This window comes from Cupriavidus respiraculi (genome assembly GCF_914271545.1).
GTDB classification, from domain to species: domain Bacteria; phylum Pseudomonadota; class Gammaproteobacteria; order Burkholderiales; family Burkholderiaceae; genus Cupriavidus; species Cupriavidus respiraculi.
Window position 1 is genome coordinate 114,037 of record NZ_CAJZAH010000005.1, and the last position, 114,971, is coordinate 229,007.

The following is a 114,971-nucleotide window of genomic DNA, read 5'->3' on the forward strand; positions in this document are numbered from 1 at the left end:
CATTGGCCGCGAGCGAGCCGTTGTTGACGTACAGTGTGCGCACTTCGCGCACGGCCTGCGCGAGCTGCGCCTCGGCCTGCTCGAGGGCGACCTCGGAGTCGGCGCGGTCCAGCTGGATCAGCGGCTGCCCCGCGGTCACGAGCTGCGTGTCGTCGGCGCCGATGGAGATCACGGTGCCGCCGACCAGCGGCGTCACCTGGACCACGTTGCCGGCGACATAGGCGTCGTCCGTGCTTTCGAAATGGCGGGCGTAGGCGGCCCAGTACGCGCCGTAGGCGAGGCCCGCGACCACCACCGCGGCGGTCAGCGAGAGCAGCAGGCGCTTGCGCTTGCCGTTGTTGTCGGGTGCGGATGCGGCCGTGGCCGGAGTCTGGTTGGTGCTCATGGTGTCGTTGTCAGTGTTCTGGATGTTCTGGATGTTCTGGATGTTCTGGACGCTTCAAGCCGGATTCGTCGTGGATGGCGTCAGCCCTGCGCGCCCGCGACTGCGCGAGCGCCGTGCGCTGGCGCGGTCGCGGCATGCGCGTGGTCTTCGGCCGGTTCGCGATAGCCGCCGCCCAGCGCCTTCATCAGGCCCATCTGCAGGTCCAGGCGGCGCGCCTGCAGGTCGGTGGCGAGGCGCCGCTGCTGCAGCACGTTGCTCTCGGCGTTGAGCACGGTGAGCTGGGTGCCCAGCCCCGCCTTGTAGCGCATCGTGGCGAGCGAGTAGGCGCGCTCGGCCAGGGAGAGCGCCTCGCGCTGGGTCTGGATCTGCGCGTCAACGCTGCGCAGGCTGGCGACGTTGTCGGCGGTTTCGCGCAGCGCATCGACCAGCGTCTGGTTGTAGTTCGCCACGGCCAGGTCGTACTGCGCGTACTTGCCCTTCAGGTTGGCGCGCAGGCGCCCGCCCTCGAAGATCGGCAGGTGGATGGCGGGGCCGATGCCGAACGTCCGGCTGATGCCCATCAGCAGGTTCGAGGGTTCCAGCGACGCGAGCCCGGCGAAGGCGGTCAGGCTGACGGCGGGCAGGAACTCGGCCTTCGCGACATCGATGTCCCGGGACATCGCTTCCACGCGCCAGCGCGCGGCCACGAGGTCGGGGCGCCGGCCGAGCAGGTCGATCGTCAGGTTGTCCGGCAGCCGCGGCGTGTCGTGCGCGAGCAGGGTGGGGCGCGCGATGGCCAGGCCGCGGTCGGGGCCCTTGCCCAGCAGCGCCGCGATCTGGTTGCGCGCCAGCGCGATGTCCTCGTCCACGCGTTGCAGCTCGGTCTGCGCCGCGGCCACGGTGCCGCGCGCCTGCGTGGTCTCGACCTGCGTATCCAGGCCCGCGGTCAGCCGCTGGTGCGACAGCTCGGTGAGGTCGCGGCGCTGCGCGATCGCGCGCTCGGCCACATCGCGCTGCGCATACAGCGCCGCCAGCCGCGCATAGTTCCGCGCCACGGCGGTGGTCAGGATCAGGCGCGACGCCTGGCTCTCGGCCTCGGCGGCGCGGTCGTCCGACAGTGCGGCCTCGAGCGCGGCGCGGTTCTTGCCCCAGAAGTCGAAATCGTAGGACAGGCCGGCCTGCAGGCGCGACTGGTTCTGCCACGAGCCCGCGAGCGGCGTGCCCTCGAACAGATCGGTTTCGGAAAAGCGCTGGCGGGTCAGGCTGGCTTCGAAATCGGCGTGCGGATAGAGCGCGCTGCGGGTGGCGTCGGCCATGGCGCGCGAGGCCTCGACGCGGGCCAGCGCGGCCTGCAGGTTGGGGCTGTCCTTGACCGCTTCGTCGACGAGGGCGCGCAGCTGCGCGTCGCCGAACTGGTCCACCCAGTCCTGCGTCGGCCATTGGCCGTGCTCGGAGGGCAGGGTCTGCGCGCTGGCGAGCGCGGCAGGCTTGGTCATGACCTGGGTGCTGTGGGAATTGCCGAAGGCGGCGCAGCCGGCCAGCGCGGCGGCGGCCAGCGCGGTCAGCGCGAAGGCGCCGGCGCGGCGCAACGGCGCGTATGCGGGCGTGGCCGGACGGTGGAAGAACGATGGGTTCATGGTGATGCTCGACTGCGGTAAGTAGGGTTCAGGCAAACGGCGTTGGCGAAAGTGAGACGACGGCGTCGTGGCCCTATCCGCTGTTGTTGCCGATGATCCGCAGCAGCATGCCGCGAAAGGTCTCGATCTCGTCCCGGGTGAAGTCGCGGAAACGCCGGTTGAGCACGCGGCAGAAGATCGGCGGCAGGGCGTCGGCCACCGCGTGGCCGGCCGGCGTGATGGACAGGTCGACGATGCGGCGGTCCGCGTCGCTGCGATGGCGCTCGATGAGCCCGCGCTTTTCCATGCGGCTCAGCAGCCGGGTGATCGATCCCATGTCGCTGTTGAGCAGACGGCCGAGGTCGGTCACGGTGCGCGCGCGCCCGGTGGCCAGCATCATCAGGCAGGTGCCCTGCGCGTGCGTGATGTCCAGCGCCGCGACTTCCTGCTCCACCTCGTAAGAGAGGGCGTTCTTGGCCTGAGCCATCAGGTAGCCGACGCTTTCGCCCATGCAGTAGGCGAGAGGGTCGAAGAGCCCGGCATCGGCTTCCTGTTGCCCTTGTGCAGGCTGCGGCACGGCGGGTTGGTCTGTCATTCTCTTGTCCCTGCAATCATTGTCGTGGCAAATATATGCCGCACTCGAATGAACGGCAAGAAGCGCAACTGGTTATTTCGGAATGAGAAACAGTGGAGGCGACAGCTTTCGTCAACCGGAAGAAGGGGTTTTGCGCCGCAGCATGCTAGAATGTCGGGTTACTTTTGATGCTTTGCACTAAGCGAGACGCCGCAATGACCCGCGCAATCCGCAATATCGCCATCATCGCCCACGTCGATCATGGCAAGACCACCCTCGTTGACCAGCTCCTGCGCCAGGCAGGCACCTTCCGCGACAACCAGCAAGTCGTGGAACGCGTGATGGACTCCAACGACCTGGAAAAGGAACGCGGGATCACCATCCTCGCGAAGAACTGTGCCGTCGAATACAACGGCACCCATATCAATATCGTCGACACCCCGGGCCACGCCGACTTCGGCGGCGAGGTCGAGCGCGTGCTGTCGATGGTCGACGGCGTGCTGCTGCTGGTCGATGCCGTCGAGGGCCCGATGCCGCAGACGCGCTTCGTGACCCGCAAGGCGCTGGCGCTGGGCCTGAAGCCGATCGTCGTGATCAATAAGATCGACCGCCCGGGCGCGCGTCCGGACTGGGTCATCAACCAGACCTTCGACCTGTTCGACAAGCTGGGCGCGACCGACGAGCAGCTGGACTTCCCGGTGATCTATGCCTCGGGCCTGAACGGCTACGCCGGCCTGACGGAAGAGGTGCGCGACGGCGACATGAAGCCGCTGTTCGAGACCGTGCTGGACAAGGTGCCGGTCCGTAACGACGACCCGAACGGTCCGCTGCAGCTGCAGATCATCTCGCTGGACTACTCGAGCTACGTCGGCAAGATCGGCGTGGGCCGCATCTCGCGTGGCCGCGCCCGTCCGCTGCAGGACGTGGTGGTCAAGTTCGGTCCCGAGGGGAACCCCATCAAGGGCCGTATCAACCAGGTGCTGAAGTTCCGTGGCCTCGAGCGCGAGATCGTGCCCGAAGCCGAGGCCGGCGACATCGTGCTGATCAACGGCATCGACGAACTGGGCATCGGCTGCACGGTGTGCGCGCCGGAAGCGCAGGATGCGCTGCCGATGCTGAAGGTCGACGAGCCCACGCTGACCATGAACTTCCTGGTCAACAGCTCGCCGCTGGCCGGCCGCGAGGGCAAGTTCGTCACCAGTCGCCAGATCCGCGAGCGCCTGGACCGCGAGCTGAAGTCGAACGTGGCGCTGCGCGTGGCCGACACCGGCGACGACACCGTGTTCGAAGTGTCGGGCCGCGGCGAACTGCACCTGACCATCCTGCTGGAAAACATGCGCCGCGAAGGCTACGAGCTGGCCGTGTCGCGTCCGCGCGTGGTGTTCAAGGAAATCGACGGCGTCAAGCACGAGCCGTACGAGCTGCTGACCGTGGACGTGGAAGACGGCCACCAGGGCAGCGTGATGGAAGAGCTGGGCCGCCGCAAGGGCGAACTGCTCGACATGGCGTCGGACGGCAAGGGCCGCACGCGCCTGGAATACCGCATTCCCGCCCGTGGCCTGATCGGCTTCCAGGGCGAGTTCCTGACGCTCACGCGCGGCACCGGCCTGATCAGCCATATCTTCGACGACTACGCGCCGGTGCGCGAAGGCGGCCTGGGCGAGCGCCACAACGGCGTGCTGATCTCGCAGGACGACGGCGAGGCCGTGGCCTACGCGCTGTGGAAGCTGCAGGATCGCGGCCGCATGTTCGTCAAGCCCGGCGACCCGCTGTACGAAGGCATGATCATCGGCATCCACAGCCGCGACAACGATCTAGTGGTCAACCCGATCAAGGGCAAGCAGCTGACCAACGTGCGCGCCTCGGGCACCGACGAAGCTGTGCGCCTCGTGCCGCCGATCCAGATGACGCTCGAGTACGCAGTGGAATTCATCGCCGACGACGAGCTGGTCGAGATCACGCCGAAGAGCATCCGTCTGCGCAAGCGCCACCTGAAGGAGCACGAGCGCAAGCGCGCCTCGCGCGAAGGCGCGTGATCGCGTGATCGCGTAAGTCGCCGCGCGGCGCGCTTCGGCGCTTGGCACGCAGCGATCCGCCACGGCAAAAAGCCGCGCCATTCGTGCGCGGCTTTTTGCTTTTCCGGCATCGTCGAATGCGGAACGAGGACGCGAATGTGCGCGGTGCAACGCCCCGCATCTCCTTACTTCGATGCACGACAGAGAAACATACCGATCACCGTTAAGGAAGGGCCGGCCCCGCCGTTGATAGCGGGGCGGCGGGAAAAGCCGCCGTCATCAACGGGGAGCCAGTATGTTTCGCAACACCACCATCGGCACCAGGCTGTGGGTCCTGATTGTCGTCACCAATATTCTTCTGCTGATTGTCGGTGCCTTCGGCTGGCTTGGCATGTCGCGCAGCAACGACGCCACACGGCAGATCTATCAGCAGCAACTGGCGGCCGCGGTGCATCTGTCCGAAGCGCGCGCCAACCAGCTGCTGGTGCGCGTGCTGCTGGATCAGGCCACCTTCAGCACCGATCCCGCGGAAGCGCAGAAACGCGCGGCCACCGCGGACGGCTTTGCCAAGCAGTCGAACGCGGCCTGGAACGCCTATCTCGCCTTGCCCCGCTCCGCCGAGGAAAACAAGGTCGCGCAGGAAGTCTCCGCGCGGCGCGAGGCCATGTACACGCAGGGGGTGGCGCCGATGATCGCCGCGCTGCATGCCGGCGACCGCGAACGGGTGATGGGCCTCGTGCTCGACACCATCCCGAAGCTGGATATCGCCTTCACCACCGTCAACAGCGAGCTGGGCAAGCTGCAACTCGCTGGCGCGCAGGCCGTCTACGCCGATTCGCAGCAGCGCTATGCGCGGCTGCGCGCGTGGTCGCTGGCGGTGCTGGTGCTGGGCGTCGTGTTCAGCACGGTGGTGGCCTGGCGCCTGCGCCGCTCGATCGTCGCGCCGCTCGATGCGGCCATCGTCCGCTTCGAGCGCATCGCCGCGGGTGACCTGAGCGCGGCGGCAAGCGGTCGAGACGCGTCTGCCCGGCACGGCGCCGAGGATGAACTGAACGCGGACCGCAGCGAAACCGGCCGCATGCTGCAGATGCTCACGCGCATGGAGGTTTCGCTGGCCGCAATGGTGGGCGAGGTGCGCACCGGCGCCGACGCGATCGCGGCGGCAAGCCGGCAGATCGCGATGGGCAACACCGACCTGTCGCAGCGCACCGAGGAACAGGCGGCGTCGCTGGAAGAGACGGCATCGAGCATGGAGCAGCTGACCGGCACGGTCCGGCAGAACGCCGACAACGCGCGGCAGGCCAGTACGCTGGCCGTGGACGCGAGCGGGCTGGCCGAGCGCGGCGGCGATGCGGTGGGCCGCGTCGTCGACACCATGCAGGCCATCGACGCCAGCGCCAACAAGATCGTGGACATCATCGACGTGATCGAGAAGATCGCGTTCCAGACCAATATCCTCGCGCTCAACGCCGCGGTGGAAGCGGCGCGCGCCGGCGAGCATGGCCGCGGTTTTGCCGTGGTGGCGGGCGATGTCCGCGATCTCGCCCAGCGCTGCGCGTCGGCGTCCAAGGAAATCCGCGGCCTGATCGACACCTCGGTGTCGAACGTGCGTACCGGCAGCGGCATGGTGGACGAGGCTGGCCGCACGATGGAGGACATCGTGGCGGCCGTGCGCAAGGTCACCTCGATCGTGGGCGGCATCAGCGCGGCCTCGCACGAACAGTCGCAAGGCATCGAGCAGGTGAATCAGGCGGTGACGCAGATGGACAGCATGACGCAGCAGAACGCCGCGCTGGTGGAGCAGGCCGCGGCCGCCGCCACGTCGCTGGAAGACCAGGCGCAGCGCCTGAACGCGCTGATGTCGCGCTTCCGGCTCGCGTGAGCGCGGCGGCGCACTGCGCGCGCCGGCCAGGGAATCGGCGCGCGCAAGGCCCGGTGTAAAGTAGCGGATTGATCTTCGCACACGCAGGAATCCGCTGACATGACCGATTTTGTCCAGGCCGAGGTCCACGGTGGCATCGGCTATCTGACCCTGAACCGCCCGCAGGCGCTCAATGCGCTGTCGCTCGACATGATCCGCGCGCTCACGCGCACGCTCGATGCCTGGGAAGGCGCCACCGACGTGGTCGCGGTGGTCATCGCCGGTGCCGGCGGGAAGGCGTTCTGCGCGGGCGGCGATATCCGCTTCTTCCATCGGGCCGCGCTCGCCGGCGATCCGCTGCTCGACCAGTTCTTCGTCGAGGAATACGCGCTCAACTACCGTATCCATCGCTATGCCAAGCCCTATATCGCGCTGATGGACGGCGTCGTGATGGGCGGCGGCATGGGCATCTCGCAGGGCGCGCGGCTGCGCCTGGTGACGGACCGCACCAAGATGGCCATGCCCGAGACCAATATCGGCCTGTTCCCCGACGTGGGCGGCGGCTGGTTCCTGTCGCGCACACCCGGTCGTGTCGGCGAATATCTCGGCCTGACCGGCGCCGTGATTCACGCGGCGGATGCGCTCCATGCCGGCCTGGCGGACGCCTATCTTCCCGCCAACGCGCTGGCCGAACTGCAGGCCGCGATGCGCGCCGCCACGTTCGCCACCGGGGACGCCGTACTGGATTTCATCGCCGCGCGCACCGCCCCCCATCGGGCGGCGTGCAATCCGGGCGAGAGCCAGCTCGCGGCTCAGCGCGACGCGATCGACGCCGATTTCGCCCATGCCACCGTCCCGGCAATCCTGGCCGCGGTCAGCGACCGCGAGGGCGACTGGGCGGCACAGACCGCCGCGATGCTGCGCACCCGTTCTCCCTCGATGCTGTGCGTCACGCTGGAGCAGATCCGTCGCGCCCGCTCCATGGAACTGGCCGACGAACTGCGGATGGAGCTCGACATGATGCACGGCGTGTTCCGCCACGGCGACGGCGTGGAAGGCATCCGCGCGCTGGCGGTCGACAAGGACCACAGCCCGAAGTGGCAGCCCGCCCGGCTCGACGAGGTGAGCCGCGAGCGTGTCCAGGCGTTCTTCGAAAGTCCTTGGTCGCGCGCGGCACATCCATTGGCTTCGCTGTGACAGCCACGTGACGTCGAAGCCATACGGAGGGAGGATGGGAAGCAGGGCCCGGAGTGGGGTAGAGTGACGGTTTGGCCGGGGGCTCATGCCCCGGCGGCGCGACAATCGGCCATGGTGGCGGGTTTGCAGCCCGCGCCGACCGATCTCTTTCTCAACGAAGCCAAGGAGCCGTGATGAGTACTCCCCGTGATGTGGCCGTGCTGGTGGGCAGCCTTCGCAAGGAATCTTTCAACCGCAAGATGGCCCTCGCCATGGCCGCTCTGGCCCCGGCAGGCATCAAGCTGGAAATCGTTGAAATCGGTCAGTTGTCGCTCTACAACCAAGACAACGACGACAACCCGCCCGCCGAGTGGACCGCCTTCCGCGATCGCATCCGTCGTGCCGACGCCGTGATGTTCGTCACGCCGGAATACAACCGCTCCGTGCCCGCCGCGCTGAAGAACGCCATCGACATCGGCTCGCGGCCCTACGGATCGAGCGCCTGGGATGGCAAGCCTGGCGCCGTCATCAGCGTGTCGCCCAGCGCGATCGGCGGTTTCGGCGCCAATCACCATCTGCGCCAGTCCCTGGTGTTTCTGAACGTGCCAGTGATGCAGCAGCCGGAGGCCTATATCGGCGGCGCCGACAAATTGTTCGATGAGCAGGGCGGTATCGCCAACGAATCGACGCGCGCCTTCGTGCAGAAGATTCTGACCACCTTCGCCGCGTGGATCGAGCGCAACGCGCCGGCCTGAGCCGGCACTTCAGGCAGGAGCGTCCGACGCGGGGGCCGGCATGCCGGCCCTCAAGCATTGTCCGCCGTTGCCGTTAGGGGATGGATATGGACTCAAGCGATCTTTTCGGCGAAGGCGCCGCCAATGCCGAACGCGTCGGCTGGGCCGCGGCCTCTCCGCAGGTCATCGCCACGGTGCTCAACAGCGCCATCGATGCCGAGGATCTGTCCGGGTTCGCCGCGCTGCTTTCCGACATCGCGCGCGACCGCGGGCTCAAGGGCGCGCGCGACGCGCACCAGTCGATCTACGACATGCCGTATGCCAGCCTGCTGCCGCGCCAGCAGCACCTGCTGGCCGACGCCTTCGATCTGCTGATCCGCCTCGGGCTGGAATTGAAGCCGCGCGGGCCGAGGGCCGTGGACTGACCGTCGGGACGGCTGGTGCCCGTGGCATCCCGGCCCCGTTCTCCCGTCCGGTGGTAAACTCGCGGCCATCCTGAGTTTCCGATCGCCACCCGGCCCTGCCGGCGTGCGCCGATCCAACCCGCTCGGCATACCGCCGCGACCACGGTCGCGACCAAGGCCCTTCGGCCACTGCGGCAAGCCGACCTCCACGCCCGAAATGCCCGATCACCCCGCCGAAGCGGCCGCTATCAATCCCCGCCGGATCTCGGTTGCTCCCATGATGGACTGGACCGACCGGCACTGCCGCATGTTCCATCGCCAACTCAGCCGCCATACCTGGCTCTACACCGAGATGGTGACCACCGGCGCGCTGCTGCATGGCGACGTCGCGCGGCATCTCGATTTCGATGCGGCCGAGCAGCCCGTGGCCCTGCAGCTCGGCGGCAGCGAGCCCGCCGATCTGGCGCAGGCCGCGCGGCTGGGAGAGAAGTGGGGCTATGCCGAGATCAACCTGAACTGCGGATGCCCGTCCGAGCGCGTCCAGCGCGGCGCCTTTGGCGCCTGCCTGATGGCCGAGCCCGAACTGGTGGCCGATTGCGTGAAGGCGATGCGCGATGTGGTAGCGGTGCCCGTGACGGTGAAGCACCGCATCGGCATCGACACCATTGAGCACTACGATTTCGTGCGGGATTTCGTCGGCACGGTGGCGGCCGCGGGCTGCGGCACGTTTATCGTCCACGCGCGCAACGCCATCCTCAAGGGCCTGAGCCCCAAGGAAAACCGCGAGATTCCGCCGCTGCGCTACGAAGTGGCCTACCGCCTGAAGCAGGAATTCCCCGGTCTGGAGATTCTGATCAATGGCGGTATCACGACGCACGACGAGATCGCCGCCCATCTGAAACATGTCGACGGCGTGATGATCGGCCGCGAGGCCTATCACCAGCCCTATGTGCTGGCCGGCGTGGATCCGCGCTTCTATGGTGCCGACATCTGCGCGCCGTCGCGGCTCGAAGTCGAGCTGGCGATGCAGCGCTATATCGGGGATCTGGTGGAGCGGGGCGGCTACATGGGCGCGGCCACGCGGCATATGCTGGGATTGCACCGCGGCATCCATGGCGGACGCGGCTGGCGCCGCGTGCTGTCGGACGCGCGACGGATGCAGGCGATCCGTACCCGTTCCGGCGTCGACGCGCTGTTCGAGGAAGCGCGCGCGCATCTGCGTCACGAGGCGCCCGAAGCAATGGAGGCGGTGGAGGCGGGCTAGGCCGGTCGCGACGGTTGGAGGTATTCCTCTAGAACCGAACCGGCGAATCGTGCCGTGGACATCTTTCGTTGTGGTCGCGTCACTTTGCGCACGTTTGTGGCGCGTATTGGCCGCGAACCCGCATGTCCAAAGGGAATCCCCTAGATAGCCAAGCGCGGCTTACCTTTCTTAAACTATGTCGGCCCTCCAATACAGGGCTTTCTTCAACTGATTTTTGAGCCCGCTTCATGCGGGCTTTTTTTGTGCGCGGCGCAAGGCAGCGGCGGGTGCGAACTGCGCCTGTTCGGACACCCGGGGACTCATGCGGGTTCCCTCCGTTTACCCGAATGGTGCGGGTCGACAATGACGGCTACATTGCAAGGGCCTTCAGGGCATTGAGATCGCAAGAGTTGAGAGTCCGCGTCGCGGGCTCTCTTTTTTTGTGCCTGCGATTTGCAAGCCATGAACGAGCGCCATGGAAAACGCGCGACGCCACTCGACTGCCGGGCGCTACGAAACGGTACTGCTGCGGGAGGTTGCACTGGAGCGCCGGGGAGCCTCGTCGAAACAAGGGGCGTCAATGCGAGGGGAAACTGGGGTGGCTGATGGGACTCGAACCCACGACGACAGGAATCACAATCCTGGACTCTACCAACTGAGCTACAGCCACCGTAGAGACTGACCAGCGAGTGCTGAGCAGCGAAGAACGAAATTATACAAACATCGTCTCGCCGTGGCTAGTACTCTGCACAAAAAAATTCAAAGACGTCGGGGCCACCCTTTGTCTTCCGCTCAGGCGTGCAGCTTCGCCGGCGGATCGAGCTCCAGCATCCGGCAGATGGCCGCCATGCTGCCCACCATGGTGCGGCGCTGCGCGCCTTGGTAGATGCGTACGCCCTTGGACTGGCGGAACGGCACGGGCTTGACGGGAAGGCGGGCGGGGGAGCGATCGGCTTGCAGCATGGTTAACCTCATAAATTGCGGCAACAACGGGCCCTGGCGCCCGGCGGGCAGCCATGGATGAACCGGCGAAAGGCGGCGGCGCCGCCCTCGCGCCTTCAGAAACCGGAGGAGCGGATCAGCCCGACGGCGATACCTTCCAGGGAGAACTCTTCGCGCCCGGGTTCGACGATGATGCTGGCAAAGTCCGGGTTCTCGGCGATCAGCTCGATGCTCTGGCCGCGGCGCTTGAAGCGCTTGACCGTGACGTCATCGCCGAGACGGGCCACCACGATCTTGCCGTTGGTGGCCTCGGAGGCGCGCTTGACGGCGAGCAGGTCGCCATCGAGGATGCCCGCGTCGCGCATGCTCAGGCCGCGCACGCGCAGCAGATAGTCGGGGCGCTCGTCGAAGACCGAGGCATCGACCTGGTACTGGCGGTCGATGTGTTCGGCGGCGAGGATGGGGCTGCCGGCCGCGACGCGGCCGACCAGGGGCAGCGTCAGTTGCAGCACGCCGGCCAGCGGCAGCGAGAACTGGTCCGGCAATTCCGATTCGCTGCGCGATACCTTGAGCCGGATGCCGCGCGACGCGCCCGGCGTCAGTTCGATGACGCCCTTGCGGGCCAGCGCCCGCAGATGTTCCTCGGCCGCATTGGGCGACGAGAATCCGAACTCGGACGCGATCTCGGCCCGCGTGGGCGGAATGCCGGTCTGCCGGATGGTGTTGCGGATCAGGTCGAAGATCTGTTGCTGCCGCGGTGTCAGGGTCGCCATGGAGTTGCTGGTTCCTTCGCTGTCGGAGGCTTGGCCGGATTGCCGGGCCGTGCCGTGAGGCACTGTATGCATGAACAGTGTGCTGTGATTTTATACAGTATCGTGTGAAGTGCAAGTGGAATTTGCGATGATGCTCATGGACGACGGTCCATCGTGCGGAGACGCGTCAAGGCCGCAGCGGGGCAAGCGCCGGTACAATCTGGCGCTTCGTCATCCCCTGTTTACCTGCGCAGCATTCATGTCCCTCTTGCCTCGCGTCATCGTCCTTGCCACCGGCGGCACCATTGCCGGCACCTCTTCCAGCGCTGCCAGCAGCACGCGCTACCAGGCCGGCACGGTGCCGATCGACGCGCTGCTCGATGCGGTGCCGGTATTGAAGCAAGTCGCGCGCATCGAAGCCGAACAGGTGGCCCAGGTGGACAGCAAGGACATGTCCTTCGCGCTGTGGGCCACGCTGGCGGCGCGTGTTTTGTATTGGTCGGCGCAGCCGGATGTGGCGGGCATCGTGGTGACGCACGGCACCGATACCCTGGAAGAGACGGCGATGCTGCTGCATCTGGCGTGCGATACCGCGCGCGTGCCGGTGGTGCTGACCGCAGCGATGCGCCCGGCGACGTCGCTGTCCGCCGACGGCGCGCTGAACCTGCTCGACGCCGTCCGTGTCGCGCGGCATCCCGAGTCGATGGGCAAGGGCGTGCTGGTGGTGCTGAACCAGGTGATCCATGCCGGCCGCGATGCCGTGAAGGCGCATACCTCCGCCGTCAACGCCTTCGTCTCGCCGCTGGCCGGGCCGCTCGGGATCGTCCAGGACGAACTGGTGCGCTACCTGCGCGCGCCGGTGGCATTGCCTGGCGCGCCCTGGGCGGTGCCGGCAGCCTGGCCCGCGGTCGAGATCGTGGCGAGCTATGCCGGGCCGGGACGCGTGATGGTCGATGCGCTGGTGGCGGCCGGGGTGCGCGGGCTGGTGGTGGCCGCGGCCGGCAACGGCTCGATCCACGAGACGCTGGTCGCGGCGCTGGCCGACGCCGCCCGTGCGGGCGTGGCAGTGCTGCGCAGTTCCCGCACGGGGCAGGGCCATGTCACGCTGTGCAGGCATCCGGACCCCCAGGCCGGGCTGTTCGCGTCCGCCGGCGATCTCAATCCCTACAAGGCGCGGGTGGTGCTGGCGATGGCGCTGGCGCGTGATCCCGCCTTGGCTTCGGACCCCAGCGGGTTGCAGCGCCTGTTCGCCGAGATCTGATCGGGCTTGTCTGGTCAGCCGTTGCCGCGCTATAATCGCCGGCTATTTAAACCTTGCCACACCGGACAGACGCCCGGGTGGCTTATCCCAAAAGGACCATCAATGCGTCATTACGAAATCGTTTTTATCGTCCACCCGGACCAGAGCGAGCAAGTCGGTGCCATGATCGAGCGTTACAAGACGCTGGTCACCTCGCAGCACGGTCAGGTCCATCGCGTGGAAGACTGGGGCCGCCGTCAGATGGCCTACATGATCCAGAAGCTGGCCAAGGCTCACTACGTCTGCATGAACATCGAGTGCGGCAAGGAAACGCTGGCTGAACTGGAACATGCGTTCAAGTTCAACGACGCCGTGCTGCGCCACCTCATCGTCCAGACCAAGAAGGCCGAAACCGCGCCGTCGCCGATGATGAAGGAAGTCCAGCGCGAAGAAGCCCGCAAGGCCTCGCAACAGACCAGCGAGACCCCGGCTGCTTGAGTGCGATTGCGGCAGCGCCCGCCCGTTGAACGGGTCCGCGCCGCCGGCTGCCAGCAAGCGAGTGTGATTTGAATCAGGTTCGGCTCCACGCCACGCTCGCCGAGCGTGACGCCCTGCGATATACGCCCGCCGGCATTCCCGTCGTCAACTGCATCCTGCAGTACTCCGGGGAAACGGTGGAGGCGCAGACGCCAAGGCAAGTGGAGTTTGCCATCGCGGCAATGGGCGTCGGGCCGATCGGCCAGCGCCTGGAGCGGCTACCCCTCGGTACGCTGCTGGACTGCGAAGGATTCCTCGCCCGCAAGCATCGCAACAGCAAAGGTCTCGTCTTTCACATCACTGGATGTAAAGCATTCGTAAAGGATTGAATCATGGCATTCGTCAAACGTGACAACAAGAACAAGAAGCGCTTCCAACAGCAGAACCCGCTGTTCAAGCGCAAGCGCTTCTGCCGCTTCACCGTGGCTGGCGTGGAACAGATCGACTACAAGGATCTGGACACCCTGAAGGACTTCATCGGCGACAACGGCAAGATCACGCCGGCTCGCCTGACCGGCACCAAGGCGCACTATCAGCGTCAGCTCGACACGGCCATCAAGCGCGCGCGTTTCCTCGCGCTGATGCCGTACACCGACCTGCACAAGAACTGATAGCCCGGTCGACAAGGAGAAAATACGATGCAAGTCATTCTGCTGGAAAAAGTCATCAACCTGGGCAACCTGGGTGACATCGTGCGCGTGAAGGACGGTTACGCCCGTAACTTCCTGATCCCGTCGAAGAAGGCCCGCCGCGCCACGCAAACCGCCATCGACGAGTTCGAGGTCAAGCGCGCCGATCTGGAAAAGGCAGCCGCCGAGAAGCTGGCCGCCGCGCAAGCCGAAGGCGAGAAGCTGAACGGTCTGACGCTGCAGATCACCCAGAAGTCGGGCGTGGACGGCCGTCTGTTCGGCTCGGTCACCAACGCCGACATCGCCGAAGCCCTGGGCACCCAAGGCTTCAAGGTGGAGAAGGCGCAAGTGCGCCTGCCCAACGGCCCGCTGAAGATGGTGGGCGACCACCCCGTCAGCGTGTCGCTGCACACCGACGTGCTGGTCGACGTGACCGTCTCGGTGCTGGGCGAGCACGCCTGAGTCGTGGCATCTTCCCGGACGAGGCTGGTCCTCGCCCGGTGCAGGAAGTCCCCAAAGGCAGAAGCGAAGGCTTCTGCCTTTTTGTTTGCCTGTTCGTTGCCGATCGATTGTCCGATCGACCGGCGCCGACCGCTGTAGCGCGGATCAGGCCGCTATAATCCCCACCCATGAACGCGCCCGTCGCCGACCCCCAACTCGACAATCTCAAGGTACCCCCGCACTCCATCGAGGCCGAACAGTCGGTGCTTGGCGGGCTGCTGCTGGACAATGCCGCCTGGGACCGCATCGCGGACTTCCTCTCCGACGCGGACTTCTACCGCTTCGATCATCGGGTGATTTTCCAGAGCATCGCCCGGCTGATCTCCGATACCAAGCCTGCCGACGTCGTCACCGTCTACGAAATGCTGCAGGTGGCCGGCAAGGCCGAGGAGGTGGGCGGCCTGGCGTACCTGAACTCGCTGGCGCAGAACACGCCGAGCGCGGCCAATATCCGCCGCTACGCGGAAATCGTCCGCGAGCGTTCGGTGCTGCGCAAGCTCGTGACGGTGGCCGACGATATCGCGACCGCCGCCTTCGCCCCCAAGGGCCGCGCCGTGCGCGAACTGCTCGACGAGGCCGAATCCAAGGTGTTCGCCATCGCCGAGGAAGGCTCGCGCGGACAGAAGGGCTTCCAGGAAATCCAGCCGCTGCTCACGCAGGTGGTGGAACGGATCGACGAGCTGTACCACCGCGATTCGAATACCGACGTGACCGGCGTGCCCACCGGCTTCATCGACCTGGACCGCATGACCAGCGGCATGCAGCCCGGCGACCTGGTGATCGTCGCGGGCCGCCCCTCGATGGGCAAGACCGCGTTCTCGCTCAATATCGGCGAGCACGTGGCGGTGGAGCAGGGCCTGCCGGTGGCGGTGTTCTCGATGGAAATGGCCGGCACGCAGTTGGCCATGCGTATGCTCGGTTCGGTCGGCCGGCTGGATCAGCACCGCCTGCGCACGGGCCGCTTGCTGGACGAGGACTGGCCGCGCCTGACCCATGCGATCCAGCGCATGAACGACGCGCAGCTGTTCATCGACGAGACGCCCGCGCTGAATCCGATGGAGCTGCGCGCGCGCTCGCGGCGGCTGGCGCGCCAGTGCGGGCAGCTTGGCCTGATCATCATCGATTACCTGCAGCTGATGTCCGGCTCGGGCGGCGGCGAGAACCGCGCCACCGAGATCTCGGAAATCTCCCGTTCGCTCAAGGGGCTGGCCAAGGAACTCAACTGCCCGGTGATCGCGCTGTCGCAGCTGAACCGAAGCCTGGAGCAGCGGCCGAACAAGCGGCCCGTGATGTCCGACCTGCGGGAATCCGGCGCCATCGAACAGGATGCCGACGTGATCCTGTTCATCTATCGCGACGAGGTCTACAACCCCGATTCGCAGGACAAGGGCAGCGCGGAAATCATCATCGGCAAGCAGCGTAACGGTCCGATCGGCACGGTCCGCCTGACGTTCCTGGGCCAGTTCACCAAGTTCGACAACTACAGCGGCGGTCCGGCGTTCTTCGACAACGACACCTGACCGCAACCGCGTCCCGGGCGCGCCGCCGCGAAAGCGCCGGCGCGTTGTTTATCGGCAAACGCCCGGCGCGCGCCGGCAAGCCTGTAGAATATTGCCTTTTTGTGACAGCCGGTTTTCGCCGCCGGCCGTCGGCATCTTGCCCGCCAAGATCCAGCAACAAGAGAGAGCCTTCGCTCATCCACAAGGAACCTCCATGTTCGGCCGTTTCATGCCCACCGAGGGCAAGTTCTTCGAATATTTCAATCAACACGCCGAGTGCGCGGTGACGGCTGCCCGCGAACTGGTCGACCTGATCAACGATCTGTCGAACGCGGAAATCCATGCCCGCCGCGTGCAGGCCACCGAGAAGAAAGCGGACCGGATCACGCACGACACGATCGATCTGCTGCACAAGACTTTCATCACGCCGCTCGATCGCGACGAGATCCACAAGCTCATCACGACCATGGACGACATCCTGGACCTGATGGAGGACGTGGCCGAAACCATCCTGCTGTACGACGTCACCAGCCTGACCGACGACGCGCGCAAGCTCGCCATCATCTGCCTGCAGACCTGCGAGCTGGTCAAGATCGCGGTGGGACTGCTGGAGGACATGGGCAATGCCAGCACGATCCTGAAGACGGCGCAGCAGATCGACCAGCTCGAGTCCGAGGCCGATACCGTGATGCGCTCGGCGATCTCGAAGCTGTTCCGCGAGGAAACCGACGTCAAGCGGCTGATCAAGCTGAAGGCGATCTTCGAGCAGCTCGAAACCATCACCGACAAGTGCGAGGATGTTGCCAACATCATCGAAGGCATCGTGCTGGAAAACGCCTGACCCGGAACCCGCATGCAGACCGTACAAATGAGCTTGTGGGTGATCGTCCTGCTGGTGACGCTCGCCCTGCTGTTCGACTTCATGAACGGCTTCCACGATGCCGCCAATTCGATTGCCACGGTGGTGTCGACGGGCGTGCTCAAGCCTCACCATGCCGTCGCCATGGCGGCAATTTGCAATGTCGTCGCCATCTTCGTGTTCCACCTGAAGGTGGCGGCCACCGTGGGCACCGGGACGATCGATGTGCAGATCGTCGATCACTACGTGATATTCGGGGCGCTGGTGGGCGCCATCGTATGGAATCTGATCACGTGGTACTACGGCATTCCGTCCTCCTCCTCGCACGCGCTGATCGGCGGTCTGGTCGGTGCCGCGGTGGCCAAGGCGGGCACCGGCGCCCTGGTGACCAGCGGGTTGCTCAAGACCGTGGCCTTCATCCTGATCTCGCCGTTCCTGGGCATGCTGCTCGGTTCGGTGCTGATGGTGGTGGTGGGCTGGACCTTCTTCCGCACGCCGCCCTCGCGCGTGGACCGCTGGTTCCGCCGGCTGCAACTGGTCTCGGCCTCGCTGTATAGCCTCGGCCACGGCGGCAACGACGCGCAGAAGACCATCGGCATCATCTGGATGCTGCTGATCGCCAGCGGCCACGTGATGCAGGGCGCGGCCGAGCCGCCGCTGTGGGTCATCATCAGCTGCTATGTGGCCATCGGCATGGGCACGCTGTTCGGCGGCTGGCGCATCGTGCGGACCATGGGCCAGAAGATCACCAAGCTCAAGCCGGTCGGCGGCTTCTGCGCGGAGACGGGCGGGGCGATCTCGCTGTTCCTGGCCTCGGCGCTGGGCGTGCCGGTCTCGACGACGCATACCATCACCGGCGCCATCGTCGGCGTGGGCTCGGTGCAGAAGATGTCGGCGGTGCGCTGGGGCGTGGCCGGCAATATCGTCTGGGCCTGGGTGCTGACCATTCCGGCCTCGGCCTTCATGGCCGCGGTGGCGTGGTGGATCGGCCGCCAGATACTCTGAGCCGGTTCCCGGACGCGAAAAAGCCAGGCAATTGCCTGGCTTTTTTCATGACTTGTTGGCGAAGGCGGCGATCGGATCGTCGTCGGGGGCCGGTGCGGGTTCCGGCGGCGCCGGCTGCGGCCGATACTGCGGCGCGGGCGCCGGCACCGGATCGATGGCCGCGGCGACGCGGCGCGCGCCGTTGTAGCGCGATGCCCAGTAGGGCTTTGTCATGTCCTCCAGGCGCACCGTGCCGCCGGTGGCCGGCGCATGCACGAAGCGGTTCTGGCCGACGTAGATGCCGACGTGGGAATTGCCGCGGCCCGTCGTATTGAAGAACACCAGATCGCCGGAGGCGACCTCGCTGCGCTGCAGCGGCGTGCCGCGCGTGCCCATGGCCTCGGTGGTCCGGGGCAGGTTCACATTGGCCGCGCGCGCGACGACGTAGCGCACCAGCCCGCTGCAATCGAAGCCCGAGTCCGGCGTATTGCCGCCGTAGCGATAGGGGGTGCCGACCAGCGACATGGCCTGGATCGAGATTTCCTCGAGGCCCGCGCTGGGATCGACGATGGGCTTGCCGGAAGGCCGGGAGGACTGGCCGTGGCGCACCGGCGGGGAGCCGGCGCAGGCGGCGAGCAGCAGGGCGAGCCCAAGCGTCAGCGGCAGGGTCAGGCGCGCGCGGCGCGCTTGCGATGTCGTACTCGAAGGCATGGTGGTCGTCGGAACTCCTGGCCAGTCGCCTGCCGGGGAACGAACCGGCGCCGCCTCCGAGACCCGCATGCCCGCGCGCGATTGCAGCGGTGCGGCTACCAGCGGATCTGCGCGTTGCGCGTACCGGTCTTGACCACGACGGTCTTGGGCTGGCCGTTGTAAACGGCGTGCACATTGTAGCTGCCTTCGGGTGCCTTGATCAGGCAACGCGGGCCCGAGGCGCGAAACTTCGCGGCCTCGTGGCCGTCGCGCACCAGCCGCACCTCGACGTCGGACAGATATTCGCCGCGCGCGCCTTCGGTAAACAGCAGCCCCATATTGAAGTTCTTCTCGCGCGAGGCGAGCTGGCGCTGTTCGTCGTCGGCAACGCCGCCGCATACGTAGCTGACGGCGCCGATGGTGCGGATCACCAGTTCGGCGGGCGTGCCGGCGGGCGCCGATGCCGCGGCGGCGGGCGTTGCGGGGGAGTGCGGGATCGCGCCGGGCGAGGACGCTTCCTGCGCCTGCGTGGCGGTCGGCGCCAGGGCCATCGCGGCCACGGCAGCCACGGCGGCGACGGCACCGAACGCCATCGCGCAGGCGCTGACGGAGCGTCGGGCCGTGGTCACGGAAAACCGGCCGCGAGACCGGCAAAACGAAATGAAATCCATCGAAGCCTCCGTAGGGTTGCCGGCGGGCCGCGCGGCACAACGGCCGCGCCGCGTCCGGCCGCTGCGGCCGTTCCGGCAACTGGCACAAGGGAATCGGAAAAAGGGCGCGCCAAAGAAAAAGCGCCCGCCAGGCGGACGCTCGGCGCGGTTGTATCGTAGGACAGCCCGGCCGCCAAAGCTGCCGGGCGCGGTCCTACACACACACCGCCAGGGTGGCAGGGTCAGAGCACGTCGGCCGCGTGGTCGGCCAGGCGCGAGCGTTCGCCGCGCGCCAGCGTGATATGGCCGCTGTGGCTCCAGCCCTTGAAACGATCCACCACGAAGGTCAGGCCCGAGGAGCCCTCGGTCAGGTAGGGCGTGTCGATCTGCGCGATATTGCCCAGGCACACGATCTTCGTACCCGGGCCGGCTCGGGTCACCAGCGTCTTCATCTGCTTGGGCGTGAGGTTCTGGCCCTCGTCGATGATCACGAACTTGTTGACGAAGGTGCGGCCGCGCATGAAGTTCATGCTCTTGACCTTGATGCGCGAGCGGATCAGTTCCTGCGTCGCCGCCCGGCCCCATTCGCCCGCGCTGTCGTCGCTCTTCTGCAGCACCTCGAGGTTGTCGTCGAAGGCGCCCATCCACGGCTGCATCTTCTCTTCCTCGGTGCCCGGCAGGAAGCCGATGTCCTCGCCCACCGGCACGGTGGCGCGGGTGACGATGATCTCGTTGTACAGCTTCTGGTCCAGCACCTGCTCGAGTCCGGCGGCCAGCGCCAGCAGCGTCTTGCCGGTGCCGGCCTGCCCCAGCAGCGTCACGAAGTCGATCTCCGGATTCATCAGCAGGTTCAGCGCGAAGTTCTGCTCGCGGTTGCGGGCCGTCACGCTCCACACATTGTTCTTGTGGTGGGTGAAGTCCTTCAGCGTCTGCAGCAGCGCCGTCTTGCCGTTGATTTCCTTGACCTGCGCGTAGAGCGGCAGGCTGCCGTCCATCGGTTCGAGGTAGACGAACTGGTTGACCAGGAACGACGGTACGAGCGGGCCGGTCAGCCGGTAGAACATCGCGCCGGACTTGGGGTCCTGCCAGCTTTCGACGCCCTTGCCGTGCTTGGTCCAGAAGTCGTTGGGCAGCACCATCACGCCCGAGTACAGCAGGTCCTTGTCCTCGAGGACCTGGTCGTTGAAGTAGTCCTCGGCGGGCAGGCCCAGCGCGCGGGCCTTGATCCGCATGTTGATGTCTTTCGACACCAGCACCACCTGGCGCTCCGGATACTGCTGCTGCAGCGTGCTGACCACGGCGAGGATCTGGTTGTCGGCCTTGCCCTGCGGCAGCCCTTCCGGCAGCTTGGTGTCGTTCAGGCGCGTCTGGAAGAACAGCTTGCCGGCGGCATCGCGGTTGCCCAGCTTGGCCAGCGGCAGGCCCTCGTCCAGCACGCCGTCCGTGCCGCCCACCAGCGCATCGAGCGTGCGGCTGACGGTGCGCGCATTGCGCGCGACCTCGCTCATGCCCTTCTTGTGATTGTCCAGTTCCTCGAGCGTCATCATCGGCAGATAGATGTCGTGCTCTTCGAAGCGGAACAGCGAGGTGGGATCGTGCATCAACACATTGGTATCGAGCACGAACAGCTTGCTCGGACCCGTGTCCTTGCGCTGGCGCCGGCCGGCCGTGCCGGCGGTGGGTTTGACCAGGCTGACCGGGGACGCCGGCCTGGCGGGCGCGGCCGGCGCCTCCTTGCCGCGCGCGCGGGCGCCGCCGGCGCGGGCCTCGGCCAGCGGAATCTGCGGTGCGCTTTCGCCGGTTTCCATCAGGGCCACCCGCTCCAGATCCGGCACGGGTTTCTTGCCCTGCGCCGCGGAGGTCGGGCGCGGCAACTTCACCGGCGCGAATTCACTCGGATCCAGCAGTTGAGCAGGCTTGGCGGGCATGGTGGGCAGCGGCATGCTTGGCTTTCCTTTCAGGCGAACGGGGTGGTAAGGCGAAGAGAGGGCGAAGCGGATGAAGCTGGTACAGCGAAAACAGCGGAGACAGCGGATGCGGCCGGGAAAGGAGTGGGGCGGGCCACGGGGCGCGGCGCCGCGTGGAGACAAAAAAGCCGCCAGACCTGACTGACAGGCATGGCGGCTTTGGGGCGGACGCGCGACACGGCAGGTCCGCTACCGGCCTCCAGCGGTGACCGCCTGGGCCGGGATGGCGAAACAACGTGGCATCCGGAATCTGAACTCATTACGGGCCAATGTATCCGAAGCCTTTTGGTTTGGCAATGCAGTTTGCAGATCTGGTTTAAGTGTTGGATATTCGCCGCCCGGGGCACTTGCGGGCCCCGTGTTTCCTTACATCGCACGCACCAGTTCGAGCACTTCGTCCACGTGGCTGGGCACCTTGATGCCGCGCATCATGTGGCGCAGCTTGCCGTCGCCGTCGATCACGAAGGTGCTGCGCTCGATGCCGCGCACCTCCTTGCCATACATCTTTTTCATCTTGATGACATCGAACATCGCGCACAGCGTTTCGTCGGCGTCCGAGATCAGTTCGAAGGGCAGCTCCAGCTTGGTCTTGAAGTTCTCGTGCGACTTGAGGCTGTCGCGCGAGATGCCCACGATGGTGGCGCCGGCCGCGACGAAGGCATCGTGCTGGTCGCGGAAATTCATGGCTTCGGTGGTGCAGCCGGGGGTGTTGTCCTTGGGGTAGAAGTACAGCACCAGGGTCTTGCCGCGCTGGTCCCGCAGGCGGAACTCGCCGCCGGTGGCGGGAGCGGTGAAGTCGGGTACGGCCTGGTTGAGACTGACGGTCATGCTGAGGGCTCCTCGGGAGGGCGGCGTGGAAGACGGGATGCGGGGCCCGCCGCCTTATCGGCGCTAAATGGGGGCGGGCGGCGGCACTTCAAGTGTGGCGTTCGATAGACCTCGCGGCGGCCGTCCCGGGCCGGCCGGCGAGCCGCACTCAGCCGGCGGGCGCCTCTTCGACGAGCAGCACCGCGGCCACCTTGCGGCCCTCGGCCATCAGGATGTTGTAGGTGCGGCAGGCGGCCTGCAGGTCCATGGCATCGACGCCGATATGCTTGCGCGACAGCGCCGCGGTCAGCCGGGGATGGGGAAAGCGCAGGCGGTCGCCGGTGCCCAGCAGCACCACCTCGGGCGCCTGGGCCAGCAGCGCCTCGAAGTGCTCGGCTGCCAGGTCCTCGAAGCGGCGCACCGGCCAGGGCTGGACCTCGCCCTCGGGCATCACGAGCACGGAGTCGGTATAGCGGACCATGTTGATCTCGATATAGCCGGGTCCGTAGGCGGTCACGGTATTGAGGGCATTGGGCTGGTCGGCGTGCAGTTTCACGGTGAGCCTTGTCGGTACGGTCGCGCGGCGTGCCGCCTGGGGCGCGGTCCGGGCCGCGGCGGCGGGGACAGCGCGGGCCGCCGCTGGGCGGCGACGGAAAAGGGCGGGGCGCGGGGCCTGTTGTATGGGGTGAAAGCTCGGCGTCGCGGCTACGCTGCAATGCAAGAATTGCCGCCGAACTCTGTCATAATCGCAAAATTATAACTTTGGCCTCCCTGCTGCCGTTATTTACCCACGCAGCAGCCTTGCAATCCGCCCCGCCATACCCGTGCGAGGCGATGGGGCGCACCGCATGGCGGCGCGGCGGAACGTGCCCGAGCCGGCTCCGCCGATTCCAGTTTCGACCCAGATCCCGCGTCATATCCAGTTCGCCGCCGGACGAGCCCGGTGGCCCTTGCCTCCAGCCGACAACGCCGTGAAACCGATCCAGAAATCCCAGAAGCTGAACAACGTTTGCTACGACATCCGTGGGCCCGTGCTGGAGAAGGCCAAGCAGATGGAGGAGGAAGGCCACAAGATCATCAAGCTCAATATCGGCAACCTCGCGGTATTCGGCTTCGATGCGCCGGAAGAGATCCAGCAGGACATGATGCGCAACCTGCCGAACTCGGCCGGTTACTCCGATTCCAAGGGCATCTTCGCCGCGCGCAAGGCGATCATGCACTACACCCAGCAAAAACAGATCCAGGGCGTGGGCCTGGACGACATCTACGTGGGCAATGGCGCGTCCGAGCTGATCGTGATGTCGGTCAACGCGCTGCTCAACAGCGGCGACGAGGTGCTGGTGCCGGCCCCCGACTACCCGCTGTGGACCGCAGCGGTAAGCCTGTCCGGCGGCACGCCGGTGCACTATGTGTGCGACGAGGCCAACGACTGGATGCCGGACATCGACGATATCCGGGCCAAGATCACGCCCCATACCAAGGGCATCGTCGTCATCAACCCGAACAACCCGACCGGCGCGCTCTACTCGGACGAACTGCTGCTGCAGATCGTGGCCGTCGCGCGCGAGCACGGGCTGATCATCTTCGCCGACGAAATCTACGACAAGGTGCTGTACGACGGCGCCACCCACACCTCGATCGCCTCGCTGTCCACCGACGTGCTGACGGTGACCTTCAACGGCCTGTCGAAGAACTACCGCTCGTGCGGCTATCGCGCCGGCTGGATGGTCGTGTCGGGCGACAAGCGCCCCGCGCACGACTATATCGAGGGGCTCAACATGCTGTCCTCGATGCGGCTGTGCGCGAACGTGCCGGGCCAGTGGGCCATCCAGACCGCGCTGGGCGGCTACCAGAGCATCAATGACCTGGTCGCCGAGGGCGGCCGGCTGCGCCGCCAGCGCGACCTGGCCTACGAGCTGATCACCCGGATTCCCGGCGTGACCTGCGTCAAGCCGAAGGCCGCGCTGTACCTGTTCCCCAAGCTGGACCTGTCGATGTATCCGATCCAGGACGACCAGGAATTCATCTACGAGCTGCTGCAGGAGTCCAAGGTGCTGCTGGTGCAGGGCACCGGCTTCAACTGGGGCAAGCCCGACCATTTCCGCATCGTCTTCCTGCCGCACGAGGAAGACCTGCGCGAGGCGATCGGCCGCGTCGGCCGTTTCCTCGAAGCCTATCGAAAGCGCCACGGCGCCGCGGCATGACGTCCGGGCCCGCCGCGCGGGCCATGACTTGCCACCGCCCATCCAATATTTCAGTCAGTCACAAAGAGTCAGTTCCATGCAACCCATCAAAGTAGGCCTGCTCGGCATCGGTACCGTCGGTAGCGGCACGTTCGACGTGCTCAAGCGCAACAAGGAAGAGATTCGCCGCCGCGCCGGGCGCGGCATCGAGATCGCCATGGTCGCGGACCTGAACACCGAGCGCGCCCGCGAGCTGACCGGCGGCGAGGTGGAGGTGGTGAACGATGCGAACCTGGTGGTGGCGCGGCCCGACATCGACATCGTGGTCGAGCTGATCGGGGGCTACGGCATCGCGCGTGAGCTGGTGCTCAAGGCCATCGAGAACGGCAAGCATGTGGTGACCGCCAACAAGGCGCTGCTGGCCGTGCACGGCAACGAGATCTTCGAGGCCGCGCGGCGCAAGGGCGTGATGGTGGCCTTCGAGGCGGCCGTCGCCGGCGGCATTCCCATCATCAAGGCGCTGCGCGAAGGACTGACCGCGAACCGCATCCAGTGGATCGCCGGCATCATCAACGGCACCACCAACTTCATCCTGTCCGAGATGCGCGACAAGGGGCTGGACTTCGACGTCGTGCTCAAGGAAGCGCAGCGCCTGGGCTATGCGGAAGCCGATCCCACCTTCGATATCGAGGGTATCGACGCCGCGCACAAGGTCACGCTGATGAGCTCGATCGCCTTCGGCATGCCGGTGCAGTTCGACAAGGCCCATGTGGAAGGCATCACGCGCCTGTCGGCCATCGACATCAAGTACGCCGAGGAACTGGGCTACCGCATCAAGTTGCTGGGCCTGACGCGCCGCCGCGAGAACGGCATCGAGCTGCGCGTGCATCCGACGCTGGTGCCGGCCAAGCGCCTGATCGCCAACGTCGAAGGCGCGATGAACGCCGTGCTGGTGCAGGGCGACGCCGTCGGCGCGACGCTGTACTACGGCAAGGGCGCGGGCGCCGAGCCGACGGCCTCGGCCGTGATCGCCGACCTGGTCGACGTGACCCGCCTGCACACCGCCGACCCCGGCCACCGCGTGCCGCACCTGGCCTTCCAGCCCGACGAGCTGTCCAGCGTGCCGGTGCTGCCCATCGACGAGGTCACCAGCTCGTACTACCTGCGCATGCGGGTGTCGGACGAGAAGGGCGTGCTGGCCGATATCACCCGCATCCTGGCCGACGCCGGCATCTCGATCGACGCCATGCTGCAGAAGGAATCGCGCGAAGGCGAGCCGCAGACCGACATCATCATGCTGTCGCACCTGACGCTCGAGAAGCATGTCAACGCGGCCATCGCCAAGATCGAGGCGCTGCCGACCGTGCTGTCGGGCGTGACGCGCCTGCGCATGGAAGAGCTGAACTGAAGCGCTGAACCGAGGCTCCGCACACCCATGAAATACCAGTCGACCCGCGGCCACCGGATGCCGCAAACCTTCTCCGAGATCCTGCTGGGCGGCCTCGCGCCGGACGGCGGGCTGTATCTGCCCGAGGTCTACCCCCAGGTCAGCGCCGACGAGCTGGAAGCCTGGCGCGAGCTGTCCTATGCGGATCTCGCTTTCGAGATCCTCTCCAGGTTCTGCGACGATATTCCGGCGGCCGACCTGCGCGCGCTGACGGGCAAGACCTATACCCCCGAGGTCTACTGCAATGCGCGGCCCGGCGACAATATCGCCGACATCACGCCGCTGCGCCTGCTGGGCGAGGAGGGCGCGGACGGCGCGGACGGCAAGACCCCGCTGCATCTGCTGGGCCTGTCCAATGGGCCGACGCTGGCCTTCAAGGACATGGCGATGCAGCTGCTGGGCAACCTGTTCGAGTACGCGCTGACGCGCGCCGGGCAGGAACTGAACATCCTGGGCGCCACTTCGGGCGACACCGGCAGCGCCGCGGAATACGCGATGCGCGGCAAGCGCGGCATCCGCGTGTTCATGCTCAGCCCGCACAACAAGATGAGCGCGTTCCAGACCGCGCAGATGTTCAGCCTGCAGGACGAGAATATCTTCAACCTGGCCATCGAGGGCGTGTTCGACGACTGCCAGGACATCGTCAAGGCGGTGTCCAACGACCTCGACTACAAGGCGCGCCAGAAGATCGGCACCGTCAATTCGATCAACTGGGCCCGCGTCGTGGCCCAGGTGGTCTACTACTTCAAGGGCTGGCTGCTGGCGACCAGCGGCCCGGGCCAGAAGGTGTCGTTCTGCGTGCCGTCGGGCAACTTCGGCAATGTCTGCGCCGGCCATATCGCGCGCATGATGGGTTTGCCCATCGACAAGCTGGTGGTGGCCACCAACGAGAACGACGTGCTCGACGAGTTCTTCCGCACCGGCGTGTACCGGGTGCGCAAGTCCGCCGAGACCTATCACACGTCCAGCCCGAGCATGGACATCTCGAAGGCCTCGAACTTCGAGCGCTTCGTGTTCGACCTGCTGGGCCAGGACGCCGGCAAGCTGGCGGCGCTGTTCCGCGACCTCGACACCAACGGCGGCTTCGACCTGCGCGGCACGCCCGAATTCGAGCGCATCCGCGAGTTCGGCTTCGTCTCGGGTCGCAGCACGCACGCGGACCGCGTGGCCACGATCCGCGACCTGTCCTCGCGCTATGGCATCACCATCGACACCCACACCGCCGATGGCGTCAAGGTGGCGCGCGAGCATCTGACGCCGGGCGTGCCGATGCTGGTGCTGGAAACCGCGCTGCCCGCCAAGTTCGCCGACACCATCCGCGAAGCGCTGGGCCGCGAGCCGGAACGGCCGGCGAGCTTCGAGGGCATCGAGGCGCTGCCCCAGCGCTTCCAGGTGATGGCGGCGGACGCCAGCCTGGTCAAGGCCTATATCGCCGAGCATACCGGCCTGTAAGGCGCCCCCGGCGCTCCGGCCGACCCGGCGGGGCGCCAAGCCATTACAATCGGACCGGGCGGCGTGCCTTGCGCCGCCGGTGCTTTCCATCACGGCCGCCATCGCCGCCGCGGTCCCGCGCCGCGCGGTGCGCCGCCGCGGCCCTGCCAAGACGAGTCCAGCCACCATGCAAAACCGCCCCCCCATGCTGACCATGGCCCAGGCCCTCGACGCGCTGCTGGCCGGCGCGCGCCCCCTGGCCGATACCGAGACCATCGATACGCTGCAGGCCAACGGCCGGGTACTCGCCGCGGACGTGCGCAGCGGGCTCGACGTGCCGCCGGCGGACAACACCTCGATGGACGGCTATGCGGTGCGCACCGCCGATATTCCGATGCCCGGCGCGCGGCTGCGCGTGGCGCAGCGGATCCCGGCCGGGCATGTCGGCGTGGCGTTGGAGCCCGGCACCGCCGCGCGCATCTTCACCGGCGGCCTGATTCCGCCGGGGGCGGACGCGGTGGTGATGCAGGAACAGTGCGTGGTGGAGGACGACCATGTCGTCGTCAATCACGCGCCAGGTCCCGGCGAATGGATCCGGCGCGCGGGCGAGGACATCATGGCCGGCAACGTCATCCTGCCGGCCGGCACGCGGCTCACGCCGCAGGCGCTGGGGCTGGCGGCCTCGGTGGGGCAGGCCAGCGTCGAGGTGGTCCGCCGGGTCAGGGTGGCCGTGTTCTTCACCGGCGACGAACTGGCGATGCCGGGCGAGCCGCTCAAGCCCGGCGCCATCTACAACTCCAACCGCTTCACGCTGCGCGGCCTGCTGGAGAACCTGGGCTGCGAGATCGACGACCTCGGCATCGTGCCCGACACGCTGGACGCCACGCGCGACGCGCTGCGCCGCGCCGCGCGCGGCCACGACCTGATCATCACGTCGGGCGGCGTCTCGGTGGGCGAGGAAGACCATATCAAGCCGGCCGTCGAAGCCGAAGGCCGCCTGGACCTGTGGCAGATCGCCATCAAGCCGGGCAAGCCGCTCGCCTTCGGCCAGGTCCGGCGCGAGGACGGCGGGTTTGCCGCCTTCCTCGGGCTGCCGGGCAATCCGGTGTCCAGCTTCGTGACCTTCCTGCTGTTCGTGCGGCCCTTCATCCTGCGGCTGCAGGGCGTGGAGCACGTCGCCCCGATGCGCATTCCGCTGCGGGCGGATTTCGACCAGAAGAAGCCGGACCGCCGCAACGAATTTCTGCGCGCGCGCATCAACCACAAGGGTGGGCTGGACCTGTTCCCCAACCAGAGCTCGGGGGTGCTGACGTCCACCATCTGGGGCGACGGCCTGATCGACAACCCGCCGGACGTGCAGATCCGGCAGGGCGACACGGTGCAGTTCATCCCGTTCGCCGCGCTGCTGGGCTAGGAGCGACGATGAAGATCGAATTGCGGTTCTTCGCCAGCGTGCGCGAGCAGCTCGGCGTGGGCCAGGAAAGCGCCGACGTGCCGGCCACGGTGACCACCGTGGGCGAGCTGCGGCAATGGCTGCGCCAGCGCGGCGGCGCCTGGGAGCAGGCGCTGGCCGAGGGGCGGGCGCTGCGCATGGCGGTGGACCACGCGGTGGCGCGGGCCGATACCGCGGTGGCCGAGGGCTGCGAGGTGGCCTTCTTCCCGCCGGTGACCGGAGGCTGACATGAGCGTGCGCGTGCAGCAGGAGGACTTCGACCTCGGCGCCGAGGTCGCGGCCCTGCGGGCCGGCCGTCCCGGCATCGGCGCGGTGGCCAGCTTTATCGGCACGGTGCGCGATGTCAGCGATGGCAGCGAAGTCCGGGCGATGGAACTGGAGCACTATCCCGGCATGACCGAGAAGGCGCTCGAGCAGATCGAACACGCGGCCCGCGCGCGTTGGGCGCTGGAGGGCGTGACCATCGTCCACCGCGTCGGCGCCTTGCTGCCGCAGGACCAGATCGTGCTGGTGGCGGTGGCATCGGCCCATCGCGGCAACGCCTTCGCGGCGTGCGAATTCATCATGGACTACCTGAAGTCCGAAGCCCCGTTCTGGAAGAAGGAAGAGACGCCGCACGGCGCGCGCTGGGTCGATGCCCGCGTCACCGACGAATCGGCGCTGGCGCGCTGGGGCGTGCGCTCGCTGAACGCCAGCGGCGAGGACGGCGCGTCCCCCGCGGCGGCCACGGCGGAGCCGCGCGGCTGATGGGCCCCCTGGGCTTTGTCGCGGTTGGCGTCGGCGCGGCCGTCGGTGCCTGGCTGCGCTGGGGCTTCTCCGTGCTGTGGAATGCGCTGAACCCGGCCCTGCCTTACGGCACGCTGGCCGCCAACCTCGTGGGCGGCTATCTGGTCGGCGTGGCCGTGGGGTTCTTCGGCAGCCATCCCCAGTTGTCGCCCGAATGGCGCTTGCTCGTCGTCACCGGCTTTCTCGGCGGGCTGACGACATTTTCCACGTTCTCGAGCGAGGTCGTCGCCAACCTGATGGCGGCCGACTATGGCTGGGCCGCGGCCCACCTGCTGCTGCATCTCGGCGGCTCGCTGGCGCTGACCGCGCTGGGTCTGTGGTCGTGGCGCCTGCTGTCCTGACGCCCCGGCCCAAAGCGATGCCGGCGCCCTGATCGCCGCGTCTCGGCTACCCCCGTATTTCACGCTCTCAAAACCCGCTTCGCTGACTCGGCACGCCTCGCGATGGCGTCCGCCGCCGTGTCCCTCGTTTTCGGCCTGCAGGTCACGTAATCGTCGCCTATTGTTCTTCGTGAGCGCGGCACGCCACCCGGCGGCGCGGCGACGGACACATAAGCCAGGGCTTGCCGGCCGATGCGGCCGCCCGCCCGCAAAGGAGACAGACGGATGCGGCGCAATCAGGCAGAGAAGGCGACAGGGGCATGGGCGCGCAGGGCGGCCCGCGGCGGCGCGGCGGCGGCGGTGTTGCTGCTGGCCGCCTGCGGCTCGGGAAATGACGATGGGGACCATGGGAGTGGCGGCGGGGGCGGCGGAGGCGGGGGCACCGGCGGCGGCCAGGCCAACGCCAAGCCGGCCTATATCGGCGAGGTCCGGGTCCAGACCTACGACGGGGTCGCCGACGACCTGCTGACCGCCGGCCTGGGCAAGGACGGTCTCGCGTCGGCCACGCCGCCGCTACCGGCCGATCCGGCCGCACCGACCGCGGCGGAGCTGCGCCGCTATGCGATCCATTCGAACTATCGCGCCCTGGTCGACACCTCGGCCAACGGCGGCTACGGCTCGCTCTACGGGCCCAATGTGGACGCCCGGGGCAATATCACCGGCGGGCAGGGCAAGGTCGCCGGGGTCGAGTACCTGGCTTACTCGGACGATGGCACCGGCCGGCAGAACGTGACCATGATGGTCCAGATCCCGTCCACCTTCGATCCGGCCCGTGCCTGCCTGATCACCGCGACGTCGTCGGGCTCGCGCGGCGTGTACGGCGGCATCTCGACCGGCGAATGGGGCCTGAAGCGGGGCTGCGCCGTGGCCTATACCGACAAGGGCACGGGCGGCGCGCCGCATGACCTGGAAACCGACACCGTGCCCCTGATCGACGGCACGCGCGCCAACCGGCAGGCCGCCGGCGCGGCCGCCCAGTTCGTGGCGCCGCCGGGCGACACCACGCTCGCGGACTTCAACGCCGCGGCCCCGCACCGCCTGGCCTTCAAGCATGCCCACTCGCAGCGCAATCCCGAGAAGGACTGGGGTCTGTTCACGCTGCAATCCGTGGAGTTCGCCATCTGGGCCATCAACGACCGCTACGGCGCGCAGGCCGCGGACGGCACGCGGCAGCGCACGTTGGACAAGGACCGGATCATGGTCATTGCCTCGAGCATCTCCAACGGCGGAGGGGCCGCGGTGGCCGCGGCCGAGCAGGACGGCGACGGGCTGATCGACGGGGTGGCGGTCACCGAGCCCAACCTGAACCTGCCGTCCAACACCGGCGTCACGGTGCAGCGCGGCGGCGCCGCGGTCAGCCGCTCCGGCCGCACGCTGTTCGACTACACCTCGCTCGCCAACATGCTTCAGTTGTGCGCTTCGCGCGATCCGGCCCATGCCGACGCGGCCGGGCTGGGCTTCTATACGCTGCTGGGGCTCGATGCGGCCGCCGAAGGGCGCTGCCGCGCGCTGGCCGAGGCGGGCATCGTGACCGGCGGCAATCTCGGCCAATGGGCCGCCAGCGCGCTGCAGCAGCTGCGCGCCTACGGCTGGGAGGCGGAGTCCGATGCGCTGCACGCGTCGATGGCGGTGTTCGAGGTGTCCAATGCCATCGCCGTGACCTATGCCAACGCGCTGTCGCGCGCCAGCGTGACGGAGCGGCTGTGCGGCTTCAGTTTCGCGGCGACCGGCACGGCCCTGGGCCCCGTGACCATGCCGGCGGCGCCGCTGGCGACGATGTTCTCGACGGGCAACGGCATTCCGCCCAACTCCGGCGTGCAGCTGGTCAACGACCTGGACCCGCGCGGCCCGCGCCGCGACGTGCTGTCGCGCTCGCCGCAACTGGCCTATGACGACGCCAACCTGGCCGGCGCGCGGTGCCTGCGCGAGCTGCTGACCGGGGGCACGCCGGCGGGTGTGCGGCTGCGGACGGGCGAGGCCGAGACGCTGCGCTCGGGCAACCTGCGCGGCAAGCCGGCCCTGATCGTGCATGGGCGCAGCGATGCGCTGCTGCCGGTCAACCATACCTCGCGGCCCTATCTCGGCTACAACCGCCTGAAGGAGGGCGCCGCCAGCCGCCTGTCGTACGTCGAAGTCACCAATGCCCAGCATTTCGACGGCTTCATCGGCGTGGTGCCCGGCTATGACAACCGGTACATTCCGCTGCACCTGTACCTGAACCGGGCACTCGACGCCATGTTCGACCACCTGGGCGGGGGGGCGCCGCTGCCGCCCTCGCAGGTGGTGCGCACGGTCCCGCGCGGCGGCACGTTGAACGCGCCCGCGCCGGCGATCCTGCCCGCCAACGTGCCGCCCATCGCCGCCAGCCCGGCCGCGGGCGACCGCATCGTGGTGGAAGCGGACGGTATCGTGCGGGTTCCCGACTGAGGCGCGCTGGCAGGCGCGCGGCCCGGCGCGGCGCACCGGGCCGCGCCGGGCCCCGATCCCCGGCCCTGCCGCCTTGAAATGTCAGCCCGAAGCCTTATCTTTCGGGAAGACATCCAGTGCCCTGGTCGAGAGAGCGCCCCCGCGGCCGCTCCCGCATCGGGACACGCATTCGAGAGAGAGAGAATCCCATGCGTCTAGACAAACTGACGACCCGTTTCCAGGAAGCGCTGGCCGATGCCCAGACCCTGGCGATCGGTCACGACAACCAGTACATCGAACCCCAACACGTCGTGCGCGCGCTGCTGGCGCAGAACGACGGCTCCGCGCGCGCGCTGCTGTCCCGCGCCGGCGTCAACATCAACGGGCTCACGGCCGCGCTCGATGCGGCGATCGACCGCCTGCCGCAGGTGCAGGGCAACAGCGAGGTGCAGGTGGGCCGCGATCTCGCCGCCCTGTTCAATGCCACCGAGAAGGAAGCGATCAAGCGCGGCGACCAGTTCATCGCCAGCGAGCTGTTCCTGCTGGCCGTGTCCGACGACAAGAACGAGACCGGCCGCATCGCCCGCGAGAACGGCATGTCGCGCAAGTCGCTGGAGGCCGCCATCGAGGCGGTGCGCGGCGGCGATGCCGTCAACAGCGCGGACGCCGAATCGCAGCGCGAGGCCCTGAAGAAGTACACCATCGACCTGACCGAGCGCGCCCGCATCGGCAAGCTCGATCCGGTGATCGGCCGCGACGACGAGATCCGCCGCGCGATCCAGATCCTGCAGCGCCGCACCAAGAACAACCCCGTGCTGATCGGCGAGCCCGGCGTGGGCAAGACCGCCATCGTCGAAGGGCTGGCCCAGCGCATCGTCAACGGCGAGGTGCCGGAGAGCCTGAAGAACAAGCGCGTGCTGGTGCTCGACATGGCGGGCCTGCTGGCCGGCGCCAAGTACCGCGGCGAGTTCGAGGAGCGGCTCAAGGCCGTGCTGTCGGATGTCGCCAAGGACGAGGGCCAGACCATCGTCTTCATCGACGAGATCCACACCATGGTCGGCGCCGGCAAGGCCGAGGGCGCCATCGACGCGGGCAACATGCTCAAGCCCGCGCTGGCACGCGGCGAGCTGCACTGCATCGGCGCGACCACCCTGGACGAGTACCGCAAGTACATCGAGAAGGACGCCGCGCTGGAGCGCCGCTTCCAGAAGGTGCTGGTGGACGAGCCCTCGGTGGAGGCGACCATCGCCATCCTGCGCGGCTTGCAGGAGAAGTACGAACTGCACCACGGCGTGGAGATCACCGACCCGGCCATCGTCGCCGCGGCGGAGCTGTCGCACCGCTATATCACCGACCGCTTCCTGCCGGACAAGGCCATCGACCTGATCGACGAGGCCGCCGCGCGCATCAAGATGGAAATCGACTCCAAGCCGGAGTCGATGGACAAGCTCGAGCGCCGCACCATCCAGCTCAAGATCGAACGCGAGGCGGTCAAGAAGGAAACCGACGAGGCGTCGCGCAAGCGGCTGGAGCTGATCGAGCAGGAAATCACCCGGCTCGAGAAGGAATACGCCGACCTGGACGAGATCTGGAAGGCCGAGAAGGGCGCGGCCCAGGGCGCCGCCACGCTGAAGGAAGAGATCGACAAGATCAAGCTGGAGATCGCGCGCCTGCAACGCGAGGGCAAGCTCGACAAGGTGGCGGAGCTGCAGTACGGCAAGCTGCCGAACCTGGAGGGCAAGCTCAAGGCCGCGACGGATGCGGAGACCGCCGAGCAGAAGCAGCCCAACAAGCTGCTGCGCACGCAGGTGGGCGCCGAGGAAATCGCCGAGGTGGTCAGCCGCGCGACCGGCATCCCGGTCTCGAAGATGATGCAGGGCGAGCGCGAGAAGCTGATCCAGATGGAGGACTATCTGCATCGCCGCGTGGTGGGCCAGGACGAGGCCGTGCGGCTGGTGTCCGACGCCATCCGCCGCTCCCGCGCGGGTCTCGCGGACGAGAACCGGCCCTATGGCTCGTTCCTGTTCCTCGGGCCGACCGGCGTGGGCAAGACCGAGCTGTGCAAGGCGCTGGCCGAGTTCCTGTTCGACTCGCAGGACCACCTGATCCGCATCGACATGAGCGAATTCATGGAGAAGCACAGCGTGTCGCGCCTGATCGGCGCGCCGCCGGGATACGTGGGCTACGAGGAGGGCGGCTACCTGACCGAGGCGGTGCGGCGCAAGCCGTATAGCGTGGTGCTGCTCGACGAGGTCGAGAAGGCCCACCCCGATGTGTTCAACGTGCTGCTGCAGGTGCTGGACGACGGCCGCCTGACCGATGGCCAGGGCCGTACCGTGGACTTCAAGAACACGGTGATCGTAATGACGTCGAACCTCGGTTCGCACATCATCCAGTCCATGTCCGGCGAGCCGCACGAGGCCGTGAAGGGTGCCGTGTGGCAGGAGGTGAAGACGCATTTCCGGCCCGAGTTCCTGAACCGGATCGACGAGGTGGTGGTGTTCCACGCGCTCGACCAGAAGCATATCGAGTCGATCGCCCGCATCCAGCTGCAGCGGCTGCAGGCACGGCTGGCGCGCATGGACATGACGCTGGAGGTCAGCGAAGCGGCGCTCGAGCGCATCGCCAGCGCGGGCTACGACCCGGTGTTCGGCGCGCGGCCGCTCAAGCGCGCCATCCAGCAGAACATCGAGAATCCGGTGGCGCGCGCCATCCTCGAAGGCCGCTTCGCCGCGAAGGACGTGGTGCCGGTGGATTACCGGAACGGGGAGTTCGCGTTCGGGGAGGCCGCGCAGTAAGGCCGGGGGGACGGTGACGGCCGGGCCGCCGCGATGGGGTCCAAGCGCCGGGCCGCCGGCTCGGTCGTCGCGACGCAGGCAACGGCACCAATACGCCCCGCCTTGACGCAAGTCAAAACGAACCGGCGCCCCACGCCCTAACATGACCCTGTCATGGAGATGCGGGGGCGCTCTCCATGGCGTCTACCCGTTTCCAGCCAGGAAACTTGGCCCGCGGCATTTCTGATGCCGCGGGCTTTTTCTTTTGTGGGTGCCCATCCGAGGGGCCCACCGCGACTGCCGTCCCCGGATATGCCGATATTTCCGCAAGTTCTTATGCGGAAAACGGGCATGGATGGGCAAAACCATTCGTTCCGTTTGGATACGCGCATCGATAGCCTTCGATGACGGCGCAATTCACAAGCGCCATTTCGACGATATTCCGACGGGAGCAATGACGATGATGCGCAAGCTGGCGATTGGCCTGGCCGTTCTGGCCGCAACGGGAGCGAGCCCGGCCGTATGGGCGGACACCACGCTGCTGAACGTGTCCTACGACCCCACGCGCGAGTTGTATGTCGACGTGAACGCCGCCTTCGCCAAGGCATGGAAGGCGGCTGGCGGCGACAACGTGACGATCCGGCAGTCGCATGGCGGCTCGGGCAAGCAGGCGCGCTCGGTCATCGACGGGCTGCAGGCCGATGTGGTCACCCTGGCCCTGGGCTACGACATCGACGCGATCGCGCAGAAGGGGCTGCTCAACGCCGACTGGCAGAAGCGCCTGCCGCACAACGCGTCGCCCTATACCTCGACCATCGTGTTCCTGGTGCGCAAGGGCAATCCCAAGGGCATCAAGGACTGGAACGACCTCGCGCGCCAGGGCGTGCAGGTCATCACGCCGAACCCGAAGACCTCCGGCGGTGCGCGTTGGAACTACCTGGCGGCATGGGGCTATGCGCTGCGCCAGCCGGGCGGCAGCGAGGCCAAGGCGAAGGACTTCGTCGGCCAGGTGCTGAAGAACGTGCCGGTGCTCGATTCCGGCGCGCGCGGCGCGACCACGACCTTTGTCGAGCGGGGCATCGGGGACGTGCTGGTGGCCTGGGAGAACGAGGCCATCCTGGCCGTCAAGGAACTGGGCCCGGACAAGTTCGACATCGTGGTGCCCTCGATCTCCATCCTGGCCGAGCCGCCGGTCGCCGTGGTCGACAAGGTGGTGGACAAGAAAGGCACGCGCAAGGCCGCGGAGGCCTATCTCAAATTCCTGTACTCGGACGAAGGCCAGGAAATCGCCGCGAAGAACTACTACCGCCCGATCTCGGAAAAGATCGCGGCCAAGTACGCCTCGGCCTTCCCCAAGGTGCGGCTGTTCACCATCGACGAAGCGTTCGGCGGCTGGCAGAAGGCGCAGGTCGCGCATTTCGCCGATGGCGGCACCTTCGACCAGATCTACCAGCCCGGCCGCAGCAAGTGAGGCCGCACGGCCGGCGCCCGCGCCGGCCGCTTCTACAGGGGAATACCGCAATGCCGATCCTGGCCGCCCATACCGTGGGCACGTCCGGCCTGCCGGCGCCGCTGGCCCGCTATCTCGACACGCTACCCACGCGGCCGCGGCCCGATCGCCCGATGTGGCGCGACGCCGGTGGGCAGGTCCAGGCGCAGTATTTCCGCTGCGCGCTGACCAGCGCCTTCGAGCCGCTGATCCGGCTGGCCGACCATGCGCCGGTGGCCCACGAAGGCGTGCTGCGCACCTATGCGGACGATGGCGTGGGACTGGCCGCGTGGAAGTTGTTCGCGATGGCGGCCGACGACGAGGCGCTGGTTGCGCTGGACCGCCTCGCGCGCCTGGTCCACGCCATCAACTATTTCGCCGCCTCCGGCGAAGGCAAGCTGGTGCTGAACGTGCACAACCGCCTGCTGGCCGCGGTGGCGGCCGACCACGGCGCCGCCTTCCGCCATGCGCTGCAGGCGCTGGGCCTGCCGCAGGAGCGCTTCGTGATCCAGGTGCCGGCCAGCGCGAACGACGATCTGTCGCTGCTGCTACAGGTCGTTGGCAACTACCGGCGCAACGGCTTCGCCGTCAGCCTGCAGGCGTCCGATCCGGCCGAGGCCGGCGCGCTGATGGCCCATGCGCGGCCGGACTGGCTCAAGCTCGATATGCGGCGCACCTGGACGGACCGGCAACTGGCCGGCCTGCATGCCAGCGCCGGCAATGCCGGTGTCACGCTGATAGGCCGGCGCCTGGACGACCCTGTGAGTGTGGAACGCCTGCAGGCCGCCGGCATCGCGTTGGGGCAGGGCGTCTACGCGGGCGGGCCGGTCCGTCCCCGCGATGTGGCGACCGCACCGGCCGGCCGCGTATTCACGCAGGAGGCACCATGCCCCGGTTCCACGCCACGATAAGGCCCGACGAAGGCACGGCCGTGAATGCGCCTTTGCGGCTGGACGTACCCAAGGGCCTGGCGGTGCTGACCGTCCCGGGCCTGCATGGCAGCGGACCAGCGCATTGGCAAAGTCGCTGGGAGGCGCGTTTCCCGGGCTGGCACCGCGTGGAACAGCACGACTGGTCGCGCCCCAGCCTGCATCTGTGGGCCGATCGCGTGCATGAGCGCGTGGCACAGGGCCGCCAGAGCGCGCCGCGCGGGGCGGTGCTCGTGGCGCACAGCTTCGGGTGCCTCGCCACCGTGCGACAGGCTGCGCTCGATCCCGAGGGAATCGCCGCCGCCCTGCTGGTGGCGCCCGCCGATCCCGACCGGTTCGGCGTGGGACCGCTGCTGCCGACATGGCGCCTGCCGTTTCCGACCGTGCTGGTGGCCAGCCGCAACGACCCCTGGATGGCGCAGCGCACGGCGTTCAGCTGGGGCGCGCTGTGGGGCAGCGAACTGGTGGACGTCGGAATGCTGGGCCACGTCAATGCCGATTCCGGACTGGGAGACTGGCCCGCCGGCGTAGGGCTGCTAGGTGGCTTGCTGCAGCGCCTGGAGGCCGCTGACAGCGGCCGCTCCCGGTCCCCAGGCGATAAACGGGACTGGGATAGCGAACTCGAAGTCTCTTTGACACCCCCTTATATCTAATCCGATTAAAGACATTCGGAAATATTCGTTCTCGGCATAAGGCGACGTCAGCAGAATCGTTCCGTTGTCCTGCCCCGCGTGCGGGACGTTATCCACGCGCCCCGGCCCTTACTTTCCATGCCACCTTCGATCTCTCTGACGGAAAACGGCGCGCCGCTGCCCGCGGCGCTGCCAGCCACGGCCGTGCCCCGCCGCCCGAGCGGCCGCTTTTCGGTATTGCCCGGCTTCGGGCTGTCGCTGGGCGTCACCGTGTTCTATCTGGCGCTGATCGTGCTGGTGCCGCTGTCCGCCACCTTCCTGAAGACCTTCACCATGAGCTGGGAGGCATTCTGGGCGGTGGTATCGGCGCCGCGGGTGGTGGCGTCGATCCGGCTGACCTTCGGCGCCTCGCTGATCGCCGCGCTGATCGACCTGGTGTTCGGGCTGCTGGTCGCCTGGGTGCTGGTGCGCTATCGCTTTCCTGGCCGACGCCTGGTCGATGCGCTGGTGGACCTGCCGTTCGCGCTGCCCACGGCGGTGGCCGGCATCGCGCTGACCGCGCTGTTCGCCGGCAATGGCTGGGTGGGCCGCTATCTGGAGCCGCTGGGCATCAAGGTGGCCTTTACTCCGCTGGGCATCGTGGTGGCGCTGACCTTCATCGGCCTGCCGTTCGTGGTGCGCACGGTGCAGCCGGTGCTGGAGGACCTGGAGCGCGAGCTGGAGGAGGCCGCCGCCAGCTTGGGCGCGAACCGCCGGCAGACCTTCGCGCGGGTGATCCTGCCCGCGATCCTGCCGGCGCTGCTGACCGGCTTTGCGCTGTCGTTCGCACGCGCGACCGGCGAGTACGGCTCGGTGGTGTTCATCAGCGGCAATATGCCGATGGTCTCCGAGATCGCCCCGCTGATGATCTATTCCAAGCTGGAGCAGTACGACTATGCCGGCGCCACCGCGGTGGCCGTGGTGATGCTGGTGCTGTCGTTCGCGATGCTGCTGTTCATCAATCTGCTGCAGGCGTGGACCCGGCGGCAGCATCGCGGCCCCAGCCACACAGGCCAACATAAGGGAGACCAATAAGATGGCCGGCGCCACTGCAAGCCGCCTGGGCACCGCCGCCCATGCGCCCGCGTTCCGCCACGGCATCGACGAGGCGCCCTGGGTGCGCCATGCGCTGATCGCCGTCGCGGTGCTGTTCCTGTCGCTGTTCCTGTTCCTGCCACTGGCCGCGGTCTTCTACGAGGCGTTGCGCAAAGGGCTGGACACGTACTGGGCGGCGCTCAGCGAGCCCGATGCGCTCGCTGCCATCCGGCTGACGCTGACGGTGGCGGCCATCGCCGTGCCACTGAACCTGGTGTTCGGCGTGGTGGCGGCCTGGTGCATCGCGAAGTTCGAGTTTCCCGGCAAGAGCCTGCTCACCACGCTGATCGACCTGCCGTTCTCGGTGTCGCCGGTGATTTCGGGCCTGATCTATGTGCTGCTGTTCGGCGCGCAGGGCTGGTTCGGCCCATGGCTCGAGGCGCACGACATCAAGATCATGTTCGCGGTGCCGGGCATCGTGCTGGCGACCATCTTCGTGACGTTTCCCTTCGTCGCCCGCGAGCTGATCCCGCTGATGCAGTCGCAGGGCAGCGAGGAGGAAGAGGCCGCCATCGTGCTTGGCGCCTCGGGCTGGCAGACCTTCTTCCGCGTCACGCTGCCCAATATCCGCTGGGGTTTGCTGTACGGCGTGATCCTGTGCAACGCGCGGGCCATGGGCGAGTTCGGCGCCGTGTCGGTGGTGTCGGGCCATATCCGCGGGCTGACCAACACCATGCCGCTGCACGTGGAGATTCTCTACAACGAATACAACTTCGCGGCCGCGTTCGCGGTGGCGTCGCTGCTGGCGCTGCTGGCACTGGTGACGCTGGCGATCAAGACGCTGGTGGAGCACCGTGCGCAGGCGGCGCAGGCGGGTGAGCGCGGCGACGGCGGCGCGGCGCATTGAACGGCATCGCGGGACAGAACGGCATCACGACGAGACGGCAATCATGAGCATTCAGGTCAAACACATCGACAAGCGCTTCGGCAATTTCGTCGCGCTGGACAACGTATCCCTGGACTTCGGCGAAGGCCAGCTGACGGCATTGCTGGGTCCGTCGGGCTGCGGCAAGACCACGCTGCTGCGCATCATTGCCGGGCTGGAGCGGGCCGACGCGGGACAGATCCTGCTGGAGGGGCGCGACGCCTCGCACCAGCACGTGCGCCAGCGCCAGGTGGGCTTCGTGTTCCAGCACTACGCGCTGTTCCGGCATATGAGCGTGTTCGAGAACGTGGCGTTCGGCCTGCGCGTGAAGCCGCGCGGCGAGCGGCCGTCGGAGCAGCAGATCCGCGACAAGGTGCGCTCGCTGCTGGAGCTGGTCCAGCTGGACTGGCTGGCGGACCGCTATCCCGCGCAGCTCTCGGGCGGCCAGCGCCAGCGCATCGCGCTGGCCCGCGCGCTCGCGGTGGAGCCGCGCGTGCTGCTGCTGGACGAGCCGTTCGGCGCGCTCGATGCCAAGGTGCGCAAGGAACTGCGGCGCTGGCTGCGGCGCCTGCACGACGAACTGCACGTGACGAGCATCTTCGTCACGCACGACCAGGAGGAAGCGCTCGAAGTGGCCGACCAGGTGGTGCTGATGCATCGCGGCCGGGTGGAGCAGGTGGGCAGCCCCGAGGCCGTGTACGAGCATCCGGCCACGCCGTTCGTGTTTGGCTTCCTGGGCAACGTGAATCGCTTCCATGGCCGGCTCGAGCCGGGGCAGGGCGGCGGGGTGCTCCACATGGCCGACGGCGCGCTGCCGGTCACGCACGGGCACGACGCGGTCGCGGGCGATGCGGTGGCCTATGTCCGGCCGCACGACCTGGACATCGAGCGCTACGCGCCCGGCGCCGAGGGCATCGTGGTGACGCTGCGGCGCGCGCTGACGCTCGGGCCGGTGGCACAGCTCGAACTGGAGCGCGAGGACTCCCATCAACTGATCGAGGTCGCGCTGCCGCTGGAGCGGTTCCGCCATGCGGCCTTCCGCGAGGGCGAACTGCTCGCCGTGCGCCCGCGCCGGCTGCGCGTGTTCCCGCAGGCCCCGGCCGGCGAGCCGGCGCCCCGGGCGGCTGCGACCGTGGAGGCGGCACCATGAACTTCCAGCAACTACGTTCGATCCGCGAGGCGGTGCGGCGCAATTTCAATCTGACCGAGGTCGCCAATGCGCTCTACACGTCGCAGCCCGGCGTCTCGCGCCAGATCCGCGAACTCGAGGAAGAGCTCGGCGTGGAAATCTTCGAGCGCTACGGCAAGCGCTTGACCGGTCTGACCGAGCCGGGCCGCGAGATCGTGCGCATCGTCGAGCGGCTGCTGCTGGAGGCGGAGAACCTGCGCCAGGCCGGCGACGAGTTCGCCGGCCGCCATACCGGACGGCTGACGGTGGCCACCACGCACACGCAGGCGCGCTACGCGCTGCCCAAGGTCGTGCAGGCGTTCCGCCATGCGTATCCGCACGTCACGCTGGCGCTCCAGGAAGCCTCTCCCACCCATATCGTCGAACTGCTGCTGACCGGGCAGGCCGATATCGGCATCGCCACCGAAGCGGTCGCGAACGAGCCGGGGCTGACTTCGTTCGAGGCGTACACCTGGCAGCACGTGCTGGTGGTCTCGCCCGGCCATCCGCTCACGCTCCTGCCGGAGCCCACGCTGGAGGATCTGGCGGGCTTTCCGCTGATCACCTACGACGCCGGCTTTACCGGTCGGCGCAAGATCGACGGCGCGTTCGCCGCCGCGGGGCTGCATCCGGAGATCGTGCTGACCGCGCTGGATGCCGACGTGATCAAGACCTATGCGGAACTGGACCTGGGCGTGGGCATCATCGCGTCGATGGCCTATGACCCGCGCAAGGACGCGGCGCTGACCTGCATCGCCGCGCGCCATCTGTTCGAGGCCAACACCACCAGCGTGGCCGTGCGCCGGGGCGCCTACCTGCGCGGCTACGCGCATGCGTTCATCAACATGTTCGCGCCGCAGCTGTCCCGCGATGCCGTGGACAGCGCGCTGTCCGAGGCGGCAGCCGACAAGACGCAGGCCCTCGCGGCCTGAGGGCCACATGCCGGCGCGCGCGGCGCCGGGCACGCCATCCCGCCGGCGGCGGCGCGAATCTGCCGTTCGCCCGCCCGAACCGCCATTCATCGCATGCGGCTTCACATAGCGTGCACTCGGCGTTAGAGTCGCGGAAAGCGCCGGGCTGTGCCCGCCGCGGTCCCCAACGTCCGTCTGCGTTGCCCGCCTGCGTCCGCGCCCCGGCTCCATGCCCGGGTTCCGCCGGAGAGGCACGGCAGGGCAGGCTGGCTAGAATGGGACCGGCGCCGTGCCCGGCCCGGGCGCTGGCCTTCGATGCCGTTTCTTGTGGTCCCTGCGATGCTCCATATCAGGCCTTCTGCCGACTGCAGATTCATGAAAGCCACCGAGCGTTGCCTCGTCACCGCCGTGCCGTCGCGCCTGACGATGCTCACGCGCGACCTGGTGTTCGTGCTGGCGATGAATACGGTCATCGCCGTCAGCCTGAACTACGGCTTCCAGACCGGCGGCTCGCTGTGGCACAACTTCGTGTACAGCCAGCTGATCGGCCTGTCCATCTGGACGCTGATCGATATTCCCCGTGTGCTGATCTGGTGGAGCGAGCCGCCGCGCCGCGTGCCGTTCATGCTGCTCGCCGCCGCCGCCGTGCCGCTGGGCGTGCTGGCCGGCACCTGGGCCACGCGCGCGGTGCTGGACCTGCCGCCGAAGTCGGACACCGAGATCGGCGGCATGCTGCGCATGTGCCTGGTGGTGGGCATGCTGGGCGCCGCGAGCATGATCTATTTCTACTGGTCGCGCGAGAAGCTGGCGTATCTCCAGCGGCAGGCCGCCCTTGATGCGCTGCAGCGCGAGGAAGCCGAGAAGCAGTTGGTGCGGGCGCAACTGATGGCGTTGCAGGCCCAGATCGAGCCGCATTTCCTGTTCAATTCGCTGGCGAACCTGGACGGGCTGATCGCCACCGACCCGCAGGCCGCACGTCGCCTGCTGCAGCGCCTGATCGGCTTCCTGCGCATGTCGCTCGCGCATACGCGGGCGGAGCAATGCACGCTGCGGCAGGAATTCGAACTGTTGCGCAGCTACCTGGATATCCAGGCGCTGCGCTTCGGCTCGCGGCTGTCCTACCGCATCGACCTGCCGCCGGAGCTGGCCGAGGTCGAGATTCCGCCGATGCTGATTCAGCCGCTGGTGGAGAACGCCGTGAGCCACGGCATCGAGCCGTCGATGGAAGGCGGCACCATCTCGCTGTCGGCGCGCGCGCTGCGTCCCGACGCGGTCGAGGTGGTGATCGCCGATACCGGCGTCGGGCTCGGCCACGGCCATGGCAACGGCAACGGCAAGGGATCCGGCCTTGGCCTGACCCATGTGCGCGAGCGCCTGGCCCGGATCTTCGGCGCGCTGGCCGCGATGCAGATGGAAGAGAACACGCCCCACGGGTTGATCATCCGGCTGACGCTGCCCATCGCGCAGAAGCCCGCCGCGCCGGCGCCGGCCCCAGCGGGTTGCGCGGCGGCACCGGCGCCGCACGGCGCACCCGACAGCGCCATCGCGGTGCCGGCGGTGTCCCGTTCGTAAGGCCGCCGCCGATTTCGCCAGCGGCTCCGCTCATGGCTACCCGCTTGCCGCCCGATCCCGCTTTCTACTTGCCCGCCTGCGCATGACCGCTCCCACGCTGCTGATTGCCGACGATGAGCCCCTGCTGGCACGCGTGCTGCACGCCGAACTCTCCAGCCTGTGGCCCGAGGCGCAGATCGTGGCCATGGTCCACGACGGCGTGTCGGCGCTGAACGCGGCGCGCCAGCACAATCCTTCGGTCGCCTTTCTCGATATCCGCATGCCCGGCATGAGCGGCATGGAGGTGGCCCGCGAACTGCTGGAGCACGACCACCCGCCGCTGGTGGTGTTCGTCACCGCCTACGACCAGTTCGCGGTGGAGGCCTTCCAGCACGCGGCGGTGGACTACGTGCTCAAGCCCATCCAGCGCGAACGGCTGGAGGACACGGTAGGCCGGCTGCGTTCGCGGCTGTCGCCGGCGGCTTCGGGTGACGCCGGCGGGAGCCCCCGCCCCGGCGCGGCGGACGTCGACCGCCTGGCCGAACTGCTGGCGCGGCTCGAGGCGCTGGACCTCGACCGGGTGGGCGCCGGGAACGGCGCGGGCGGGCAGCGCCCCGGCGCGCAGGCCGGGCCTTACCTGCGCTTCATCAAGGCGCTGGTGGGGCAGGAGATCCGCATCATTCCGGTGGACGAAGTCATCTACCTGGAGGCCACCGACAAGTACGTCAACGTGGTGGCCGCCAGTGGCGAGGCGCTGATCCGCACCAGCCTGCGCGAACTGGCGCAGCACCTCGATCCCAACCGCTTTTGGCAGATCCACCGCGGCACCGTGGTCAATATCGATTGCGTGGCCAGCGCGGTGAACCAGTCGCTGGGCCGGCTCGCGCTGCGGCTGCGCGACCGGCCTGAAACGCTGCCGGTGGCGCGCCAGTACGCGCATCTGTTCAAGCAGATGTAGGGCAGGGCGCGCCGCGCCGCGATCGCCTTTCCACTATGATGCGAATTTGCGCCGCACGCGGCGCGGCGTGCCCGTGCTCCGGACCGGCGTCCGGTCCTTCCCCTCCCTGATCGCCCGATGACTACCGCCACCCTGCAACCCGGACAGAATCCGCTGCGCCATGACGCCCAGGTCATCGGCCTGGTGGGCCTGGCACACAGCGTCTCGCATTTCTTCCATCTGATCCTGGCGCCGCTGTTTCCGTGGATCAAGGTGGAGTTCGGCCTGAGCTACGCGCAGCTGGGGCTGCTGATGACGGTATTCTTCGCGGTCTCGGCGGTGGTGCAGACCGCCAGCGGCTTCATCGTCGACCGCGTCGGACCCCGGCCGGTGCTGTTCGGCGGCATCGCCTTTCTCGGCCTGTCCGCCTTGCTGCTGTCGACCAGCCCCAGCTACGCCATGCTGCTGCTGGGCGCCGGCGTGGCGGGCCTGGGCAACGGCGTGTTCCACCCGGCCGACTTCACGCTGCTCAACAAGCATGTCTCGCAGCCGCGGCTGGGCCACGCGTTTTCCGTGCACGGCATCTCGGGCAACCTGGGCTGGGCCGCGGCGCCGGTCTTCCTGGTCACCATCGCGAACCTGAGCACCTGGCGCACGGCGCTGGCCTGCGCGGCGCTGGTGGCGTTCGCGGTGCTGGCGGTGCTCTTCTTCTACCGGCATGTGCTGGACCCGCGCGAGTTGAAGGGCGCCGTGGCGCGGCCGGCCGCGAAACCGGCCGCGGGCGGCATGCTTTCGTTTTTGAAGCTGCCGCAGGTGTGGGTGTGCTGGGCGTTCTTCCTGATCACCACCTTTTCGCTGTCGGGCATCCAGAGCTTCGCGCCCACGGCGCTCACGCAGCTGTACGGGATGCCGCTGGCGCTGGCCACCGCCTGCTACACCATCTACATGCTCAGCAGCGCGGGCGGCATGGTGGCCGGCGGCTTCGCCGCCGGACGCACCGCCAACCACGACCGGCTGATCGCGATGAGCTTCGGCGTCTCGGGCCTGGTTGCCATCCTCGTGGGCATGGCGCTGGTGCCGGCGCTGGCCGTGCCGGTGCTGCTCGGGGTGATCGGGTTCGGCGCCGGGATCGCCGGTCCGTCGCGCGATCTGCTGGTGCGGGCGGCCGCGCCCGCGGGCGCCACCGGGCGCGTCTACGGCGTGGTCTATTCGGGCCTGGATATCGGGCTGGCCACCGGTCCGCTGTTCTTCGGCGCGCTGATGGACGCGCGCTGGCCCAACTGGGTGTTCTTCATGATCGGCGGTCTGCAGCTGCTGGCCATCTTCACCGCCATCACCGTGGGCAACGGCAACCGCAGCCGCGCCGGCCACGATACCGGGCGCGCCTCGCCGGCCTGACCCGCAACGGCGCCGCGGCGCCGGGATACCGCGATACCGACACACTGACCAGCCGACACAGGAGGATGTTGATGGAGTTCGCCACCACCGATCTTTGCGACGACCACGAGGACCGCCTGGCCGACGGCACGCTGCGCGTGCTGTCGCCCGGATTCCGCCATTTCGGGCAGCGGCAGCGCTTTGCCGGCCCGGCGGCCACGCTGAAGGTGTTCGAGGACAACTCGCTGGTGCGCGAGGCGGTGGAGTCGGCCGGCCACGGCCGCGTGCTGGTGGTCGACGGTGGCGGTTCGCTGCGCTGCGCGCTGGTCGGCGGCAAGCTGGGCGAGCTGGCGCAGAACAATGGCTGGGCCGGCATCGTCGTCAATGGCTGCGTGCGCGATACCGCCGAGCTGGACGCCTGCGCGATCGGCATCCGCGCATTGGACACCCATCCGCGCAAGAGCCAGAAGCGCAATGCCGGCGAACGCGAGGTTGCGCTGCAGATGCCGGGCGCCGTGGTGCGCCCCGGCAACTGGATCTACGCCGACGCCGACGGCGTGCTGGTGTCGGACGTCGCTCTGCTCGAGGACTGAGCCATGCCGCTGGTATTCGTGTACGGCACGCTGCGCGCGGGCGAAGCGAACGACCTGAACGAGGCGGCCCGCCGCCATGGCATTGCCGCGCCCCGTCTGGTAGGCACCGGCTACGTCAGCGGCCGCCTGTACGACTTCGGCAGTTACCCCGGCTATGTGCCCGCGGCGGACGGCGCCCGGGTGGTGGGCGATATCTACGAGATCGACGAGGCGCTGATCCCGGTGCTGGACGAGATCGAGGAAGTCTATCCAGGGCAGGCGAGCCTGTTCGTACGGGTGGAGCATCCGGTCGAATGTCCCGACGGCGCCGTGTCCTGCCTGCTGTATCCGGTCGGGGAACACGCCGTGGCCGGCCTGCCGCCGATTCCGCAAGGTGACTGGGTCAGCTACCGCCGGGCGCGCGACGCCGGGTAGCCGGCAGCGCGCCGGCGCATCACCGCAGCGGCGGCCGCCTTCGGGCGGCCGCTCTGCGTTTACGCGCTCGCCGCATTGATTTCACGATGCGGAAAGTTGTTTTGGTGCGCAAAAATACATGCGTGCAAGGCACAAGGGCACGCTCTCATGATGGGGGATTGCTTGCCGTATCGTGAAATACGTTCGGCAAGCCCATGAAAACAAAGAGAAATATTTATCGGCGGCGGAGCGGATCGAGGCTGTTGCAACGCGGAAGCGTTCTCTACACTCTTATATAAGACATATGACTTACGGCGCTTTCCGGGCTTGGCCCCGGCCAGGACCCGCGGAATCAGCGCCCCGTCCGTCGCCAGTTTTGTCTTTGCCCGATCCAACTCAACACCAGGAGAGTGACATGTCCCGCCAACAGGAAGCCCAGAAGCTCAATCAAGATTGGGAAACCAACCCGCGCTGGAAAGGCATCAAGCGCAACTTCACCGCCGACGACGTCGTGCGCCTGCGCGGCTCCGTCCAGATCGAACACACGCTGGCACGCCGCGGCGCGGAAAAGCTGTGGAACCTGCTGACCACCGAGCCCTTCGTCAACACGCTCGGCGCGCTCACGGGCAACCAGGCCATGCAGCAGGTCAAGGCGGGCCTGAAGGCCATCTATCTGTCGGGCTGGCAGGTTGCCGGCGATGCCAACCTGGCCGGCGAGATGTATCCCGACCAGTCGCTGTATCCGGCCAACTCGGTGCCGCAGGTGGTCAAGCGCATCAACAACACCTTCCAGCGCGCCGACCAGATCCAGTGGAGCGAAGGCAAGGGCGACATCGATTTCTTCGCCCCGATCGTGGCCGATGCCGAGGCCGGCTTCGGTGGCGTGCTGAACGCCTTTGAGCTGATGAAGGCGATGATCGAAGCGGGCGCCGCCGGCGTGCACTTCGAAGATCAGCTCGCCTCGGTCAAGAAGTGCGGCCACATGGGCGGCAAGGTGCTGGTGCCGACCCGCGAAGCCGTCGCCAAGCTGACCGCCGCGCGCCTGGCCGCCGACGTGATGGGCACCCCGACGCTGGTGATCGCCCGTACCGATGCGGAGGCCGCCGACCTGGTGACCTCGGACATCGACGAGCGCGACCATCCGTTCCTGACCGGCGAGCGCACGGTGGAAGGCTTCTTCCGCACCAAGCCCGGCATCGAGCAGGCGATCTCCCGCGCCATCGCCTACGCCGAGGTCGCCGACCTGGTGTGGTGCGAAACCGGCAAGCCGGATCTGGAATTCGCCCGCAAGTTCGCCGAGGCCGTGCACGCGAAGTACCCGGGCAAGATGCTGGCGTACAACTGCTCGCCGTCGTTCAACTGGAAGAAGAACCTGGACGACGCCACCATCGCCAAGTTCCAGAAGGAACTGGGCGCGATGGGCTACAAGTTCCAGTTCATCACGCTGGCCGGCTTCCACTCGCTGAACTACTCGATGTTCAACCTGGCCCACGGCTATGCCCGCAACCAGATGAGCGCCTTCGTCGAACTGCAGGAGGCCGAATTCCAGGCTGCCGAGAAGGGCTTCACCGCGGTCAAGCATCAGCGCGAGGTGGGCACCGGCTACTTCGACGCCGTGACGCAGACCATCGAGGGCGGCCAGTCGTCGACGACCGCGCTGAAGGGTTCGACCGAGGACGAGCAGTTCTTCGACAAGAAGGTCGCCTGAGCGGCACGCGCCTGACCCGCCAATGACAACCGCGCCGTGCCCTTGCGGGACACGGCGCGGTTGTCTCTCGGTGGGCGGCGTTGCTAACAGGGTCAGCGGTAGACGATGACCGGGATGTCGGTGTGCGTGAGGACCTTCTGCGTCTCGCTGCCGAGCAGCAGGCCGGAGAGCCCGCGGCGGCCGTGCGACGACATGAAGATCACGTCGCAGCCATGGCGCTCGGCGGCGTCGATGATGCCCAGATAGGGCACGGCGAAGGTGGTCATTTCCGCATCGCACGGCACGTCGAGCGCGGCGGCCGCGGTCTGGATCTCCTTCAGGTACAGCTTCGCCTGGCTTTCGATGCGGTCGCGGAATGCCTGCGGCGCTTCGACCACGATTTCGCTGAAGGGCGTGTACGGATATTCCTCGAGGCAGACATAGGCGGTCACGCGCGCGCCGATCGCCTTGGCCAGTTCGAGGCCGCCGTCGATGGCCTTCTTGGACAGCTCGGATCCGTCGGTAGGGAGCAGGATGTGCTTGAACATGGTGATCTCCTCGTGGCTGATTGACGGGCAGGCCGTGCGGCGCCTGTGACGTATCCATTGTAGTCAGTGTGGCGCGTAATCCATTGCGCTATATCAAACCGAGGGCTTGGGGTTGTCCCGGAGCCTCGTGCCGGGGCGTCCGCTGCTCGGCGCGGCGCCAGTACGCGGGGTTGCCATAGGTGTTCTTTAGATGATCGATAAAGAGCCGCACGCGCAGCGGCAGGTGCTTGCGCTGCGGAAAGACCGCATGGATGCCGATCGGCGGGGCCTGGAATTCGTCCAGCACCGTGACCAGGCGCCCGGTCGCGATCTCGTGGCCAACCTCCCACCACGAACGCCACGCCAGCCCGTGCCCCTGCAGGCACCACGCGTGCAGCACCGCGCCGTCGGTGCACTCCATCGTGCCCCCGACCTTGACCGATACCGCCTGGCCGTCGATCTGGAACACCCAGCCGCGCTGCACGTTGGCGCTGGCGCCGAAGGCCAGGCAGTTGTGCTGCGCGAGGTCTTCGGGGGTCGCCGGGGTGCCACGGCGGGCGAGATAGTCCGGCGCGGCCACGACCACGCGGCGGTTCTCCGCGAGCCGGATCGACACGAGGCTGGAGTCCGGCAGGTCACCGAGGCGGACGGCGCAGTCGAAGCCTTCGTTGACGAGGTCGACGACGCGGTCGGACAAGTCCAGCGTCAGCGTCACGTCGGGATGCGATTCGATGAACAGCGGCACCAGCGGCGCTACATGCTTGCGGCCGAAGCCGGCCGGCGCGGTGATGCGCAGATGGCCGCTGGCCTTGACGCCGCCGGCCGACACGCTGGCCTCGGCGTTCTGCAGGTCGTTGAGGATGCGCTGGCAGTCTTCCAGGAACGCCGAGCCTTCGAACGTCAGCGTGATCTTGCGGGTGGTACGCACCAGCAGCTTCACGCCCAGCCGTTCCTCCAGCGCGTCGATGCGCCGGCCGATGATGGCGGGCGCCACGCCCTCGGCGGCCGCGGCGGCCGACAGGCTGCCGCGCGATGCGACCGAGACGAATGTCGTCAGTTGTTTGAAGTGATCCACGGGCTTTGCGGGTTTGCGCCGCAGCCGCCGCAGGAAGCAGCGGCCGAGCGGGCGAAGAAGGAAATTCGGGTGCGGATGCGCCTATCGCCCGCCAAGATTAGTGGTGCAAAAGTAAAAGATCAAGTGACCGGGGCCGGCTATGCCGCGCTGCAGCGGCTGCCTACAATGCCTCCATTCCGGTCAATACTGAGTCCATCCGCTCATGCCTCCCATCCGTGCCGTCGTGTTCGATGCCTATGGCACGCTGTTCGATGTGTATTCGGTCACGGCGCGCGCGGAGCAGCTGTTTCCGGGCAAGGGCGAGGCGCTCGCGGTGCTGTGGCGCGACCGCCAGATCGACTACACCCGGCTGCGCACGATGGCCGGCGGGGACGGTGCCTACTACAAGCCGTTCTGGGCCATTACGGTGGACGCGCTGCGCTACGCCGCGCAGCGGCTGGGCCTGGACCTGGGCGAGACGGCCGAGACGCAGCTGCTCAAGGAGTACGCCTGCCTTTCCGCCTTCCCGGAAAACCTCGGGGCGCTCAAGCGGCTGCGCGGCGCGGGGCTGCCGCTCGGCATCCTGTCCAACGGCAATCCCGAGATGCTCGATATCTCGGTCAAGAGCGCCGGCATGCAAGGCCTGTTCGACCATGTGCTGTCGGTCGACGCGGTGCGGCGCTTCAAGACGGCGCCGGAGGCCTATGCGCTGGGCCCCGCGGCCTTCGGCGTGCCGGCCGCCGAGATGCTGTTCGTGTCGTCGAACTGCTGGGACGCCTGCGGCGCCACGTGGTTCGGCTACACCACGTTCTGGATCAACCGTGCCGGCCATCCGGCGGAGCGGCTCGACGTGTCGCCCGCCGGCACCGGGCACGACATGAATGACCTGCTCGCATTCGCCCGCTCGCGCGGCGTGGCGGTATGACAAGAGCGGGCGCGACATCCCAACCATCGAACACAGGAGAACACTGATGGCCATCACGCTGCCTGCGGGCATGAAGATTACCGGCGATATCCTGCCGGCCTACGAAGACATCCTCACGCCGGAAGCGCTGGCCCTGGTGGACAAGCTGCATCGCGCGTTCGAACCGCGCCGCCAGCAATTGCTGGCCGCCCGCGTGGAGCGCGCGCGCCGCCTGGACGCCGGCGAGCGTCCCGATTTCCTGGCCGAGACCAAGAGCATCCGCGAAGGCGACTGGAAGGTCGCGCCGATTCCGCCGGCGCTGCATTGCCGCCGCGTGGAAATCACCGGCCCGGTCGAGGCCAAGATGGTGATCAACGCCTTCAATTCGGGCGCCGACAGCTACATGACCGACTTCGAGGACTCGAACTCCCCGAACTGGCACAACCAGGTCCAGGGCCAGGTCAACCTGAAGGCCGCCATCCGCCGCACCCTGACGCACGAGGCCAACGGCAAGCAGTACAAGCTCAACGACAAGATCGCCACGCTGCAGGTGCGCCCGCGCGGCTGGCACCTGGACGAGAAGCACGTCACCATCGACGGCCAGCGCGTCTCGGGCGGCATCTTCGACTTCGCGCTGTTCCTGTTCCACAACGCCAAGGAGCAGCTGGCGCGCGGCGCCGGCCCGTACTTCTACCTGCCGAAGATGGAGAGCCATCTGGAAGCGCGCCTGTGGAACGACGTGTTCGTGATGGCGCAGAACGAGATCGGCCTGCCGCAGGGCACCATCAAGGCCACCGTGCTGATCGAGACCATCCTCGCCGCCTTCGAGATGGAAGAGATCCTGTACGAGCTGCGCGAGCACAGCGCGGGCCTGAACGCCGGCCGCTGGGACTACATCTTCTCGTGCATCAAGAAGTTCAAGACCGACAAGGACTTCTGCCTGGCCGACCGCGCCAAGGTCACGATGACGGCGCCGTTCATGCGCGCCTATGCGCTGCTGCTGCTCAAGACCTGCCACAAGCGCGGCGCGCCCGCCATCGGCGGCATGAGCGCGCTGATCCCGATCAAGAACGATCCGGAGAAGAACGCGGTGGCCATGCAGGGCATCATCAGCGACAAGCGCCGCGATGCCGAGGACGGCTACGACGGCGGCTGGGTCGCGCACCCGGGCCTGGTCGAGCCGGCGATGAAGGAATTCGTCACCGTGCTGGGCGACAAGCCCAACCAGTTCGAGAAGCAGCGTCCGGATGTCAACGTAACGGCCGCCGACCTGCTGAACTTCCAGCCGGAGACGCCGATCACCGAGGCCGGCCTGCGCATGAACATCAATGTCGGCATCCACTACCTGGGCGCGTGGCTCGACGGCAACGGCTGCGTGCCGATCCACAACCTGATGGAAGACGCCGCCACCGCGGAGATCTCCCGCTCGCAGGTGTGGCAGTGGATCCGCTCGCCCAAGGGCGTGCTCGACGACGGCCGCAAGGTCACCGCCGAGCTGGTGCGCGCGCTGATTCCCGAGGAACTGGCCAAGGTCAAGGCTTCGGTCGGCGGCAGCCAGGCCTACGACCGCGCCGCGGTGATCTTCGAGCAGATGTCCACCTCGGAGCAATTCGCCGAGTTCCTGACGCTGCCGCTGTACGAGGAAATCTGAACGGGGGCCCTTGCCGGCTTTCCGCCATGCAGCACGAAAAACCCGCCGCCTCGCGCGCGCGGGTTTTTTTGTTTTGGGTGGCGCCCGAAGCGATTCATAATGGCGGCTAGCAGATTCGGATGGAGAGAACGTTGTATTTCGAACACCTGGTTGAGATAAACGACCCCGGCAATGCCGGCCTGGAGCCGCTGACCGCCGAACAGCTCTGGCAGGGCCTGGTGCTGCGGACCCAGTCGCCGGAGCTGTTCGTGCTCGGGCTGGACCGCGCCGAGATCGTGGGTCAGGGCGAGGACTGGGTCGAACGGGTGCTGCATTTCGGCGCCGCCTCGGTGTGCGACCGCGTGGTCCTGGAGCCCCGCCGTCAGGTGCGCTACGAGACCGCCGCCACCGACCAGCACGCCGGCGGTACGCTGACCATGAGCATCGAGACGCCGGGGCCCGGCGCGTTGCTGCTGCGCTTCACCTACCAGACCACGCTGCCATCCACCGACGAAACCGGGGACGACCGCTATTCCGAAATCGTCAAGTCGGCCTATCACGAGGCCGATATCGATACGGTCCGCAAGATCCGCGAACTCGCCAGCAGCGGAAGGCTCGGGTGAGCGCGGGGGCGATGCCGCCAGACGGGGAGGGCGGCCGGGGGCAGCCCACCCGCGCCTCGCTGCGCGCGCGCTATGGCGACAAGGCGCGCTGGCTGGTTCTGCTCACCCTGATGCTCGGGACGATGTCGTCGATCGTCTCGTCCACCATCGTCAACGTCGCCATCCCCGACCTGAGCCGGCATTTCGCGCTGGGGCAGGAGCGCGCGCAGTGGGTCGCCGCCAGCTTCATGATCGCGATGACGCTGGCGATGCTGCTCACGCCGTGGCTGCTCAACCGCTACGGCCTGCGGCGCACCTTCCTCGGCGCCTCGTTGCTGCTCGGCACGGGCGGTCTGATCGGCGGGCTCGCGCCGAACTACGGCATCATGATCGCCATGCGCGTGGCCGAGGGCATCGCCGCGGGCATCATGCAGCCGCTGCCCAATATCCTGATCCTGCGCGTGTTCGAGCAGCGCGAGCAGGGCAAGGCCATCAGCCTGTTCGGCTTCGGCGTGGTGCTCGCGCCCGCGCTGGGGCCGAGCCTGGGCGGCTTTCTGGTCGAGGCCTTCGGCTGGCGCTCGATCTTCTTCGTGGTGATTCCGCTCACCGCCATCAGCATCTGGATGGCGCGCCGCTTCATGGCCATCGATTCGTCGATGATGGGCGAGCGCAAGCCGCTGGACTGGCAGGGCCTGATGCTCGCCGGCGTGGCCACCGTGGTGCTGCTCAACGGCGTGGTGGAGCTGCGCAACGACATCGGCATCGGCCTGCTGCTGATCGCGCTGGGCGTGGCGCTGCTGCTGTGCTTCGTGCTGTGGCAGCTGCGCGCGTCCGACCCGCTGATGAACATGCGGCTGTACAGCTATCGCCAGTTCGCCGCGGGCGCGGTGGTGGCGTTCATCTATGGCGCCGGGCTGTTCGGCTCGACCTATCTGCTGCCGGTCTACATGCAGATGGCGCTGGCCTACACGCCCTCGCGGGCGGGGCTGGTGCTGCTGCCGGCCGGCATCGTGCTGGGCCTGACCATCGCGGTGGCGGGGCGCATGACCGACCGCGTGCCGCCGCACTACCAGGTCTCGTTCGGGCTGGCGCTGCTGGCGCTGTCGTTCCTGCTGATGGCCACGGGCTCGCAGGCCACGCCTTACCTGCTGCTGTTGCTGTGGGCGGTGATCGGCCGTATCGGCCTGGGTTGCATCCTGCCGTCGCTCTCGCTCGGCGCGATGCGCGGCGTGGACTACTCGCTGATCGCGCAGGGCTCCAGCGTGATCAACTTCCTGCGCCAGCTTGGCGGCGCCATCGGCGTGGGGCTCGCCGGCGTGGGCCTGCAGTGGCGGCTGGAGTCGCACGGAGCGGTGCTGGGGGACGTGGGCGGCGCTGTCGGCGGGGCGGTGGATGCCGCGGCGTCCGCGGCCCGCATCCGCGCCTTCGACGAAACCTTCCTGGCGGTGGGCGTGGTCATCGCCACCGCCATCCTGGCCGCCTGGCGCATACGGCCGAAGCCGGCGGCGCCGGCGGCCTGAGCGGCGCGGCGCTCAGCTCGCCGCGCCGCTTTGCAGTTCCTGCACCAGCTCGATGTACTTCTGCATCGCTTCGTCCTTGCTCGTGCCCTTGAGCGATTCCCAGGCTTCGAACTTGTAGCGGCCGACGAAGTCCGTCATGCCGGGCTTGTCGCCGTGGGCGTCGCCCTCGCTGCCTTGCTTGTACAGCGCGTACAGGCGCAACAGGGTCATGTTGCTGGGCCGCTCGGCCAACTGCTTGACGTCGGACTGGGCCTGCTCGAAGCGGGTGGCGAGATCGCTCATGGTGGTGCTCCTCGGTACGTGGATGGACCGGCCGATGATAGCCGCGCCCGGGGTCCGCGGGCGCCGTAAAAAATGGAGGGCGGCCTCGGTCGCTCCGCGCCGGGCGCTCGGCGCGGCGCCAGGCTGCGGCTACAATCGCGGCATGTCCTGGATTCTCGCAGTTGAAACCTCCACCGAGTGGTGTTCCGTCGCGCTCGGGCGCCGTCGCCCCGATGCCGGCGAAGGCGGCCCCGCGTGCCTCGTGCGCCATGAACACACCGGTCCCCGCTCGTCCAGCCGCATCCTGCCCGCCGTGGGCGAGGTGCTTGCCGAGGCCGGCATCGCTCTGGCGGATTGCGCGGCCATTGCTTTCGGCGCCGGTCCCGGCTCCTTCACCGGCCTGCGTACCGCCTGCGGCGTGGCGCAGGGCCTGGCCTTCGGCGCCGATCTTCCCGTGGTTCCTGTCAATTCGCTGATGGCCTGCGCCGAGCGCGTGCGCCTGGGCGAGCCCCGCCATCCCGCGCTGCCCGCGGGCATGCCGGTACTGGTCGCGCTCGATGCGCGCATGGACGAGGCCTATGCCGGCGCCTTCCGCTACGACGCCGCGGCGCGCGCGTGGCAGGCGTTGACGCCGATGCAGGTCTGCGGCCCGGACCGGGTCGTGCTGCCGGACTCGCCGTTCTGGCTGGCCGGCAATGCCGCCACCGTGTTCGGCGAGCGCCTGGCCGCCGCGGGCGCGGCCGCGCATGCCGTGCCCGAAGCGATGCCGCACGCCGCCGCCGTGGTCTCGCTGGCGCTCGATGCGCTGGCGCGCGGCGACACGGTCGACGCGGCGGACGCCATGCCGCTGTACCTGCGCGACAAGGTCGCGCAGACCATCGCGGAGCGCCAGGCCGCGGCCGAGAGCCGCGCGACGCTGGCCAGCGCCGGAGAGCGGCCGTGACCGCGGCGGCCGGGGACAGCGGCATGCGCGCGGGCGCCGGTGCGATGCCGGGCGCGGCATGGCCCGCCGTGCCGCGCATGCCCGAATTGCCAGCGGGCTGGCGGCTGGGCCGGATGAGCGCGCTCGATGTCGAGGCGGTCAGCGAGATCGAGGCGCGGGCCTATCCCTTCCCGTGGACGCGCGCCAATTTCGAGAACTCGGTCAAGGCCGGCCACCTCGGCCTGACGCTGCGCGATCCGGCCGGCGCGCTGGTCGGCTACGCGGTGCTGATGCCCGTGGTCGACGAAATGCATCTGCTCAATATCACCATCGACCCGCGGCGGCAGCGCCAGGGCCATGGGCGCCTGCTGCTGTCCCTGGCGCTGGCCACGTCGGAGGATCATCGCTTGCCCACCATGCTGCTCGAAGTGCGGCCGTCCAACACCGCCGCGCTGGCCTTGTACCGAGAGGCCGGGTTTGCCGAGATCGGCCGCCGCAAGGGCTACTACCCGGCGGGCGCGCAGCAGCGCGAGGACGCGCTGGTGCTGCGCCGCAGCTGGGCCGGCGGGGAGGGCGCGCCATGAGCCGCCGCGCCCGTTTCCTGGAGGCGCTGGGCATCGGCGTCGAATGGGTGCCGCGCGGCGGCGCGCCCGACGCGCCGGACGCGCACGCGGAGCCGTCCGCCGTCGCGCTGGCCGCCGATGCCGCCGTGGCGGCCGAGGCGATCCCGGCCGCCGAAGCGGCCACCCACGACATGGCGGCCGCGGTGTCCATGCCCACGCCGCTGTCGCGCACCGCGCGCGAAGACGAGATCGCCGCGCTGGAATGGGCGCCGCTGCAGACGGCGGTGTCGGGCTGCATGGCCTGCCAGCTGTGCGAGACTCGCACGCAGACGGTGTTCGGCGTCGGCGACCCGCAGGCGGAGTGGATGCTGATCGGCGAGGCGCCCGGCGAGAACGAGGACCTGCGCGGCGAACCCTTCGTGGGGCAGGCCGGCAAGCTGCTCGACAACATGCTGGCGTCGCTGTCGCTCGCGCGCGGGCGCAATGTCTTCATTGCCAACGTGCTCAAGTGCCGGCCGCCCGGCAACCGCAATCCGGAGCCCGCCGAGGTCGAGCAGTGCGAGCCTTACCTGCGCCGGCAGATCGCGCTGATCCGGCCGAAGGTGATCGTGGTGCTCGGGCGCTTCGCCGCCCAGTCGTTGCTGCGCACGACCACGCCGATCGGCAAGCTGCGCGGCACCGTCCACCGCTACGAGGGCATTCCGGTGGTGGTGACGTATCACCCGGCCTACCTGCTGCGCACCCTGTCCGACAAGGCGCGCGCGTGGGAGGACCTGTGCCTGGCCCGGGAGGTCTACGACCGTGCGGGAGCCCAGGCCTGAGTTCGCGGCGCTGACCGGCGGCCCGGTGTCCGGGGCGCCGCTGTGGCGCGTCGCGCCGTCGCAGCGCGTGCGCGACCTGGCGTGGTGCACGCTGTCGCCCGGCCTGCTGAGCAGCCTGAGCCTGGCCGTCGGCGCGGCCGGCGACAGCCACGGCGCGGCGCTCGCGCGCTGGCCCGTGGCGGCCGCTGCGGCATGGGAGCGGTGGCTGCGCGCCGCCGACCCGCGCGATCTTCCCCCCACCATCGAGGAACTGGCCGCGGCCTACGCCGGCGGCGAACCGTCGAACGGCCGCAGCCTCCGGCTCGGCCGGCATGCGGAATCGCTGCTGCATTTCGCGCTGGAGCGCGTCAGCGGGCTGCGCCTGGTGGCGTTCAACCTGCCGGTGCGGCGCGCGGGCGCGCGCGGGGTGCAGACGCTGGGCGAGCTCGATTTCGTCTGGCGCGATCTGGCCAGCGGGCAGACCGTGCACTGGGAGATGGCGGCCAAGTTCTACCTGCTGGTGCCGCCCGAAGGCCCCGGGCCGGACGGCGCCACCGGGGCGCCCTGGCTGCGCAATTTCGTCGGGCCCAACCTGGTGGACCGGCTGGCGGACAAGCTGGAGCACATCGTGCGGCGGCAGCTGCCGCTGTCGCACACGCCGGAAGCGCAGGCGGTGCTGGGCGCGCCGGTCGATCGCAGCGAGGTCTATCTGCTGGGCTGGCTGTTCTATCCGGACGGCGTCGAGCCGCCCGAGGCCGCGGCGCACGGGCTGGCGCCCGATCATCTGCGGGGCTGGTGGTCGACGCTGGAGGGGTGGGCCGAGCGCGTGGCGCGCCGGTCCGGCGGCTCGCCCGGCACGCGCTGGCACCGGCTGCCGCGCTCGCGCTGGATGTCGCCCGCCGTGGTGGCAGGAGCGGATACCGAAAGTTTCGAGGACGTGCGCGCCGCGCTGGCCGAGCGCTTCGCCGACTCGCACGAGGAGCGCGGCTGGCGCCGGGAGACGCCGGTGATGCTGTGCGAACTGGAGCCGGCGGCGGACGGCCCGGGGCTGTGGCGCGAACGTTCGCGCGGCTTCGTGGTGCCGCCGGGCTGGCGGGAGCGGGCCCGCCAGCGGGTCGCCCAGGAGGCGCCGCGCTAGCGCCGGCGCGCGCCCGCAAACGGGGGCATCAGTGGTGCTTGTCCTCGCCGATCATGGCCAGCGAGTTGAAGGTGCGCACGTTGTAGCGGTGCTGGCGCATCACCAGCAGCATGGTGCCGCAGACGAACAGCCCGAAGGCGACGATGACGATGCCGATCGGCACGTTCAGCTTGATCAGCAGCGCGTACAGGCACAGCATCAGCAGCACCGAGACGTTCTCGTTGAAGTTCTGCACGGCGATCGAGTGGCCGGCCGACAGCAGCACATGGCCGCGGTGCTGCAGCAGCGCGTTCATCGGCACCACGAAGTAGCCCGACATCGCGCCCACGATCATCAGGAACACATAGGCGATCGCCATATACAGCTGCATCGTGATGCCGGCGAACTGCAGCGTCACGTGGGGCAGGGTGTCCTTGGTATAGAAGGCCATCAGCATCACCACGGCGCCCATGGCCACGCCGAACGGCAGCACCGACAGCGACTTGCGCAGCGGAATGCGCATGGCCGCCATGATGGCCCCGGCCGCCACGCCCACCGCCACCACGGCCTGCAGCAGCGCGCCCTGCGACAGGTTCAGGCCCAGCGACTTCTCCGCCCACTTCAGGACGATGAACTGCAGCGTGGCGCCCGCGCCCCAGAACAGCGTGGTCACGGCCAGCGAGATCTGGCCCAGCTTGTCGCGCCACAGCGCGGTAAAGCAGTCGGCGAACTCGGCGATCAGCTTGATCGGGTTCTTTTCCTGCTGCGGATAGCGCGCGCCGGTATCGGGAATGAACAGGTTGAAGATGGCGGCGATCACGTAGAACAGCATGATCACGACCATGGCGGCCTCGGCCGGCGTCGTGATGCCGGTATCGATGAAGGGCAGGTCCAGCGCCAGCATCATCGAGGACAGGTGCACCGAGATCAGCGCGCCGCCCACGACCGTGCCCAGGATGATGGAGCCCACCGTGAGCCCCTCGATCCAGCCATTGGCGGCGACCAGCTTCTCGGCGGGCAGCAGTTCGGTCAGGATCCCGTACTTGGCCGGCGAATACGCCGCCGCGCCGAAGCCGACGATGCCGTAGGCCAGCAGCGGATGCAGGCCGAACATCATGATGGAACAGCCGACGATCTTGATCGTATTGGTGATGAACATCACCTTGCCCTTGGGCATGGAGTCGGCGAAGGCGCCGACGAAAGCGGCGAGCACGACATAGGACAAGACGAAGAACAGCTTGAGCAGCGGGGTCATCCACTGCGGGGAATGCAATTCGGCAAGAAGGGCGATGGCGGCGATGAGCAGAGCGTTGTCGGCCAGCGAGGAGAAAAACTGCGCGGCCATGATGGTGTAAAAACCCTTCTTCATACCTTCGACTCTGTCTCCATCATTACCGTGCGAAACGGGCGCGCCGAGGCCGTCGAGTGCGGCTGGCATCGCCCGGAAGGAAGCTGGTGCGGCCGTCGCAAGGTGATTGGCCCTTCGCGCGCGCGGCTGTCTCTGGTTGTACCGGACCGGAGCTGTCATATTGCATCACTTTTAGAACATGGCCGGAACGTCCGGCTTTATATCACGAAAGTCAGGCATTTCCGAACATGGGCAGACCGCGTTTTTGACAAGCGGACCCCCTTTCGATTCCCGGCCCGGGCGAATGAATGTGTTCAAATAGCGGATGCCGGGCTGTCGTCGCTGCCCGGCGCGGCGCCCGGCGCCGTCCCGGTGCGCCGCCGATGCCGGCCCGCCGCGTTCCTTCCCTTCTCGATGCCATGCCAAGACCGATTCACGCCGTCATCCATCAGCCCGCCCTGGCCAACAATCTCGACGTGGTGCGCCGTTGCGCACCCGACGCGCGCGTATGGGCGGTGGTCAAGGCCAATGCCTACGGCCACGGCATCCGGCGCGCCTTCGCCGGGCTGCGGGGGGCCGACGGCTTCGGGCTGCTGGACCTGAACGAGGCGATCCTGCTGCGCGAGCTGGGATGGCAGGGTCCGATCCTGCTGCTGGAGGGCTTCTTCCAGCCGCAGGACGTGCCGCTGCTGGAGCAATACCGGCTGACGACCGCGGTGCACTGCGACGAACAGCTGCGGATGATCGAGACGGCGCGCCCCAAGGGGCCGCTCGCCATCCAGCTCAAGCTCAATACCGGCATGAACCGGCTCGGCTTCCCCGCCGGCCAGTACCGCGCCGCGTGGGAGCGGGCCCGGACGCTGCCGGGCGTCGGCAGCATCGTCCACATGACCCACTTCTCGGATGCCGACGGCGCGCGCGGCATTGCTCACCAGCTGGAAGTGTTCGAGGCCGCCACGGCCAACCTGCCGGGGGAGGCGACCCTGTCCAACTCCGCGGCCACGCTCTGGCATCCGCAGGCGCACCGCGCCTGGGTGCGGCCCGGCATCGTGCTGTATGGCGGCTCGCCGACCGGCGTCGAGGCGGATGTCGCGCAGTTCGGCCTGCAGCCGGCGATGTCGCTGCACAGCGAACTGATTGCCGTGCAGGAACTGGCGGTGGGCGACACAGTGGGCTACGGCTCGCTGTTCCGGGCGGAGCGCCCGATGCGCATCGGTGTGGTCGCGTGCGGCTATGCCGACGGCTACCCCCGCCACGCGCCGGGCTGGGGCGACCAGCCGGCGCCGGTGCTGGTCGACGGCGTGCGCACCCACCTGGTGGGACGCGTGTCGATGGACATGCTGTGCGTGGATCTCACGCCATGCCCCAAGGCCCGCGTGGGCAGCCCCGTCACGCTGTGGGGCCAGGGCCTGCCGATCGACGACGTGGCGCTGGCCAGCGGCACCGTGGGCTACGAGCTGATGTGCGCGCTGGCGCCGCGCGTGCCGGTCAGTGTCGCGACCATGTCGGCACCCGAGACCCGGGCCGAAGCACTCTGACGCCGCCCGCCCCGCGCGGGCGGTTCCCTTTTTCAAGCAAGGATTCCAGTTGGCGAAGTCCAAGACCGTCTATACCTGCACCGAATGCGGCGGCACCTCGCCGCGCTGGCAGGGCCAGTGCCCGCATTGCCAGCAATGGAACACCCTGGTGGAAACCGTGGCGGAAGCGCCGTCGGCCAAGCGCTTCCAGCCGCTGGCCAGCTCGGCCACCGTGCGCAAGCTGTCCGAGATCGACGCGGCCGACGTGCCGCGCTTTTCCAGCGGCATCGACGAATTCGACCGCGTGCTGGGCGGCGGCCTGGTCGCCGGCGGCGTGGTGCTGATCGGCGGCGACCCCGGCATCGGCAAGTCGACCCTGCTGCTGCAGGCGCTGGCCAATCTGGCGGCGTCGCGCCCCGTGCTCTATGTCAGCGGCGAGGAATCGGGCGCGCAGATCGCGCTGCGGGCGCAGCGGCTGGGCATCGAAAGCCCCAGCCTGGGACTGCTGGCCGAGATCCAGCTGGAGAAGATCCAGGCCACGCTGGAGGCCGAGAAGCCCGAGGTGGCGGTGATCGACTCGATCCAGACCCTGTATTCGGAGGCGCTGACCTCCGCGCCCGGCTCGGTCGCGCAGGTGCGCGAGTGCGCGGCGCAACTGACGCGCATCGCCAAGAGCAGCGGCACCACCATCATCCTGGTCGGCCACGTGACCAAGGAGGGCAGCCTGGCCGGTCCGCGCGTGCTCGAGCATATCGTCGATACCGTGCTGTACTTCGAGGGCGACACGCACTCCTCGCACCGGCTGATCCGCGCGTTCAAGAACCGCTTCGGCGCGGTCAACGAACTGGGCGTGTTCGCGATGACCGAGCGCGGCCTGCGCGGCATCAGCAATCCGTCGGCGCTGTTCCTGTCGCAGCACGAGCAGACCGTGGCGGGCTCCTGCGTGCTGGTGACGCAGGAGGGCTCGCGTCCGCTGCTGGTGGAGGTGCAGGCGCTGGTCGACACGGCCCACGTGCCCAATCCACGCCGGCTGGCGGTGGGCCTGGAGCAGAACCGGCTGGCGCTGCTGCTGGCGGTGCTGCACCGCCACGCGGGCATCGCCTGCTTCGACCAGGACGTGTTCCTGAACGCGGTGGGCGGAGTCAAGATCACCGAACCGGCGGCGGACCTGGCGGTGCTGCTGTCCATCCATTCCTCGATGCGCAACAAGCCGCTGCCGCGCGGCCTGGTGGTGTTCGGGGAGGTGGGGCTCGCCGGCGAAATCCGACCCAGCCCGCGCGGGCAGGACCGGCTCAAGGAGGCGGCCAAGCTGGGCTTCACGCAGGCGCTGATTCCCAAGGCCAACGCGCCCAAGCAGAAGATCGACGGGCTCGAGGTGATCGCGGTGGAGCGGATCGAGCAGGCCATCGACCGCGTGCGGCACCTGGAGTAGTCCGCCGGGGGCTTCAGCCGGTGCCCGAGCCGTTGATGAAATCCTCGGCAATGGCCCCGCACAGGCACGCCAGCATCGCTACCGTCGAGGCGACCAGCCAGCGCACCGTCGTGCGGTACTCGTGCACGTCGTCGTCCTCGACCCGCAGCGAGCGGAACAGCGCGACGATCTGCAGCACGACTGCGGCCACCAGCGAGACCGCCACCAGCAGCGAGCCCAGGTTCCATTCGCCGGGGCTCTCGAAGCCCCAGAAGCGCCAGAACGCCAGCGAGAAGCCGAGCAGCACCGAGATGGCGGTGATGATGCCCTGGCGGTAGCCGACCGGCAGCGGCCGGGGTTCCGGCGCCGCAGGCGGCAACGGCGACGAGCGGGGCGGGGCGGCGGGAGCGGCGGGCTTGGCGGTTCGGGTCGATGGCAGCGGTCGCATTGGCGTTTCCCAGGGCTGGGTGGCACATATGGCGGGCCATTGTTCTCGTCCGGCTCGTCGAGGGCAACCTCCCACGCGGCGCTTGCGGCAATCGGCCGCAAGCCCGTGCGTGCCGTGCAATGCCCCCGTGGCCTGCCGGGTCGCCAAAATCGGTAATAATGCGCGTCTGCGTCGGACCGCCTTCCCGGCGTGTCCGGCCACGAACCGGATCCCATCTCGCCAGCCATGCAAGCCAATTCCCGTGCCTTTTTCCTGTTGATCGCCCTGGTGTCGTTCGGGCTCGTGGGCTATGCCCTGTACCTGCAGCATGCCAAGGGCTACGAGCCGTGCCCGCTTTGCGTGATGCAACGCTTCGCCTTCGTGGCGATCGGGTTCTTCTGCCTGCTGGCGGCGGCCGCGCAGAACACGCGCAGCCTGTGGCAAGGGCTGGGCATGCTCAGCGGCGTGGCGGGCATCGCGGTGGCGGGCTATCACGTGTCCCTGCTGCTGAACCCGAAGGCAAGCTGCGGCATCGACCCGCTGGAGAACTGGGTCAATGCGCTGCCCACCGCCCGCGTGCTGCCGCAACTGTTTCGCTCGGACGGCCTGTGCACGGCGCCGCTGCCGCCGGTGCTGGGCCTGTCCATTCCCGCGTGGTCGCTGATCTGGCTGGTGCTGCTGACCGGCACGCTGGTCGTCGGCCTGATCCGCCGCGAGAAGAATTACCGCTGACGGGAATCCCGCATGCGGGCATGACGCGGCCTGGCGCCGCCATGCCGCGGCCGGCAAGCGCCGGCTCCCGTCCCGCTCACCACCCATGCAGCATGCCGCCCGCCGGCAGCAGCCGGCGCCGCGCGCGCATGCGTGCCGGAGACCGATGTGTTCGCATGGTTCGAACGACTGATCGACAGCTATCCCGAGGCTGTCCCCCCGCCGCCGCCAAGGAACTGGCTGCGCTTCCTGATCGCGTGTACCAAGGGCGTGCGCGGCTATATCGCCGCCATGACGCTGTGCGCGGCCGGCATCGCCGCGTTCGAGGCGTTGCTGTTCAGCCTGCTCGGGCAGCTCGTGGACTGGCTCGGCGCCACGCGCCCCGACCAGGTCTGGGAAACGATGGGTCACAAGATGCTGCTGCTTGGCGGCATCGTCGCGCTCAGCATCGTTGTTGTCGTGCTGTGGACCATGCTGAAATTCCAGACGCTGCAGGGGAATTTCCCGATGCGGTTGCGCTGGAACTTCCACCGCATGATGCTCGGCCAGAGCATGGGCTTCTTCCAGGACGAGTTCGCCGGCCGCGTGACCACCAAGGTCACGCAGACCGCGCTGGCCGTGCGCGAAGCCGTCATGATCGTCACCGACGTGCTGGTCTATATCGCGGTGTATTTCGTCTCCGCCGCGGTGGTGCTGAGCACCTTCGATAGCTGGCTGCTCATCCCCTTCGGCCTGTGGCTCGTCTGCTATCTGACCGCGGCGTTCTACTTCGTGCCGCGGCTGGGGCAGGTGGGCGCGCAGCAGGCGGATGCCCGCTCGGTGATGACGGGCCGCATCACCGACGCCTATACCAATATCGCCACGGTCAAGCTGTTCTCGCACTCGCGGCGCGAGGCGACCTATGCGCGCAGCGCGATGCAGGAGTTCATGCGGCCGGTGTACGCCCAGCAGCGGCTGGTCAGCGGCTTCGAGATCGTCAACCACACGCTGAACATGCTGCTGATCGTCGGCACGGCCGGCATGTCGGTGTGGTTCTGGTCCGAGGGCATGATCGGCATCGGCGCCGTGGCGGCCGCGACCGCCATGACCATGCGCTTCAACGGCATCTCGCAGTGGGCCATGTGGGAACTGGCGGACCTGTTCGAGCATATCGGCACGGTGCAGGACGGCATCACCACGCTGACGCGCCCGCGGCTGGTCGTGGACAGCGCCGACGCGCGCACGCTCGACGTTCCGCGCGGCGAGATCCGCTTCGACGATGTCAGCTTCAGCTATGGCGGCGACAGGCGCGTGCTGGATCGCTTCTCGCTGACCATCCGCCCCGGCGAGAAGATCGGGCTGGTGGGGCGCTCGGGGGCCGGCAAGTCCACCATCGTCAATCTGCTGCTGCGCTTCTACGACGTGGAAAGCGGGCGCATCCTGATCGATGGCCAGGACATCGCCCATGTCACCCAGGACAGCCTGCGGCGCCAGATCGGCATGGTGACCCAGGACACCTCGCTGCTGCACCGCTCGGTGCGCGACAACATCGTCTACGGCCGGCCCGACGCGAGCGACGCCGAGATGATCGCCGCCGCGCGGCGCGCCGAGGCGCACGAGTTCGTGCAGGATCTGTCCGATCCGGCGGGGCGGCGGGGCTATGACGCCCACGTCGGCGAGCGTGGCGTCAAGCTCTCCGGCGGCCAGCGCCAGCGCATCGCCATCGCGCGCGTGATGCTCAAGGACGCGCCGATCCTGCTGCTGGACGAGGCCACCAGCGCGCTGGACAGCGAGGTGGAATCGGCCATCCAGCGCAGCCTGTACCGGCTGATGGAGGGCAAGACCGTGGTGGCCATCGCGCACCGGCTGTCGACCATCGCCGCGATGGACCGGCTCATCGTGCTGGACCAGGGGCGCATCGTCGAGGAAGGCTCCCACCAGGAACTGCTGGCCCGGAGCGGGCTGTACAGCCGGCTGTGGGCGCACCAGAGCGGCGGCTTCCTCGGCGAGGAAGAGGAAGCGGCCGTCTCCGACTGAGGCGGCTGCGCACGGCGCAAGGTCCGGCCGGCGGCGGGGCGGGGCCGGCACGCTCCATCACGCCGTGATACATTGGCGCCTTCCTTTTTTCGCTCGCCCCAGATGTGGTCTTCCCTTATCGCCGCCACCGGCGGCCGGTTGTCGGGAGTCGTGTCGGCCTTGCTGCCCGGCTTCCTGCCGGCGGCCGTGGCCCCGGCCCGGCACGAACGTATCAAGAGCTGCGTCGGCGCGCTGCTCGGCCTGTTTCTCACCGAATGGCTGTGCCGGCAGGCCCTGGGTGCCTTCAACCCGTGGTTCATCGCCCCGATGGGCGCCTCCGCGGTGCTGCTGTTCGCCGTGCCGTCCAGCCCGCTCGCGCAGCCGTGGTCCATCATCGGCGGCAACCTGGTATCGGCGGTGGTGGGCGTGGCCTGCGCGCGCTGGATTCCCGATCCCGGGCTGGCGGCCGCCTGCGCCGTGTCTCTGGCCATCGCGGCGATGTTCGCGCTGCGCTGCGTCCACCCGCCGGGCGGCGCGGTGGCGGTGACCGCGGTGTTCGGCGGGGCCGCCGTCACCAAGCTGGGCTTCGCCTTCGCGGTGTTCCCGGTGGCCGTCAACTCCATGCTGATGCTGGTGGTCGCGCTGATCTTCAATAACGCGATGCGCCGGCGCTACCCGCACCGGCCGCACGAGCAGGGCAATATCCACCGCACCGCCGATCCGATGCCGGCCGACCGCATCGGCTTCAACCGCGCCGACCTCGACGCCGTGCTGGAGGCGCGCGGCGAATTTCTCGACATCGACCCGGAAGACCTCGAGGACATTCTCGTGGCCGCCGAACTGCGCGCCTATCGCCGGCGTTTCGGCGAGGTGCGCGTGGCCGACATCATGTCGCGCGACGTGGTGGCGATCGACGCGGACCGGCGTATCGGCGAGGCGTGGAAGCTGCTCAGTACGCACCGGCTGCAATCGCTGCCCGTGATATCGCGGGCGCATGGACGCCTGGTGGGCATCGTGACGCTGGCCGATCTGGTGACCACGCAGCGCGGCGGCACCGGCCTGCTGCGCGACGGCATCGTGCGCGACGTGATGATGACCCGCGTGCCGGTGGCGCTGCCGGACCAGCCGATGGTGGAACTGGCGCGCAGCCTGCTGGAACAGGGGCTGCACCATATGCCCGTGGTGGACGAGCGGCACAGCCTGATCGGGATGGTGACGCAGTCGGACCTGATCGGGGCGTTGATCAGGGCGCGGGTGGAGGGATAGGTTTTTCTTGGTTTGCCGAAGCCACCACCGCCGAAATCACCTCAAGCAATCTGCTCGATCTGCTCCTGCAATTCGAGCCAGCGTTCCTCCAGCGTCTCCAGCTCCCCGCCCACTTCCCCCTGGCGCTTGAGCATCTCCATCAGCTTCGCCTTGTTGGCTTCCGCATAGCTCGTCTCGTCGGCCATGAACGCGTCGATCTCCGCCTTGGCCTGTTGCAGCACCGCCATGCGCTTTTCCACCTTTTCCAGCTCCTTGGCCAGCGGCTTGCGCAACTGGTTTAGCCGCTGGCGCTCGTCGGCTTCGGCGCGGCGCTGGTCGCGGCGGTTGGTGGCCGGCTGCGCGCCGCTGCCGTCGCCGTCCTGCTGGTGCGCCGTCGCCGCGGCGTTGCGCTTGGCCGCGGCCTGCTGCAGCAGCCAGTCGCGGTAGTCGTCCAGGTCGCCGTCGAAGGGCTTGAGCGTGCCGTCCGCCACCAGCAGGAACTGGTCGGTGGTGGCGCGCAGCAGGTGGCGGTCGTGCGAGACCACGATCAGCGTGCCGTCGAACTGCGCCAGCGCCATGGTCAGCGCCTCGCGCGTGTCCAGGTCCAGGTGATTGGTCGGTTCGTCGAGCAGCAGCAGGTTGGGCTTCTGCCAGACGATCAGCGACAGCGCCAGGCGCGCCTTCTCGCCGCCCGAAAAGGGCTCGATGGGCGCGGTCGCCATATCGCCGCGGAAATTGAAGCTGCCCAGGAAGTCGCGCAGCTCCTGTTCGCGCGTGTCGGGCGCGAGCCGCGCCAGGTGCTGCAGCGGCGAGTCGTGGTCGCGCAGCGTCTCCAGCTGGTGCTGGGCGAAATAGCCGATCTGCAGGCCCTTGCCCTGGCGCAGCGTACCGGCCAGCGGCGGCTGCGTACCGGCCAGGGTCTTGACCAGGGTGGATTTGCCCTGTCCGTTGGCGCCGAGCAGGCCGATGCGCTGACCGTTCTGGATCGACAGCGTCAGGTTGCGCAGGATGGTGATGGGCGGCTCTGCTTCGTAACCGCAGTCCAGCGCCTCCAGCACCATCATCGGATTGGGCGCGGAGTCCGGCTCGCGGAACTCGAACGAGAAGCCCGCGGCGGCATGCACCGGCGCGAGCCGCTCCATCTTTTCCAGCGCCTTGACGCGGCTCTGTGCCTGCCGGGCCTTCGAGGCCTTGGCCTTGAAGCGCGTGATGAACGATTCGAGATGCGCGATTTCCTTTTGCTGCCGCGCATAGGCCGACTGCTGCAGCGCCATCTGCTGCAGGCGCAGCGTCTCGAACTGCGTGTAGTTGCCGCCGTAGCGCTTGAGCTGCTGGTTCTCGATATGCACCGTGACGTTGCAGATGGCGTCGAGGAATTCGCGGTCGTGCGAAATCATCACCAGCGTGCCGGCGTAGCGCGCCAGCCAGTCCTCCAGCCAGACGATGGCGTCCAGGTCCAGGTGGTTGGTCGGTTCGTCGAGCAGCAGCAGGTCGGAGGGGCACATCAGCGCCTGCGCGAGATTCAGCCGCATGCGCCAGCCGCCGGAGAACGAGGCGACCGGCTGCGATACCTGCGCCAGCGTGAAGCCCAGTCCCAGCAGCAGCGCCTCGGCGCGGGCCGGGGCGGTATAGCCGTCGGCATCCGCGAAGGCGGCATGCGCGTTGCCCTCGGCGGTGCCGTCGCCGCTCGCCTGCGCCGCGGCGATGCGCGCCTCGATCTCGCGCAGCAGCACGTCGCCGTCGATCACGTAGTCCAGCGCGCTGCGCTGCACGGCCGGCGTTTCCTGGGCGACATGGGCGACGCGCCACTGCGGCGGGATCGCGACATCGCCGCCGTCCGGATGCAGCTCGCCGCGCAGGATGGCGAACAGCGTCGATTTGCCGCTGCCATTGGCGCCGACGAGACCGGCGCGTTCGCCCGGGTTCAGCGTGACGCTGGTGTGGTCGAACAGCACCTTGGTGCCGCGCTGGAGGACTAGCTGGTCGATTCGGATCACAGAAGGGGAGGCGAGAAAGAAGGAGGGACGATCGGGCAGGCGGCATTGTAGCGCCTGACGCCGGGCGGGCCCCGCCGAAGCACCCGCGCGCGACGCCCTGCCGCCCCCCGCGGCAACCCACGCCGAACCTAGGGATTACCCTGAACTCGTAAAACTCTATTTTCGTGGCACAGCATTTGCGTGTAAATTCATTTACATAGGCCGGCGCCCCGAAGCGGGGCAGCCGCTCTTCACTCGCAAGCGCAACCGCCACCGACCTTCATGACTTCGCAGCAGGGCCAGTCCATCACCGAACGCATCGCCCGCGTCTATCCGGCGCTGACGCCCGCGCACCAACGGATGGCGGACTACGTGCTGGCCAACCCGTTCCGCGCCGCGACCATGCGCATCGACGAGTTCGCTTCGGCAGTGGAGGTATCGGTGGCGACTGCAAACCGGTTCTCGCACGCGCTCGGCTTCGACGGCTATCCGGCTTTTCGCGCCGAACTGGTGCGCGGATTCGAGGCGACCCTTGCACCAGTCGAGAAACTGCGCACCGGTTTGGAGCGTCCGGCCACGGTCGCCGAGATCTTCGCGGCCTCGCTGGACGAGGACATCCGCAATCTCGAGGCGACGCGCCGCGCGCTGGTGCCGGACGTGTGCGAGCGGGCCGTCACCGCGATCATCGAGGCCGAACGCATCTTCGTGATGGGCTTCGGCGCGAGCGGCTATCTGGCGGGGCTGTTGCAGCACGGCCTGGACATGTACTGCCGCACCGTGATGTCGGTGTCCGCCGCCGGCGGCGCCTCGCATGCGGCGCGGCAACTGTTCAAGCTGCAACCGACCGACCTGATCATCTCGATCGGCTTTCCGCGCTACGTGTTCGACACCGTCACGCTGACGCGGCGGGCCCGCGACCACGGCGCGCGCATCCTCGCGCTGACCGACGGACCCACCTCGCCGCTGGCCCCGCTGGCCGATATCGCGCTGTACGCGCAGACCGGCCGCCAGCTCTCGGCCAATTCGGACGCGGCGGTGCTGGCGATCATCGAGGCGCTGTGCGGCGCGGTCGCGCACCGCTCCAGCCATTCGCTGAAGAACGCCGCCGAGATGACCGAGTTCGTGCTGCCGTGGCTGCACGGCGCGCCGGCGAACCAGGCGCGCGAGGCCCGGCCCGGCGGCCCCGTGGGCGACGACAGGCGGACCCCGGTGGCGCCGCGCAAGCGCACGCCGAAGTCGCCGAAGTAGGGGCGCGGCTCCCGCATCGGCTCACCATTCCATACGCATTACCGACAGCATCGTGAATTCTCTGAACACCCCAGTCATTGCCATCCACGGCGGCGCCGGCACCATCACCCGCGCCGCCATGGACCCCGCCAAGGAAGGCGAATACACCGCCGCGCTGCAGGCCGTGCTGCAGGCCGGCCAACGCGTGCTCGCCGACGGCGGCAGCGCGCTGGACGCCGTGACCGAGGCCGTGCGGCTGCTCGAGGAATGCCCGCTGTTCAACGCCGGCAAGGGCGCCGTGCTGACCCATGCCGGCACGTACGAACTCGATGCGGCCATCATGGACGGCGCCACGCTCGCGGCCGGCGCGGTGGCCTGCGTCAAGCGCGTGCGCAATCCGGTGCTGGCAGCGCGCGCGGTGATGGAGAAGAGCGAGCACGTGCTGTTCGCCGCCGAGGGCGCGGAAGCGTTCGCCGCGGCGCAGGGGCTCGAACTGGTCGAGCCCGGCTACTACTTCACGCAGGCGCGCCACGAACAATGGCAGCGCGCGCGGGCCACCGCCGGCATGGCGCTGCTGGACCACGATGCGGCGGCGCTGGCCGCGCGCGCGGGCAATGCCGCCCCCGGCGCGCTGGCCGAGCCCATCGACCCCGATACCAAGTTCGGCACCGTCGGCGCCGTGGCGCTCGACGCGCAGGGCCGCCTGGCCGCGGCCACCTCCACCGGCGGCGTCACCAACAAGCAGGTCGGCCGGGTGGGCGATACGCCCATCGTCGGTGCGGGCTGCTATGCCGACGATGTGGCGGCGGTATCCACCACCGGCACCGGCGAGATGTTCATCCGCACCGTGGCGGCATACGACGTGGCCGCGCAGATGCGCTACGCGGGCGTGGCGCTGGACGAGGCCGCGCGCCGCGTGGTGATGGAGAAGCTGCCCGCCATCGGTGGCCGCGGCGGGCTGATCGCGGTGGACCGGCAGGGCAACGTCACGCTGCCGTTCAACACCGAAGGCATGTATCGGGGCTTCGCCCGCGTGGGCGGGCCGGTCAGCGTTTCGATCTACGGCTGACGCCGGCCCATGCGGCCGTCCCGCCCAACGCAACGTCATTCAGGTATTCCAGGAGCATCCGTGGTTGCAACCGCTGCAAATCCGACCCCATCGCCATCGATCCTCGCGCTGCCCGAGCAGCGCGTGGTGGCGGTCAATGACCTGACCGTGCGCTTCTCCACCTCGGAGCGCACCGTCGAGGCCGTGCGCAATCTGTCCTTCCACGTCGACCGCGGCGAAACGCTGGCGGTGGTGGGCGAGTCGGGCTCGGGCAAATCGGTGACCTCGCTGGCGCTGATGCGCCTGGTCGAGCATGGGGGCGGGCGCATCGCCAGCGGCACCATGGCGCTGCGCCGGCGCGGCGGGCAGGTGCTGGACCTGGCGCGCGCAGACGCGGCCACCATGCGCCATGTGCGCGGCGCCGACGTGGCGATGATCTTCCAGGAGCCGATGACCTCGCTGAACCCGGTGTTTCCGGTCGGCGAGCAGATCGCCGAATCCATCCGCCTGCACCAGAACAAGAGCCACGCCGCCGCGCGCGCCGAGGCGCTGCGCATGCTGGAGCTGGTGCGCATTCCCGAGGCGCGCCGCGTGCTGGACCGCTATCCGCACCAGTTGTCCGGCGGCATGCGCCAGCGCGTGATGATCGCGATGGCGCTGTCGTGCAAGCCCGCGCTGCTGGTGGCGGACGAACCCACCACTGCGCTGGACGTGACCATCCAGGCCGAGATCCTGCAGCTGATCCGCAATCTGCAGGCCGAGATGAACATGGGGGTGATCTTCATCACCCACGACATGGGCGTGGTGGCCGAGGTGGCCGATCGCGTGCTGGTGATGTACCGCGGCGAGAAGGTCGAGGAGGGCGACTCCGAGACCGTGTTCGCCCGCCCGGCGCACCCGTACACGCGCGCGCTGCTGTCCGCGGTGCCCAAGCTGGGCGCGATGACCGGCACCGACTGGCCCGCCAAGTTTCCGCTGGTGCAGACCGACGGCGCGGCGCCGGTGGATGCCGCGCCGCAGGACACCATTCCCGCGGGCGCGGCACCGATCCTGCGCGTGCGCGACCTGGTGACGCGCTTCGACGTGCCCGGCGGCATGTTCGGGCGCATCACCCGCCGCGTGCATGCGGTGGAGAAGGTCAGCTTCGATCTCTATCCCGGCGAGACGCTTGCGCTGGTGGGCGAATCCGGCTGCGGCAAGTCCACCACGGGGCGCTCGCTGCTGCGGCTGGTGGAAAGCCAGAGCGGCACCATCGAGTTCGCGGGCCAGAACATCAGCCAGCTGGCCGGTGGCGCGCTGCAGAGCCTGCGCCGCAATATCCAGTTCATCTTCCAGGACCCGTTCGCCTCGCTCGATCCGCGCGTGCCGGTCGGCTACTCGATCATGGAGCCGCTGCTGGTGCACAAGGTGGCCAGCGGCAAGGAAGCCGAGCAGCGCGTGGCATGGCTGCTGGAAAAGGTGGGGCTGACCGCCGCGCACGCGGCGCGCTACCCGCATGAGTTCTCGGGCGGGCAGCGCCAGCGCATCTGCATTGCGCGGGCGCTCGCGCTCAATCCCAAGGTGGTGGTGGCCGACGAATCGGTGTCGGCGCTGGACGTGTCCATCCAGGCGCAGATCGTCAACCTGATGCTGGACCTGCAGCGCGAGATGGGCATCGCCTTCCTCTTCATCTCGCACGACATGGCGGTGGTCGAGCGCGTGAGCCACCGCGTGGCCGTGATGTACCTGGGCCAGATCGTCGAGATCGGCCCGCGCCGCGCCATCTTCGAGAACCCGCAGCACCCGTACACGAAGAAGCTGATGTCGGCGGTGCCGATCGCCGATCCGGCGCGCCGCCACCTGAAGCGCGAACCGCTGTCGGACGAGATTCCCAGCCCGATCCGCGCGGTCGGCGACGAACCGCTGGTGCAGCCGCTGGTGGCCGTGGCGCCGGACCATTTCGTCGCGCGGCACGCCGTGGGCGGCGCGTATTGATGTCGCCCGTGTGGATTGCAGTTTGTTGATGTTGGCGGACCGCGCGTGGCGCGTACCGTCAGAGCCTTGATGTATCGACCCGTCGTAAGGAGAAATCAATGATGTTCCCCCGTTTGGCCCCGTCCACGCTGCTCGCCGGCGGCCTGGCCCTGGCGGCACTGACCGCAGGTCCCGCCTTCGCCGCCAAGGATGCCGTGATGGCGGTGGCGTCCACCTTCACCACGCTGGACCCGTACGACTCCAACGACACGCTGTCGCAGGCGGTGTCGAAGACCTTCTACCAGGGGCTGTTCGGCCTGGACAAGGACATGAAGCTGGTCAACGTGCTGGCCGAGAGCTATGACGTCAGCAAGGACGGCCTGTCCTACACCATCAAGCTGAAGAAGGGCGTCAAGTTCCACGACGGCACCACGTTCGACGCCACGGCCGTCAAGGTCAACCTCGACCGCGTCACCGATCCGGCCAACAAGCTCAAGCGCTACACGCTGTTCAACCGCGTGGCCAAGACCGAGGTGGTCGACGCCGGCACGGTGCGCATCACGCTGAAGGAGCCGTTCTCGCCGTTCATCAACGTGCTGTCGCATCCGTCGGCCGTGATGATCTCGCCCACCGCGCTGAAGAAGTACGGCAAGGACATCGCCTTCAACCCGGTCGGCACCGGACCGTTCGAGTTCGTCGAGTGGAAGCAGCCCGATCACCTGAAGGGCAAGAAGTTCGCCGGCTACTGGCGCACGGGCCTGCCCAAGATCGACACCATCACCTGGAAGCCGGTGGTTGACAACAATACGCGCGCCGCCGTGATGCAAACCGGCGAGGCCGACTTCGCCTTCAGCATTCCGTTCGAGCAGGCCGCGGTGCTCAAGGGCAGCGCCAAGGTGGACCTGATCGCCGCGCCGTCGATCATCCAGCGCTACCTGTCGCTGAACACGCAGGTCAAGCCGTTCAACGACCCCAAGGTGCGCCAGGCGATCAACTACGCGATCAACAAGGAAGCGCTGGCCAAGGTGGCGTTCGCCGGCTATGCGGTGCCCGCCGAAGGCGTGGTGCCCCCGGGCGTGGACTTCGCCGAGAAGCTGGGCCCGTGGCCGTACGATCCGGCCAAGGCGCGCGCGCTGCTGAAGGAAGCCGGCTACCCGAACGGCTTCGAGACCACGCTGTGGTCCGCGTACAACCACACCACCGCGCAGAAAGTGATCCAGTTCGTGCAGCAGCAGCTGCAGCAGGTCGGCATCAAGGCATCGGTGCAGGCCCTGGAAGCGGGCCAGCGCGTGGAGAAGGTCGAGAGCGTGCAGAAGCCCGAGGACGCCGGCGTGCGCATGTACTACGTGGGCTGGTCGTCCTCGACTGGCGAGTCGGACTGGGCGCTGCGTCCGCTGCTGGCCTCGGAGTCGATGCCGCCGAAGCTGCTGAACACCGCCTACTACAAGAACGACCAGGTGGACGCCGACATCGCCGGCGCGCTGCGCACCACGGACCGCGCCGAGAAGGCGAAGCTGTACAAGGACGCGCAGCAGCGCATCTGGGCCGATGCGCCGTGGGCCTTCCTGGTGACCGAAAAGGTGCTGTTCGCGCGCAGCAAGCGCATGAGCGGCGCCTACGTGATGCCTGACGGGTCGTTCAACTTCGACGACATCGACGTCAAGCAATAAGTTGCAGTAGCCGCAGCAAGCCGTGGGGCCGCCTGCCCTGAAGTCGCGGGGGCAGGGGGCGGGCGGCCAACGGTCTTTCCTCACCTGGTACGTCATGCTGAATTACTTTGTCAAACGATGCCTCGGCGTCATTCCCACACTGCTGATCGTGGCGGTGCTGGTCTTCCTGTTCGTCCACATGCTGCCGGGCGATCCGGCCCGTCTCGCCGCCGGCCCCGAGGCCGACCAGGCCACGGTGGAACTGGTGCGCAAGGACCTCGGACTGGACAAGCCGCTGCCGGAGCAGTTCGTGACCTTCTTCACCAACGCGCTGCAAGGCGAGTTCGGCAATTCGCTGCGTACCAAGCGGCCCGTCAGCGAGGAGATCGGCGACCGCTTCATGCCGACGCTGTACCTGACGCTCGCCTCGATGGTGTGGGCGGTGATCTTCGGCATGCTGATCGGCATCTGCTCGGCGGTGTGGCGCAATCGCTGGCCCGACCGCTTCGGCATGACGCTGGCGGTCTCCGGTATTTCCTTTCCCGCCTTCGCGCTGGGCATGCTGCTGATGGAAGTCTTTTCCGTGCAGCTGGGCTGGCTGCCGTCGATCGGCGCAGAGAGCTGGAAGCACTATGTCTTGCCCTCGATCACGCTGGGCGCGGCGGTGGCCGCGGTGATGGCCCGCTTTACCCGCGCCTCCTTCGTCGAAGTGCTGCAGGAAGACTTCGTGCGCACCGCGCGCGCCAAGGGCGCCCGCGAGACCGTGATCGTGCTCAAGCACTGCCTGCGCAACGCGATGATTCCCGTGGTGACCATGATGGGCCTGCAGTTCGGCTTCCTGCTGGGCGGCTCGATCGTGGTCGAGAAGGTGTTCAACTGGCCCGGCCTTGGCCGCCTGCTGGTGGATGCCGTCGAGATGCGCGACTACCCGGTCATCCAGGCCGAGGTGCTGCTGTTCTCGCTCGAATTCATTCTGATCAATCTGGTGGTGGATCTGCTGTACACGGTGATCAACCCCACCATTCGCTACAAGTGAGGCCGGCATGACCCAGCTTTCCACGCCTGCCACCGCCGCGGCACCTCAGGCCAACACGGCGCCCGAAGCCGTGCGCACGCCCTGGACCGAGTTCTGGCGCAAATTCCGCAAGCAGCACCTGGCGCTGGGCGCCGCGGTGTTCGTGCTGCTGCTGGTGCTGATCGCGGTGTTCGCGCCGTATATCGCGCCCTACGACGCCGAGAACTACTTCGACTACGACGCACTGAACGCGGGGCCCTCCGCCGCGCACTGGTTCGGCGTCGATTCGCTCGGGCGCGATATCCTGAGCCGCATCCTGGCCGGCACGCGGATTTCGCTCGCCGCCGGCTTCCTGTCGGTCATCATCGGCGCCATCGTCGGCACCGTGCTGGGGCTGCTCGCCGGCTACTACGAAGGCTGGTGGGACCGCATCGTGATGCGCATCTCCGACGTGCTGTTCGCCTTCCCCGGCATCCTGCTGGCCATCGGCATCGTCGCCATCCTGGGCAACGGCATGACCAACGTGATCTTCGCGGTTGCGGTGTTCAGCATTCCGGCGTTCGCGCGGCTGGTGCGCGGCAATACGCTGATGCTCAAGCGGCTGACGTATGTGGAGGCTGCCCGCAGCATCGGCGCGTCCGACTGGACCATCCTGATGCGCCATATCCTGCCGGGCACCATCTCGTCCATCGTCGTGTATTTCTCGATGCGGATCGGCACCTCGATCATCACCGCGGCCAGCCTCTCGTTCCTGGGCCTGGGCGCGCAGCCGCCCACGCCGGAGTGGGGCGCGATGCTCAACGAGGCGCGCGCCGACATGGTCACCGCGCCGCACGTGGCCATCTTCCCGAGCCTGGCGATCTTCCTGACGGTGCTCGCGTTCAACCTGCTGGGCGACGGGCTGCGCGATGCGCTCGACCCGAAGATCGACCGGCGCTGAGAGCGGGCTGACGATGAACCAGGCAACTGCCGCCGATCTGCCGCAGGTCGGCGCGCTTGCGCCGGGCAGGCGCAACAGCATCGCCGACGTGCCCGGCGTCACGGTGGGCCATTGCACGCTGGACGCGGGCGCGCTCCAGACCGGCGTCACGGTGGTGATGCCGCACGGCGGCGATCCCTTTGCCGCCAAGGTGCCGGCCGCGGCGGCCGTCATCAACGGCTTCGGCAAGAGCGTCGGGCTGGTGCAGGTGGACGAGCTGGGCGTGCTGGAGACGCCCATCGCGCTGACCAACACCTTCGCCGTGGGCGCCGTGGCCCAGGCGCAGATCCGCCACGCGGTGGCGGCGAACCCGGAGATCGGGCGCGCCTGGCCCACGGTCAATCCGCTGGTGTTCGAGTGCAACGATGGGCATCTGAACGATATCCAGACGATGGCGGTGGGCGAGCCGCACTATGCGGCGGCGTGCGCCGCGGCGGCCGCGGACTTCGCCCAGGGCGCGGTCGGCGCCGGCCGGGGCATGTCGTCGTTCGGGCTGAAGGGCGGCATCGGTTCCGCGTCGCGGCAGGTGCCGGGCGGCTTCCACGTCGGCGCGCTGGTGCTGTCGAACTTCGGCACGCTGCCGACGCTGACGATGGCGGGCAAGCGCCTGGGCGAGGAACTGCAGGCCCGGCTCGATGCGCAGCAGGCCGGCCCGGAGAAAGGCTCGATCATCATGATCCTCGCCACCGACGCGCCGCTCGACGCCCGCCAGCTGCGCCGGCTGTCGCTGCGCGCCGGCGCGGGGCTGGCCCGCACGGGGTCGGTGTTCGGCCACGGCTCGGGCGATATCGCGCTGGCGTTTTCCACCGCGTACACGGTGCCGCAGGACGCCGACGCGGCGATGCCCTCGGTGGCGATGCTGCACGAGAGCCGGCTCGATCCGTTGTTCCATGCCGCCGCCGACAGCGTCGAGCAGGCGATCTACCACGCGCTATGGCTGGCGCAGGGCGTGACTGGCCGCGATGGCCATCGCCGCGCCGGCCTGCGCGAACTGATGCCGGATCTGCCGGCGCGGCTGCGTTCCTGAAAGCGACATGCGAATCCTGATTTCCACCGATATCGAAGGCGTCGCGGGCGTCTTCCATCCCGAGCAGACCCGCGCCGGCAACGGCGAATACGAACGCGCCCGCGCCTGGATGACGCGCGAGGCGAACGCGGCGGTGCAGGGCGCCTTCGCGGGCGGTGCCACCGAGGTGCTGGTCAACGACTCGCACGGGGGCTTTCGCAACCTGGTGCCGGACCTGCTGGACCCGCGCGCCCGACTGGTGCTCGGCAAGCCCCGCTATCTGGGCATGATGAGCGGCATCGAGTCCGGCTGCGACGGCGTCTGCATGGTCGGCTACCACGGCCGCGCGCAAAGCCGCGGCATCCTCGCCCACACCATCAACAGCGGGGCGTTCGCCCGCGTCTGGTTCAACGCGCAGGAACTGGGCGAGGCCGGACTCTATGGCGCGCTCGCCGGCGAACTGGGCGTGCCGGTGCTGATGGCCAGCGGCGACGATGTCTTTGTCGCCGAGACGCGCGAGCTGATGCCGTGGGTGCGTTATGCGCAGGTCAAGACGGCGGCCGGGCAGGGCAGCGGCAACACGCTGTCGCCGGCGGCCGCGTGCGAGACGATCGCGCAGACGGTGGAGCAGGCGGTGCGCCAGGCGGATGCCGCGCGCCCCTTCGAGATCGCCGGGCCCATCGCCTGCCGCCTGCAGACGCAGACGCCCGCGCACGCCGACCTGTTCTGCCAGTGGCCCACGCTGGAGCGCGTGGACGGCGTGACGCTGGCCTTCGATGCGCCCACGGTGCAATCGGCCGTGCGCATGCTGAACTGCCTGTCGGCGATGTCGTTCATGCTGAAGTAGGGAGGCGAACCCGGGCGGCGGTCCGGGGGCGAAGCGGGCAGTGAAATAAGGCGGCACCGCGCCGCCGCGATGGGCGACAATGCCGGCTGGACGCGCTCGCGTCGCTTCACGTGGCAGGCATTACCTCATGATTTCACGACTCGACGGTGCGACGGCGCCAGGCGGCTGGACCGCGGTGCGCAGGGATTTCGTCGAACCCGGCAGCCGTTGCACCGGCCGCGACGGCCAGGCCCGCGGCCATGGCATTCCCTCGGGCCACGCCTATATCCTGCGCGATGCCGACGGCCACGAGCATCCCTTCGGACCGGACTGCGCGCGCGCCGTCGTCGGCGATCCGGCCCGCCTGACCGGAATTCCCGACTACACCGCGCGCGATGCCGCTGGGGAGCCGGGTGCCGGATCGCGCGCCACGGCGGTGCCATCGCGCCGCGCGCCCGGCTCCCCCGCCGAGGAGGCGGCGCTGCGGGCGGCCGCCATCCGCTATCTGGTGCTGCGCATGGACAAGGTCGGCGGCCTGCCGCGCATCCAGCCAAGCGTGAGGTTTTCCCCGCTGGAGGAACTCCATGCCGCGTTCGCGCGCACCGGCCAGCTGACGCTCGCGCAGGCACGCCGCATCCTGGCCATCGAGGCGAGCCCCGCCACGCCGGTCAAGCTCAAGACCACCAACCTGCTCGATGTCTATACCGCCCATGTGCAGCTCGAACGCCAGCTGCGCGCCTCCCCGCGGCCGGAGCACGCCAGGTTCGTGCGCGGGCTGATGGACTGGCTGGCGCGGCATCTGGCGCTCACGCCCGCGCAGGTGGCGAAGTCGGGGCTGAGCCTGCATCCGCGGGCGTTTGCGGTCGCGGTGGTGGGGACGGGGGACAGCGGGGAATTCTGATGGTTGCGTAATGCGCGGGTCGCCGCTCTTGGCGAGCGGTCACCCTCACCCCCGGCCCCTCTCCCGCTTGCGGGAGAGGGGAGCAAACCACGGGTCTTGGAAGTGCCAACTGTTTTCTCCCCTCTCCCGCCAGCGGGAGAGGGGCGGGGGTCAGGGTGACCGCCCGCAGCACCCGAGAAGCCGGATCGACCCACACCAAAACCCGTCTGTTCATCCGCCCCCACATCGCGTCTAATACCCACACCGCCCACTCGCGCCAAACCGCCATGACCCTGCACGACGGTTTTTCCCGCAGCTACGCCGAAGCCCGCACGAAGTTCCAGCAAGCCGCCAGCCGTGCGGGCGCCAGCCTGACGCCGTTCCCACATCCGACCCGGCGCGGCCTCGATGACGAAGAACTGGCGATGGACGCGGCGTGGCTGGGTGAGCCCCTGGCGCAGCGCTTCGTGCTGGTCACCTGCGGCATGCACGGCGCGGAAGGCTATTGCGGCTCCGGGGCGCAGGTGCGGTTGCTGGGCGACGCCGACCTGGCCCGAGAATGCGCGGACGCCGGCGTGGCGCTGCTGCTGGTGCATGCGGTCAATCCGTTCGGCTTCTCGCACATGCGGCGGGTCAACGAGGACAACGTCGACCTGAACCGCAATTTCATGGACTTCACGAAGCCGCTGCCGGGCAACGCCGCGTACCGCGAGGTCGCGCCGCTGCTGCTGCCGGCGCAGTGGCCGCCTTCGGAACGGGACGAGGCCGCGCTGGCGAGGATCGTCGCGGAGAAGGGCATGGCGTGGTATCAGGCGGCCGTCAGCGCCGGCCAGTACGAGGACCCACGCGGCATGTTCTTCGGCGGGCAGGCCGCCACGTGGAGCAACTACACGCTGCGCCGCATCCTCGCCCGCCACGGCGCCGGCCGTACCGCGCTGCGGTGGGTCGATATCCACACCGGGCTCGGCCCGCGCGGGTATGGCGAACCGATCTACATGGGGCCGGACGACGCGGCGCAGGTCGGCAAGACACGGGCGATCTGGGGCGCGCGGGTGACCTCGACCTACGATGGCTCGTCGACGTCCGCGCCGCTGACCGGCCTCGCGTGGCATGCGGTGCCGCAGACGCTGCCGACGCTGGACTATGCCGGCATCGCGCTGGAGTTCGGCACGGTGCCGCTGGGAGAGGTGCTGGATGCGCTGCGCGGCGACCACTGGCTGCATCTGCATCCGGAGGCGGACAGCAACCAGCGCGAGCGGATACGCGACGGGATGTGGCGGGCGTTCTACGGCGACAGCGACGACTGGCGGGCCGAGGTGGTGGAGCAGACCGCTGCCGCGGTGCGGGCGGCGGTCGGGTCGCTGCGCTGATCTACGCGGCCGGCGGTCAGCCGGGCAGCGCTTCGTAGGTCAGCAGGAAGACCTGGTCGTCCCCCGCGGTGACCGGCAGCCACACCAGTGCGAGATCGGGGAAGGCGGCCTCCACATAGGGCCGCTCGTTGCCGATCTCGACCACCAGCACGCCGCCCGGATTGAGCCGCGCCTTCGCCCCGGCCACGATGCGGCGCACCACGTCCATGCCGTCGTCGCCGCCGGCCAGCGCGATGCGCGGCTCGGCCTGGTACTCCGGCGGCAGCGCCTGCATCGAGCCCTCGTTCACATAGGGTGGATTGCTCAGGATCAGGTCGTAGGCCGCGCCGGCCGGCAGGGGCGCGTACAGGTCGCCTTCGTGCAGCGTGATGCGGTTCTGCATGCCATAGTCGTCGACATTGCGGCGCGCCACTTCCAGCGCATCGGGCGAGATATCGACGGCGTCGACATGCACCTGCGGCCAGGCATGCGCCGCCAGGATCGGCAGGCAACCCGACCCAGTGCACAGGTCGAGCACGGTGCACAGCGGGGTAGAGCCGCCCAGCCACGGATCGAGGCCGTCGTGCAGCAGTTCGCCGAGGAAGCTGCGCGGCACGATCACGCGCTCGTCCACATAGAAGCGCATGCCGTGCATATACGCTTCCCGCGTGATGTAGGCCGCCGGCACGCGCTCGTTGACGCGGCGGTCCAGCACGGCGAGCACCGCCGCGATCTCGTCGTCGAGCAGGCGCGCGTCCAGGAAGGGGTCCAGCGTATCGAGCGGCAGGTTCAGCGTATGCAGGATCAGATAGACCGCCTCGTCGTAGGCGTTGTCGGTGCCGTGGCCGAACGAGAGCTTGGCGGCGGAAAAGCGCGAGACCGCCAGGCGCAGCAGATCGCGGACGGTACGGAGTTCTTGAAGAGTGGCCATGGCGGAAAGGGGGAGTGGGGTGCGATGAGGGGCGCCGCGGCGCCCCGGGACATTCAGTCGGTCAGGCGACCAGGCGTTCCAGCACGCCGCGATAGACGTTCTTCAGCGGCTCGATGAAGCGTACCTCGACGTGCTCGTCGATCTTGTGGATGCTGGCGTTGGGCGGCCCGAACTCGATCACCTGCGGGCAGATGGTTGCGATGAAGCGGCCGTCCGAGGTGCCGCCGGTGGTGGACAGCTCGGTCTGCACGCCGGTTTCCGCGGCAATGGCGCCGGACAGCGCCTCGGACAGTTCGCCGCGCGGCGTCAGGAACGGTTCGCCCCCGAGCGTCCAGTCCAGCGTGTAGTCGAGCTGGTGGCGGTCCAGCAGCGCATGCACGCGGTCCTTCAGGCCGTCGGGCGTGCTGGCCGTCGAGAAGCGGAAATTGAAGTCGATGGTCACGTGGCCCGGGATCACGTTGGTGGCCCCGGTGCCGGCATGGATGTTCGACATCTGCCACGTGGTCGGCGGGAAATACTCGTTGCCGGCATCCCAGCTTTCGGCGGCCAGCTCCGCCAGCGCGGGCGCCGCGAGATGGATGGGGTTCTTCGCCAGATGGGGATAGGCGATATGGCCCTGCACGCCCTTGACGGTCAGCTTGCCGGACAGCGAGCCGCGGCGGCCGTTCTTGACCATGTCGCCGAGCGTATCGACCGAGGTGGGCTCGCCCACCACGCAGTAGTCGAGCCGCTCGCCGCGCGCCTTGAGCGCCTGCACCACCTTGATGGTGCCGTCGTGCGCGGGGCCTTCCTCGTCGCTGGTGATCAGGAAGGCGATCGATCCCTTGTGCTCCGGATTGGCCTGCACGAACTCTTCCACCGCCACCACGAAGGCGGCGATCGAGGTTTTCATGTCGGCGGCGCCGCGGCCGTAGAGCTTGCCGTCGCGATGCGTCGGCAGGAACGGGTCGGACTGCCACTGCTCCAGCGGGCCGGTGGGCACCACGTCGGTGTGGCCGGCGAAGGCGAGCAGCTTGCCTTGCGCGCCGAGCGTGCCGCGCCGCACGGCCCACAGGTTCGTCACACGGAAGGTGTCGGGGCCGCTGACGATGGATTCGCACTGGAAGCCCAGCGCGGTGAGGCGGGCCTCCAGCACGGCCTGGCAGCCTTCGTCGGCGGGGGTCACCGAACGGCGGCGGATCAGGTCTTCGGTAAGGGCGAGGGTGGCGGTCATGGCGGCGGGGGTAGGCGGGTCAGGGCGGTTTCAGGCACCGGCGGGAAACAGGCTGGCGTATTGGTCGGCGGCGAAGCCCACGGCGACGCGGTCGCCGTGCACCAGCACCGGCCGCTTGATCAGCGAGGGGCTCTGCCGCATCAGCGCGATCGCGCCAGCCTCGGTGTCCGCGCGCGCCTTGTCGGCGTCCGACAGCGCGCGCCACGTGGTGCCCTTGCGGTTGAGCAGCGTGGCGAGCGGCACCTGGGCCAGCCAGCCGCGCAGCAGCGCCTCGTCCACACCCTGCTTCTTGAAGTCGTGGAAGTCATGATCCACCGCGTTGGCGGTGAGCCAGGTGCGGGCTTTCTTGACGGTATCGCAGTTGGGAATGCCGTAGAGCTGAACGGTCATGGCTTGCATCGGATCGGTAAGTAGGTCAGCGCAGTTCAGCGCAGCAGCGCGTTCACGGCCACCACCACGCCGGCCAGCCCGAGCGCGAAGCCGGCCATCGCCACGGCGGTCATCAGGCGCAGCCGGCGATCCAGCCGCGCGGCCTCCTTGCGCAAGGCCTCGATGGTGATGGCGTGCTGCTCGGCGAGCATCTTGACGGTCTCGGCCTGCTGCACGGCGGCGTGCTCCAGCTCGGCGATGCGGGTCGCGGTGTCGCGTCCGCCCGCGATCTCGCCGGGCACGTCGGAGGTGCCGCCGGCCTCGTCCTTGCGCTTGCCCTTCTTGATCTTCTCGATGGTCTTGTTGGCCTGCTCGAGAATGGTCGGCAACAGGGACAGCACGGTACTGACGGTAGCGGGATCTAGGGCCATGAATCGCTTGCGGAATAGGGGCACGGTGAACTCGCGCGGGAAAGACATGCGGCCCGCAACCGGGCCGCCGCTTCGCCACGGCGCAGCCGCGGCGAAGTACGTCATGTGCCGATGGCGGTCGGGCTCAGTCGCCGCGCAGCAGCTCGTTCAGGCTGGTCTTGGCGCGGGTCTGCGCGTCGACCTTCTTGACGATCACGGCGCAGTACAGGCTGTACTTGCCATCCTTGGACGGCAGGTTGCCCGCCACCACCACCGAGCCCGCCGGCACGCGGCCGTAGTGGATCTCGCCGGTTTCGCGATCGTAGATCTTGGTCGACTGGCCCAGGTACACGCCCATCGAAATCACCGAGTTTTCCTCGATGATCACGCCTTCGACCACTTCCGAACGCGCGCCGATGAAGCAGTTGTCCTCGATGATCACGGGATTGGCCTGCAGCGGCTCCAGCACGCCGCCGATGCCCACGCCGCCGGACAGGTGGACATTCTTGCCGATCTGCGCGCACGAGCCCACGGTCGCCCAGGTGTCGACCATGGTGCCTTCGTCCACATAGGCGCCGATATTGACGTAGGAGGGCATCAGCACCGCGTTCTTCGCGATGAACGAGCCGCGGCGGGCCACGGCGGGCGGCACCACGCGAAAGCCGCCCTTGGCGAAGTCGTCGGCGGTCCAGCCGGCGAACTTGGTCGGCACCTTGTCGTAGAACTGGGCGAAGCCGCCGGCGGCCATCGGCGCGTTGTCTTCCAGGCGGAAGGACAGCAGCACGGCCTTCTTGACCCACTGGTTGACGACCCAGTCCTTGCCCTGCTTCTCGGCCACGCGCAGCGCGCCGGTGTCCAGCTGGGCGATCACATTGGCCACGCCTTCGCGGATATCGGCGGGGGCGGACTTCGGCGACAGGCTGGCGCGGTCTTCCCAGGCCTGGTCGATGAGGGCTTGCAGTGCTTGCGTCATAGCGTTGTTTTCAGTGGTTGAGCGTTGTTCGGATATGGCGGCCCGCGCAGCCGCGGGCGAGCCGGGTCAGGCGCCGCGGGCCTGCAGCGAGCGGCAGAAATCGACGATGCGGCGCGCGCCTTCGAGGCACTCCTCGGGCGTGGCGACCAGCGCCATGCGGACACGGTTCGCGCCCGGATTGACCCCGTCGGCCTCGCGGGCCAGATAGCTGCCGGGCAGCACGGTCACGTTCTGCTCGGCCAGCAGCCGTGCCGCAAATTCCGTATCGGTCAGGCCGGTGCGCGAGACGTCGGCCCACAGGTAGAAGCCGGCGTCCGGCAGCGCGACGTCCAGCACCTCGGCCAGCATGGGCGTGACCTCGGCGAACTTGCGCACATAGGCGGCGCGGTTCTCGCGCACGTGGTCCTCGTCGTTCCAGGCGGCCAGGCTGGCGGCCTGCACCGCCGGGTTCATCGCGCCGCCATGGTAGGTGCGATACAGCAGGAAGGCCTTGAGCAGCGCGGCGTCGCCCGCGACGAAGCCGGAGCGCAGGCCCGGCACGTTCGAGCGCTTGGACAGGCTCGAGAACATCACCAGCCGCTCGAAGCCGCGGCCCAGCTTGTGCGCGGCCTCCAGGGCGCCCAGCGGCGGGCGGCCCTCGTCGAAATAGATTTCGGAATAGCACTCGTCCGAGGCGATCACGAAGCCGTGGCGGTCGGACAGCGCGAACAGCTGCTTCCAGTCGTCCAGCGACAGCACGGCGCCGGTCGGATTGCCGGGGGAGCAGACGTAGACCAGCTGCACGCGGGCCCACGCATCGTCGGCGATGCGGTCGAAGGCGGGGGCGAAATTGCGCGCCGGATCGCTGTTGGCGAAGACCGGCGTGGCGCCGGCCAGCAGGGCCGCGCCTTCGTAGATCTGGTAGAACGGATTGGGGCACAGCACCAGCGCGCCGGGGCGGGTGCCGTCGATCACGGTCTGCGCGAACGAGAACAGCGCCTCGCGCGAGCCGGTCACCGGCAGGACCTGCGCCATGTCGACGCGGGGCAGCCCGTAGCGCCGTTCCAGCCAGGCGGCGATGCCCTTGCGCAGGCTGTCGGCGCCGGCCGTTGTGGGATAATTCGCCAGCCCCGCGAGCGAGCCGGACAGCGCGGCCTTGATGAACTCGGGCGTCGGATGCTTGGGTTCGCCGATGCCGAAGCTGATCGGCGCCAGCGCCGCGTTCGGCGCGATGTCCGCGCACAGCGCCTTCAGTTTCTCGAAGGGGTAGGGCTGCAGCAGGTCCAGACGCGGGTTCAGATTCGGGCGCGGATTCACTTGAGTTCGAAGGCCGGTTGAAACGCAGCATTATAGAGGAAGGGCGCATGGCGCCGGCCGCGCGCAGGGCCGCGCGCGAGACCATGCCCCGATCCCCATCCTTCGCCTCCCGCCGAGGCACTCCGGAGTTCCATGAATCACGAGCAAGGCAGCACGCCGGCGACCGCGCCGCGTGCCCACGATCCCCATTCCATCAAGTCCTCGCTGTCGATCCTGATCGGCGCCTCGGTATGGGGCATCGCCTGGTTTCCGTATCGGCTGCTGGCCGGCTGGGGCCTGGGCGGCATGACCGCCGCCGCCGTGGTGAGCTCGCTCGCCGCGCTGCTGGCCCTGCTGGCGCTGCGCCGGCATCTGCCCACGTTCCGCTGGTCCTGGCTGTTCGTGGCGATCGGGCTGGCGGCGGGCGTGACCAACGTCGGCTTCGTCTGGGGCAGCGTCAATGGCCATGTCATGCGCGTGCTGCTGCTGTTCTACCTGACCCCGGTCTGGACCGCCGTGTTCGCGCGGCTGTTCCTGGGCGAGCGGCTGTCCGCGCCGGGCCTGCTGCTGGTCGCGCTGGCGCTGTTCGGCGCGGGCCTGATGCTGTGGACGCCGGAGGTCGGCGTGCCGGTGCCGGCCAATGCGGCCGAATGGGCAGGACTGGTGGCGGGCATGGCGTTCGCGGCCAACAACGTGCTGTCGCTGCGCGCCGCCCAGCGCTTTCCGGACATGGACGGCCGGCTGCGCACGGTGGTGGTCTTCCTGGGCGGCGCCTCGGTTGGCGTGCCCTGCGCGCTGTGGCTCGAGGGCGGCGCGGTGGCCCTTGCGCCCCAGGCCACCGTGGCCGCGCCCCTGCTGGCCGTGGGCCTCGCGGCGACGCTGGTGGTGGGCAATGCCGTGGTGCAATACGGCCTGCAGCGGCTGCCGGCCAACCGCGTCTCCCTGCTGATGCTGTTCGAGATCGTGGTGGCCGCGGTGTCGTCCTGGTGGCTCGCCACCGAGACCCTGAGCTGGAAGGAGGGCGCCGGGGGTCTCTGCATCATCCTCGCCGGCGCCTTGTCGGGCCTGGTGCACCGCCCGCGGCGTGCGCCGCAGGCCGCATCCCAGCCGCCGGACCGGGGCCTGATGCCGCAATAGCGCCCGTCCGGCGAGCCCGCCGCGGCGCGCGTTGCAGTGCGGCAGAACACCCCCGCGGGCGCCCGGAAAGCGGCGGGAACGCGGGTCACCGATGGTATGATTAGCGCCAACTTTCGGGCACAGGCGCGCCCGGGGTGAGGCGTCATCGGCACGCCGCGCCCCCGGTTGCCGCGCAGCCCGGTCCCTGAACGCTGCAATAGCCGATACCTCCAGACCAACCGTGCGACTGTCCTCGATCAAGCTGGCGGGCTTCAAGTCCTTCGTCGATCCCACCAATTTTCAAGTGCCGGGCCAACTGGTCGGCATCGTCGGTCCCAACGGCTGCGGCAAGTCCAACATCATCGACGCGGTGCGCTGGGTGCTCGGCGAGTCGCGCGCCTCCGAGCTGCGCGGCGAGTCGATGCAGGATGTGATCTTCAATGGTTCCACCGCCCGCAAGCCGGCCGGCCGCGCCAGCGTCGAGCTGGTGTTCGACAACGCCGAAGGCCGCGCCGCCGGCCAGTGGAGCCAGTACGCCGAGGTCGCGGTCAAGCGCGTGCTCACGCGCGACGGCACCTCTTCCTACTACATCAACAACCAGCCGGTGCGCCGCCGCGATATCCAGGACATCTTCCTGGGCACCGGCCTCGGCCCCCGCGCCTACGCCATCATCGGCCAGGGCATGATCTCGCGCATCATCGAGGCCAAGCCCGACGACATGCGGATCTTCCTGGAGGAAGCGGCCGGCGTCTCCAAGTACAAGGAGCGGCGCCGCGAGACCGAGAACCGCCTGTCCGACACGCGCGAGAACCTGACCCGGGTCGAGGACATCCTGCGCGAGCTCGGCAGCAACCTCGAAAAGCTCGAAGGCCAGGCCGAGGTTGCCCAGCGCTTCAAGGCGCTGCAGGCCGACGGCGAGGAGAAGCAGCACCTGCTGTGGCTGCTGCGCAAGCGCGAGGCCCAGGCCGAGCAGGAGCGCAACCAGCGGGCCATCGAGCAGGCCCAGATCGACCTCGAAGCGCAGATGGCGCAGCTGCGCCACGTCGAGGCCGAACTGGAAACCATGCGCGCGGCGCACTATGCCGCCTCCGACGGCATGCATGCCGCGCAGGGCGCGCTTTACGAGGCCAATGCCGAAGTGAGCAAGCTCGAGGCGGAGATCCGCTTCGTGGTCGAGTCGCGCAACCGCGCGCAGGCCCAGATCGCCGCGCTGACGGCCCAGCGCGAGCAGTGGCAGGGCAAGGCCGAGCAGGCCAACGACGACCTGGCGCGCGCCGAGGAAGAGCTGGCGGTGGCCGAGGGGCGCACCGTCGAGGCGCAGGACGCGGTGGCGCAGAAGTCGGACGAGCTGCCCACGCTGGAAGGCCAGTGGCGCGACGCGCAGGCGCTCGCCAACGAACAGCGCGCGGGCATCATGCAGGCCGAGCAGCAACTCAAGCTGGAAGCGGCGCAGCAGCGCAGCGCCGACCAGAACCTGCAGCAGCTGGAGCAGCGCCGCGAGCGCCTGTCGCTGGAGCAGAAGGGCCTGGACCGCCCCGACGAAACGCGGCTGGAGGCGTTGCGCGCCGAACTGGCCGAGCACGAGGCCAGCCTGGAAGAGGCGCAGGCCCTGCTGGCCGACGCCGAAGACAATCTGCCGCGCCTGGATGCCGAGCGCCGCGCCGCGCAGGAGCGCGTGCAGAGCGAGGCGGCCGCCATCGCGGCGCTGGAAGCGCGCCTGGCCGCGCTGCGCCAGCTGCAGGAGAACGTGCAGAGCCAGGGCAAGGTGCAGCCGTGGCTGGCCCGGCACGAACTGGCCGAGCTGCCGCGCCTGTGGAAGAAGGTGCATATCGAGCCGGGCTGGGAAAGCGCGCTCGAAGCGGTGCTGCGCGAAAAGCTGGCGGCGCTCGAAGTCTCGAACCTGGACTGGGTCAAGTCCCTGCTGGCCGATGCCCCGCCCGCCAAGCTGGCCTTCTATACGCCGCCGTCGGCGGCGCGCCCGCTGGAGACACCGGCCGGCCTGCGCCCGCTGATGTCGCTGGTGCAGATCACCGAGCCGGGCATCCGCGCGGTGATGCAGGAATGGCTGCGCGATGTCTACACGGCCACCGACATGGAGAGCGCGCTGGCCGCGCGCGCCACGCTGCCCGAGGGCGCGTGCTTCGTCGTGGCCGAGGGCCATCTGGTGGACCGCGCCTCGGTGCACCTGTATGCCGCCGACTCCGAACAGGCCGGCATGCTGGCCCGCGAGCAGGAGATCGAGAACCTGCAGAAGCAGGCGCGCGCCCAATTGCTGCTGGCGGACGAGGCCAAGTCCCAGGCCGTGCGCGCCGAGACCGCCTACACCCACGCGAGCGCGGTGCTGATCGATGCCCGCGCGCGCGCCGAGCAGTCCACGCGCCGCGTGCATGCGCTGCAGATGGACGTGCTCAAGCTGTCGCAGGCGATGGAGCGCTACAACGCCCGCAGCGACCAGATCCGCGAGGAACTGGACGAGATCGGCGCGCAGATCGACGAGCAGCGCGCCATCCGCGCCGAATCGGAGGCCAGCTTCGAGCAGCACGATGCCGCGCTGGCCGACATGCAGGCCGCGCACGAGGAACAGCAGATCGCGTACGAGGCGCTGGACGCGAAGCTGACCGCCGCGCGCCACCAGCTGCGCGACCTCGAACGCGCGGCACAGGAGGCGCTGTTCGCCGAGCGCAACCTCGTCAACCGCATCGACGAGCTGCGCCGCAATATCCAGGTGTCGGCGGACCAGTCCGAGCGCATCGCCGAATCGCTGGAAAACGCCCGCGCCGAACTCGAGACCATCAACGAGCAGACCGCGCACACCGGCCTGCAGGAAGCGCTGGAGCGCCGCGCCGAGAAGGAGGAGAAGCTCGGGGCCGCGCGGATCGAGCTCGACGCGCTGTCGGCCGAGCTGCGCAAGTTCGACGAGCAGCGCCTGGCCGCCGAGCGCAGCCTGCAGCCGCTGCGCGACCGCATCACCGAATTCCAGCTCAAGGAGCAGGCCGGACGCCTGGCGCAGGAGCAGTTCGCCGAGCAGCTGGCCGCGGCCGAGGTGGACGAGGCCGCGCTCGCGCACAAGCTCACGCCGGACCTCAAGCCCTCGTACCTGCAGGGCGAAGTCACGCGGCTGAACAACGCCATCAACGCGCTGGGCCCGGTGAACATGGCGGCGCTCGAGGAACTGGCGGCGGCGCGCGAGCGCAAGACCTTCCTCGACGCGCAGTCGGCCGACCTGAACGACGCCATCACCACGCTGGAAGACGCGATCCACAAGATCGACCAGGAAACCCGCGCGCTGCTGCAGGGCACGTTCGACCAGGTCAACCACCACTTCGGCGAGCTGTTCCCGCTGCTGTTCGGCGGCGGCCAGGCCCGCCTGATCATGACCGGCGAGGAAATCCTCGACGCCGGCGTGCAGGTGATGGCGCAGCCTCCGGGCAAGAAAAACTCCACCATCCACCTGCTGTCCGGTGGCGAGAAGGCGCTGACCGCGATCGCGCTGGTGTTCGCCATGTTCCAGCTCAACCCGGCGCCGTTCTGCCTGCTCGACGAGGTCGACGCGCCGCTGGACGACGCCAATACGGAGCGCTACGCCAACATGGTGGCCCGCATGTCCGACAAGACGCAGTTCGTCTTTATCTCGCACAACAAGATTGCAATGGAAATGGCGCACCAGCTGATCGGGGTGACGATGCAGGAGCAGGGGGTGTCCCGCATCGTGGCGGTGGACATGGACGCCGCGGTGTCGATGGCGGAGGCGGCATGAAGGCATACCAGATCCAGTGGACGGAGGCGAACGCGTGATGGACCTGCAAACCGCTCTGGTCGTGGCCGGCATCGTCCTGCTGCTGTTGGTGGTGGCGTACAACCAATGGCAGATCCGCAAGTCGCGCCGCCCGCGCGCGCTCCAGCCCGAGGACGACGTGCCGCCGATGCGCGAGCCGGTGGTCGGCGGCTCGACCAAGCCCGAAGTCAGCGCCAAGCTGCATGAAACGCCGCCGCCCGATCATATCGAGCGGCGCGAGCCCACGCTGACCGGTGGCGCGGCCGCCGTCGGCGACGCGACGCCCGCGGCGCGCACGGCAGGTACCGACGAGGCCGGGGACGCCACGCTCGCGGCCGCCGCGGCATCGGCGGCGCAGTCCGCGGATGCGGACGACCAGATCGCCGAGGAAGTCGCCTACGGCACCGGCCAGGCCGCGCGGGGCGATGCCGCGGCGCGCGCCGCGGTACCTCCCGCCGCCGTGCAATCCGACGAGCAGGGCGACCTGGCGGTGATCGAAGGCCAGCCGCGCCCGGCGGTGATCGATCCGCTGATCGACTGCATCGTGCCCCTGCACCTGGAGCGCAAGGCGTCGGGCGACCGCATCCTGCCGCTGACGGGGCGGCTGCGCCGCGCCGGCACCAAGCAGGTCCATATCGAAGGGCTGCGCGAGGCGGCCAACGCGTGGGAGCCGGTGACGGCGGGCCACCAGTACGAAGACATCCAGGTGGCCGTGCAACTGGCGAACCGCAGCGGGCCGCTGAATGCGCTGGAGTTCTCCGAATTCGTCAATGCGGTGGAAGGGCTGGCGGAGGCGCTGGACGCGTCGGCCGAGTTGCCCGACATGACGGAGACCGTGGCCAACGCCCGCGAACTGGACAACTTCGCCGCCACCTGCGACGTGCAGCTCGGTGTCAACGTGATTTCGGACGGCGCGCCGTGGTCGGCGGCCTATGTGCAGAGCGTCGCCACGCAGGACGGCCTGGTGCTGTCGCGCGACGGCACGCGCTTCACGCGCTATCAGGCGGACCAGGACGGCATCCAGCGGGCGCTGTTCACGCTGCAGTTCGGCGATACCAACTTCCTGCGCGACGACCTGACGGTCAAGGCCGGCCACCAGATCACGCTGCTGCTCGACGTGCCGCAGGCCGCGCAGCCGGCCAAGCCGCTGAAGCTGATGTGCGAGTATGGGGACAGCCTGGCGCAGCGCATGGGCGCGCGCCTGGTGGACGACAACATGCGGCCGCTCACCGAGGCGTCGTTCGTGGCGATCTTCACCCAGTTGCAGGCGCTGTACGACAAGCTCGATGCGCGCGGCATGCCGGCCGGTTCGCCGGTGGCGCTGCGCCTGTTCAGCAACTGATTCTTTCCACTGCTTTCTCGCCGGAACGCCCGCACGGCTTCCGGCATTCGCCGCTATGACCGCAGACAAGAAGGGCGCGCAGGCCAACGCCTCCGCGCCCGCGACCCATGCCCGGGACCCGGCGACGCCGGCGGCGCGCGCCGACTGGCTGCGCGAGGAAATCGAGCGCCACAACTACCAGTACTACGTGCTGGACGCACCCTCGATTCCCGATGCGGAATACGACGCGCTGTTCCGCGAACTGCAGGACATCGAGGCCGCCCACCCCGAGCTGCTGACGCCCGAATCGCCGACGCAGCGCGTCGGCGGCCAGCCGGTGTCTGCCTTCGCGGCGGTGCGCCATCGCGTGCCGATGCTGTCGCTGGGCAATGGCTTCACCGACGAGGACGTGGTCGCGTTCGACCGGCGCTGCGCGCAGGGGCTGGGCCGCGCCGCGCCGGCGCAGACGCAGGCGCCGGACCTGTTCAGCGCCGCCGAGGCCGTCGAATACGCCTGCGAGCTGAAGTTCGACGGGCTGGCCATGTCGCTGCGCTACGAGAACGGCAGGCTCGTGCAGGCCGCCACGCGCGGCGATGGCGAGACCGGCGAGGACGTGACCGCCAACGTGCGCACCATCAAGGCGGTGCCGCTCAAGCTCAAGGGCCGGGCGCCGGAGGTGATCGAGGTGCGCGGCGAGGTCTTCATGTACCGGCGCGAGTTCGACAAGCTCAATGCACGGCAGGCCGAGGCGGGCGAAAAGACCTTCGTCAATCCGCGCAACGCCGCCGCCGGCAGCCTGCGCCAGCTCGACCCGCGGCTGACCGCGCGGCGGCCGCTGTCGTTCTTCGCCTATGGGCTCGGCGAGCTGCAGGGCGTGGACCGCCCCGCGACGCATGCCGACTTGCTCGAGGGCCTGGCCGCGTACGGCTTTCCGGTCTGCGCCGAACGCGCGGTGGTCCGGGGCGCGCAGGGCCTGCTCGATTTCCATCGGGCGGTGGGCGCGAAGCGCGACCGGCTGCCCTACGACATCGACGGCGTGGTGTACAAGGTCAACGCGCTGGCCGACCAGGAACGCCTGGGCTTCGTCTCGCGCGCGCCGCGCTTCGCGCTGGCACACAAGTTTCCGGCGCAGGAGATGACCACGGTCGTCGAGGATATCGAGGTGCAGGTGGGCCGCACGGGCGCCATCACCCCGGTGGCGCGGCTGGCCCCGGTGTTCGTGGGCGGCGTGACGGTAACCAATGCCACGCTGCACAACGAGGACGAGATCCGCCGCAAGGACGTGCATATCGGCGACACGGTCATCGTGCGCCGCGCCGGCGACGTGATTCCCGAGGTGGTGGCGGTGGTGCCGGAGCGCCGGCCCGCCGATGCGCGTGCCTTCGTCATGCCGGTGGCGTGCCCCGTCTGCGGCTCGCATATCGAGCGGCTGGAAGACGAGGCGATCGCCCGCTGCACCGGCGGCCTGATCTGCGCGGCCCAGCGCAAGCAGTCGCTGCTGCATTTCGCGCAGCGCCGCGCCATGGACATCGAGGGCCTGGGCGAAAAGGTGGTGGATCAACTGGTCGAGCAGGGCATCGTGCGCACGCCCGCCGACCTGTACAAGCTGGGCGTGGCCAAGCTGGCCGCGCTGGACCGCATGGCCGACAAGTCCGCGGCCAACCTGGTGGCCGCCATCGAGGCCTCGCGCGAAACCACGCTGAACCGCTTCATCTTCGCGCTGGGCATCCGCCATGTCGGCGAGGCCACGGCCAAGGATCTGGCCCGGCATTTCGGCAAGCTGGACAACCTGATGGCGGCCGACGAGGCCGCGCTGCTCGAGGTCAACGACGTGGGGCCGGTGGTCGCACAGTCGATCGCCAACTTCCTGGCCGAACCGCACAACGTCGAAGTGGTGGAGCAGCTGCGCGCGGCCGGTGTCCATTGGCCCGAAAGCGAGCCGGCCGCCCGTGCGCCGGCGCCGCTTGCCGGCAAGACCTTCGTGCTGACCGGCACGCTGCCCACGCTCTCGCGCGAGGAAGCGAAGGAAAAGCTCGAGGCCCTCGGCGCCAAGGTCGCGGGGTCGGTATCGAAGAAGACCGACTACGTGGTCGCCGGCGAGGAGGCGGGCAGCAAGCTGGACAAGGCACTCGCGCTCGGCGTGCCGGTGCTGGACGAGGCCGCCATGCTCGCCCTGCTGCGGGAGTCGGCCGGCTGAGGCCATCCCGCGATGCCGCGGATCGCGCGCCGGGACAACCGTGCCGCGATTCGCGCAGGTGACTCGCCTGCGATGGTTCCTGCCCGAATTGGATAGCACGATAGCGCGGCACCGTTAGGCTGCGCTGGTCCTCAATTCCGAGAAGGAGACCGAGATGTCAGCTGGTGCAATCACGACGACGCATGCCGCGACCCGATGGGTATCGCGCGGCATGGTGGCAAAGGACTGGGCGGAGCTGTCCGCCGTGATGGACGCGTTCGCCAAGGGCGCGCAATGCGACCCGGGCAGCTTCCGGGTCGAGACCGTGGCCTTCCGGGGCAACGTCTACACGATCGAATACCTTCCGGCCAGCAAGACGGACGACGTGGCATCGGGGCAGGCAGGCGCCTCGCCGCGCGAACTCGCCACCGCTTCGGGCGGACCTCACCCCGCCGTGCGCGTTGGCGCCAGAACGGCTTGTCCTTTCTCGTGCGAACCCGCGCGCGACGTCTGGACGCGATTCATCGGCACGCTGTCGCGGCTGCTTGGGCGCGTCACCGGCCGCTTCGACGCGGCGCGGCGCGAGGCGATCGGCTACGAGGGCCTGTTCGAGTCGTGCGAACGCGGGCTCGAGCGCTACGTCCGGCTGAAGCTGAGCGGATGGGTGGCGATGCGCAGGCCGGTGGACGATATCGAGGCGGTGTTTTCCGACCGCGGTGTCAGGGACGCGCGGTGCCCAACCCGCCGCCCAATCCGCCGCGGGCCGCCGACGGCGGCATTGCGCTGACCACCGAAGGACCGCGGCGCGCGGCCCCCGAGGATGGCTTCGCTATAATCGGCCGAGGTATCCCGGCCGGACCAGACTGGTGCGGGACCGTCACGAGGAAAGCCAGATGATCCGCGACATCCTGAAAATGGGCGACCCCCGGCTGCTGCAACCCGCCCGCCCGGTCACGCGCTTCAATACGCCCGAACTGCGCAATCTGATCGACGACATGTTCGACACCATGGACCACGCCAATGGCGCCGGCCTGGCCGCGCCCCAGATCGGCGTGGACCTGCAGGTGGTGATCTTCGGCTTCGACCGCAACCCGCGCTACCCCGACGCGCCCACCGTGCCCAAGACGGTGCTGATCAATCCCGAACTGACGCCGCTGTCCGACGAGATGGAGGACGGATGGGAAGGGTGCTTGTCGGTGCCGGGGCTGCGTGGCGTGGTGCCGCGCCACACCAGCCTGCGGTACTCGGGCTTCGATCTGATGGGCAACCGCATCGAGCGTGTTGCCGATGGCTTCCACGCCCGCGTGGTCCAGCACGAATGCGACCATTTGCAGGGCATCCTCTATCCGATGCGCGTGCGCGACTTTTCGCGGTTCGGCTTTACCGAGGTGCTGTTCCCCGAAATGGCGGGGCAGGGCGACGACTAGCGGCTGTTTGCCGCCCGCCGGTCCGCATGGCTTGCGGGCGTCCGGGCAAAAAAAGCGGCGGATCATGTCCGCCGCTTTTTGTTTGCGCATCTCCGATCAGAACGCGATCAGAACTTCTCGAACGGGCCCAGGAAGCGCCACTGTCCGACCGGCAGGTCGCCCAGCACGATCCGGCCCATCCGCACGCGCTTCAGGCCCACCACCTTCAGGCCGACCTGTTCGCACATCCGGCGGATCTGGCGCTTCTTGCCCTCGCGCAGCACGAAGCGCAACTGCTCCTCGTTCTGCCAGCTCACCTTCGCGGGCTTCAGCGCTTCGCCATCGAGCGACAGGCCGTGGCGCAGCTTGTCCAGCAGCTCGGGGGGATAGACCTCCGAGATGTTGCGGTCCACCACGCCGTCCGGCGATTCCCACACGACGCGCACCAGGTATTCCTTCTCGACATTGGAGTCTTCGCCGATCAGGTGGCGGGCCACGCGGCCGTCCTGCGTCAGCACCAGCAGCCCGGTCGAATCGATATCGAGACGGCCGGCCGGCGCGAGGCTCTTGCGCTGCCACGGCGCGAAGCGCTTGCGCGTGGGGTCGTTCTCCCACTGGTTTTCCGGCGTGAACAGCGCGGCGGCGGGCTCGTAGCCGTCCTCGGCCTGGCCCGATACGTAGCCCACCGGCTTGTGCAGCAGCACGGTCACGCGCTCGCCCTGTTCCGAGCGCGCGGCTTGATGGATCTCGATGACGGCGTCGGGCGAGACGCGCGAACCCAGTTCGGTGACGGGCTTGCCGTCGACCAGGACCCAGCCGCGCGGGATCCACTCGTCGGCTTCGCGCCGCGAGCAGAGTCCGAGTTCCGACATGCGCTTGGAAAGGCGGACGAGGCCGTCGGTCGGAGCCTCGTCGTCGCGGGACGTCGCTGCGGGACGCACCGCCGCGGGTCGGGCCGGACGCTCGATGCGCTCGGATGGCTTCGGGGCGCGGCCCGGGCCACCGCCGTAACCGGAACGGGCCGGACGGACTTCGCCTTCGCTGCGCCGTGCCGGCGGACGGGTGTCGTCGCCATAGGGGCGCCGTGCTGGCGGACGGTCGTCGCCGCCGCGCTGGCGCGCGTAGGCGGCGCGGGCCTCATCGCCAAAGCTGCGGCGCTGCGGCGGGCGCTGGTCGTCGCCAAAGTTGCGGCGCTGGGGCGGACGCTGGTCGTCGCCAAAGCTGCGGCGCTGCGGCGGGCGCTGGTCGTCGCCAAAGCTGCGGCGCTGGGGCGGGCGCTGGTCGTCGCCAAAGCTGCGGCGCTGCGGCGGGCGCTGGTCATCGCCGAAGCTACGACGCTGCGGCGCACGTTGGTCATCGCCAAAGCTGCGGCGCTGCGGTGCACGCTCCTCGTCGCCAAAGCTGCGGCGCTGTGGCGGACGCTGGTCATCGCTGAAACTGCGGCGCTGCGGCGGGCGCTGATCGTCGCCAAAGCTACGACGCTGCGGTGCACGCTGGTCGTCGCCAAAGCTGCGGCGCTGCGGTGGCCGCTGGTCGTCGCCAAAACTGCGCCGTTGCTGCGGCCGCGATTCGTCGCCAGCGGCGCGCGCGCGCGGTGGCCGGCTGTCGCCCGTGCCTGCGGGGCGACCGGCGCCACCGGGGCCGTCCGGCTTGCGCGGCGCCTGCCGCTTCCCGGCCGCGGCCTTCTTGCCCTCGTTCGCTTTTCGGATGCCTTCTGCCACCGCCTGCACGCGCTTGCGGTTCAGGTCCGAGACCCGTACCGGACGGGAGGTGCCGGTACGTGCGGGGCCGCCGTCGGCGGTCTTCAGGCCCAGGGTCTTGCGCTTGGGCTTATCGCTGTCGTTCATATCGTTGTCGCCGCGGTCCGGGCCTAGATGGCCAGCGCCGCGAGCAAATCCTGTTCAAGCTGCAGTTGCAATCGGTTGTCGGCGGCAAGACGGCTGCCGTCGACCAGAAACATGTCCTCGACGCGCTCGCCCAACGTGTTGATGCGCGCCGTATGGACGGAGATGCGGTGTTCGCCCAGCACGCGGGCGATAGCGTAGAGCAGGCCGGTGCGGTCGTTGGCGGACAGCGACAGCAGGTAGTACTGGCCGCGCTCGTCCGGGCGCAGGTCCACGCGCGGCTTGATCGGGAAGCTGCGCGACTGGCGCGACAGCCGGCCCTGCGCCGCCTCGGGCAGCGGCGCGGCGTGCTGCAGGCGTTCGCACAGCTCGTGTTCGACCAGCGCGATGATGTCGCGGTAGTCGCCGGTGATGCCGGGGTCGGTCACCTGGAAGGTATCCAGCGCGTAGCCGTGCCGGGTAGTGTGGATCTTGGCTTCCTGGATCGAGAAGCTCTTGCGCTCGAAATAGCCGCAGATGCGCGCGAACAGGTCTGGCTGGTCCTTGGCATAGACCGCGATCTGCAATCCTTCGCCGGCCGGCGAGATGCGCGCCTTGACCACCGGCACCGGGCTGTCCACCTTGTTGTACAGGTGGCGCGTGAGCCAGGCGATATCGCGCGCGTCGTGGCGCAGGAAGAAGGCCACGTCCAGCTGCGCCCACAGCGGTTCGCCCAGCGCGGTGTCGAAGGTCATCAGCCGCAGCTGCGAGATGGTCTCGTCGCGGCGCTGCGCCCACAGCGAGTGCGGATCGACGCGCGCGCCGCCCAGCACGCGCAGGGTGATGCGGTACAGGTCTTCCAGCAGCTTGCCCTTCCAGGCGTTCCACACCTTGGGGCTGGTGCCGCGGATGTCGGCCACGGTCAGCAGGTACAGCGCGGTCAGGTAGCGCTCGTTGCCGACCACGCGGGCGAAGGCGTGCACGACCTCCGGGTCGGTCATGTCCTGCTTCTGCGCGACATGGCTCATCGTCAGGTGATGCTCGACCAGCCACGCGATCAGGTTGGTGTCCTCGCGCGCGATGCCGTGCTGGCGGCAGAAGCGCCGCGCGTCGGCGGTGCCCAGCTTGGAGTGGTCGCCGCCGCGGCCCTTGGCGATATCGTGGAACAGCGCCGCCACCCACAGCACCCACGGCTTGTCGAAGCTGGCCATCAGCTGGCTGCAGAACGGGAACTCGTGCGTGTGCTCGACGATGGCGAAGCGGCGCATGTTGCGCACCACCATCAGGATGTGCTGGTCCACGGTATAGACGTGGAACAGGTCGTGCTGCATCTGCCCGACGATGCGCCGAAAGTTGATCAGGTAGCGGCCCAGCACGCTGGTCTGGTTCATCAGCCGCAGCGCGTGCGTGATGCCCTGCGGTTCCTGCACGATGGCGAGGAACAGGCGGCGGTTCTCCGGATCGCGCCGCCAGCTCGCATTCATCACGGTGCGCGCGTTGTAGAGCCCCCGCAGCGTGCGCGGCGACAGGCCCTTGACGCCGGGCGTGCGCTCGTAGACCAGGAAGGTTTCGAGAATGGCGTGGGGCTCGCGCTCGTACAGGTCGTCGCTGGTGATCTCCAGCATGCCCTGGCGCTCGACGAAGCGTTCGTTGATCTGCCGCGTGACCGCCGACTCGCACGGAAACAGCATCGCCTCGATGTTCAGCAGCAGTACGCTGTTGAGCTGGGTGACCGCCTTGGCCGCCCAGTAGTAGCGCCGCATCAGCTGCTCGCTGGCGCGCTTGTTGTTGTTCTGCCGGTAGCCGAACGCCTCGGCCAGCGCCGTCTGGAGGTCGAAGACGAGCACGTCCTGGCGCCGTCCCGCCACCAGGTGCAGGCGCGCGCGGATGGTCTTGAGCAGCCGCTCGTTGCGCGCCAGTTCCACCGCCTCGCGCTCGGTCAGCAGGCCCTTGTCCAGCAGTTCCTTCCAGCTATGGCCGAAGCCCGCGGCCTTGGTCATCCACAGGATCACCTGCAGGTCGCGCAGCCCGCCGGGGCTTTCCTTGGAGTTCGGCTCCAGCGAGTAGGGCGTGTCCTGGTACTTGGCGTGCCGCTGCCGCATTTCCAGCAGTTTGGCCTGGAAGAAGGCACGCGCGTCGAGCGCGGCGTCGTAGCGCGCGCGCAGCTCGGCGAACAGCGTGGCGTTGCCGGTCAGCAGGCGCGCCTCGAGCAGCGATGTGCGGATGGTGACGTCCTGCCGGGCCTCGCGGATGCAGTCCTCGACGGTGCGCACGGCGGAGCCGATCTCCAGCCCCAGGTCCCAGCACAGGCCGATGAATTTCTCCAGCCGCGACACGGTCTGCTGGTCGGGCTCGGCCGCCAGCAACAGCAGCACGTCGACGTCCGAGTAGGGGAACAGTTCGCCGCGTCCATAGCCGCCGACCGCCACCAGCGCCATGTCGCCGGGCAGGTCCAGCCCGCGCCACGCTTGTACCAGGGCGTCGTCGACCGCGCGGCTCAGGCGCGACAGCAGCGCGCCGACCGGACCGCCGGACTTGAAGGCGTCGAACAGCCGCTGCTTGTCGGCCTTCAGGCGGTCGCGTACACGTGCGGCGAGGAGGAGTTCGGGAGTCGTGTCCATGGTGGTCGGAGGCGCGTCCTGGGGTGCGTCGGTCGGTGCATTCACCGCGGGGTGGGCCATGGCTGCGTCGGGGTTTGCGGCGGTTGCGCCGGTTTGTCGCCCGCGAAAACAACAAGGGCGCCTGCCGGCGCCCGTTCGTCAGGCCGCGACCGGATCTGTCACGAAGGCGGGCGGGGCCTGCGTGCCGGCCGATACCGTCAGCACCTCGTAGCCGGTGTCGGTCACCAGCACGGTGTGCTCCCACTGCGCCGACAGGCTGCGGTCGCGGGTCTTCACCGTCCACTGGTCCGGCATGGTGCGGATGTCGCGCTTGCCGGCGTTGACCATCGGTTCGATGGTGAAGATCATGCCGGCCTGGATCTCCATGCCGGTGCCGGGACGGCCGTAGTGCAGGATCTGCGGGTCCTCGTGGAAGTTCTTGCCGATGCCGTGGCCACAGTATTCGCGCACGATCGAATAGCCGGCGCTCTCGGCATGCTGCTGGATGACGTGGCCGATATCGCCGAGGCGGGCGCCCGGTCGCACCTGGGCGATGCCCTTCCACATGCATTCGAAGGTGATCTGCGCGAGGCGCTTGGCCAGGATCGAGGCTTCGCCCACCAGGAACATGCGGCTGGTGTCGCCGTAATAGCCTTCCTTGGTGATGACGGTGATATCGAGGTTGACGGCGTCGCCGTTCTTGAGCACGCGGTCGCCCGGAATGCCGTGGCAGATCACGTCGTTGACCGAGGTGCAGATCGCGCCGGGGAAGGGCGGATAGCCCGGGGGCGCGTAATTGAGCGGCGCCGGCACGGTACCCTGCACGTCCCGCATGTAGGCATGGCACAGGCGGTCCAGCTCGCCGGTGGTGACGCCCGGCTTGATGAAGGGCGTGATGTAGTCGAGGACTTCGGAGGCGAGCCGGCAGGCGACGCGCATGTTCGCGATGTCTTCGGCGGTCTTCAGGTGAATGCTCATGCTGCGGGGCGGGAATAAGTGACGCACTAGCCGCTGGCCAGGGCGGTATTCAAATGGCAAAGTGGGATTATCGCACCATCGGACGGGGGATGGCACCCGGCACCGCGCGGGCGCAGCCGCATGGCCCGGCGGCGGCGCGATGGAATGGTGCTTGAGCGAGTGTGGACTTTGTTGCTACAATCGCGGGCTGGCTTGGCGCCGACCGTGGTGGTCGCCGTCAGGTCCAGTGAAATCAATCAGTGAAATCGCAAGTCAGCCCATCCGGGGTGTTCCTTTTCAGGAATGTCGGGGCTGGCTTAAGACCAAACCCTATTGGAGAGCTTTATGTCCGTCACCATGCGCGAAATGCTGGAAGCCGGTTGCCACTTCGGCCACCAGACCCGCTTCTGGAACCCCAAGATGGCTCCGTTCATCTTCGGCCATCGCAACAAGATCCACATCATCAACCTCGAAAAGACCCTGCCGATGTACCAGGACGCGCTGAAGTATGTGCGTCAGCTGGCGGCGAACCGGGGCACCATTCTTTTCGTGGGTACCAAGCGCCAGTCGCGTGAAATCCTCGCCGAGGAAGCCGGCCGCGCCGGCATGCCGTACGTCGATGCCCGCTGGCTCGGCGGCATGCTGACCAACTTCAAGACCGTCAAGATCTCGATCAAGCGCCTGAAGGACATGGAAGCCGCCAAGGAAGCCGGCGCGCTGGAAACCATGAGCAAGAAGGAAGCGCTGATGTTCGAGCGCGAAATGGACAAGCTGCAGAAGTCCATCGGCGGCATCAAGGACATGGGCGGCGTGCCCGACGCCATCTTCGTGGTGGACGTCGGCTACCACAAGATCGCCGTGACCGAAGCCAACAAGCTGGGCGTGCCCGTGATCGGCGTGGTCGATACCAACCACTCGCCCGAAGGCATCGACTACGTGATCCCCGGCAACGACGACTCGAGCAAGGCCGTGGCCCTGTACGTGCGCGGCGTGGCTGACGCGATCCTGGAAGGCCGTGCCAATTCCGTGCAGGAAACGGTCGAGGCAGCCCGCGGCGGCGACGAGTTCGTCGAAGTCGAAGAGGCCTGAGGCCCTCTCGCCCAAGGGACCCCATAGCGCATCAGGCAGCGAACGCTCGAACCGGGCCACAGGCAGGGACATCTTGCCGGTGAGCCATGCGTGGCCGGGGTCTCCGGCGACAGAAGGGGGCGCCATCCGACGCCCCCTTTTTTTGAATTGTTGTCATCCGCGGCAGGCATGCTTGAGCGCGGGTGAGGTTGAACACCACTCAGCCGCCGTCCCGGCATTCGTACAGTCGTACAGGGGCGTCGGCGCGAACCATTCAAGGAGTGACAAATGGCGGCAATTACCGCAAGCATGGTGGCTGAACTGCGCGCGAAGACCGACGCGCCGATGATGGAGTGCAAGAAGGCCCTGACCGAAGCCGACGGCGACCTGAACAAGGCCGAAGAGCTGCTGCGCGTCAAGCTGGGCAACAAGGCCAGCAAGGCCGCTTCGCGCGTCACCGCCGAAGGCGTGGTGGTGTCGTTCATCGAAGGCACCACGGGCGCGTTGGTCGAGCTGAACTGCGAGACCGACTTCGTCTCCAAGAACGACGACTTCCTGGCCTTCGCCGCCAAGGTGGCCGAGCTGGTCGCCAAGCAGAGCCCGGCCGACGTGGCCGCGCTGTCGGCGCTGGAAATCGACGGCGTGTCCGTCGAGGCGACCCGCACCGCGCTGATCGGCAAGATCGGCGAGAACATCGCGATCCGCCGCTTCCAGCGCTATGCCGACGGTGGCAAGCTGGCTGCCTACCTGCACGGCACCCGCATCGGCGTGATGGTCGAGTTCGACGGCGATGACGTCGCCGCCAAGGACGTGGCCATGCACGTGGCCGCCATGAAGCCGGTGGCGCTGTCGGCCGCCGACGTGCCTGCCGAGCTGATTGCCAAGGAGCGCAGCATCGCCGAGCAGAAGGCCGCCGAGTCGAACAAGCCGGCCGACATCGTCGCCAAGATGGTCGAGGGTTCGGTCCAGAAGTATCTGAAGGAAGTGTCGCTGCTGAACCAGACCTTCGTGAAGAACGACAAGCAGACCGTCGAGCAGATGCTCAAGGCCGCCAACACCACCGTCAAGGGCTTCACCCTGTACGTGGTGGGCGAGGGCATCGAGAAGCGCCAGGACGACTTCGCCGCCGAAGTGGCCGCGCAGGTCGCCGCCGCGCAGAAGGGCTGAGCCTGAAGGCGGTGTGGTCCGGCGCGCAGATGGCGCCGGGCGGGGCCGCCGTATAATCCCGAGGGGCACCGCAAGGTGCCCCTCGACGCAATGACAGTGCGCGCGGGGCGGCCATACCCGCTGCGCGCACGAGCCTGCTTTCGTCGTCGTCCGTTCCGACCGTACGTGGTGCCCCGAGGCAGCGCGGCGCGGCGCCGGGCGACGCGGAAAGCCGGCTTGGCCGGGGCGGCACGAGCGCCCGCGGCCGACGTCCAGATCGAGAATTGAACCAGCCCGGGGTGAAAATGCCAGCCTACAAGCGCGTCCTTCTGAAACTTTCCGGCGAGGCCCTGATGGGCGACGATGCCTTCGGCATCAACCGGTCCACCATCGACGGCATGGTCAACGACATTGCCGAGATCGTGAAGCTCGGCGTGCAGGTGGCGGTGGTGATCGGCGGCGGCAACATTTTCCGCGGCGTCGCGGGCGGCGCGGCCGGCATGGACCGCGCCACGGCCGACTACATGGGCATGCTGGCCACCATGATGAATGCGCTGGCGCTGCAGGACGCGATGCGCCACGCCAACGTCGAAGGCCGGGTCCAGTCCGCGCTGCGCATGGACCAGGTCGTCGAGCCCTATATCCGCCCCCGCGCCATCCGCCAGCTCGAGGAGGGCAAGGTGGTGATCTTCGCCGCGGGCACCGGCAATCCCTTCTTCACCACCGACACCGCCGCCGCGCTGCGCGGTGCCGAGATCGGCGCCGAGGTGGTGCTCAAGGCCACGAAGGTCGACGGCGTCTATACCGCCGACCCGAAGAAGGACCCCAGCGCGACGCGCTACACCACCATCAGCTTCGACGAGGCCATCTCGCGCAACCTGCAGGTGATGGACGCCACCGCCTTCGCGCTGTGCCGGGACCAGAAGCTGCCGATCAAGGTGTTCTCCATCGTCAAGCCGGGCGCGCTCAAGCGGGTCATCCTCGGCGAGGACGAAGGTACGCTGGTACACGTATAAGCGCCGCCATGGCCGGCCACAGGGTGGCGGGCACAACGGCAAAGAGTAGAATGATTTGTTTTCGATCCCGCGGGTCGGGATCATGGCTGTCAGATTTCCGGAGGTTATGATGAGCGTCGCCGACACCAAGAAGAGCGCCGAGCAGAAGATGCAAAGGACCATCGAAGCGTTCAAGGCCGATCTGGCCAAGATCCGCACGGGTCGCGCCCACACGGGCCTGCTCGACCATATCCAGGTCGATTACTACGGCTCGCCGGTGCCCATCGGCCAGGTGGCCAACGTCGGCCTGGCCGATGCGCGGACCATCACGGTCCAGCCGTGGGAAAAGAAGATGGTGGGCGTGGTCGAGAAGGCCATTCGCGACAGCGACCTGGGCCTGAACCCGTCCACGATGGGCGAAGTCATCCGCGTGCCGATGCCCGCGCTGACCGAAGAGCGCCGCAAGGAACTGACCAAGGTCGTCAAGGCCGAGGGCGAGGGCGCCAAGGTGGCGGTGCGCAACCTGCGCCGCGATGCCAACGAGCAGCTCAAGAAGCTGGTCAAGGACAAGGCCATTTCCGAGGACGACGAGCGCCGCGGTCAGGACGATGTCCAGAAGATGACCGACAAGTTCGTCGCCGAGATCGACCGCATGGTCGCCGAGAAGGACAAGGAGATCATGACGGTTTGAAGCGTCGGGCGGCCCTTGCGGCCGCCCGAGCGCGTCGCGCCGTCCCCATACCCATGCAGCACGTCAGCTCCACACTCGCGATTCCGGACACCGGCTACGTGCCACGACACGTGGCCATCATCATGGACGGCAATGGCCGCTGGGCCACGCAGCGGCATTTGCCGCGGGTGGCCGGCCACAGCCGCGGGCTGGATGCGGTGCGCGCCGTGGTCGAGGCCAGCGCCGCGCGAGGCGTGCAGTTCCTGACGCTGTTCGCCTTCAGCTCCGAGAACTGGCGGCGCCCGGAGGACGAAGTCTCCTTCCTGATGCGGCTGTTCATGATGTCCTTGCGTCGCGAGGTCGTCAAAATGCACGCCAACAATATCCGCCTGCGCGTGATCGGCGATCTGTCCAAGTTCAGCCCGCGCATCCAGCAACTGATCCGCGATGCGGAGAAGCGCACCGCCGGCAATACCGGCCTGACGCTGACCATCGCCGCCAACTACGGCGGCCGCTGGGATCTGCTGCAGGCCATGCGTCAGATGCTGGCGCGCAATCCGATGATGGACCCCGCGACGCTGGACGAATCGGTGCTCGCGCCGCATCTGGCGATGGCTTATGCGCCGGAGCCGGACCTGTTCATCCGCACCGGCGGCGAACAGCGCATCAGCAATTTCCTGTTGTGGCAGCTCGCCTATTCGGAGCTGTACTTCACCGACGTGTTCTGGCCGGACTTCGACGCGGCCGAACTGGACAAGGCGTTCGCCTCGTACCGCCAGCGCGAGCGCCGTTTCGGCCGTACCAGCGCGCAGGTCATGGCGCCGTCCGGCCTGTCCGGCACCGCCTGACCTTTCCACCACCACTTCCGGGACCCGCAGCGCATGCTCCTTACCCGTGTCATCACCGCCCTGTGCCTGTTGCTGCTGATCCTGCCGATCCTGTTCCTCGGCCCGCCGCCGGTGCTGGCCGGGCTGATGGCCGTGATCGTTGCCCTGGCCGGGTGGGAGTTCGGCAGGCTGATCGGGTTGCGCCGCTTCTGGCCCTATGTATACGGGCTGGCCTGCGTGATCGCGATGATTACGTGGCATGACCTGCCGGGGCGCCACGCCATGCTGTGGCTGTTGCAGGCCGCCGTGGTCTGCTGGGGCATTGCCGTGATGCTGCTCTCCTGCGGCGTGCGCAAGCCTTCGCCGCTGATCTCCGTCGTGGTCGGCGTGATCGGTCTGATCATCCTGCCGGCCTTCGGCCATGCCACGCTGCTGCTGCGCGACCTGGGCATCGGCGTGCTGCTGTCGGTGGCCGTACTGGTGTGGGCCGCCGATATCGGCGCCTATTTCGTCGGCAAGGCGATCGGCCGGCGCAAGCTGGCGCCGACCATCAGCCCGGGCAAGTCCTGGGAAGGCGCGCTGGGCGGCTGGGCATGCGCGCTGGTGGTGGCGCTGGTCCTGGCGACCACGCAAGTGTTCGCGCCGACCTGGTTCTCGCGCGTGGCCCAACATTCCGGCCTCGTCAGCGTGGTGCTCGTGGCGACCCTGCTGGTGGTGGCGAGCGTGGTCGGCGACCTGTTCGAGTCCCTGCTCAAGCGCCAGGTCGGCAAGAAGGACAGCAGCCGCCTGCTGCCGGGCCACGGCGGCGTGCTGGACCGCATCGACGCGCTGATTCCCGTGTTCCCGCTGGCCGCCCTGATTGCGTATTACCTGTGAATTTGCCTGATATGCGTCGCATCACCGTTCTCGGCGCCACCGGTTCCATCGGCGACAGCACGCTTGACGTGGTCAGGCGCCATCCCGAGCGGTATGCCATTCACGCGCTGACGGCGCACAGCCAGGCCGACAAGCTGGCCCGGCGCTGCATCGAATTCCGTCCCGCCCGCGCGGTGGTCGGCACGCCCGAGGCGGCCGCCACGCTCGAGACGTTGCTGCGCGCGGCCGGCGTGCCGACCGACGTGTCGCACGGCGAGGATGCGTTGGCGGAAGTGGCGGCGGACGACGGCGCCGATACCGTGATGGCCGCCATCGTGGGCGCCGCCGGGCTGCGGCCGACGCTCGCCGCCGCCCGCGCCGGCAAGCGCGTGCTGCTGGCCAACAAGGAAGCGCTGGTGATGTCCGGCCGCATCTTCATGGACGCGGTGCGCGAGCACGGCGCCACGCTGCTGCCGATCGACAGCGAGCACAACGCCGTGTTCCAGTGCCTGCCCGCCGACGATCCGCGCTACTGCGCCGGCGTGTCGCGGGTAATGCTGACCGCGTCGGGCGGCCCGTTCCGCACGCGCGAGCCGTCCACGCTGCACGACATCTCCCCCGACGAGGCCTGCGCCCATCCCAACTGGGTGATGGGGCGCAAGATCTCGGTGGACTCGGCGACGATGATGAACAAGGGCCTGGAGGTCATCGAGGCCCACTGGCTGTTCGGCGCGCCGGCCGAGCGCATCGAGGTGCTGATCCACCCGCAGAGCATCGTGCATTCGATGGTCGCCTATGCGGACGGCTCGGTGCTGGCGCAGCTCGGCAATCCCGACATGCGGACCCCCATCGCCTACGGTCTCGCCTATCCCGAGCGCATCGACGCCGGCGTGACGCCGCTGGACCTCGCCCGCGCCGGCACCCTGAGCTTCGAGACGCCCGACCTGTCCCGTTTTCCCTGCCTGGGCCTGGCCTTCGACGCGCTGCGCGCGGCGGGCGTGGCGCCCGCCGTGCTGAACGCGGCGAACGAAATCGCCGTCGAGGCCTTCCTGCGCAAGGCCATCCGGTTCACCGACATCGCCGCCATCGTCGCGCGGGTGCTCGAGCGCGCCGCGCAGCCCGCCGACGCCGCGGCCTCGCTGGAAGGCGTGCTCGCTGCCGACGCCGAGGCGCGCCGGCTGGCCCGCTCGCTGCTGCCGGCCGGGGCGCTGTCCTGACCCGCGCGGGCCGCCACCACGCCACCGCCGTGGCAGCCAGCATCCACCGATAGCACCAAAGGCCAAGCCGAACCCGTCATGCAAACCGTCCTCGCCTTTGTCGCCGCACTGTGCATCCTGATCTATGTGCACGAGATGGGCCACTATCTTGCCGCGCGCGCGTGCGGCGTCAAAGTGCTGCGTTTCTCGATCGGCTTCGGCCGTCCGCTGCTGCGCTGGGTCTCGAAGAACCGCGACCGGACCGAATGGACCATCGCCGCGATCCCGCTCGGCGGCTACGTCAAGATGCTCGACGAGCGCGAGCGCGACCCGGTCCACGATCCCGCCATCGACCCGGCCGAACTCTCGCGCTCCTTCAACCGCCAGCCGGTCGGCAAGCGCTTCGCCATCGTGGCCGCGGGCCCGTTCGCCAACTTCCTGCTCGCGGTGGTGCTGTACTTCACGCTGTTCGCGGGCGGCATGCAGGAGCCCGCGCCCATCGTGTCGGCGCCGCCGGCGGGCAGCGTGGCCGCGCAGGGCGGCCTGCGCGACGGCGACCGCGTGCTGTCGCTGACCGCCAATGGCGAAACCGAGACGGTCCGCTCGTGGAACGACCTGCGCATGGCGGTCTTCGCCCAGGGCTTCGGCGATGCCGCCGCCACGCTGCGCGTGCGCGGCGCCGACGACGCGGAGCGGGATGTCGCGCTGTCGCGCCTGCCCAATACCGGCGGCAATCCCGAGCAGGACCCGCTGGCCACGCTGGGCCTGGCGCTCAAGGGCGGCCCCGTCACGGTCAGCGAGGTGCTGGAGAATTCCGCGGCCGCGCGGGCCGGCCTGCGCCAGGGCGACCGCGTCGTGGCTTTCGAGGGCAAGCCGCTGTCGCAGGCCGGCGAACTGATCCGGGCGGTGCGGGCAAGCCCCGGCGCCGACGCGGTGCTCGGCATCGAGCGCGACGGCAAGGCGCTGGACGTCAGCGTGAAGCTCGATACGGTGCCCGGCCAGGATGGGGCCAGCGCCGGCAAGCTCGGCGCCGCGCTGTCGCAGGCGGTCAAGATGGAACTGGTCCGCTACGGGCCGGTGGAGGCGCTGTCCCGCGCGGCCGGCCAGGTGTGGAGCACCAGCGTGCTGTCGCTGAAGCTGCTGGGCAAGATGCTGGTGGGCCAGGCCTCGCTGCAGAACCTGAGCGGGCCGCTGACCGTGGCCGATTATGCGGGCAAGGCGGCCAACCTCGGGTGGCAGCCGTTTATCGGCTTTCTGGCGCTGGTCAGCGTGAGCCTGGGCGTCTTGAATTTGTTACCCATTCCGGTATTGGATGGGGGGCATTTGCTGTATTATTGCGTGGAATTTTTGACAGGCAGGCCTGTTCCAGATCACTGGCAGGCTGTGCTGCAGAAGGTCGGCATCGCCTGCATCCTGCTCCTGACTTCGCTCGCCTTGTTCAATGACGTCAGCCGCCTGTTTCTGGCTCGAAGCTAAAAAGCCAGAAACCCGAGTGGGCGGCGGTACGGCCGCGTCGCTCGATGCCGCCGGCCGGCACGGCATGAACGGGGCCAAGCCCGGCGAAACATCAGAGCCAAATCCTGCATGGAATCAAAGAGGGGATCAAGATTGATCAGACATAAGCGCATCTCGCTTAGCATGCTGGCGAGTGCCATCATCGCGGCCTGGACACCAGCGAGTTGGGCCGCGGATCCATTCGTCGTCAGGGATATTCGCGTTGAAGGGCTGCAGCGCGTCGAACCGGGCACCGTGTTCGGTTATCTCCCGGTCAAGGTCGGCGAAACGTTTACCGACGACAAGGGCGCCGATGCCATTCGCGCGCTGTATAACACCGGCTTCTTCAAGGATGTGCAGATCCGTGCGGAAGACGGTGTGCTGGTGGTGCAGGTGGAGGAGCGCCCGGCCATCTCGCAGCTCGAGTTCGTCGGCATCAAGGAATTCGACAAGGACACGCTGCGCCGTTCGCTGCGCGCGGTCGGCGTCGCCGAGGCCCGCTATTACGACAAGGCCCTGATCGACAAGGCCGAGCAGGAGCTCAAGCGCCAGTACGTCGCGCGCGGCTACTACGCGGCCGACGTGCAGACCACGATCACCCCGGTGGACCGCAACCGCGTCTCGGTGGTGTTCAACGTCGACGAAGGTCCGGTCGCCAAGATCCGCCAGATCAATATCGTCGGCAACAAGGCCTTCAAGGAAGGCACGCTGCGCGACGAGATGCAGCTGTCCACGCCGAACTGGCTGTCCTGGTACACCAAGAACGACCTGTACTCGAAGCAGAAGCTGACGGCCGACCTGGAAGCACTGCGCTCGTTCTACCTGAACCGCGGCTATCTGGAATTCGCCATCGAGTCCACCCAGGTCTCGATCACGCCGGACAAGAAGGACATCTTCCTGACGCTGAACATCAAGGAAGGCGAGCAGTACAAGGTGTCCGACATCCGCCTCGCCGGCGAACTGCTCGGCAAGCAGGAGGAAATGGAGAAGCTGCTGCAGCTGAAGAAGGGCGAGATCTTCTCGTCGGAGAAGCTGACGCAGAGCACCAAGGCCATCACCGACCTGCTGGGCACCTACGGCTACGCGTTCACCACGATCAACCCGCAGCCGCAGATCGACCAGGCCAACCGCGAAGTCGCGCTGACGCTGATGGTGGATCCGGGCCGCCGCGTCTATGTGCGCCGCGTCAACGTGGTCGGCAACAGCAAGACGCGCGACGAGGTGGTGCGCCGCGAAATGCGCCAGATGGAAAGCTCGTGGTTCGACAGCGAAAAGCTGACGCAATCGCAGGCGCGCATCAACCGGACCGGCTACTTCACCGACACCAACATCACCACCGAGGACGTGCCGGGCGCGCCCGACCAGGTCGATGTGAACGTCAACGTGACCGAGAAGCCGACCGGCCAGATCAGCCTGGGCCTGGGCTTCTCGTCCACCGACAAGCTGGTGCTGCAGGCCGGCCTGCGCCAGGACAACGTGTTCGGTTCGGGCACCAGCCTGGGCCTGGATGTGAACACCGCCAAGTCCTTCCGCACGATCTCGCTGACGCAGTACGACCCGTACTTCACGGTGGACGGCATCAGCCGCTCGACCGACGTGTACTACCGCACGTCGCGTCCGCTGTACTACACGGGCGACCAGGACTACCGCATCGTCTCCGCCGGCGGTGGCTTCAAGTTCGGCGTGCCGTTCTCGGAAAACGATACCGTGTTCTTCGGCATCGGCTTCGAGCGGACCGAGCTGACGGTGTCGAACAACACGCCGATCCAGTACCAGAACTGGGTCCGCGAGAACGGCGACGTCACCAACAACTTCCCGTTCACCATCGGCTGGGCGCGCGATCGCCGCGACAGCGCGCTGATTCCGACCAAGGGCCCGTATACGCAGGCCAACCTCGAAATCGGCCTGCCGGGCATCGGCGATACGCAGTACTATCGCGCCACCCTGCAGCAGCAGTACTTCTACCCGCTGTCCAAGGCCTTCACGCTGGCGTTCAACGGCGAAGTGGCCTACGGCCACGGCTACGCCGGCAAGGACTTCCCGGTGTTCAAGTACTTCTACGCAGGCGGTATCGGTTCGGTGCGGGGCTATCAGACCAGCACGCTGGGTCCGAAGGACCAGAACGGCAACCCGATCGGTGGTGCCTCGAAGATGATCGGTAACATCGAATTCATCTTCCCGCTGCCGGGCTCCGGCGTCGACCGCACGCTGCGCCTGTTCACGTTCTTCGACTTCGGTAACGTGTACCAGGAAGGCGAGGCGCCGCGCTTCAGCGACCTGAAGTACTCGACCGGTATCGGCATGTCGTGGCTGTCGCCGATCGGCCCGCTGAAGGTCAGCATGGGTTTCCCGCTGAAGAAGGACGAGACCGACAAGGTCCAGCGCTTCCAGTTCCAGATCGGCACGGCGTTCTGACCAGGATAGATTCATGAGACAAGCGAAACCTTTGATCCAATCCCTGGCCTTTGCCATGGCCGCCGGCGCGATCGCCGCGGCCACCCCGGCACTGGCGCAGGAAGCGCGCATTGCCGCGGTCAATTCCGAACGCATCCTGCGCGATTCGCAGCCCGCCAAGGCGGCGCAGGTCAAGCTGGAACAGGAATTCTCCAAGCGCGACCGCGAGCTGCAGGACATGGCCCAGAAGATCAAGGGCATGGCCGACAAGCTCGACAAGGACACGGCCGTGCTGGCCGACGCCGATCGCCAGCGCCGCCAGCGCGAGCTGGCCGACCTGGATCGCGAGTTCCAGCGCAAGCAGCGCGAATTCCGCGAAGACCTGAACCAGCGCCGCAACGAGGAACTGGCCCAGGTGCTGGAGCGCGCCAACCGCGTGATCCGCCAGATCGCCGAACAGCGCAAGTACGACCTGATCGTGCAGGAAGCTGTTTACGTGAATCCTCGCATCGACATTACCGACGATGTGATGAAAGCCCTGAACGCCGGCGGCAAGTAAGCCGCCAGCGTTCGCCGTTCAAGGAAGTACCGCGATGAATACACCCACACTGGGTCAGCTCGCCACCGATACCGGCGCGCACGTTGTGGGTGACGCCACCCTGGCCGTGCGCGGGCTCGCGCCGCTGGACCAGGCGGCCGGCGACCAGCTTTCCTTCCTCTCCAATCCCCTGTACCTGCCGCAGGCGCTGTCCTCCGGCGCCGGCGCCATCATCGTGTCGCCGGCCGATCTCGCGCAGATCCGGGAGCAGGGCGGGGCGGACGGCCGCAGCTGGCTCGTGGCGGACAAGCCGTATGTGTGTTTCGCACACATCGCGCAGCAGTTCGACCGCGCCGCCAATCACGATCCCCGCACCGGCATCGATCCGCGCGCCAGCGTGGCGCCCGATGCCGTGGTGCCGGCCTCCTGTTTCATCGGCCCGAACGTGGTGATCGAGCGCGGTGCCCGGCTCGGCGAGCGGGTCCGCATCCTGGCCAACGGCTATGTCGGTGCCGGTGCCAGCATTGGCGACGACACGCTGTTGTATGCCAATGTCTCGGTCTACCATGGCTGCGTGATCGGCGCGCGCTGCATCCTGCATAGCGGCGCGGTGATTGGCGCGGACGGCTTCGGCTTTGCGCCCGATATCCGGCCCGATGGGATGTCGTTCGTCAAGATCCCGCAGGTTGGACGCGCGGTGCTGGGCGACGACGTGGAGATCGGCGCGAACACGGCCATCGACCGCGGCGCCATGGGCGATACCGTGATCGAGGAAGGTTGCAAGCTCGACAACCAGGTCCAGATCGCGCACAACGTGCGGGTCGGCGCGCATTCGGTCATCGCCGGCTGCGCGGCCGTCGCGGGCAGCACCAAGATCGGCCGTTTCTGCATGATCGGCGGGTCGGCCAACTTTGCCGGCCACCTGACTATCGCCGACCGCACCACGGTGTCGGGCGGCACCTCGATCACCAAGTCCATTACGAAGCCGGGTGGCCATTTCACCAGCGTGTTCCCCTTCCTGCCGCATGGCGAATGGGAGCGCAACGCCGCCATCGTGCGCGGGCTGTCGAAGCTGCGCGAGCGCGTGGTGCAGCTCGAGAAGCGCCTGCGTGGCCAAGGCCCCGGACCCACTACCCAGAATACCGAAGAGAAATCGTCATGAGCCCCGTCGACATCGATATCCGCAAGATCCTGAAACTGCTGCCGCATCGCTATCCGATGCTGCTGGTGGACCGCGTGCTGGAACTTGAGCCGCAGAAATGCATCAAGACCCTGAAGAACGTGACCATCAACGAGCCGTATTTCATGGGTCACTTTCCCGAACAGCCGGTGATGCCGGGCGTGATGATCCTGGAAGCGCTCGCGCAGTCGGCCGGCCTGCTGACGTTCGGCGCCGACATGGAGCGCAAGGAAGGCGCGCTGTATTACTTCGTGGGCATCGACGGCGCGCGTTTCAAGCAGGTCGTCTACCCGGGCGACCAGCTGCACATGACGGTATCGGTCGAGCGCTATATCCGCGGCATCTGGAAATTCAAGGCCTTCGCCACCGTCGACGACAAGGTCGCCTGCGAAGCCGAACTGATGTGTACCGTCAAGCAGGCCGACGCCTGACGCCGGCGTGCCGCGGCGGCACGCCGCGCGGCACCGGCACGGACACCCGACCTCAGACCCTAGGACAGCACGCATGACGCAAATCCATCCCACCGCACTGGTCGACCCGAAAGCGGAACTGGCCTCCGACGTGACCGTCGGCCCGTTCTCCATCGTCGGTCCCAACGTGCGAATTGGCAGCGGCACGCAGATCGGCGCGCACAGCACGGTGGAAGGCCATACCACCATCGGCGCGGACAACCGCATCGGACCCTATGCTTCGGTCGGCGGCATGCCGCAGGACATGAAGTACCGCGACGAGCCGACCCGGCTGCTGATCGGCGACCGCAACCGCATCCGCGAATTCACCACGATCCACACCGGCACGGTGCAGGACGAGGGCGTGACCAGCATCGGCGACGACAACTGGATCATGGCCTACGTGCACATCGCGCACGATTGCCGCGTGGGCAACCACACCGTGTTCTCCAGCAATGCGCAGATCGCCGGCCACGTGCAGGTGGGCGACTGGGCCATCCTGGGCGGCATGAGCGGCGTGCACCAGTTCGTGCGCATCGGCGACCATGCCATGCTGGGCGGCGCCTCGGCGCTGGTGCAGGACGTGCCGCCGTTCGTCATCGCGGCCAGCGACAAGAACGGCAACAAGGCCACGCCGCACGGCGTCAACGTCGAAGGGCTGCGCCGCCGCGGCTTCGATGCCGGCCAGATCGCCGCGCTGCGCCAGGCCTACAAGCTGCTTTACAAGTCGGATCTGAGCTTCGAGACGGCACAGGCCGAGATCGGCCAGCTGATCGCGC

103 protein-coding genes and 1 tRNA gene (2 of these 104 only partly in view) are annotated in these 114,971 nt (G+C 68.2%); 78 read left to right on the forward strand and 26 right to left on the reverse strand.

Going from position 1 to position 114,971, the window contains the following annotated elements; genetic code table 11:
- From LDO27_RS20345 to LDO27_RS20355, 3 genes are all read right to left on the reverse strand, one after another.
- On the reverse strand, nt 1-385 hold the start of the coding sequence (locus LDO27_RS20345; protein WP_224043698.1) for an HlyD family secretion protein. Its footprint begins 851 nt before the window's first position; only the first 385 of its 1,236 coding nucleotides appear in the window; it begins with the start codon at nt 383-385; its stop codon lies off the left edge, out of view.
- 80 nt (nt 386-465) lie between these two features.
- Entirely contained in the window at nt 466-2,001 is a 1,536-nt protein-coding gene (locus LDO27_RS20350) for an AdeC/AdeK/OprM family multidrug efflux complex outer membrane factor (RefSeq protein ID WP_224043699.1), read from the reverse strand.
- 73 nt (nt 2,002-2,074) lie between these two features.
- Complete coding sequence (locus LDO27_RS20355; protein ID WP_222203517.1) at nt 2,075-2,575, reverse strand: MarR family winged helix-turn-helix transcriptional regulator; 501 nt, start codon at nt 2,573-2,575, stop codon at nt 2,075-2,077.
- Between the two features lie 194 nt (nt 2,576-2,769).
- Here LDO27_RS20355 and typA point away from each other — a divergent pair, with 194 nt between their 5' ends.
- The 6 genes from typA (at nt 2,770) to dusA (ending at nt 10,008) form a co-directional block, all read left to right on the forward strand.
- Complete coding sequence (typA, locus tag LDO27_RS20360) at nt 2,770-4,590, forward strand: translational GTPase TypA (RefSeq protein ID WP_224043707.1); 1,821 nt, start codon at nt 2,770-2,772, stop codon at nt 4,588-4,590.
- 274 nt (nt 4,591-4,864) lie between these two features.
- On the forward strand, nt 4,865-6,451 hold the full coding sequence (locus LDO27_RS20365; protein WP_224043709.1) for a methyl-accepting chemotaxis protein: 1,587 nt from the start codon (nt 4,865-4,867) through the stop codon (nt 6,449-6,451).
- 99 nt (nt 6,452-6,550) lie between these two features.
- The gene (locus LDO27_RS20370) at nt 6,551-7,627 is read left to right on the forward strand and encodes an enoyl-CoA hydratase/isomerase family protein (protein ID WP_224043711.1); all 1,077 of its coding nucleotides are present in this window, start codon (nt 6,551-6,553) and stop codon (nt 7,625-7,627) included.
- 173 nt (nt 7,628-7,800) lie between these two features.
- Entirely contained in the window at nt 7,801-8,361 is a 561-nt protein-coding gene (locus LDO27_RS20375) for an NADPH-dependent FMN reductase (protein ID WP_224043712.1), read from the forward strand.
- An 86-nt stretch (nt 8,362-8,447) separates the two neighbouring features.
- Complete coding sequence (locus LDO27_RS20380; protein ID WP_222203508.1) at nt 8,448-8,765, forward strand: hypothetical protein; 318 nt, start codon at nt 8,448-8,450, stop codon at nt 8,763-8,765.
- 196 nt (nt 8,766-8,961) lie between these two features.
- A complete protein-coding gene (gene dusA, locus LDO27_RS20385; protein ID WP_224043714.1) occupies nt 8,962-10,008 on the forward strand; it encodes a tRNA dihydrouridine(20/20a) synthase DusA in 1,047 nt (348 codons plus the stop codon).
- A 573-nt stretch (nt 10,009-10,581) separates the two neighbouring features.
- Here dusA and LDO27_RS20390 read toward each other — a convergent pair.
- The 3 genes from LDO27_RS20390 to lexA all read right to left on the reverse strand — a co-directional run bounded on the left by LDO27_RS20390 (nt 10,582) and on the right by lexA (nt 11,702).
- Nucleotides 10,582-10,657 (reverse strand) — tRNA-His (locus tag LDO27_RS20390).
- Nucleotides 10,658-10,779: 122 nt separating this feature from the next.
- Nucleotides 10,780-10,950: a hypothetical protein gene (locus LDO27_RS20395; protein ID WP_222203506.1), complete on the reverse strand. Its 171-nt coding sequence runs from the start codon at nt 10,948-10,950 to the stop codon at nt 10,780-10,782.
- Between the two features lie 95 nt (nt 10,951-11,045).
- Entirely contained in the window at nt 11,046-11,702 is a 657-nt protein-coding gene (gene lexA / locus LDO27_RS20400; RefSeq protein ID WP_222203505.1) for a transcriptional repressor LexA, read from the reverse strand.
- 238 nt (nt 11,703-11,940) lie between these two features.
- On the opposite strand from lexA, the gene LDO27_RS20405 reads away from it, so the two are divergent.
- From LDO27_RS20405 to LDO27_RS20440, 8 genes are all read left to right on the forward strand, one after another.
- Nucleotides 11,941-12,942 carry an asparaginase gene (locus LDO27_RS20405; RefSeq protein ID WP_224043715.1) on the forward strand — a complete coding sequence of 334 codons (1,002 nt, stop codon included), beginning with the start codon at nt 11,941-11,943 and terminating at the stop codon, nt 12,940-12,942.
- A 102-nt stretch (nt 12,943-13,044) separates the two neighbouring features.
- Entirely contained in the window at nt 13,045-13,419 is a 375-nt protein-coding gene (rpsF, locus tag LDO27_RS20410) for a 30S ribosomal protein S6 (protein ID WP_224043716.1), read from the forward strand.
- A gap of 68 nt (nt 13,420-13,487) precedes the next feature.
- Complete coding sequence (gene priB, locus LDO27_RS20415; RefSeq protein ID WP_222203497.1) at nt 13,488-13,787, forward strand: primosomal replication protein N; 300 nt, start codon at nt 13,488-13,490, stop codon at nt 13,785-13,787.
- 3 nt (nt 13,788-13,790) lie between these two features.
- On the forward strand, nt 13,791-14,069 hold the full coding sequence (gene rpsR / locus LDO27_RS20420) for a 30S ribosomal protein S18 (protein ID WP_006163606.1): 279 nt from the start codon (nt 13,791-13,793) through the stop codon (nt 14,067-14,069).
- A gap of 27 nt (nt 14,070-14,096) precedes the next feature.
- A complete protein-coding gene (gene rplI, locus LDO27_RS20425) occupies nt 14,097-14,549 on the forward strand; it encodes a 50S ribosomal protein L9 (RefSeq protein ID WP_222203494.1) in 453 nt (150 codons plus the stop codon).
- Nucleotides 14,550-14,716: 167 nt separating this feature from the next.
- The gene (locus LDO27_RS20430) at nt 14,717-16,108 is read left to right on the forward strand and encodes a replicative DNA helicase (protein ID WP_222203491.1); all 1,392 of its coding nucleotides are present in this window, start codon (nt 14,717-14,719) and stop codon (nt 16,106-16,108) included.
- A 193-nt stretch (nt 16,109-16,301) separates the two neighbouring features.
- Nucleotides 16,302-16,928: a DUF47 domain-containing protein gene (locus LDO27_RS20435; RefSeq protein WP_222203490.1), complete on the forward strand. Its 627-nt coding sequence runs from the start codon at nt 16,302-16,304 to the stop codon at nt 16,926-16,928.
- 12 nt (nt 16,929-16,940) lie between these two features.
- Complete coding sequence (locus tag LDO27_RS20440; protein ID WP_222203489.1) at nt 16,941-17,951, forward strand: inorganic phosphate transporter; 1,011 nt, start codon at nt 16,941-16,943, stop codon at nt 17,949-17,951.
- Nucleotides 17,952-17,996: 45 nt separating this feature from the next.
- On the opposite strand, the gene LDO27_RS20445 is transcribed toward LDO27_RS20440, so the two are convergent.
- The 5 genes from LDO27_RS20445 to LDO27_RS20465 all read right to left on the reverse strand — a co-directional run bounded on the left by LDO27_RS20445 (nt 17,997) and on the right by LDO27_RS20465 (nt 22,600).
- Nucleotides 17,997-18,641, reverse strand: coding sequence for a C40 family peptidase (locus tag LDO27_RS20445; protein ID WP_224043717.1), 645 nt, complete (start codon nt 18,639-18,641; stop codon nt 17,997-17,999).
- 95 nt (nt 18,642-18,736) lie between these two features.
- Nucleotides 18,737-19,249 carry a hypothetical protein gene (locus LDO27_RS20450; RefSeq protein WP_224043718.1) on the reverse strand — a complete coding sequence of 171 codons (513 nt, stop codon included), beginning with the start codon at nt 19,247-19,249 and terminating at the stop codon, nt 18,737-18,739.
- A 263-nt stretch (nt 19,250-19,512) separates the two neighbouring features.
- Nucleotides 19,513-21,213, reverse strand: coding sequence for a PhoH family protein (locus LDO27_RS20455; protein WP_224043719.1), 1,701 nt, complete (start codon nt 21,211-21,213; stop codon nt 19,513-19,515).
- 390 nt (nt 21,214-21,603) lie between these two features.
- Nucleotides 21,604-22,065 (reverse strand): peroxiredoxin, encoded by a 462-nt coding sequence (locus tag LDO27_RS20460; RefSeq protein WP_224043720.1) that lies wholly within the window; start codon nt 22,063-22,065, stop codon nt 21,604-21,606.
- A gap of 148 nt (nt 22,066-22,213) precedes the next feature.
- On the reverse strand, nt 22,214-22,600 hold the full coding sequence (locus LDO27_RS20465; protein WP_222203483.1) for an Mth938-like domain-containing protein: 387 nt from the start codon (nt 22,598-22,600) through the stop codon (nt 22,214-22,216).
- A gap of 415 nt (nt 22,601-23,015) precedes the next feature.
- Between LDO27_RS20465 and LDO27_RS20470 the strand changes: the two genes are divergently transcribed.
- From LDO27_RS20470 to aceA, 22 genes are all read left to right on the forward strand, one after another.
- Nucleotides 23,016-24,248: a pyridoxal phosphate-dependent aminotransferase gene (locus tag LDO27_RS20470; RefSeq protein WP_222203482.1), complete on the forward strand. Its 1,233-nt coding sequence runs from the start codon at nt 23,016-23,018 to the stop codon at nt 24,246-24,248.
- A 76-nt stretch (nt 24,249-24,324) separates the two neighbouring features.
- On the forward strand, nt 24,325-25,635 hold the full coding sequence (locus LDO27_RS20475; protein WP_222203480.1) for a homoserine dehydrogenase: 1,311 nt from the start codon (nt 24,325-24,327) through the stop codon (nt 25,633-25,635).
- 27 nt (nt 25,636-25,662) lie between these two features.
- Nucleotides 25,663-27,126: a threonine synthase gene (thrC, locus tag LDO27_RS20480; protein ID WP_224043722.1), complete on the forward strand. Its 1,464-nt coding sequence runs from the start codon at nt 25,663-25,665 to the stop codon at nt 27,124-27,126.
- Nucleotides 27,127-27,310: 184 nt separating this feature from the next.
- Nucleotides 27,311-28,519 (forward strand): molybdopterin molybdotransferase MoeA, encoded by a 1,209-nt coding sequence (locus LDO27_RS20485; protein WP_224043836.1) that lies wholly within the window; start codon nt 27,311-27,313, stop codon nt 28,517-28,519.
- Between the two features lie 8 nt (nt 28,520-28,527).
- Nucleotides 28,528-28,785: a molybdopterin converting factor subunit 1 gene (gene moaD, locus LDO27_RS20490; protein WP_224043723.1), complete on the forward strand. Its 258-nt coding sequence runs from the start codon at nt 28,528-28,530 to the stop codon at nt 28,783-28,785.
- A 1-nt stretch (nt 28,786) separates the two neighbouring features.
- Nucleotides 28,787-29,305 carry a molybdopterin synthase catalytic subunit MoaE gene (gene moaE / locus LDO27_RS20495; protein ID WP_224043725.1) on the forward strand — a complete coding sequence of 173 codons (519 nt, stop codon included), beginning with the start codon at nt 28,787-28,789 and terminating at the stop codon, nt 29,303-29,305.
- Nucleotides 29,305-29,685, forward strand: coding sequence for a fluoride efflux transporter CrcB (crcB, locus tag LDO27_RS20500; RefSeq protein ID WP_224043726.1), 381 nt, complete (start codon nt 29,305-29,307; stop codon nt 29,683-29,685). The genes moaE and crcB overlap by 1 nt, the downstream gene beginning before the upstream one ends.
- A 264-nt stretch (nt 29,686-29,949) precedes the next feature.
- A complete protein-coding gene (locus LDO27_RS20505) occupies nt 29,950-32,151 on the forward strand; it encodes a D-(-)-3-hydroxybutyrate oligomer hydrolase (protein WP_224043727.1) in 2,202 nt (733 codons plus the stop codon).
- Nucleotides 32,152-32,339: 188 nt separating this feature from the next.
- Nucleotides 32,340-34,928 carry an ATP-dependent chaperone ClpB gene (clpB, locus tag LDO27_RS20510; RefSeq protein ID WP_224043728.1) on the forward strand — a complete coding sequence of 863 codons (2,589 nt, stop codon included), beginning with the start codon at nt 32,340-32,342 and terminating at the stop codon, nt 34,926-34,928.
- Nucleotides 34,929-35,367: 439 nt separating this feature from the next.
- Nucleotides 35,368-36,378 (forward strand): sulfate ABC transporter substrate-binding protein, encoded by a 1,011-nt coding sequence (locus tag LDO27_RS20515; protein WP_290368846.1) that lies wholly within the window; start codon nt 35,368-35,370, stop codon nt 36,376-36,378.
- A 50-nt stretch (nt 36,379-36,428) separates the two neighbouring features.
- Entirely contained in the window at nt 36,429-37,307 is an 879-nt protein-coding gene (locus LDO27_RS20520) for an EAL domain-containing protein (RefSeq protein WP_224043729.1), read from the forward strand.
- Complete coding sequence (locus LDO27_RS20525) at nt 37,283-37,978, forward strand: RBBP9/YdeN family alpha/beta hydrolase (RefSeq protein WP_224043730.1); 696 nt, start codon at nt 37,283-37,285, stop codon at nt 37,976-37,978. Before LDO27_RS20520 ends, LDO27_RS20525 begins: the two co-directional genes overlap by 25 nt.
- A gap of 117 nt (nt 37,979-38,095) precedes the next feature.
- On the forward strand, nt 38,096-39,031 hold the full coding sequence (gene cysT, locus LDO27_RS20530; RefSeq protein WP_222203463.1) for a sulfate ABC transporter permease subunit CysT: 936 nt from the start codon (nt 38,096-38,098) through the stop codon (nt 39,029-39,031).
- A gap of 1 nt (nt 39,032) precedes the next feature.
- Entirely contained in the window at nt 39,033-39,938 is a 906-nt protein-coding gene (gene cysW / locus LDO27_RS20535) for a sulfate ABC transporter permease subunit CysW (protein WP_222203460.1), read from the forward strand.
- Between the two features lie 43 nt (nt 39,939-39,981).
- A complete protein-coding gene (locus LDO27_RS20540) occupies nt 39,982-41,106 on the forward strand; it encodes a sulfate/molybdate ABC transporter ATP-binding protein (protein ID WP_224043731.1) in 1,125 nt (374 codons plus the stop codon).
- Nucleotides 41,103-42,056: a CysB family HTH-type transcriptional regulator gene (locus LDO27_RS20545; RefSeq protein WP_222203456.1), complete on the forward strand. Its 954-nt coding sequence runs from the start codon at nt 41,103-41,105 to the stop codon at nt 42,054-42,056. The genes LDO27_RS20540 and LDO27_RS20545 overlap by 4 nt, the downstream gene beginning before the upstream one ends.
- A 354-nt stretch (nt 42,057-42,410) precedes the next feature.
- Entirely contained in the window at nt 42,411-43,607 is a 1,197-nt protein-coding gene (locus LDO27_RS20550; RefSeq protein ID WP_224043732.1) for a sensor histidine kinase, read from the forward strand.
- Nucleotides 43,608-43,689: 82 nt separating this feature from the next.
- The gene (locus tag LDO27_RS20555; protein WP_224043733.1) at nt 43,690-44,544 is read left to right on the forward strand and encodes a LytR/AlgR family response regulator transcription factor; all 855 of its coding nucleotides are present in this window, start codon (nt 43,690-43,692) and stop codon (nt 44,542-44,544) included.
- 117 nt (nt 44,545-44,661) lie between these two features.
- Nucleotides 44,662-45,921, forward strand: coding sequence for an MFS transporter (locus LDO27_RS20560; RefSeq protein WP_222203452.1), 1,260 nt, complete (start codon nt 44,662-44,664; stop codon nt 45,919-45,921).
- 71 nt (nt 45,922-45,992) lie between these two features.
- A complete protein-coding gene (rraA, locus tag LDO27_RS20565; protein WP_222203451.1) occupies nt 45,993-46,493 on the forward strand; it encodes a ribonuclease E activity regulator RraA in 501 nt (166 codons plus the stop codon).
- A 3-nt stretch (nt 46,494-46,496) separates the two neighbouring features.
- A complete protein-coding gene (locus LDO27_RS20570; RefSeq protein ID WP_224043735.1) occupies nt 46,497-46,907 on the forward strand; it encodes a gamma-glutamylcyclotransferase family protein in 411 nt (136 codons plus the stop codon).
- 394 nt (nt 46,908-47,301) lie between these two features.
- The gene (gene aceA / locus LDO27_RS20575; RefSeq protein WP_222203449.1) at nt 47,302-48,594 is read left to right on the forward strand and encodes an isocitrate lyase; all 1,293 of its coding nucleotides are present in this window, start codon (nt 47,302-47,304) and stop codon (nt 48,592-48,594) included.
- Between the two features lie 92 nt (nt 48,595-48,686).
- Here aceA and LDO27_RS20580 read toward each other — a convergent pair whose 3' ends face one another.
- Together LDO27_RS20580 and LDO27_RS20585 are read right to left on the reverse strand one after the other, a co-directional pair.
- The gene (locus LDO27_RS20580) at nt 48,687-49,121 is read right to left on the reverse strand and encodes a universal stress protein (protein ID WP_222203448.1); all 435 of its coding nucleotides are present in this window, start codon (nt 49,119-49,121) and stop codon (nt 48,687-48,689) included.
- Nucleotides 49,122-49,209: 88 nt separating this feature from the next.
- A complete protein-coding gene (locus tag LDO27_RS20585; protein ID WP_222203447.1) occupies nt 49,210-50,175 on the reverse strand; it encodes a LysR family transcriptional regulator in 966 nt (321 codons plus the stop codon).
- A gap of 202 nt (nt 50,176-50,377) precedes the next feature.
- On the opposite strand from LDO27_RS20585, the gene LDO27_RS20590 reads away from it, so the two are divergent.
- From LDO27_RS20590 to LDO27_RS20605, 4 genes are all read left to right on the forward strand, one after another.
- A complete protein-coding gene (locus LDO27_RS20590; RefSeq protein ID WP_222203444.1) occupies nt 50,378-51,079 on the forward strand; it encodes a haloacid dehalogenase type II in 702 nt (233 codons plus the stop codon).
- 46 nt (nt 51,080-51,125) lie between these two features.
- Nucleotides 51,126-52,709, forward strand: coding sequence for a malate synthase A (gene aceB / locus LDO27_RS20595; protein ID WP_222203443.1), 1,584 nt, complete (start codon nt 51,126-51,128; stop codon nt 52,707-52,709).
- A gap of 131 nt (nt 52,710-52,840) precedes the next feature.
- Nucleotides 52,841-53,311, forward strand: coding sequence for an SRPBCC family protein (locus tag LDO27_RS20600; RefSeq protein WP_224043840.1), 471 nt, complete (start codon nt 52,841-52,843; stop codon nt 53,309-53,311).
- Nucleotides 53,312-53,322: 11 nt separating this feature from the next.
- On the forward strand, nt 53,323-54,810 hold the full coding sequence (locus LDO27_RS20605) for a DHA2 family efflux MFS transporter permease subunit (RefSeq protein ID WP_224043737.1): 1,488 nt from the start codon (nt 53,323-53,325) through the stop codon (nt 54,808-54,810).
- A gap of 12 nt (nt 54,811-54,822) precedes the next feature.
- Here the strand turns inward: LDO27_RS20605 and LDO27_RS20610 are convergent, their stop codons facing one another.
- Nucleotides 54,823-55,092 (reverse strand): acyl-CoA-binding protein, encoded by a 270-nt coding sequence (locus tag LDO27_RS20610; protein WP_224043738.1) that lies wholly within the window; start codon nt 55,090-55,092, stop codon nt 54,823-54,825.
- Between the two features lie 142 nt (nt 55,093-55,234).
- On the opposite strand from LDO27_RS20610, the gene tsaB reads away from it, so the two are divergent.
- Genes tsaB through LDO27_RS20630 form a run of 4 tightly spaced genes read left to right on the forward strand, consistent with a single transcriptional unit; the run spans nt 55,235 to nt 58,494 of the window.
- Nucleotides 55,235-56,014: a tRNA (adenosine(37)-N6)-threonylcarbamoyltransferase complex dimerization subunit type 1 TsaB gene (tsaB, locus tag LDO27_RS20615; RefSeq protein WP_224043739.1), complete on the forward strand. Its 780-nt coding sequence runs from the start codon at nt 55,235-55,237 to the stop codon at nt 56,012-56,014.
- A 23-nt stretch (nt 56,015-56,037) separates the two neighbouring features.
- Nucleotides 56,038-56,577 (forward strand): ribosomal protein S18-alanine N-acetyltransferase, encoded by a 540-nt coding sequence (gene rimI / locus LDO27_RS20620; protein ID WP_224043842.1) that lies wholly within the window; start codon nt 56,038-56,040, stop codon nt 56,575-56,577.
- Nucleotides 56,574-57,377 (forward strand): uracil-DNA glycosylase, encoded by an 804-nt coding sequence (locus tag LDO27_RS20625; protein ID WP_224043741.1) that lies wholly within the window; start codon nt 56,574-56,576, stop codon nt 57,375-57,377. Before rimI ends, LDO27_RS20625 begins: the two co-directional genes overlap by 4 nt.
- Complete coding sequence (locus LDO27_RS20630; RefSeq protein ID WP_224043743.1) at nt 57,358-58,494, forward strand: DUF1853 family protein; 1,137 nt, start codon at nt 57,358-57,360, stop codon at nt 58,492-58,494. Before LDO27_RS20625 ends, LDO27_RS20630 begins: the two co-directional genes overlap by 20 nt.
- Before the next feature lie 28 nt (nt 58,495-58,522).
- On the opposite strand, the gene lplT is transcribed toward LDO27_RS20630, so the two are convergent.
- A complete protein-coding gene (gene lplT / locus LDO27_RS20635) occupies nt 58,523-59,842 on the reverse strand; it encodes a lysophospholipid transporter LplT (RefSeq protein WP_222203432.1) in 1,320 nt (439 codons plus the stop codon).
- 398 nt (nt 59,843-60,240) lie between these two features.
- Here lplT and alr point away from each other — a divergent pair, with 398 nt between their 5' ends.
- The gene (gene alr / locus LDO27_RS20640; RefSeq protein ID WP_224043744.1) at nt 60,241-61,359 is read left to right on the forward strand and encodes an alanine racemase; all 1,119 of its coding nucleotides are present in this window, start codon (nt 60,241-60,243) and stop codon (nt 61,357-61,359) included.
- Between the two features lie 49 nt (nt 61,360-61,408).
- On the forward strand, nt 61,409-62,770 hold the full coding sequence (gene radA, locus LDO27_RS20645; RefSeq protein ID WP_222203427.1) for a DNA repair protein RadA: 1,362 nt from the start codon (nt 61,409-61,411) through the stop codon (nt 62,768-62,770).
- Between the two features lie 13 nt (nt 62,771-62,783).
- On the opposite strand, the gene LDO27_RS20650 is transcribed toward radA, so the two are convergent.
- The gene (locus LDO27_RS20650; protein WP_224043746.1) at nt 62,784-63,197 is read right to left on the reverse strand and encodes a hypothetical protein; all 414 of its coding nucleotides are present in this window, start codon (nt 63,195-63,197) and stop codon (nt 62,784-62,786) included.
- A gap of 225 nt (nt 63,198-63,422) precedes the next feature.
- Here LDO27_RS20650 and LDO27_RS20655 point away from each other — a divergent pair, with 225 nt between their 5' ends.
- The 3 genes from LDO27_RS20655 to LDO27_RS20665 all read left to right on the forward strand — a co-directional run bounded on the left by LDO27_RS20655 (nt 63,423) and on the right by LDO27_RS20665 (nt 67,148).
- The gene (locus tag LDO27_RS20655; protein ID WP_222203424.1) at nt 63,423-63,908 is read left to right on the forward strand and encodes a disulfide bond formation protein B; all 486 of its coding nucleotides are present in this window, start codon (nt 63,423-63,425) and stop codon (nt 63,906-63,908) included.
- A gap of 147 nt (nt 63,909-64,055) precedes the next feature.
- Nucleotides 64,056-65,903 (forward strand): ABC transporter ATP-binding protein, encoded by a 1,848-nt coding sequence (locus LDO27_RS20660; RefSeq protein WP_224043747.1) that lies wholly within the window; start codon nt 64,056-64,058, stop codon nt 65,901-65,903.
- Between the two features lie 102 nt (nt 65,904-66,005).
- The gene (locus LDO27_RS20665) at nt 66,006-67,148 is read left to right on the forward strand and encodes an HPP family protein (protein WP_222203419.1); all 1,143 of its coding nucleotides are present in this window, start codon (nt 66,006-66,008) and stop codon (nt 67,146-67,148) included.
- Between the two features lie 41 nt (nt 67,149-67,189).
- Here the strand turns inward: LDO27_RS20665 and LDO27_RS20670 are convergent, their stop codons facing one another.
- Nucleotides 67,190-69,124 carry an ATP-binding cassette domain-containing protein gene (locus tag LDO27_RS20670; protein WP_222203417.1) on the reverse strand — a complete coding sequence of 645 codons (1,935 nt, stop codon included), beginning with the start codon at nt 69,122-69,124 and terminating at the stop codon, nt 67,190-67,192.
- 261 nt (nt 69,125-69,385) lie between these two features.
- Between LDO27_RS20670 and LDO27_RS20675 the strand changes: the two genes are divergently transcribed.
- The 10 genes from LDO27_RS20675 (at nt 69,386) to LDO27_RS20720 (ending at nt 81,056) form a co-directional block, all read left to right on the forward strand.
- Nucleotides 69,386-70,351 (forward strand): MurR/RpiR family transcriptional regulator, encoded by a 966-nt coding sequence (locus tag LDO27_RS20675; protein WP_222203416.1) that lies wholly within the window; start codon nt 69,386-69,388, stop codon nt 70,349-70,351.
- A gap of 61 nt (nt 70,352-70,412) precedes the next feature.
- Nucleotides 70,413-71,399 carry an isoaspartyl peptidase/L-asparaginase family protein gene (locus LDO27_RS20680; protein ID WP_222204213.1) on the forward strand — a complete coding sequence of 329 codons (987 nt, stop codon included), beginning with the start codon at nt 70,413-70,415 and terminating at the stop codon, nt 71,397-71,399.
- A gap of 60 nt (nt 71,400-71,459) precedes the next feature.
- Nucleotides 71,460-73,352: a dipeptide ABC transporter ATP-binding protein gene (locus LDO27_RS20685; protein WP_224043749.1), complete on the forward strand. Its 1,893-nt coding sequence runs from the start codon at nt 71,460-71,462 to the stop codon at nt 73,350-73,352.
- Nucleotides 73,353-73,453: 101 nt separating this feature from the next.
- Complete coding sequence (gsiB, locus tag LDO27_RS20690; protein ID WP_222204210.1) at nt 73,454-75,001, forward strand: glutathione ABC transporter substrate-binding protein GsiB; 1,548 nt, start codon at nt 73,454-73,456, stop codon at nt 74,999-75,001.
- A 94-nt stretch (nt 75,002-75,095) separates the two neighbouring features.
- The gene (gene gsiC / locus LDO27_RS20695) at nt 75,096-76,016 is read left to right on the forward strand and encodes a glutathione ABC transporter permease GsiC (protein WP_222203415.1); all 921 of its coding nucleotides are present in this window, start codon (nt 75,096-75,098) and stop codon (nt 76,014-76,016) included.
- A 7-nt stretch (nt 76,017-76,023) separates the two neighbouring features.
- Nucleotides 76,024-76,935, forward strand: coding sequence for a glutathione ABC transporter permease GsiD (gene gsiD, locus LDO27_RS20700; protein ID WP_222203414.1), 912 nt, complete (start codon nt 76,024-76,026; stop codon nt 76,933-76,935).
- Entirely contained in the window at nt 76,904-78,001 is a 1,098-nt protein-coding gene (locus tag LDO27_RS20705; RefSeq protein ID WP_377747621.1) for a DmpA family aminopeptidase, read from the forward strand. The genes gsiD and LDO27_RS20705 overlap by 32 nt, the downstream gene beginning before the upstream one ends.
- A 7-nt stretch (nt 78,002-78,008) precedes the next feature.
- Nucleotides 78,009-78,827 (forward strand): M55 family metallopeptidase, encoded by an 819-nt coding sequence (locus LDO27_RS20710; RefSeq protein WP_222203412.1) that lies wholly within the window; start codon nt 78,009-78,011, stop codon nt 78,825-78,827.
- A gap of 127 nt (nt 78,828-78,954) precedes the next feature.
- Nucleotides 78,955-79,707: a hypothetical protein gene (locus tag LDO27_RS20715; protein WP_224043753.1), complete on the forward strand. Its 753-nt coding sequence runs from the start codon at nt 78,955-78,957 to the stop codon at nt 79,705-79,707.
- A gap of 266 nt (nt 79,708-79,973) precedes the next feature.
- Nucleotides 79,974-81,056, forward strand: coding sequence for a M14 family metallopeptidase (locus tag LDO27_RS20720; RefSeq protein WP_224043754.1), 1,083 nt, complete (start codon nt 79,974-79,976; stop codon nt 81,054-81,056).
- A 16-nt stretch (nt 81,057-81,072) separates the two neighbouring features.
- Here LDO27_RS20720 and prmB read toward each other — a convergent pair whose 3' ends face one another.
- The 6 genes from prmB to dapC all read right to left on the reverse strand — a co-directional run bounded on the left by prmB (nt 81,073) and on the right by dapC (nt 86,209).
- Nucleotides 81,073-81,966, reverse strand: a complete 894-nt coding sequence (gene prmB / locus LDO27_RS20725) for a 50S ribosomal protein L3 N(5)-glutamine methyltransferase (RefSeq protein WP_222203409.1) — start codon at nt 81,964-81,966, stop codon at nt 81,073-81,075.
- Between the two features lie 61 nt (nt 81,967-82,027).
- Nucleotides 82,028-83,179 carry a succinyl-diaminopimelate desuccinylase gene (dapE, locus tag LDO27_RS20730; protein ID WP_224043756.1) on the reverse strand — a complete coding sequence of 384 codons (1,152 nt, stop codon included), beginning with the start codon at nt 83,177-83,179 and terminating at the stop codon, nt 82,028-82,030.
- Nucleotides 83,180-83,209: 30 nt separating this feature from the next.
- Nucleotides 83,210-83,569 (reverse strand): arsenate reductase, encoded by a 360-nt coding sequence (locus LDO27_RS20735; protein ID WP_224043758.1) that lies wholly within the window; start codon nt 83,567-83,569, stop codon nt 83,210-83,212.
- Nucleotides 83,570-83,604: 35 nt separating this feature from the next.
- Entirely contained in the window at nt 83,605-83,979 is a 375-nt protein-coding gene (locus tag LDO27_RS20740; protein WP_224043761.1) for a hypothetical protein, read from the reverse strand.
- 124 nt (nt 83,980-84,103) lie between these two features.
- The gene (gene dapD / locus LDO27_RS20745) at nt 84,104-84,931 is read right to left on the reverse strand and encodes a 2,3,4,5-tetrahydropyridine-2,6-dicarboxylate N-succinyltransferase (RefSeq protein ID WP_222203402.1); all 828 of its coding nucleotides are present in this window, start codon (nt 84,929-84,931) and stop codon (nt 84,104-84,106) included.
- A gap of 66 nt (nt 84,932-84,997) precedes the next feature.
- On the reverse strand, nt 84,998-86,209 hold the full coding sequence (dapC, locus tag LDO27_RS20750; protein ID WP_224043843.1) for a succinyldiaminopimelate transaminase: 1,212 nt from the start codon (nt 86,207-86,209) through the stop codon (nt 84,998-85,000).
- A 150-nt stretch (nt 86,210-86,359) separates the two neighbouring features.
- Here dapC and LDO27_RS20755 point away from each other — a divergent pair, with 150 nt between their 5' ends.
- The 6 genes from LDO27_RS20755 to def all read left to right on the forward strand — a co-directional run bounded on the left by LDO27_RS20755 (nt 86,360) and on the right by def (nt 96,021).
- Complete coding sequence (locus LDO27_RS20755) at nt 86,360-87,343, forward strand: DMT family transporter (protein ID WP_224043762.1); 984 nt, start codon at nt 86,360-86,362, stop codon at nt 87,341-87,343.
- Between the two features lie 220 nt (nt 87,344-87,563).
- Entirely contained in the window at nt 87,564-91,079 is a 3,516-nt protein-coding gene (gene smc, locus LDO27_RS20760; protein WP_224043763.1) for a chromosome segregation protein SMC, read from the forward strand.
- A 37-nt stretch (nt 91,080-91,116) separates the two neighbouring features.
- On the forward strand, nt 91,117-92,439 hold the full coding sequence (locus LDO27_RS20765) for a cell division protein ZipA C-terminal FtsZ-binding domain-containing protein (protein ID WP_224043764.1): 1,323 nt from the start codon (nt 91,117-91,119) through the stop codon (nt 92,437-92,439).
- Between the two features lie 55 nt (nt 92,440-92,494).
- Nucleotides 92,495-94,615, forward strand: coding sequence for an NAD-dependent DNA ligase LigA (gene ligA / locus LDO27_RS20770; RefSeq protein ID WP_224043765.1), 2,121 nt, complete (start codon nt 92,495-92,497; stop codon nt 94,613-94,615).
- A gap of 154 nt (nt 94,616-94,769) precedes the next feature.
- On the forward strand, nt 94,770-95,381 hold the full coding sequence (locus tag LDO27_RS20775) for a hypothetical protein (protein ID WP_224043766.1): 612 nt from the start codon (nt 94,770-94,772) through the stop codon (nt 95,379-95,381).
- Nucleotides 95,382-95,487: 106 nt separating this feature from the next.
- Nucleotides 95,488-96,021, forward strand: a complete 534-nt coding sequence (def, locus tag LDO27_RS20780) for a peptide deformylase (RefSeq protein ID WP_222203391.1) — start codon at nt 95,488-95,490, stop codon at nt 96,019-96,021.
- Nucleotides 96,022-96,128: 107 nt separating this feature from the next.
- Here the strand turns inward: def and LDO27_RS20785 are convergent, their stop codons facing one another.
- The 3 genes from LDO27_RS20785 to map form a co-directional block, all read right to left on the reverse strand.
- The gene (locus LDO27_RS20785; RefSeq protein WP_224043768.1) at nt 96,129-97,847 is read right to left on the reverse strand and encodes a pseudouridine synthase; all 1,719 of its coding nucleotides are present in this window, start codon (nt 97,845-97,847) and stop codon (nt 96,129-96,131) included.
- A 23-nt stretch (nt 97,848-97,870) separates the two neighbouring features.
- The gene (locus tag LDO27_RS20790; RefSeq protein ID WP_224043770.1) at nt 97,871-100,444 is read right to left on the reverse strand and encodes a [protein-PII] uridylyltransferase; all 2,574 of its coding nucleotides are present in this window, start codon (nt 100,442-100,444) and stop codon (nt 97,871-97,873) included.
- A 138-nt stretch (nt 100,445-100,582) separates the two neighbouring features.
- Complete coding sequence (gene map, locus LDO27_RS20795; RefSeq protein WP_222203386.1) at nt 100,583-101,401, reverse strand: type I methionyl aminopeptidase; 819 nt, start codon at nt 101,399-101,401, stop codon at nt 100,583-100,585.
- 324 nt (nt 101,402-101,725) lie between these two features.
- On the opposite strand from map, the gene rpsB reads away from it, so the two are divergent.
- The 13 genes from rpsB to lpxA form a co-directional block, all read left to right on the forward strand.
- Nucleotides 101,726-102,469, forward strand: coding sequence for a 30S ribosomal protein S2 (gene rpsB, locus LDO27_RS20800; protein WP_222203385.1), 744 nt, complete (start codon nt 101,726-101,728; stop codon nt 102,467-102,469).
- 267 nt (nt 102,470-102,736) lie between these two features.
- The gene (tsf, locus tag LDO27_RS20805; RefSeq protein ID WP_222203384.1) at nt 102,737-103,615 is read left to right on the forward strand and encodes a translation elongation factor Ts; all 879 of its coding nucleotides are present in this window, start codon (nt 102,737-102,739) and stop codon (nt 103,613-103,615) included.
- Nucleotides 103,616-103,899: 284 nt separating this feature from the next.
- On the forward strand, nt 103,900-104,610 hold the full coding sequence (gene pyrH / locus LDO27_RS20810; protein WP_222203383.1) for a UMP kinase: 711 nt from the start codon (nt 103,900-103,902) through the stop codon (nt 104,608-104,610).
- A gap of 109 nt (nt 104,611-104,719) precedes the next feature.
- The gene (gene frr / locus LDO27_RS20815) at nt 104,720-105,280 is read left to right on the forward strand and encodes a ribosome recycling factor (RefSeq protein WP_222203382.1); all 561 of its coding nucleotides are present in this window, start codon (nt 104,720-104,722) and stop codon (nt 105,278-105,280) included.
- Between the two features lie 53 nt (nt 105,281-105,333).
- Nucleotides 105,334-106,107: an isoprenyl transferase gene (locus LDO27_RS20820; protein WP_222203381.1), complete on the forward strand. Its 774-nt coding sequence runs from the start codon at nt 105,334-105,336 to the stop codon at nt 106,105-106,107.
- 33 nt (nt 106,108-106,140) lie between these two features.
- Nucleotides 106,141-106,962: a phosphatidate cytidylyltransferase gene (locus tag LDO27_RS20825; protein ID WP_224043772.1), complete on the forward strand. Its 822-nt coding sequence runs from the start codon at nt 106,141-106,143 to the stop codon at nt 106,960-106,962.
- Between the two features lie 11 nt (nt 106,963-106,973).
- Entirely contained in the window at nt 106,974-108,158 is a 1,185-nt protein-coding gene (locus LDO27_RS20830; RefSeq protein ID WP_224043774.1) for a 1-deoxy-D-xylulose-5-phosphate reductoisomerase, read from the forward strand.
- Nucleotides 108,159-108,236: 78 nt separating this feature from the next.
- Nucleotides 108,237-109,613 carry an RIP metalloprotease RseP gene (rseP, locus tag LDO27_RS20835; protein ID WP_224043776.1) on the forward strand — a complete coding sequence of 459 codons (1,377 nt, stop codon included), beginning with the start codon at nt 108,237-108,239 and terminating at the stop codon, nt 109,611-109,613.
- Between the two features lie 132 nt (nt 109,614-109,745).
- Nucleotides 109,746-112,046 (forward strand): outer membrane protein assembly factor BamA, encoded by a 2,301-nt coding sequence (gene bamA, locus LDO27_RS20840; protein ID WP_222203375.1) that lies wholly within the window; start codon nt 109,746-109,748, stop codon nt 112,044-112,046.
- Between the two features lie 13 nt (nt 112,047-112,059).
- Complete coding sequence (locus LDO27_RS20845; protein ID WP_224043779.1) at nt 112,060-112,584, forward strand: OmpH family outer membrane protein; 525 nt, start codon at nt 112,060-112,062, stop codon at nt 112,582-112,584.
- A 34-nt stretch (nt 112,585-112,618) separates the two neighbouring features.
- Entirely contained in the window at nt 112,619-113,725 is a 1,107-nt protein-coding gene (gene lpxD / locus LDO27_RS20850; protein ID WP_224043781.1) for a UDP-3-O-(3-hydroxymyristoyl)glucosamine N-acyltransferase, read from the forward strand.
- Nucleotides 113,722-114,174, forward strand: a complete 453-nt coding sequence (gene fabZ, locus LDO27_RS20855; RefSeq protein ID WP_222203368.1) for a 3-hydroxyacyl-ACP dehydratase FabZ — start codon at nt 113,722-113,724, stop codon at nt 114,172-114,174. The genes lpxD and fabZ overlap by 4 nt, the downstream gene beginning before the upstream one ends.
- A 73-nt stretch (nt 114,175-114,247) precedes the next feature.
- Nucleotides 114,248-114,971 carry the 5' portion of an acyl-ACP--UDP-N-acetylglucosamine O-acyltransferase gene (gene lpxA, locus LDO27_RS20860; RefSeq protein ID WP_222203367.1) on the forward strand. Its footprint extends 80 nt past the window's final position, so 724 of the gene's 804 nt are visible here — the first part of the coding sequence; its start codon is at nt 114,248-114,250; its stop codon lies off the right edge, out of view.

Bases quoted from the DNA above. Each gene is read 5' to 3' on its own strand.
- LDO27_RS20350 (WP_224043699.1), bottom strand. From the start codon at position 2,001: ATGAACCCATCGTTCTTCCACCGTCCGGCCACGCCCGCATACGCGCCG.
- LDO27_RS20355 (WP_222203517.1), bottom strand. From the start codon at position 2,575: ATGACAGACCAACCCGCCGTGCCGCAGCCTGCACAAGGGCAACAGGAA.
- typA (WP_224043707.1), top strand. From the start codon at position 2,770: ATGACCCGCGCAATCCGCAATATCGCCATCATCGCCCACGTCGATCAT.
- LDO27_RS20365 (WP_224043709.1), top strand. From the start codon at position 4,865: ATGTTTCGCAACACCACCATCGGCACCAGGCTGTGGGTCCTGATTGTC.
- LDO27_RS20370 (WP_224043711.1), top strand. From the start codon at position 6,551: ATGACCGATTTTGTCCAGGCCGAGGTCCACGGTGGCATCGGCTATCTG.
- LDO27_RS20375 (WP_224043712.1), top strand. From the start codon at position 7,801: ATGAGTACTCCCCGTGATGTGGCCGTGCTGGTGGGCAGCCTTCGCAAG.
- LDO27_RS20380 (WP_222203508.1), top strand. From the start codon at position 8,448: ATGGACTCAAGCGATCTTTTCGGCGAAGGCGCCGCCAATGCCGAACGC.
- dusA (WP_224043714.1), top strand. From the start codon at position 8,962: ATGCCCGATCACCCCGCCGAAGCGGCCGCTATCAATCCCCGCCGGATC.
- LDO27_RS20395 (WP_222203506.1), bottom strand. From the start codon at position 10,950: ATGCTGCAAGCCGATCGCTCCCCCGCCCGCCTTCCCGTCAAGCCCGTG.
- lexA (WP_222203505.1), bottom strand. From the start codon at position 11,702: ATGGCGACCCTGACACCGCGGCAGCAACAGATCTTCGACCTGATCCGC.
- LDO27_RS20405 (WP_224043715.1), top strand. From the start codon at position 11,941: ATGTCCCTCTTGCCTCGCGTCATCGTCCTTGCCACCGGCGGCACCATT.
- rpsF (WP_224043716.1), top strand. From the start codon at position 13,045: ATGCGTCATTACGAAATCGTTTTTATCGTCCACCCGGACCAGAGCGAG.
- rpsR (WP_006163606.1), top strand. From the start codon at position 13,791: ATGGCATTCGTCAAACGTGACAACAAGAACAAGAAGCGCTTCCAACAG.
- rplI (WP_222203494.1), top strand. From the start codon at position 14,097: ATGCAAGTCATTCTGCTGGAAAAAGTCATCAACCTGGGCAACCTGGGT.
- LDO27_RS20430 (WP_222203491.1), top strand. From the start codon at position 14,717: ATGAACGCGCCCGTCGCCGACCCCCAACTCGACAATCTCAAGGTACCC.
- LDO27_RS20435 (WP_222203490.1), top strand. From the start codon at position 16,302: ATGTTCGGCCGTTTCATGCCCACCGAGGGCAAGTTCTTCGAATATTTC.
- LDO27_RS20440 (WP_222203489.1), top strand. From the start codon at position 16,941: ATGCAGACCGTACAAATGAGCTTGTGGGTGATCGTCCTGCTGGTGACG.
- LDO27_RS20445 (WP_224043717.1), bottom strand. From the start codon at position 18,641: ATGCCTTCGAGTACGACATCGCAAGCGCGCCGCGCGCGCCTGACCCTG.
- LDO27_RS20455 (WP_224043719.1), bottom strand. From the start codon at position 21,213: ATGCCGCTGCCCACCATGCCCGCCAAGCCTGCTCAACTGCTGGATCCG.
- LDO27_RS20460 (WP_224043720.1), bottom strand. From the start codon at position 22,065: ATGACCGTCAGTCTCAACCAGGCCGTACCCGACTTCACCGCTCCCGCC.
- LDO27_RS20475 (WP_222203480.1), top strand. From the start codon at position 24,325: ATGCAACCCATCAAAGTAGGCCTGCTCGGCATCGGTACCGTCGGTAGC.
- thrC (WP_224043722.1), top strand. From the start codon at position 25,663: ATGAAATACCAGTCGACCCGCGGCCACCGGATGCCGCAAACCTTCTCC.
- LDO27_RS20485 (WP_224043836.1), top strand. From the start codon at position 27,311: ATGCTGACCATGGCCCAGGCCCTCGACGCGCTGCTGGCCGGCGCGCGC.
- moaD (WP_224043723.1), top strand. From the start codon at position 28,528: ATGAAGATCGAATTGCGGTTCTTCGCCAGCGTGCGCGAGCAGCTCGGC.
- moaE (WP_224043725.1), top strand. From the start codon at position 28,787: ATGAGCGTGCGCGTGCAGCAGGAGGACTTCGACCTCGGCGCCGAGGTC.
- crcB (WP_224043726.1), top strand. From the start codon at position 29,305: ATGGGCCCCCTGGGCTTTGTCGCGGTTGGCGTCGGCGCGGCCGTCGGT.
- LDO27_RS20505 (WP_224043727.1), top strand. From the start codon at position 29,950: ATGCGGCGCAATCAGGCAGAGAAGGCGACAGGGGCATGGGCGCGCAGG.
- clpB (WP_224043728.1), top strand. From the start codon at position 32,340: ATGCGTCTAGACAAACTGACGACCCGTTTCCAGGAAGCGCTGGCCGAT.
- LDO27_RS20515 (WP_290368846.1), top strand. From the start codon at position 35,368: ATGATGCGCAAGCTGGCGATTGGCCTGGCCGTTCTGGCCGCAACGGGA.
- LDO27_RS20520 (WP_224043729.1), top strand. From the start codon at position 36,429: ATGCCGATCCTGGCCGCCCATACCGTGGGCACGTCCGGCCTGCCGGCG.
- LDO27_RS20525 (WP_224043730.1), top strand. From the start codon at position 37,283: ATGCCCCGGTTCCACGCCACGATAAGGCCCGACGAAGGCACGGCCGTG.
- cysT (WP_222203463.1), top strand. From the start codon at position 38,096: ATGCCACCTTCGATCTCTCTGACGGAAAACGGCGCGCCGCTGCCCGCG.
- cysW (WP_222203460.1), top strand. From the start codon at position 39,033: ATGGCCGGCGCCACTGCAAGCCGCCTGGGCACCGCCGCCCATGCGCCC.
- LDO27_RS20540 (WP_224043731.1), top strand. From the start codon at position 39,982: ATGAGCATTCAGGTCAAACACATCGACAAGCGCTTCGGCAATTTCGTC.
- LDO27_RS20545 (WP_222203456.1), top strand. From the start codon at position 41,103: ATGAACTTCCAGCAACTACGTTCGATCCGCGAGGCGGTGCGGCGCAAT.
- LDO27_RS20550 (WP_224043732.1), top strand. From the start codon at position 42,411: ATGAAAGCCACCGAGCGTTGCCTCGTCACCGCCGTGCCGTCGCGCCTG.
- LDO27_RS20555 (WP_224043733.1), top strand. From the start codon at position 43,690: ATGACCGCTCCCACGCTGCTGATTGCCGACGATGAGCCCCTGCTGGCA.
- LDO27_RS20560 (WP_222203452.1), top strand. From the start codon at position 44,662: ATGACTACCGCCACCCTGCAACCCGGACAGAATCCGCTGCGCCATGAC.
- rraA (WP_222203451.1), top strand. From the start codon at position 45,993: ATGGAGTTCGCCACCACCGATCTTTGCGACGACCACGAGGACCGCCTG.
- LDO27_RS20570 (WP_224043735.1), top strand. From the start codon at position 46,497: ATGCCGCTGGTATTCGTGTACGGCACGCTGCGCGCGGGCGAAGCGAAC.
- aceA (WP_222203449.1), top strand. From the start codon at position 47,302: ATGTCCCGCCAACAGGAAGCCCAGAAGCTCAATCAAGATTGGGAAACC.
- LDO27_RS20580 (WP_222203448.1), bottom strand. From the start codon at position 49,121: ATGTTCAAGCACATCCTGCTCCCTACCGACGGATCCGAGCTGTCCAAG.
- LDO27_RS20590 (WP_222203444.1), top strand. From the start codon at position 50,378: ATGCCTCCCATCCGTGCCGTCGTGTTCGATGCCTATGGCACGCTGTTC.
- aceB (WP_222203443.1), top strand. From the start codon at position 51,126: ATGGCCATCACGCTGCCTGCGGGCATGAAGATTACCGGCGATATCCTG.
- LDO27_RS20605 (WP_224043737.1), top strand. From the start codon at position 53,323: ATGCCGCCAGACGGGGAGGGCGGCCGGGGGCAGCCCACCCGCGCCTCG.
- LDO27_RS20610 (WP_224043738.1), bottom strand. From the start codon at position 55,092: ATGAGCGATCTCGCCACCCGCTTCGAGCAGGCCCAGTCCGACGTCAAG.
- tsaB (WP_224043739.1), top strand. From the start codon at position 55,235: ATGTCCTGGATTCTCGCAGTTGAAACCTCCACCGAGTGGTGTTCCGTC.
- rimI (WP_224043842.1), top strand. From the start codon at position 56,038: ATGCGCGCGGGCGCCGGTGCGATGCCGGGCGCGGCATGGCCCGCCGTG.
- LDO27_RS20625 (WP_224043741.1), top strand. From the start codon at position 56,574: ATGAGCCGCCGCGCCCGTTTCCTGGAGGCGCTGGGCATCGGCGTCGAA.
- lplT (WP_222203432.1), bottom strand. From the start codon at position 59,842: ATGAAGAAGGGTTTTTACACCATCATGGCCGCGCAGTTTTTCTCCTCG.
- alr (WP_224043744.1), top strand. From the start codon at position 60,241: ATGCCAAGACCGATTCACGCCGTCATCCATCAGCCCGCCCTGGCCAAC.
- LDO27_RS20650 (WP_224043746.1), bottom strand. From the start codon at position 63,197: ATGCGACCGCTGCCATCGACCCGAACCGCCAAGCCCGCCGCTCCCGCC.
- LDO27_RS20655 (WP_222203424.1), top strand. From the start codon at position 63,423: ATGCAAGCCAATTCCCGTGCCTTTTTCCTGTTGATCGCCCTGGTGTCG.
- LDO27_RS20665 (WP_222203419.1), top strand. From the start codon at position 66,006: ATGTGGTCTTCCCTTATCGCCGCCACCGGCGGCCGGTTGTCGGGAGTC.
- LDO27_RS20675 (WP_222203416.1), top strand. From the start codon at position 69,386: ATGACTTCGCAGCAGGGCCAGTCCATCACCGAACGCATCGCCCGCGTC.
- gsiB (WP_222204210.1), top strand. From the start codon at position 73,454: ATGTTCCCCCGTTTGGCCCCGTCCACGCTGCTCGCCGGCGGCCTGGCC.
- gsiC (WP_222203415.1), top strand. From the start codon at position 75,096: ATGCTGAATTACTTTGTCAAACGATGCCTCGGCGTCATTCCCACACTG.
- gsiD (WP_222203414.1), top strand. From the start codon at position 76,024: ATGACCCAGCTTTCCACGCCTGCCACCGCCGCGGCACCTCAGGCCAAC.
- LDO27_RS20705 (WP_377747621.1), top strand. From the start codon at position 76,904: ATGCGCTCGACCCGAAGATCGACCGGCGCTGAGAGCGGGCTGACGATG.
- LDO27_RS20710 (WP_222203412.1), top strand. From the start codon at position 78,009: ATGCGAATCCTGATTTCCACCGATATCGAAGGCGTCGCGGGCGTCTTC.
- LDO27_RS20715 (WP_224043753.1), top strand. From the start codon at position 78,955: ATGATTTCACGACTCGACGGTGCGACGGCGCCAGGCGGCTGGACCGCG.
- LDO27_RS20720 (WP_224043754.1), top strand. From the start codon at position 79,974: ATGACCCTGCACGACGGTTTTTCCCGCAGCTACGCCGAAGCCCGCACG.
- prmB (WP_222203409.1), bottom strand. From the start codon at position 81,966: ATGGCCACTCTTCAAGAACTCCGTACCGTCCGCGATCTGCTGCGCCTG.
- dapE (WP_224043756.1), bottom strand. From the start codon at position 83,179: ATGACCGCCACCCTCGCCCTTACCGAAGACCTGATCCGCCGCCGTTCG.
- LDO27_RS20735 (WP_224043758.1), bottom strand. From the start codon at position 83,569: ATGACCGTTCAGCTCTACGGCATTCCCAACTGCGATACCGTCAAGAAA.
- LDO27_RS20740 (WP_224043761.1), bottom strand. From the start codon at position 83,979: ATGGCCCTAGATCCCGCTACCGTCAGTACCGTGCTGTCCCTGTTGCCG.
- dapD (WP_222203402.1), bottom strand. From the start codon at position 84,931: ATGACGCAAGCACTGCAAGCCCTCATCGACCAGGCCTGGGAAGACCGC.
- LDO27_RS20755 (WP_224043762.1), top strand. From the start codon at position 86,360: ATGAATCACGAGCAAGGCAGCACGCCGGCGACCGCGCCGCGTGCCCAC.
- LDO27_RS20765 (WP_224043764.1), top strand. From the start codon at position 91,117: ATGGACCTGCAAACCGCTCTGGTCGTGGCCGGCATCGTCCTGCTGCTG.
- ligA (WP_224043765.1), top strand. From the start codon at position 92,495: ATGACCGCAGACAAGAAGGGCGCGCAGGCCAACGCCTCCGCGCCCGCG.
- LDO27_RS20775 (WP_224043766.1), top strand. From the start codon at position 94,770: ATGTCAGCTGGTGCAATCACGACGACGCATGCCGCGACCCGATGGGTA.
- def (WP_222203391.1), top strand. From the start codon at position 95,488: ATGATCCGCGACATCCTGAAAATGGGCGACCCCCGGCTGCTGCAACCC.
- LDO27_RS20785 (WP_224043768.1), bottom strand. From the start codon at position 97,847: ATGAACGACAGCGATAAGCCCAAGCGCAAGACCCTGGGCCTGAAGACC.
- LDO27_RS20790 (WP_224043770.1), bottom strand. From the start codon at position 100,444: ATGGACACGACTCCCGAACTCCTCCTCGCCGCACGTGTACGCGACCGC.
- map (WP_222203386.1), bottom strand. From the start codon at position 101,401: ATGAGCATTCACCTGAAGACCGCCGAAGACATCGCGAACATGCGCGTC.
- rpsB (WP_222203385.1), top strand. From the start codon at position 101,726: ATGTCCGTCACCATGCGCGAAATGCTGGAAGCCGGTTGCCACTTCGGC.
- tsf (WP_222203384.1), top strand. From the start codon at position 102,737: ATGGCGGCAATTACCGCAAGCATGGTGGCTGAACTGCGCGCGAAGACC.
- pyrH (WP_222203383.1), top strand. From the start codon at position 103,900: ATGCCAGCCTACAAGCGCGTCCTTCTGAAACTTTCCGGCGAGGCCCTG.
- frr (WP_222203382.1), top strand. From the start codon at position 104,720: ATGAGCGTCGCCGACACCAAGAAGAGCGCCGAGCAGAAGATGCAAAGG.
- LDO27_RS20820 (WP_222203381.1), top strand. From the start codon at position 105,334: ATGCAGCACGTCAGCTCCACACTCGCGATTCCGGACACCGGCTACGTG.
- LDO27_RS20825 (WP_224043772.1), top strand. From the start codon at position 106,141: ATGCTCCTTACCCGTGTCATCACCGCCCTGTGCCTGTTGCTGCTGATC.
- LDO27_RS20830 (WP_224043774.1), top strand. From the start codon at position 106,974: ATGCGTCGCATCACCGTTCTCGGCGCCACCGGTTCCATCGGCGACAGC.
- rseP (WP_224043776.1), top strand. From the start codon at position 108,237: ATGCAAACCGTCCTCGCCTTTGTCGCCGCACTGTGCATCCTGATCTAT.
- LDO27_RS20845 (WP_224043779.1), top strand. From the start codon at position 112,060: ATGAGACAAGCGAAACCTTTGATCCAATCCCTGGCCTTTGCCATGGCC.
- lpxD (WP_224043781.1), top strand. From the start codon at position 112,619: ATGAATACACCCACACTGGGTCAGCTCGCCACCGATACCGGCGCGCAC.
- fabZ (WP_222203368.1), top strand. From the start codon at position 113,722: ATGAGCCCCGTCGACATCGATATCCGCAAGATCCTGAAACTGCTGCCG.